119 protein-coding genes (2 of these 119 only partly in view) are annotated in these 111451 nt (G+C 60.9%); 55 read left to right on the top strand and 64 right to left on the bottom strand.

The features are described 5' to 3' along the window. The 6 genes from L4923_RS30915 to L4923_RS08375 all read right to left on the bottom strand — a co-directional run. On the bottom strand, positions 1-843 hold the beginning of the coding sequence (locus L4923_RS30915; protein WP_425530920.1) for an amino acid ABC transporter permease/ATP-binding protein. 948 nt of this gene lie to the left of the window's left edge; the window shows 843 of its 1791 coding nt (coding positions 1-843); its start codon is at positions 841-843; the stop codon falls past the left edge of the window. 175 nt (positions 844-1018) lie between these two features. Then, entirely contained in the window at positions 1019-1540 is a 522-nt protein-coding gene (locus tag L4923_RS08395) for a GNAT family N-acetyltransferase (RefSeq protein ID WP_239363517.1), read from the bottom strand. Next, entirely contained in the window at positions 1537-2772 is a 1236-nt protein-coding gene (locus L4923_RS08390) for a M20 aminoacylase family protein (protein ID WP_239363515.1), read from the bottom strand. Before L4923_RS08390 ends, L4923_RS08395 begins: the two co-directional genes overlap by 4 nt. Continuing rightward, on the bottom strand, positions 2772-4124 hold the full coding sequence (locus L4923_RS08385) for an LLM class flavin-dependent oxidoreductase (RefSeq protein WP_239363513.1): 1353 nt from the start codon (positions 4122-4124) through the stop codon (positions 2772-2774). Before L4923_RS08385 ends, L4923_RS08390 begins: the two co-directional genes overlap by 1 nt. A gap of 33 nt (positions 4125-4157) precedes the next feature. Further along, positions 4158-5144: an MsnO8 family LLM class oxidoreductase gene (locus L4923_RS08380; protein ID WP_239363510.1), complete on the bottom strand. Its 987-nt coding sequence runs from the start codon at positions 5142-5144 to the stop codon at positions 4158-4160. A gap of 163 nt (positions 5145-5307) precedes the next feature. Next, positions 5308-5670, bottom strand: a complete 363-nt coding sequence (locus L4923_RS08375) for a DUF3088 family protein (RefSeq protein ID WP_239363509.1) — start codon at positions 5668-5670, stop codon at positions 5308-5310. Positions 5671-5788: 118 nt separating this feature from the next. On the opposite strand from L4923_RS08375, the gene L4923_RS08370 reads away from it, so the two are divergent. Both L4923_RS08370 and L4923_RS08365 read left to right on the top strand, forming a co-directional pair. After that, a complete protein-coding gene (locus tag L4923_RS08370; protein WP_239363508.1) occupies positions 5789-6004 on the top strand; it encodes a hypothetical protein in 216 nt (71 codons plus the stop codon). Beyond that, complete coding sequence (locus L4923_RS08365) at positions 6001-6186, top strand: hypothetical protein (RefSeq protein ID WP_239363507.1); 186 nt, start codon at positions 6001-6003, stop codon at positions 6184-6186. Before L4923_RS08370 ends, L4923_RS08365 begins: the two co-directional genes overlap by 4 nt. Positions 6187-6954: 768 nt before the next feature. Here the strand turns inward: L4923_RS08365 and L4923_RS08360 are convergent. Genes L4923_RS08360 through L4923_RS08330 form a run of 7 tightly spaced genes read right to left on the bottom strand, consistent with a single transcriptional unit; the run spans position 6955 to position 14407 of the window. Continuing rightward, positions 6955-7464 carry a DUF995 domain-containing protein gene (locus L4923_RS08360; protein ID WP_239363506.1) on the bottom strand — a complete coding sequence of 170 codons (510 nt, stop codon included), beginning with the start codon at positions 7462-7464 and terminating at the stop codon, positions 6955-6957. Between the two features lie 25 nt (positions 7465-7489). Beyond that, positions 7490-8452, bottom strand: coding sequence for a glycoside hydrolase family 26 protein (locus L4923_RS08355; protein ID WP_239363505.1), 963 nt, complete (start codon positions 8450-8452; stop codon positions 7490-7492). Between the two features lie 15 nt (positions 8453-8467). Beyond that, on the bottom strand, positions 8468-9064 hold the full coding sequence (locus L4923_RS08350) for a DUF995 domain-containing protein (protein WP_239363504.1): 597 nt from the start codon (positions 9062-9064) through the stop codon (positions 8468-8470). A gap of 7 nt (positions 9065-9071) precedes the next feature. Beyond that, entirely contained in the window at positions 9072-10463 is a 1392-nt protein-coding gene (locus tag L4923_RS08345) for a UDP-glucose dehydrogenase family protein (RefSeq protein ID WP_239363502.1), read from the bottom strand. A 43-nt stretch (positions 10464-10506) separates the two neighbouring features. Beyond that, on the bottom strand, positions 10507-12354 hold the full coding sequence (locus L4923_RS08340; RefSeq protein WP_239363499.1) for a glycosyltransferase family 2 protein: 1848 nt from the start codon (positions 12352-12354) through the stop codon (positions 10507-10509). Then, a complete protein-coding gene (gene galE, locus L4923_RS08335; protein ID WP_239363497.1) occupies positions 12351-13337 on the bottom strand; it encodes a UDP-glucose 4-epimerase GalE in 987 nt (328 codons plus the stop codon). Before galE ends, L4923_RS08340 begins: the two co-directional genes overlap by 4 nt. Beyond that, a complete protein-coding gene (locus L4923_RS08330) occupies positions 13337-14407 on the bottom strand; it encodes a UDP-glucuronic acid decarboxylase family protein (protein WP_425530919.1) in 1071 nt (356 codons plus the stop codon). Before L4923_RS08330 ends, galE begins: the two co-directional genes overlap by 1 nt. 372 nt (positions 14408-14779) lie before the next feature. On the opposite strand from L4923_RS08330, the gene L4923_RS08325 reads away from it, so the two are divergent. Both L4923_RS08325 and L4923_RS30910 read left to right on the top strand, forming a co-directional pair. Beyond that, positions 14780-15934: an AraC family transcriptional regulator gene (locus L4923_RS08325; protein ID WP_239363496.1), complete on the top strand. Its 1155-nt coding sequence runs from the start codon at positions 14780-14782 to the stop codon at positions 15932-15934. Between the two features lie 18 nt (positions 15935-15952). Beyond that, complete coding sequence (locus L4923_RS30910; protein ID WP_275448316.1) at positions 15953-16084, top strand: hypothetical protein; 132 nt, start codon at positions 15953-15955, stop codon at positions 16082-16084. 23 nt (positions 16085-16107) lie between these two features. Here L4923_RS30910 and L4923_RS08320 read toward each other — a convergent pair whose 3' ends face one another. Further along, positions 16108-17055 carry an FkbM family methyltransferase gene (locus tag L4923_RS08320; protein WP_239363495.1) on the bottom strand — a complete coding sequence of 316 codons (948 nt, stop codon included), beginning with the start codon at positions 17053-17055 and terminating at the stop codon, positions 16108-16110. A 496-nt stretch (positions 17056-17551) separates the two neighbouring features. Between L4923_RS08320 and L4923_RS08315 the strand changes: the two genes are divergently transcribed. Genes L4923_RS08315 through L4923_RS08295 form a run of 5 tightly spaced genes read left to right on the top strand, consistent with a single transcriptional unit; the run spans position 17552 to position 23133 of the window. Beyond that, entirely contained in the window at positions 17552-18487 is a 936-nt protein-coding gene (locus tag L4923_RS08315; RefSeq protein WP_239363494.1) for a sugar ABC transporter substrate-binding protein, read from the top strand. 56 nt (positions 18488-18543) lie between these two features. Then, entirely contained in the window at positions 18544-20112 is a 1569-nt protein-coding gene (locus L4923_RS08310; RefSeq protein WP_239363493.1) for a sugar ABC transporter ATP-binding protein, read from the top strand. Then, the gene (locus tag L4923_RS08305; RefSeq protein WP_239363492.1) at positions 20099-21097 is read left to right on the top strand and encodes an ABC transporter permease; all 999 of its coding nucleotides are present in this window, start codon (positions 20099-20101) and stop codon (positions 21095-21097) included. The genes L4923_RS08310 and L4923_RS08305 overlap by 14 nt, the downstream gene beginning before the upstream one ends. 41 nt (positions 21098-21138) lie before the next feature. Further along, on the top strand, positions 21139-22134 hold the full coding sequence (locus L4923_RS08300; RefSeq protein ID WP_239363491.1) for a LacI family DNA-binding transcriptional regulator: 996 nt from the start codon (positions 21139-21141) through the stop codon (positions 22132-22134). Between the two features lie 60 nt (positions 22135-22194). After that, a complete protein-coding gene (locus tag L4923_RS08295) occupies positions 22195-23133 on the top strand; it encodes a helix-turn-helix domain-containing protein (protein WP_239363489.1) in 939 nt (312 codons plus the stop codon). 65 nt (positions 23134-23198) lie between these two features. On the opposite strand, the gene L4923_RS08290 is transcribed toward L4923_RS08295, so the two are convergent. Beyond that, the gene (locus tag L4923_RS08290; protein ID WP_239363488.1) at positions 23199-23987 is read right to left on the bottom strand and encodes a 3-hydroxybutyrate dehydrogenase; all 789 of its coding nucleotides are present in this window, start codon (positions 23985-23987) and stop codon (positions 23199-23201) included. A gap of 202 nt (positions 23988-24189) precedes the next feature. Between L4923_RS08290 and L4923_RS08285 the strand changes: the two genes are divergently transcribed. Next, positions 24190-24939 carry an acetoacetate decarboxylase gene (locus L4923_RS08285; protein ID WP_239363487.1) on the top strand — a complete coding sequence of 250 codons (750 nt, stop codon included), beginning with the start codon at positions 24190-24192 and terminating at the stop codon, positions 24937-24939. 24 nt (positions 24940-24963) lie between these two features. After that, positions 24964-26124, top strand: a complete 1161-nt coding sequence (locus tag L4923_RS08280) for a patatin-like phospholipase family protein (RefSeq protein WP_239363486.1) — start codon at positions 24964-24966, stop codon at positions 26122-26124. 26 nt (positions 26125-26150) lie between these two features. Here L4923_RS08280 and L4923_RS08275 read toward each other — a convergent pair whose 3' ends face one another. Continuing rightward, positions 26151-27185 carry a transporter gene (locus tag L4923_RS08275; RefSeq protein ID WP_239363480.1) on the bottom strand — a complete coding sequence of 345 codons (1035 nt, stop codon included), beginning with the start codon at positions 27183-27185 and terminating at the stop codon, positions 26151-26153. 481 nt (positions 27186-27666) lie between these two features. Here L4923_RS08275 and L4923_RS08270 point away from each other — a divergent pair, with 481 nt between their 5' ends. From L4923_RS08270 to L4923_RS08260, 3 genes are all read left to right on the top strand, one after another. Next, on the top strand, positions 27667-27831 hold the full coding sequence (locus L4923_RS08270; protein ID WP_239363477.1) for a Flp family type IVb pilin: 165 nt from the start codon (positions 27667-27669) through the stop codon (positions 27829-27831). A 182-nt stretch (positions 27832-28013) separates the two neighbouring features. Continuing rightward, positions 28014-28307 (top strand): hypothetical protein, encoded by a 294-nt coding sequence (locus tag L4923_RS08265; protein WP_239363476.1) that lies wholly within the window; start codon positions 28014-28016, stop codon positions 28305-28307. 145 nt (positions 28308-28452) lie between these two features. Beyond that, positions 28453-29001: an NUDIX hydrolase gene (locus L4923_RS08260; RefSeq protein WP_239363475.1), complete on the top strand. Its 549-nt coding sequence runs from the start codon at positions 28453-28455 to the stop codon at positions 28999-29001. A 42-nt stretch (positions 29002-29043) separates the two neighbouring features. On the opposite strand, the gene L4923_RS08255 is transcribed toward L4923_RS08260, so the two are convergent. After that, a complete protein-coding gene (locus tag L4923_RS08255; protein WP_239363474.1) occupies positions 29044-29589 on the bottom strand; it encodes a GNAT family N-acetyltransferase in 546 nt (181 codons plus the stop codon). 116 nt (positions 29590-29705) lie between these two features. Beyond that, entirely contained in the window at positions 29706-29906 is a 201-nt protein-coding gene (locus tag L4923_RS08250; RefSeq protein ID WP_239363473.1) for a YdeI/OmpD-associated family protein, read from the bottom strand. 134 nt (positions 29907-30040) lie between these two features. On the opposite strand from L4923_RS08250, the gene L4923_RS08245 reads away from it, so the two are divergent. Continuing rightward, the gene (locus L4923_RS08245) at positions 30041-30496 is read left to right on the top strand and encodes a DUF2214 family protein (RefSeq protein ID WP_239363471.1); all 456 of its coding nucleotides are present in this window, start codon (positions 30041-30043) and stop codon (positions 30494-30496) included. 10 nt (positions 30497-30506) lie between these two features. On the opposite strand, the gene nth is transcribed toward L4923_RS08245, so the two are convergent. Beyond that, entirely contained in the window at positions 30507-31307 is an 801-nt protein-coding gene (gene nth / locus L4923_RS08240) for an endonuclease III (RefSeq protein ID WP_275448315.1), read from the bottom strand. A 22-nt stretch (positions 31308-31329) separates the two neighbouring features. Between nth and L4923_RS08235 the strand changes: the two genes are divergently transcribed. Further along, positions 31330-31824 carry a DUF2244 domain-containing protein gene (locus L4923_RS08235; RefSeq protein ID WP_239363467.1) on the top strand — a complete coding sequence of 165 codons (495 nt, stop codon included), beginning with the start codon at positions 31330-31332 and terminating at the stop codon, positions 31822-31824. A 157-nt stretch (positions 31825-31981) separates the two neighbouring features. Continuing rightward, positions 31982-32905 carry a methylated-DNA--[protein]-cysteine S-methyltransferase gene (locus L4923_RS08230; protein ID WP_425530918.1) on the top strand — a complete coding sequence of 308 codons (924 nt, stop codon included), beginning with the start codon at positions 31982-31984 and terminating at the stop codon, positions 32903-32905. Between the two features lie 34 nt (positions 32906-32939). Here L4923_RS08230 and L4923_RS08225 read toward each other — a convergent pair whose 3' ends face one another. After that, positions 32940-33845, bottom strand: a complete 906-nt coding sequence (locus tag L4923_RS08225) for an EamA family transporter (RefSeq protein ID WP_239363464.1) — start codon at positions 33843-33845, stop codon at positions 32940-32942. Between the two features lie 217 nt (positions 33846-34062). Here L4923_RS08225 and L4923_RS08220 point away from each other — a divergent pair, with 217 nt between their 5' ends. The 9 genes from L4923_RS08220 (at position 34063) to L4923_RS08180 (ending at position 39585) form a co-directional block, all read left to right on the top strand. Beyond that, positions 34063-34971 carry a ribokinase gene (locus L4923_RS08220; protein WP_239363461.1) on the top strand — a complete coding sequence of 303 codons (909 nt, stop codon included), beginning with the start codon at positions 34063-34065 and terminating at the stop codon, positions 34969-34971. A 1-nt stretch (position 34972) separates the two neighbouring features. Then, positions 34973-36445 carry an amidase gene (locus L4923_RS08215; RefSeq protein ID WP_239363460.1) on the top strand — a complete coding sequence of 491 codons (1473 nt, stop codon included), beginning with the start codon at positions 34973-34975 and terminating at the stop codon, positions 36443-36445. 86 nt (positions 36446-36531) lie between these two features. Continuing rightward, on the top strand, positions 36532-36855 hold the full coding sequence (locus tag L4923_RS08210) for an ArsR/SmtB family transcription factor (RefSeq protein ID WP_239363459.1): 324 nt from the start codon (positions 36532-36534) through the stop codon (positions 36853-36855). Next, a complete protein-coding gene (locus L4923_RS08205) occupies positions 36852-37271 on the top strand; it encodes an SRPBCC family protein (protein WP_239363457.1) in 420 nt (139 codons plus the stop codon). The genes L4923_RS08210 and L4923_RS08205 overlap by 4 nt, the downstream gene beginning before the upstream one ends. Positions 37272-37315: 44 nt before the next feature. Beyond that, positions 37316-37537, top strand: coding sequence for a hypothetical protein (locus L4923_RS08200; protein ID WP_239363455.1), 222 nt, complete (start codon positions 37316-37318; stop codon positions 37535-37537). A gap of 11 nt (positions 37538-37548) precedes the next feature. After that, a complete protein-coding gene (locus L4923_RS08195) occupies positions 37549-38019 on the top strand; it encodes a DUF1801 domain-containing protein (protein WP_239363452.1) in 471 nt (156 codons plus the stop codon). 58 nt (positions 38020-38077) lie between these two features. Continuing rightward, the gene (locus tag L4923_RS08190) at positions 38078-38416 is read left to right on the top strand and encodes a YciI family protein (protein ID WP_239363449.1); all 339 of its coding nucleotides are present in this window, start codon (positions 38078-38080) and stop codon (positions 38414-38416) included. Positions 38417-38421: 5 nt separating this feature from the next. Beyond that, positions 38422-38850, top strand: coding sequence for a DUF1801 domain-containing protein (locus tag L4923_RS08185; RefSeq protein WP_239363445.1), 429 nt, complete (start codon positions 38422-38424; stop codon positions 38848-38850). Between the two features lie 120 nt (positions 38851-38970). Then, entirely contained in the window at positions 38971-39585 is a 615-nt protein-coding gene (locus L4923_RS08180; RefSeq protein WP_239363443.1) for a LysE family translocator, read from the top strand. Between the two features lie 109 nt (positions 39586-39694). Here the strand turns inward: L4923_RS08180 and L4923_RS08175 are convergent, their stop codons facing one another. Further along, a complete protein-coding gene (locus tag L4923_RS08175) occupies positions 39695-40636 on the bottom strand; it encodes a nucleoside hydrolase (protein WP_239363441.1) in 942 nt (313 codons plus the stop codon). Positions 40637-40766: 130 nt separating this feature from the next. Between L4923_RS08175 and L4923_RS08170 the strand changes: the two genes are divergently transcribed. After that, a complete protein-coding gene (locus L4923_RS08170; protein ID WP_239363439.1) occupies positions 40767-41192 on the top strand; it encodes an Hsp20 family protein in 426 nt (141 codons plus the stop codon). Positions 41193-41255: 63 nt separating this feature from the next. Next, positions 41256-41513 carry a BQ00720 family protein gene (locus tag L4923_RS08165; protein WP_054309700.1) on the top strand — a complete coding sequence of 86 codons (258 nt, stop codon included), beginning with the start codon at positions 41256-41258 and terminating at the stop codon, positions 41511-41513. Positions 41514-41582: 69 nt separating this feature from the next. On the opposite strand, the gene ptsN is transcribed toward L4923_RS08165, so the two are convergent. From ptsN to lptC, 6 genes are all read right to left on the bottom strand, one after another. Then, positions 41583-42047: a PTS IIA-like nitrogen regulatory protein PtsN gene (ptsN, locus tag L4923_RS08160; protein ID WP_129413289.1), complete on the bottom strand. Its 465-nt coding sequence runs from the start codon at positions 42045-42047 to the stop codon at positions 41583-41585. A 59-nt stretch (positions 42048-42106) separates the two neighbouring features. Beyond that, complete coding sequence (hpf, locus tag L4923_RS08155; RefSeq protein ID WP_239363436.1) at positions 42107-42691, bottom strand: ribosome hibernation-promoting factor, HPF/YfiA family; 585 nt, start codon at positions 42689-42691, stop codon at positions 42107-42109. A 266-nt stretch (positions 42692-42957) separates the two neighbouring features. Then, complete coding sequence (rpoN, locus tag L4923_RS08150; protein ID WP_239363434.1) at positions 42958-44481, bottom strand: RNA polymerase factor sigma-54; 1524 nt, start codon at positions 44479-44481, stop codon at positions 42958-42960. A 174-nt stretch (positions 44482-44655) separates the two neighbouring features. Beyond that, positions 44656-45450: an LPS export ABC transporter ATP-binding protein gene (lptB, locus tag L4923_RS08145; protein ID WP_239363432.1), complete on the bottom strand. Its 795-nt coding sequence runs from the start codon at positions 45448-45450 to the stop codon at positions 44656-44658. A gap of 11 nt (positions 45451-45461) precedes the next feature. Next, positions 45462-46052: an LptA/OstA family protein gene (locus L4923_RS08140; RefSeq protein WP_425530917.1), complete on the bottom strand. Its 591-nt coding sequence runs from the start codon at positions 46050-46052 to the stop codon at positions 45462-45464. Beyond that, entirely contained in the window at positions 46039-46761 is a 723-nt protein-coding gene (lptC, locus tag L4923_RS08135; RefSeq protein WP_239363430.1) for an LPS export ABC transporter periplasmic protein LptC, read from the bottom strand. Before lptC ends, L4923_RS08140 begins: the two co-directional genes overlap by 14 nt. Before the next feature lie 342 nt (positions 46762-47103). On the opposite strand from lptC, the gene sppA reads away from it, so the two are divergent. From sppA to lhpI, 4 genes are all read left to right on the top strand, one after another. Continuing rightward, positions 47104-48054 carry a signal peptide peptidase SppA gene (sppA, locus tag L4923_RS08130; protein WP_239363426.1) on the top strand — a complete coding sequence of 317 codons (951 nt, stop codon included), beginning with the start codon at positions 47104-47106 and terminating at the stop codon, positions 48052-48054. Positions 48055-48135: 81 nt separating this feature from the next. Next, entirely contained in the window at positions 48136-48420 is a 285-nt protein-coding gene (locus tag L4923_RS08125) for an integration host factor subunit beta (RefSeq protein ID WP_101939189.1), read from the top strand. 76 nt (positions 48421-48496) lie between these two features. Continuing rightward, positions 48497-48829, top strand: a complete 333-nt coding sequence (locus L4923_RS08120; RefSeq protein ID WP_239363424.1) for a DUF1049 domain-containing protein — start codon at positions 48497-48499, stop codon at positions 48827-48829. Between the two features lie 27 nt (positions 48830-48856). Further along, positions 48857-49822 carry a bifunctional Delta(1)-pyrroline-2-carboxylate/Delta(1)-piperideine-2-carboxylate reductase gene (lhpI, locus tag L4923_RS08115; protein ID WP_239363422.1) on the top strand — a complete coding sequence of 322 codons (966 nt, stop codon included), beginning with the start codon at positions 48857-48859 and terminating at the stop codon, positions 49820-49822. 120 nt (positions 49823-49942) lie between these two features. On the opposite strand, the gene L4923_RS08110 is transcribed toward lhpI, so the two are convergent. Then, the gene (locus tag L4923_RS08110; RefSeq protein WP_239363419.1) at positions 49943-50323 is read right to left on the bottom strand and encodes a VOC family protein; all 381 of its coding nucleotides are present in this window, start codon (positions 50321-50323) and stop codon (positions 49943-49945) included. 66 nt (positions 50324-50389) lie between these two features. Continuing rightward, positions 50390-51079 (bottom strand): helix-turn-helix transcriptional regulator, encoded by a 690-nt coding sequence (locus tag L4923_RS08105; protein WP_239363417.1) that lies wholly within the window; start codon positions 51077-51079, stop codon positions 50390-50392. A gap of 148 nt (positions 51080-51227) precedes the next feature. On the opposite strand from L4923_RS08105, the gene L4923_RS08100 reads away from it, so the two are divergent. From L4923_RS08100 to acuI, 4 genes are all read left to right on the top strand, one after another. Then, positions 51228-52388 carry an RsmD family RNA methyltransferase gene (locus tag L4923_RS08100; protein ID WP_239363415.1) on the top strand — a complete coding sequence of 387 codons (1161 nt, stop codon included), beginning with the start codon at positions 51228-51230 and terminating at the stop codon, positions 52386-52388. A 58-nt stretch (positions 52389-52446) separates the two neighbouring features. Further along, complete coding sequence (locus L4923_RS08095) at positions 52447-53298, top strand: TrmH family RNA methyltransferase (RefSeq protein ID WP_239363412.1); 852 nt, start codon at positions 52447-52449, stop codon at positions 53296-53298. Beyond that, positions 53295-53768, top strand: coding sequence for a signal peptidase II (gene lspA, locus L4923_RS08090; protein WP_239363734.1), 474 nt, complete (start codon positions 53295-53297; stop codon positions 53766-53768). The genes L4923_RS08095 and lspA overlap by 4 nt, the downstream gene beginning before the upstream one ends. Before the next feature lie 84 nt (positions 53769-53852). Continuing rightward, entirely contained in the window at positions 53853-54842 is a 990-nt protein-coding gene (gene acuI, locus L4923_RS08085; protein ID WP_239363409.1) for an acrylyl-CoA reductase (NADPH), read from the top strand. Between the two features lie 15 nt (positions 54843-54857). On the opposite strand, the gene L4923_RS08080 is transcribed toward acuI, so the two are convergent. Together L4923_RS08080 and L4923_RS08075 are read right to left on the bottom strand one after the other, a co-directional pair. Next, the gene (locus L4923_RS08080) at positions 54858-55337 is read right to left on the bottom strand and encodes an NIPSNAP family protein (protein WP_239363406.1); all 480 of its coding nucleotides are present in this window, start codon (positions 55335-55337) and stop codon (positions 54858-54860) included. Positions 55338-55421: 84 nt separating this feature from the next. After that, positions 55422-56315: a LysR family transcriptional regulator gene (locus tag L4923_RS08075; RefSeq protein ID WP_239363403.1), complete on the bottom strand. Its 894-nt coding sequence runs from the start codon at positions 56313-56315 to the stop codon at positions 55422-55424. Positions 56316-56511: 196 nt separating this feature from the next. Between L4923_RS08075 and L4923_RS08070 the strand changes: the two genes are divergently transcribed. From L4923_RS08070 to L4923_RS31070, 3 genes are all read left to right on the top strand, one after another. Next, complete coding sequence (locus tag L4923_RS08070) at positions 56512-58794, top strand: hybrid sensor histidine kinase/response regulator (RefSeq protein ID WP_239363402.1); 2283 nt, start codon at positions 56512-56514, stop codon at positions 58792-58794. A gap of 216 nt (positions 58795-59010) precedes the next feature. Then, positions 59011-59832, top strand: a complete 822-nt coding sequence (gene olsB, locus L4923_RS08065) for a l-ornithine N(alpha)-acyltransferase (RefSeq protein WP_425530922.1) — start codon at positions 59011-59013, stop codon at positions 59830-59832. 253 nt (positions 59833-60085) lie between these two features. Next, a complete protein-coding gene (locus L4923_RS31070) occupies positions 60086-60214 on the top strand; it encodes a hypothetical protein (RefSeq protein ID WP_343302809.1) in 129 nt (42 codons plus the stop codon). Between the two features lie 16 nt (positions 60215-60230). On the opposite strand, the gene L4923_RS08055 is transcribed toward L4923_RS31070, so the two are convergent. Both L4923_RS08055 and grpE read right to left on the bottom strand, forming a co-directional pair. Further along, positions 60231-60863 (bottom strand): trimeric intracellular cation channel family protein, encoded by a 633-nt coding sequence (locus tag L4923_RS08055; RefSeq protein ID WP_239363400.1) that lies wholly within the window; start codon positions 60861-60863, stop codon positions 60231-60233. Between the two features lie 138 nt (positions 60864-61001). After that, positions 61002-61631: a nucleotide exchange factor GrpE gene (gene grpE / locus L4923_RS08050; protein ID WP_239363399.1), complete on the bottom strand. Its 630-nt coding sequence runs from the start codon at positions 61629-61631 to the stop codon at positions 61002-61004. Positions 61632-61870: 239 nt separating this feature from the next. On the opposite strand from grpE, the gene L4923_RS08045 reads away from it, so the two are divergent. Further along, positions 61871-62059 (top strand): hypothetical protein, encoded by a 189-nt coding sequence (locus L4923_RS08045; RefSeq protein WP_239363398.1) that lies wholly within the window; start codon positions 61871-61873, stop codon positions 62057-62059. Positions 62060-62085: 26 nt separating this feature from the next. On the opposite strand, the gene L4923_RS08040 is transcribed toward L4923_RS08045, so the two are convergent. The 6 genes from L4923_RS08040 to cysG form a co-directional block, all read right to left on the bottom strand. Further along, the gene (locus L4923_RS08040; protein WP_239363396.1) at positions 62086-63696 is read right to left on the bottom strand and encodes a GMC family oxidoreductase; all 1611 of its coding nucleotides are present in this window, start codon (positions 63694-63696) and stop codon (positions 62086-62088) included. Positions 63697-63832: 136 nt separating this feature from the next. Continuing rightward, a complete protein-coding gene (locus L4923_RS08035) occupies positions 63833-64372 on the bottom strand; it encodes a DUF934 domain-containing protein (protein WP_239363733.1) in 540 nt (179 codons plus the stop codon). 121 nt (positions 64373-64493) lie between these two features. Continuing rightward, positions 64494-65258, bottom strand: coding sequence for a phosphoadenylyl-sulfate reductase (locus L4923_RS08030; RefSeq protein WP_239363394.1), 765 nt, complete (start codon positions 65256-65258; stop codon positions 64494-64496). Further along, complete coding sequence (locus L4923_RS08025) at positions 65233-66903, bottom strand: nitrite/sulfite reductase (RefSeq protein WP_239363391.1); 1671 nt, start codon at positions 66901-66903, stop codon at positions 65233-65235. Before L4923_RS08025 ends, L4923_RS08030 begins: the two co-directional genes overlap by 26 nt. A 38-nt stretch (positions 66904-66941) precedes the next feature. Next, positions 66942-67238, bottom strand: a complete 297-nt coding sequence (locus tag L4923_RS08020) for a DUF2849 domain-containing protein (protein WP_129413260.1) — start codon at positions 67236-67238, stop codon at positions 66942-66944. Next, positions 67235-68686 carry a siroheme synthase CysG gene (gene cysG / locus L4923_RS08015; RefSeq protein WP_239363390.1) on the bottom strand — a complete coding sequence of 484 codons (1452 nt, stop codon included), beginning with the start codon at positions 68684-68686 and terminating at the stop codon, positions 67235-67237. The genes L4923_RS08020 and cysG overlap by 4 nt, the downstream gene beginning before the upstream one ends. A gap of 433 nt (positions 68687-69119) precedes the next feature. Between cysG and ybaL the strand changes: the two genes are divergently transcribed. Continuing rightward, positions 69120-70916 carry a YbaL family putative K(+) efflux transporter gene (gene ybaL, locus L4923_RS08010; RefSeq protein WP_239363389.1) on the top strand — a complete coding sequence of 599 codons (1797 nt, stop codon included), beginning with the start codon at positions 69120-69122 and terminating at the stop codon, positions 70914-70916. A 34-nt stretch (positions 70917-70950) separates the two neighbouring features. On the opposite strand, the gene L4923_RS08005 is transcribed toward ybaL, so the two are convergent. Further along, on the bottom strand, positions 70951-73182 hold the full coding sequence (locus tag L4923_RS08005; protein WP_239363387.1) for a transglycosylase domain-containing protein: 2232 nt from the start codon (positions 73180-73182) through the stop codon (positions 70951-70953). 558 nt (positions 73183-73740) lie between these two features. On the opposite strand from L4923_RS08005, the gene L4923_RS08000 reads away from it, so the two are divergent. Then, complete coding sequence (locus L4923_RS08000; RefSeq protein ID WP_239363386.1) at positions 73741-74046, top strand: DUF982 domain-containing protein; 306 nt, start codon at positions 73741-73743, stop codon at positions 74044-74046. A 139-nt stretch (positions 74047-74185) separates the two neighbouring features. Here the strand turns inward: L4923_RS08000 and L4923_RS07995 are convergent, their stop codons facing one another. From L4923_RS07995 to gstA, 8 genes are all read right to left on the bottom strand, one after another. After that, entirely contained in the window at positions 74186-74440 is a 255-nt protein-coding gene (locus L4923_RS07995; RefSeq protein ID WP_239363385.1) for a GlsB/YeaQ/YmgE family stress response membrane protein, read from the bottom strand. Between the two features lie 129 nt (positions 74441-74569). Further along, a complete protein-coding gene (locus L4923_RS07990) occupies positions 74570-74821 on the bottom strand; it encodes a hypothetical protein (RefSeq protein ID WP_239363384.1) in 252 nt (83 codons plus the stop codon). A 20-nt stretch (positions 74822-74841) separates the two neighbouring features. Beyond that, positions 74842-75462, bottom strand: a complete 621-nt coding sequence (locus L4923_RS07985; protein ID WP_239363383.1) for a ribonuclease D — start codon at positions 75460-75462, stop codon at positions 74842-74844. 11 nt (positions 75463-75473) lie between these two features. After that, on the bottom strand, positions 75474-76859 hold the full coding sequence (locus L4923_RS07980; RefSeq protein WP_239363382.1) for a M20/M25/M40 family metallo-hydrolase: 1386 nt from the start codon (positions 76857-76859) through the stop codon (positions 75474-75476). 121 nt (positions 76860-76980) lie between these two features. After that, the gene (locus L4923_RS07975; RefSeq protein WP_239363381.1) at positions 76981-77889 is read right to left on the bottom strand and encodes a lipid kinase; all 909 of its coding nucleotides are present in this window, start codon (positions 77887-77889) and stop codon (positions 76981-76983) included. Between the two features lie 336 nt (positions 77890-78225). Further along, complete coding sequence (locus L4923_RS07970; protein ID WP_239363380.1) at positions 78226-78447, bottom strand: tautomerase family protein; 222 nt, start codon at positions 78445-78447, stop codon at positions 78226-78228. Between the two features lie 15 nt (positions 78448-78462). Beyond that, positions 78463-78858, bottom strand: coding sequence for a nuclear transport factor 2 family protein (locus L4923_RS07965; RefSeq protein ID WP_239363378.1), 396 nt, complete (start codon positions 78856-78858; stop codon positions 78463-78465). Further along, entirely contained in the window at positions 78855-79469 is a 615-nt protein-coding gene (gstA, locus tag L4923_RS07960; protein ID WP_239363376.1) for a glutathione transferase GstA, read from the bottom strand. The genes L4923_RS07965 and gstA overlap by 4 nt, the downstream gene beginning before the upstream one ends. Positions 79470-79588: 119 nt before the next feature. Here gstA and L4923_RS07955 point away from each other — a divergent pair, with 119 nt between their 5' ends. The 4 genes from L4923_RS07955 to L4923_RS07940 all read left to right on the top strand — a co-directional run bounded on the left by L4923_RS07955 (position 79589) and on the right by L4923_RS07940 (position 83956). Beyond that, positions 79589-79975 (top strand): winged helix-turn-helix transcriptional regulator, encoded by a 387-nt coding sequence (locus tag L4923_RS07955; protein WP_239363373.1) that lies wholly within the window; start codon positions 79589-79591, stop codon positions 79973-79975. Between the two features lie 99 nt (positions 79976-80074). Further along, positions 80075-83035, top strand: a complete 2961-nt coding sequence (gene polA, locus L4923_RS07950; protein ID WP_239363370.1) for a DNA polymerase I — start codon at positions 80075-80077, stop codon at positions 83033-83035. Positions 83036-83055: 20 nt separating this feature from the next. Further along, positions 83056-83472: a GFA family protein gene (locus tag L4923_RS07945; protein ID WP_239363367.1), complete on the top strand. Its 417-nt coding sequence runs from the start codon at positions 83056-83058 to the stop codon at positions 83470-83472. Between the two features lie 172 nt (positions 83473-83644). After that, complete coding sequence (locus L4923_RS07940) at positions 83645-83956, top strand: hypothetical protein (protein ID WP_239363364.1); 312 nt, start codon at positions 83645-83647, stop codon at positions 83954-83956. A gap of 14 nt (positions 83957-83970) precedes the next feature. Here the strand turns inward: L4923_RS07940 and L4923_RS07935 are convergent, their stop codons facing one another. The 8 genes from L4923_RS07935 to L4923_RS07900 form a co-directional block, all read right to left on the bottom strand. Continuing rightward, positions 83971-84393, bottom strand: coding sequence for a Fur family transcriptional regulator (locus L4923_RS07935; RefSeq protein WP_239363362.1), 423 nt, complete (start codon positions 84391-84393; stop codon positions 83971-83973). Between the two features lie 158 nt (positions 84394-84551). Beyond that, complete coding sequence (mgrA, locus tag L4923_RS07930) at positions 84552-85598, bottom strand: L-glyceraldehyde 3-phosphate reductase (RefSeq protein ID WP_239363360.1); 1047 nt, start codon at positions 85596-85598, stop codon at positions 84552-84554. A 198-nt stretch (positions 85599-85796) separates the two neighbouring features. After that, positions 85797-86936, bottom strand: coding sequence for a Gfo/Idh/MocA family protein (locus L4923_RS07925; protein WP_239363358.1), 1140 nt, complete (start codon positions 86934-86936; stop codon positions 85797-85799). 10 nt (positions 86937-86946) lie between these two features. After that, a complete protein-coding gene (locus L4923_RS07920) occupies positions 86947-87693 on the bottom strand; it encodes a sugar phosphate isomerase/epimerase family protein (protein ID WP_239363357.1) in 747 nt (248 codons plus the stop codon). 50 nt (positions 87694-87743) lie between these two features. Further along, entirely contained in the window at positions 87744-88838 is a 1095-nt protein-coding gene (locus L4923_RS07915) for an ABC transporter ATP-binding protein (RefSeq protein WP_239363355.1), read from the bottom strand. A gap of 2 nt (positions 88839-88840) precedes the next feature. Next, complete coding sequence (locus tag L4923_RS07910; protein ID WP_239363352.1) at positions 88841-89746, bottom strand: carbohydrate ABC transporter permease; 906 nt, start codon at positions 89744-89746, stop codon at positions 88841-88843. 2 nt (positions 89747-89748) lie between these two features. Further along, positions 89749-90651, bottom strand: a complete 903-nt coding sequence (locus L4923_RS07905; RefSeq protein ID WP_239363351.1) for a carbohydrate ABC transporter permease — start codon at positions 90649-90651, stop codon at positions 89749-89751. A 103-nt stretch (positions 90652-90754) separates the two neighbouring features. Further along, positions 90755-91993, bottom strand: a complete 1239-nt coding sequence (locus L4923_RS07900; RefSeq protein ID WP_239363349.1) for an ABC transporter substrate-binding protein — start codon at positions 91991-91993, stop codon at positions 90755-90757. 356 nt (positions 91994-92349) lie between these two features. Between L4923_RS07900 and L4923_RS07895 the strand changes: the two genes are divergently transcribed. Next, positions 92350-93390, top strand: a complete 1041-nt coding sequence (locus L4923_RS07895; protein ID WP_239363347.1) for a LacI family transcriptional regulator — start codon at positions 92350-92352, stop codon at positions 93388-93390. A gap of 46 nt (positions 93391-93436) precedes the next feature. Here the strand turns inward: L4923_RS07895 and L4923_RS07890 are convergent, their stop codons facing one another. The 7 genes from L4923_RS07890 to L4923_RS07860 all read right to left on the bottom strand — a co-directional run bounded on the left by L4923_RS07890 (position 93437) and on the right by L4923_RS07860 (position 100730). Beyond that, positions 93437-94699, bottom strand: a complete 1263-nt coding sequence (locus L4923_RS07890; protein WP_239363344.1) for a S41 family peptidase — start codon at positions 94697-94699, stop codon at positions 93437-93439. Between the two features lie 107 nt (positions 94700-94806). Next, entirely contained in the window at positions 94807-96222 is a 1416-nt protein-coding gene (gndA, locus tag L4923_RS07885; protein ID WP_239363343.1) for an NADP-dependent phosphogluconate dehydrogenase, read from the bottom strand. Positions 96223-96435: 213 nt separating this feature from the next. After that, the gene (locus L4923_RS07880; RefSeq protein ID WP_239363340.1) at positions 96436-98058 is read right to left on the bottom strand and encodes a copper resistance CopC/CopD family protein; all 1623 of its coding nucleotides are present in this window, start codon (positions 98056-98058) and stop codon (positions 96436-96438) included. Positions 98059-98113: 55 nt separating this feature from the next. Then, positions 98114-98635 (bottom strand): YcnI family copper-binding membrane protein, encoded by a 522-nt coding sequence (locus L4923_RS07875; RefSeq protein WP_239363339.1) that lies wholly within the window; start codon positions 98633-98635, stop codon positions 98114-98116. A gap of 33 nt (positions 98636-98668) precedes the next feature. Continuing rightward, entirely contained in the window at positions 98669-99208 is a 540-nt protein-coding gene (locus tag L4923_RS07870; RefSeq protein WP_425530916.1) for a copper chaperone PCu(A)C, read from the bottom strand. Positions 99209-99303: 95 nt separating this feature from the next. Next, positions 99304-99663 (bottom strand): DUF2946 family protein, encoded by a 360-nt coding sequence (locus L4923_RS07865; protein ID WP_239363332.1) that lies wholly within the window; start codon positions 99661-99663, stop codon positions 99304-99306. Between the two features lie 131 nt (positions 99664-99794). After that, complete coding sequence (locus L4923_RS07860) at positions 99795-100730, bottom strand: GntR family transcriptional regulator (protein WP_239363331.1); 936 nt, start codon at positions 100728-100730, stop codon at positions 99795-99797. Between the two features lie 243 nt (positions 100731-100973). Between L4923_RS07860 and L4923_RS07855 the strand changes: the two genes are divergently transcribed. From L4923_RS07855 to L4923_RS07830, 6 genes are all read left to right on the top strand, one after another. Further along, positions 100974-102479, top strand: a complete 1506-nt coding sequence (locus L4923_RS07855) for a UxaA family hydrolase (RefSeq protein WP_239363330.1) — start codon at positions 100974-100976, stop codon at positions 102477-102479. 51 nt (positions 102480-102530) lie between these two features. After that, the gene (locus L4923_RS07850) at positions 102531-103547 is read left to right on the top strand and encodes an aldo/keto reductase (protein WP_239363329.1); all 1017 of its coding nucleotides are present in this window, start codon (positions 102531-102533) and stop codon (positions 103545-103547) included. A 55-nt stretch (positions 103548-103602) separates the two neighbouring features. Next, the gene (locus L4923_RS07845) at positions 103603-104040 is read left to right on the top strand and encodes an RbsD/FucU family protein (RefSeq protein ID WP_239363328.1); all 438 of its coding nucleotides are present in this window, start codon (positions 103603-103605) and stop codon (positions 104038-104040) included. 237 nt (positions 104041-104277) lie between these two features. Then, a complete protein-coding gene (locus tag L4923_RS07840; RefSeq protein ID WP_239363324.1) occupies positions 104278-105273 on the top strand; it encodes an ABC transporter substrate-binding protein in 996 nt (331 codons plus the stop codon). A 206-nt stretch (positions 105274-105479) separates the two neighbouring features. Then, the gene (locus L4923_RS07835) at positions 105480-107033 is read left to right on the top strand and encodes a sugar ABC transporter ATP-binding protein (RefSeq protein ID WP_239363323.1); all 1554 of its coding nucleotides are present in this window, start codon (positions 105480-105482) and stop codon (positions 107031-107033) included. After that, positions 107030-107998: an ABC transporter permease gene (locus tag L4923_RS07830; RefSeq protein WP_239363321.1), complete on the top strand. Its 969-nt coding sequence runs from the start codon at positions 107030-107032 to the stop codon at positions 107996-107998. The genes L4923_RS07835 and L4923_RS07830 overlap by 4 nt, the downstream gene beginning before the upstream one ends. A gap of 58 nt (positions 107999-108056) precedes the next feature. On the opposite strand, the gene L4923_RS07825 is transcribed toward L4923_RS07830, so the two are convergent. Continuing rightward, positions 108057-109352, bottom strand: a complete 1296-nt coding sequence (locus L4923_RS07825; RefSeq protein WP_239363320.1) for an amidase — start codon at positions 109350-109352, stop codon at positions 108057-108059. Between the two features lie 245 nt (positions 109353-109597). On the opposite strand from L4923_RS07825, the gene L4923_RS07820 reads away from it, so the two are divergent. Together L4923_RS07820 and L4923_RS07815 are read left to right on the top strand one after the other, a co-directional pair. Then, positions 109598-111208, top strand: a complete 1611-nt coding sequence (locus L4923_RS07820; protein ID WP_239363318.1) for an ABC transporter substrate-binding protein — start codon at positions 109598-109600, stop codon at positions 111206-111208. Between the two features lie 72 nt (positions 111209-111280). Next, a protein-coding gene (locus tag L4923_RS07815; protein ID WP_239363316.1) for an ABC transporter permease crosses the window boundary here: on the top strand, positions 111281-111451 show its start. It continues 816 nt past the right edge of the window; the window shows 171 of its 987 coding nt (coding positions 1-171); the start codon lies at positions 111281-111283; its stop codon lies off the right edge, out of view.

Below are 111451 nucleotides of genomic sequence, written 5' to 3'. Positions count from 1 at the left end.
CGAAAGCGCACTCATGATGACCAGATACCAGATCGTAGCCACCATCAGCAGCGGGATGACTTCCAGGTTGCGGCGATAGATGACTTGGACGGTGTAGAACAGCTCCGGCAAGGCGAGCACATAGACCATCGAGGTCGACTTCGCGAGACCGATGATTTCGTTGAAACCGCTGGGCAGGATTGCGCGCATCGCCTGCGGCAGCACGATGTTGAGCGCCTGCCGTCGCCGCGAGAGCCCCAGTGCTGCGGCAGCCTCGTGCTGCCCTTGGTCGACCGACAGGATGCCGCCGCGAATGATCTCCGCCGAGAAGGCCGCCTGATTGAGGCTGAGGCCGATCAGAGCCACCGCGAACGGGCTGAGCACCTCGACCGTGTTGTACTGCGCAAACAGAATGCTGGTGAAGGGAACGCCGACATCGACGGTCGGATAGAGGTATCCGAGATTATTCAGCACCAGAAGCAGGACGATCAGCGGGATCGAACGCAGGAACCATATATAAGCCCACGAGACGCCCGACAGCAGCGGCGAAGTCGACACGCGCGCAAAAGCAAGAACGGTGCCGAGCAGGAAGCCCAGTGCGGACGCCAGAACCGTCAGGAGCAAGGTCCGGCCCAGTCCGACCAGGACAGGCTCGGAAAAGAAGAACTTCGCGAAGACATCCCAACCCCACCGCGGATTGGTCAGGACGGAATGCAGCGTGCCGGCAATCAACAGAACCGCGACGATCGTTCCGACCGTTCGCCAATGGTGCTTTGCCGGCACGACCTTGTAGCCTGTATGACTTTCGATCGACCGCATCCGCCTGGCGGCTGAAATCTCTCCAACATCGGTAACTGTAGTCATGTCGACTCGAACCCCCAGTGACGTCTGGATTTCATCCGTAATTCTCAAGTATTGAATTTAATCTTCCGAATAATCCTCACTCAGTCACGACATGTTTTTTCAACTTCTCATTATAAATTGACATTGCCATCCAATTTGTACGTCAAAATAATCGAGTTCTTATGGAACGATCTGATCAACCTGTCCTACGAATTGGTTCAGGCGCGATCGCAGCCAGCGCGCTGATGTCCTTCTCGAACGGAAGCGATCCATGGATTTCCGGATCGACCGTGGTATCGAACAGAGCGGTGTAACCGGTGCTGAGATAGAGGCTCGCGGCTTCGGGCTGGCGAAAGCCGGTCGTCAGATAGATCCTGCTGTAGCCTTGCCGGGCGGCTTGCGTCTCTAGTTCCGCCAGCACCACACGCGCCAGTCCTTGTCGACGCAGATCGATATGTGTCCAAACGCGTTTGAGCTCGGCAGTGCGCTCATCATAGCGCTTGAAGGCACCACCGGCGATCGCCATGCCATCACGCATCAACAGGACAAAAGCGCCGTGAGGTGGGGCAAACAACTCCGCAGGATAGCGCGTCATTTCGGCGCCCGCCGGTTCGCCCCAGTAGTTGCCGTAGCGTGTTTCATATTCCCAGGTAAGCGCCTCGATCAACGGTTGCGCGCGCGGATCGAGCGGCGTGGTGTAAAGAAAGCCGTCGGTCATGGCGCGTCGGTTCCTTCAGGCGGCTGGTGTGAACTGTTGCCGTCGCGATCGGCCAGATAGTCCTGCACCAGATGAACCCAGTAGCGGGCGGCATCGACCAGGATGTCGTCGTTGAAGTCGTAGCGCGGGCTGTGCAGGTCTGCGCTGTCGCCATTGCCGACGAACAGATAGCTGCCCGGTCGCTCCTGCAGCATGAAGGCGAAATCTTCGCTGGCTGTAATCGCTCGGAAATCCGGCTCGATACGCCGGTCTCCAAAGTGTCGAGACGCGACTTGGCTCGCGAAAGCCGTCTCCCGCTCGTGATTGACCAGCGTGGAATAGCCCCGTGGGTAGCTGATCTCGACGCGTGCGCCATAGCTGGCAGCTTGCGCCTCAGCCAGGGCGATGATCCGGGCCTTGATCTGCTCGCGCACCGCCTCGTTGAAGGTACGCACCGTCAGCTTCAACTCGACGCTGTCGGGTATGACATTGGCGGCAACGCCACCATTGATCGTGCCGACAGTCACAACCGCGGTATCGAGCGGATCGACATTGCGGGAGACGACCGTCTGCAGCGCCAGAACCAACGAAGCCGCCGCAACGACTGGATCGACCGCCTGTGCCGGTTTTGCGCCGTGGCCACCCTTGCCGATCACGCGAATGATGACGAGGTCGACCGAAGCCATCGCGGGACCGGAACGGAAACCAAACTGCCCGGTCGGCACCCCCGGCCAATTGTGCAATCCGAAGATCGCATCGACGGGAAACCGGTCGAACAAGCCGTCGGCAATCATGGCGCGAGCACCAGCGCCGCCCTCTTCCGACGGCTGGAAGATTGCCCGGAAGGTTCCGGAAAATTTCCGCGTCTCGGCGAGGTATCGTGCCGCAGCCAGCAAGGTGGTCGTATGACCGTCATGACCGCAGGCATGCATGATGCCTGGCGTGGTGCTGGCATAGGCAAGGCCCGTTGCCTCCACGATCGGCAATGCATCCATATCGGCCCGTATGCCGACCGAGGCGCCGTTGTCGCCGTTGCGCAATGTACCGACGACGCCGGTCTTGCCGACGCCACGGGTCACTTCGTAACCCCAGCTTTTCAGCAACCCGGCAACCAGCGCAGAGGTCTTCAGCTCGCGGAAGCCCAGTTCCGGCTCGCTGTGCAGCTTGCGTCGCAGTGCAACGAACTCATCGCGATAGCCGAGAAGCACCGAGGCGACGTCATCTCTGACCGGAGTTGTTTGATGAATGGTCATCAGGCCGCCCGCTCCGCAACCGATTTCGTACCCTCTTCGGAATGCTGATAGCGGCTCTGCTTGAAGGGAAGCCCGAGGTGATCGCGCAGCGTCGTACCCGCGAGCCGGCTGCTATGCCGTCCGCGCGTTTCGAGCAGCGGCAAGACATGCCCGGCGAAATCGTCCAGCCCTTCGCTGATTACCTGGAACGAAAGCACGAAGCCGTCGGCCGCGCCGCCATCAACCCAGCGGATGATCTCATCCGCCACCTTTTCGTACGTGCCGATAAAGCGCGTGCGCGGCGTTGCCACTTCCAGGGCAACCTCACGCAGCGTCTGCCCCCGTTCTTTCGCCGTCCGTTTGATGCGGTCCGTGGTCGAGCGGAAATTGTTCTGGCCGATGTCACCAAGTTCGGGGAATGGCTCATCCAGCGGATAGGCCGCAAAATCATGATGATCGAAGAAGCGGCCGAGATAACGCAGCGCTTCAGGCACGCTGACGAGATCGCGGATCAACTGATACTTGCGCTCGGCCTCAGCCTCGGTAGGCCCGACGATCGGCGCAATGCCCGGGAATATCTTGATGTCGTCGACACCGCGCCCATGCGCCACTGCGGCATCCTTGAGGCGTCGGGACAGCGCCTGGTTTTCCTCGTAGGAATCGGCACCGGCGAAAACGGCATCGGCATGACGACCACCCAACGACACGCCGTCCTCGGAAGCGCCCGCCTGGAACAGGACCGGCTGCCCTTGCGCGGAGCGGCCGAGATTGAGTGGCCCTTCAGCCGAATGGAACCGTCCCTTGTAATTGAGGCGGTGCATCTTGGAAAAATCGACATACTGACCTGTCGCGCGATCCCGAACGAAGGCATCGTCGTCCCAGGAGTCCCACAGGCCCTTGACGATCTCGATATGCTCGGCAGCTATCTGATAGCGCAGCGCGTGTTCAGGATGCTTGTCACGCCCATAGTTTCTCGCCGACCCCTCTAGCGGAGACGTGACGGCATTCCAGCCGGCACGGCCGCCGCTAACCAGGTCGATCGAACCAAATTGCCGTGCGACGGTGAATGGATCGCTGTAGGACGTGGAAAGCGTTCCGACCAGGCCGATGCGATCGGTTGCAACGGCGAGCGCCGACAGAAGCACGATCGGCTCGAACCGGTTGAGAAAATGCGGGATCGACTGCTCGTTGACGTAGAGCCCATCGGCCACGAAAGCGAAAGCGATACCGGCCGCCTCGGCTTGCCTGGCTGTTTTGACGTAATAATCGAAATTGGTGCTGGCGTCGGCGGGCACGCTGGGGTGCCTCCAGGCATTCATATGACCGCCAGGCCCCTGCAGCATGATGCCGAATGGAATGTGTTTTTCACTCATGGTGCGAAATCCTTCTTGCCCGCCGGATGTGCCTTACGCCGCGACTGCTGAACGACGACGCGCCAGGAGCTCGAGCGTGGCCAGACGCCAGGAGCCGTTGACGGCGGGTTCGACAATAAATTCAGCAATGCCGTACCGATCGGCCAGGCGATCGAACTCCGACCACACCTGATCGGGCGTGCCTGCGATCACGCTCGATTGTTTCGGCTCGATGCGGTATTCCGAGGCGCCGATCTGGCGTGCATATTCCTCAGCCTGCTCGGCACTGCCGACCGTTACGCTCTGCGCGCCCGGCACGTGCACTTTGAACAGTTTCGTGTTTTCCGCTTCCGCTATGGCCTCGCCGGCGTACTCCGAAACGATCGCTGACACAGCGACGATCGGCGCCTTGCCGGCGATGCTGCGATAGGTCGTCGCGACCGCATCAAGCAAGGCATCGTCACCGTTTAGATGACGAGCGAAAACGAACTCCCAGCCGTGGGCGGCGGCAAACTCGGCGCTCTCGACGCTGGCGCCAAGCAGGAAGCGCTGCGGCGCAACGGTCGGCAAGGGCGTTGCGGCCAGCCCCTCGACCGGCCCTTTTCCATCGAGATAAGCACCCAGTTCGGCGATCTGTTGCACGAAGTCGGGCTTGCGGGACGGATCGCGATCCGCCTGCAGGGCACGGGTCGAAAGGGGCAGACCGCCCGGTGCCTTGCCGACGCCGAGATCGACGCGGCCAGGCGCCAGAGAAGCGAGCAAGTTGAAATTTTCCGCTACCTTGTAAGCGCTGTAGTGCTGCAGCATGACGCCGCCCGAACCAATCCTGATGCGGCTGGTGTGGGCGAGCAGATGGGAAATGAGGATTTCCGGCGACGAACTGGCGAGATCGGAAACGTTGTGATGTTCTGCCACCCAGAAGCGATGATAGCCAAGACGTTCCGCCAATTGCGCCATCGCGATGGTGCGCTTCAAGGCGTCGGTCGGGCTGTCCTGGCCAGCAAGCGGACTTTTGTCCAAAGCACTCAAAACATAGGGCATCTCATCCCCTTTTTAGTCACCGCTTTGCCAAATATTAGTCATTTAATTCCATAGACTTTATAGACTATTTGGCGAAGTTACCCGCATATTGAGAAAAGCCTTTCAACCCGGGAGCGAAATTCAGAATACCTCGCTCGCCTCAACGAAAGGCTGCAAGCAGCCTCTAAGGATGAGGCGGCGGGATGAACCCGCGTTCTACCAGAGCAGCGATGATCGGCTCCGCTCCGGCCACAAACTGCCTTCGGCCAGCCTCACCGGAAGCCTGTCCGGACGTTTCCCCGGGCGGCAATATAAGGACTGGCAACGCCTGGTTCGCCTCCCCGACCAGGGCGACGACCTCTGCCCGCGGTCGCCTGAAACCGATCCTGCGGACATCCAGCAGATCTTCGAGAGCAGGGAACGAGGCAATGACGCCTCCGACCAGGGCGGAATGGCGACAGAAGAAACGCTGCCCCGGGTAGGCCGCATCCTCGAAATTTGGAGAGAGCAGGAAAAGCTGAGGCTTTGGGTTATCTGGGGTCGTCACGAGGAATACCCGTTTCTATCTTTGTCCGCCAAGCCTGTTCGCCGATCAGCCATGTGGAGCCCTCACGGCAGGCCCACGCGGGTGTTGAGGTGGACGTGGTTCATCGTCGACAATCTTCATGGGCATCGAGCTTTGGGAAAGGAAGCATGCTCTTTCTTGGTCCGTCGAAACGGATAATTTTTGCGCCGCGACCGCTTCCGATGGGCGCAAGCCGGCACCAGCAGACACAGGCCCGATTCCCGCAACTTTGAATAAAATTGCCGCTCGTCGTTTCGCCTATCGTTTACGCACGGATGGCATCTTGCTGACGGGCGGCAAATGGAAAGTGAAATGACCAGCGACTTCTCTGTAGCCCGCCAGCATCTTCAAAAGGCCTATGACAGTTTGCGCGGTGCTGACCGCATGAGCGCAGAGGCACGTCATGCGATAGACCTTCTGATTGAGGCGATCGCAACCAGGGAATTCGCGCGCAAGCCCGCTGAGATTTTACCGTTCAAACGTCGTACGCAGTCGTGATCGAATTGCACGGGGTGCGATGCCCTGACGAGCAACATCCGCGAGCGGAATGCTGATTTTCTCTCCAGATTTTTCTTCATTCGACTATTTTTCTATGTCGAACGAGCGCGATTAACGCTATGAGGCCCGAGCAATCAAACGACCTTGCCCGCATTCAGTAACGGATCGAAGGCGACACAACGGCAAAATAGAAACCGAAACACCGGTGTCGCCCGTCCGAGCGCTCCACGTAAGTCGTTAAGAATACGCTGCGCGGAAGTCCCGCATTTGTCAGTCGAGTTCCACGGCATCTTAAGTGTCCAAGCGTATCTTCTTGGTTGCAATCGTGCATGCCCCCACCAACAAGGTTACACAGGATGGCTCCCGTTTTGCAGAACGCTCCCCTCGCGCCCAGCGGCAACTTTCGGAAAATCTCCCTGCTTTGCTTCACAATCGCAGCGCTTGCCTTGGCTGGCTGCAGCTCGATCGTTGGCGACGATGTGAAATCCGCTTCGATCACCACTGAAACAAGCCACGCTTTCCCCGCCAAGACGATCAAGCCGAAAAGCAAGATTGCAGCGGTAAACCGCAAGGCCACAGCTGGCAGAACCGTAGTCAAGGCATCCGCCAGCATCCCGTTCTATGGCCGTGCTCCTTACATCTGCACGCCAAGCGGCTTTGGACAGACCACGCGCTGTTTCCGGCGCGCCTGAGATAGAGCCCCAAAAAACGTCTGGGTAACTGCAAGGGCCCCCGAGCCGGCAGTTACCCAGACGGCCCGCAAAGCCTTTAGGGCATGCGGTTCAACTTTGCCTCGACCTTCGTCAGTCGGGAGGCGACATAATTACCGCGGCGCAGCTTGGTGACCTCGTCACCGTTCCTGACCGGTGCGTTTGCGAAAACGTACCAGTCACCCTTCGGCTCTCGCTTCTGGAAGATGACATTGCCCTTCTTGCGATGACTGAAGCAGGTAAGCGCTGGCCAGATACCGTTCGTGGCATACCAGTCCGCCTTGAAGCAGAGCTTGCCGGTATCGGCGATAAACCAGCGCCCCACGCCGTAGGAAGCGGCTTTACCCTTGCCCGACCAGGCAGAAAAGCGTCTCTGGGGTATGGCAAAATAACCGGCTCCGTCCTTCCACACCCAAGACCGCTGGCTATACAGCCGATAGAGATCGTCGTTGCTGAGGGGCTCGGCTTTTTTGATCGTGGCTGCGCTTGGCGCAGCCGACACCGCATCCGCTCCACTCGCCAAACCAACCAGCGCCGCAATGATGACCAATCCCTTTTTTACGGACATCGTGTCCTCCCACCCTTGACCGTGTTCAGTTAGACGCTTCGCGCGTCTGCACGACACGCCAGTTGGGCAGCCCATAACCATTGGGCCACGGATAGACCTCGCGGTCGTTGAAATAGACAACGGCCTTCAGCTCCGGAAATTCGGGATAGGGTTTGGCGACGGTCTGGGCCCAATCGCGGACATAATCGGCGTCGCCTTCATAACCCAGCTCTGCAACCATGATCGGCTTGCCGAAGCCTTTGACGCGGGCATATTTCTCCCGCATCTGTTCGACGAAACTGGTGTCATGTCCGACGACGCCCTTGTCATAGGGCTGATAGCCGAACACCGACAGACCGACGAAATCGACATATTCGGTGCCGGGATAGAATGCCTCCAGGCCCTCATTGCCCTTTGGCGACCACATATATCTGGCGGTCTTGTTGTGTTCGCGGCAAACGGTCACCATACGCTGATAGGCTTTGCCATAGTCCGGCGGATTCCAATGCGCCCAGGTGAACTGGTTGTCAGTCTCGTCCATTTCCTGCGCCCAACGGATGATGACATTGCTTTTGAGCTTGGCGGCTTCGGCACAAACGGCCGCCATGTAGACGTCCCGTTCGCCACTCAGGATGCTTCGCAGCAATTGTTGTGAAGACAGCCGCCAGTTGGGCGACCACGACCATGGCTCGACCGAGATCAACAGGGAGCGCCCGCGCTTCCGGGCGTAGTCGTCGGCGAGCGCTAGCGTACGCAGGTCCACATCTTCCCATGGCAAGAAAAGATGCTCGATTTTTGAGTTTGCATCCGTGCCGAAATCGCCATGAGGATCATAGGCGCCGAAACCAATCGAACCCGGTGCGATCACCGGACGTTTGTCCGATGGCATCGTAGCGGTGACCGAATTTTCATTCGGGATCCCGAGCGGCGGTCTGTTGGCCGCCAGGACCACTTCCGTCAGCATCAGTCCCGCGCAGGAAAGCGCAGTAATTGTGAGTTTCCTGTTCATCGTCGTTCTCCGATATCAATAGGCACCGACCGGCGCTGGTGTAGGCAGCGGTGCGAATTTGGGGGTTGGTGTCGCTTGCGCCATCGGTCGATAGGTCATCACCTTGGCGCTTACCGTGTCCTCTTCGACGAGCTTTCCATACTCGTCGTCCGGGTCCGGCGAGGCGTGCTTGAACACATACCAGGCGCCGGACGGTTCCTTCTTCTGATAGACCGTGCCGTCATGGATCTTGTGGCGGAAGCAGGTCTTCTTGGAGAAACTGCCTGTGGAGCCGTGCCAGACGGCCCGCAGACACAGTTGCCCATTGTTGGCCACGGTCCAGCGTCCCTCCGCCCAACTGGCATCGGCGTCGCGCCCTGACCAAGCTCGGAAGATGCGTCCATCGTCCTGGAAGCGGCCAGCGCCATCGGCCCATTGCCACGTCTTACCCTTGTAGAGATCGTAGAGCTCAACGGCACTCGTGGCCCGCGCTTGCGCAGGCACCTTCGTTGTTTCTGCACCAATGGCGGGAGCACAGGCGAGCACGACAGCAAAGGTTGCTGCAAAGAACCAATCCGGCTGGACCCGGGCACCGCTGATGCGGCGCGTAGCGCAGGCAGTGTATCGATCCATCGTTGCCTCACTTTCCACGCGTCAGGCGAGACAAGCCGGCACGCGTCTTTTCAAAATCCGGTTCTTCGGCCATGAAATCCGCCCTTTCCGAGTGATCGGATCGGTGGCCGATCACGGATACATGGAATCCTGCGGCGGACGCCGCGCCCGGTTCGAATGCATTGCGCAAATCGATGAGCACCGGCGCCCGCACCAGCCGCCTGAGACGGCTTAGGTCGATGCGGCGGATGCTGTCCCATTCAGTCATCACCACCACCGCATCAGCATCGCGCACGCATTCGTAAGGATCATCCAGCAAAGTCACCTCCTCCAGCAGACGTGCGGCATTCTCCGTTCCGACGGGGTCATAAGCGCGCACCACAGCGCCGTAGCGCTGTAAGGTCTCGATCAACGGTACGGAGGGTGCTTCCCGCATATCGTCGGTGTCGGGCTTGAAAGTCAGCCCGAGCACAGCAACCGTTAACCCGTCCACATCGCCACCGACGGCTTCGATGACTTTGAGCGCCATTTTGCGCTTGCGAGCCTCGTTGGCGACGATGGTTTCCTCGACGATGCGCAAGACCACACCGTAGTCCTGCGCTGTCCTGAGCAGGGCCAGCGTATCCTTCGGGAAGCAGGAGCCCCCGTAGCCTGGCCCCGCATTGAGAAAACGTGTGCCGATGCGGCGATCGAGCCCGATACCGAGCGCGAGCTCACCGACATTGCTGCCCACCTTCTCGCAGAGATCCGCCAGTTCATTGATGAAGGTGATCTTGGTGGCCAGGAAAGCATTGGAAGCATATTTGATGAGCTCGGAGGTGCGCCTGTCCGTGAACACCAGGGGAGTAGCGCCGAGCGAACCCTCGTAGAGCGCTGCCATCACGGCGCGAGCCCTGCCATCCTCGATGCCAATCACCACGCGATCCGGTTGCAGGAAGTCGCCGATAGCCACGCCTTCGCGCAGGAATTCCGGATTCGAGGCCACTGAAAACGATCCGTACGGGCGGATATGGGCGATGATCTTTTCGACCGCATCACCGGTACCTACCGGAACAGTGGATTTGACCGCCACGATGGCGCCCTCCGCCAGGAACGGTGCCATCTCACGCGCCGCCATGTAGACGAAGGAAAGATCGGCATCGCCCTGCCCCGGGCGAGATGGCGTGCCAACGGCGATGAACACCACCTGCGCATTGGTTACCGCCGCAACCAAATCACAGGTGAAGGAAAGCCGCCCCGCCGCGTGGTTGCGCGCCACCATCTTGTCGAGATCCGGCTCGTAGATCGGCAGTCGCCCCTTTTTGAGGCCGGCAATCTTGTCCGAGTTCTTGTCGACGCAGACGACCTCGTGGCCCCATTCGGCGAAACATGTCCCGCTGACGAGGCCGACATATCCCGTTCCTATGACTGCGATCTTCATGGTACCCAACGCCTTGCGGCGCCCCCAGTTACGCGCTCGGCGCTCATTCCGTCTCTCCCTCGGTCGCCCAGCGCCAATGCGGCCGGAAGGTTGTCTTGCGCAGCTCGGTGCGGCCGACGCCGGCGCCGGCGGCTGAGTAACGCTCTTCGAACAGTTGCAGGTGCTTGGCCCCCCACGCGAGCACTTCAATGCTCTCCCGGCCGTGCAGAACGGCCGCAAAGGCCGGCAATGCGACCATCGACAGGACGCCGGCAGCAACGGCTGGACGATAGAAACGGCTGGCGGCCTTGACACGGTTTTCGCGACCGTGCCTGACCAGAATGATCAGGGTGAGGGTCGTGTAGAAAAGGCTGTTGATGATCGCGAACAGGTAGAAACCTCGGCTCGCGTCGGCATCTGTCACAAGCAGAGCCGGCAACGCTGATCCCAGCGCAATAAGCACGTAGGGTGCGTAAGCGCGGAACGGCACCGGATCCACTTCGGACATGCCCTTCGGCGTGACACGGAAATCGACGAAGGTGCCGGTCAGCCAGTCCCGCAGCGCCGTGGCGCTGCCGATCAGCGCCCACGGCCAGCGCGCCAGAACGTAGAACACGTTCTCCCACCCCAGGATCTTGCCATTCACGGGCCGATAAGTGCCTGTCCCACGCCAGCGGAACGCAAAGACAATGAGCACCGCAGAAAGGGGCCAGAAATGAGCGAGGAAGTCGGGGTAGGTAATCATCACGAAATTCTCGTCGCTCAACAGCGCGATGATCGGCATAGCGAACAGCATCGCGCCTGTGACGGAGAACAGCGGGTACCAGAGCTGCGAAAACAGGAACTGGAACTTGAGGCGGGCAGGCAAACGTCCGATGTACTTCGGCGTGTACTGCAGCAGGATCATCACCACACTGCGTGACCACTGGAATTCCTGGGTCGCGAGATCGGCAAAGGTGGCAGGTCCGTCGCCATGCGCGATCGCGTCAAGCGCATGGACGCCACGCCAGCCATGGGCGTTCATTATCAATGTCGTTGAATGATCCTCGGCCAGTTCCGGCCCAAGCCCGCCGATCTGCTTCAACGCAGCGGTGCGCACGGCATAGTGTGATCCGATGCACACCGGTGCAAACCCGCCGCTGTAGCCTGCTTGCAGCGATCCATGGAAATTGGCTTCCGCATAGAGACGGCCGCGCGCCGCCCAGCTCTGCGCCGCATTGCGGTCGCAGATGCTCGGAGCCGAGACGTAGCCGACAGACGGATCAGCGAAGGGCCGCAACATATGCCAGAGATAGTCGGGGCTCGGCACATGGTCCGCATCGAGCTGCGAGACGAAATCGTAGCAATCATAACCGTAATAATCGTAGAAGAACGCGAGATTGCCCTCCTTGCAGCGCGTACGGCGCGGCCAGCTGGCACGATGATAATCGGATCGCCCGCGCCGCGTTGAAATGAAAACCCCGTGGCGGCGGCACCAGTCGACGGTTTCCGGCTGCGGATCCTCATCGGCAAGCCAGGTGTCGTGTGGAACCGTTTGCGCCAGCATTGCATGCAGCGTTTCGGCGATCACGGCGAAAGGCTCCGACGGCGCCTTTGTCACCACCATCGCCACCCTGCTTCGAGGCGGCAGGCGCAACCGGCCCGCCGGCTTCACCGCGCCGGCAAACATGATCAGGAAGTAGGCGGGTATCAGCGTAACCCAGGCCAGGACCCAGGTCGAAATGAAGCTGCCGGACCACGAGAAATGATGTGAAGGCCTGAGCCACCAGATCCAGAAATAGATCAGCGCCGCGAGCCACAGCGCAACACCGGCGCCGTATTCGAGACGGCGATAGCCGGTGAGCACCGGAACCACGTGGAGTTCCCCCGCGGATTTTCCACGGCGGTTGGCTATGACGGCCCGCGTCGTCATGGCCGTGCCCCCAATCCAAAGAAGGGCGCTGCTGTGCGCACAATGGTGTCGAGATCCGAATATTGCGGCGAAAAGCCAAGTGTCGAGCGAGCAAGGCTCGGATCGGCGTATAGCGCCGGTGGGTCGCCGGCACGACGTGGCTGGATAGCGATCGGGACACTGTGCCCGGTGACGCGGTCGATGGTTTCGAGGATTTCCAGGATAGACGCACCGCGGCCCGTGCCGAGATTGACGGCGAGATTACCTCCGCCCCGGGCCAGATGTTCGTAAGCGAGTACATGTGCCCAGGCGAGATCGCTGACATGGATGTAGTCGCGCACGCAGGTCCCGTCGGCGGTGTCGTAATCGTCGCCGAACACCTCAAGCCGCTCAATGCGCCCAGCGGCGGCCAGCAACGCTCTCGGAATGAGATGTGTCTCGGGGTCGTGCCATTCGCCGAGCTCACCTTCAGGATCAGCCCCGCAGGCGTTGAAATATCGCAGCGCCACATAATGCAGGCCAAAGGCGACCGCGTAGTCGGCCAGCATATGTTCCGCGATCAGCTTCGTTTTGCCGTAGGGATTGATCGGGACCTGCGGCATGGTCTCGGCGATCGGAAGGCTGGCGGGCACGCCATAGGTGGCGCAACTGGAAGAAAAGATCATCTTTTCCAGCCCCGCCTGCCGGGCTGCGTCGAGCAACGACAGCATTCCAGTAACATTGTTGCGATAATATTTGGAGGGATCCTCGACGGATTCGCCCACATATGCCGAGGCGGCGAAATGAATGACGGCTGCAGGCTGAAAGCGCTCCATCACACGAGTGAGATGAAGGGTATCCAGGACATCGCCGTGCACGAATGGACCCCAGCGCACCGACGAACGGTTCCCAGTCGCCAGATTGTCATAAACGACAGGCTCCACGCCCCTAGACCGTAGCAACTTGGCCGTATGGCTTCCGATGTAGCCGGCACCGCCCGTGACAAGGATCCGCCGGCCGCCCATCACGCCACCTCGGTGAGCTTGCGGCCCTTGGCGGCAAGAACGGCATCGAAATAGGTGATGGTTGCCTTCAATCCCTCCGCCAGCACCACCCTGGGCTGCCAGCCGAGTTCACGCATCGCCCGCGAAATATCCGGACGCCTCTGGCGCGGATCGTCTGTCGGCAGCGGACGATGGACAATGCGCGACCGCGACCCTGTCAGCTCAAGCACCTGGTCGGCAAGTTCCGCTATCGTGAACTCGACCGGATTGCCCAGATTGATCGGCCCGGTCAGCGAGACTGGCGAGGCCATCATGCGCAGGAAGCCGTCGACCAGATCGTCGACGAAGCAGAAGGAACGCGTCTGCGAACCGTCACCATAAATGGTGATGTCCTCGCCTTTAAGAGCCTGGACAATGAAATTGGAGATGACGCGGCCATCGTCGGGCCGCATACGCGGTCCGTAAGTGTTGAAGATGCGGACGATTTTGATTTCGACGCCGTGGATGCTGTTGAAGTCGTGAAACAATGTCTCGGCGCAGCGCTTGCCCTCATCATAGCAAGAGCGCGGGCCGAAAGGATTGACGTTTCCCCAATAGCTCTCGACCTGAGGATGGACATTCGGATCTCCGTAGACTTCCGAAGTCGAGGCCTGAAAAATGCGGGCACCGTAGCGGGAAGCCAGCTCCAACAGGTTCAGAGCACCAAGCACACTGGTTTTGGTGGTGTGGATCGGATCGGCCTGGTAATGCGGCGGCGAGGCCGGGCAAGCAAGATTGTAGATCTGGTCCACCTTCGCATCGATCCTGTGTACAACATCATGACGGAGGAGCGTGAAGGCCTCCGACGATCTCAGGTGCCGGACGTTTTCCAGCGTGCCGGTGGAGAAATTGTCGGCACAAACGACGCGGTGTCCTTTGCGGATCAGGCGTTCGCACAGATGCGAGCCCAGAAACCCTGCACCACCGGCAACGAGAATTGTCTTTTGAGATTGAGGGCGCGCTGACGCGGAAATATCGTTCCAAGCCGGCTTAGAATTTACCGGCTCGGAACGAAATAACTTATCGACCACTCTACTCACGAACGCCCCCATACGCTTTACTCGAACTCATAATTACATGTATCTATATTTTTAGCCCGAAACTTTCGCCAAGTAATATTTCATATACCCCTTGACAATTTGAAAGTTTGACATCGCATTTCAGTAATATGTCATTAAATATTTAGAGCATATGTTCGGAAGAGTGTCGTTATCTTTGAATCCGAGAAATTATCCTGGTGTACATTTCTCTTGATCGAAATAAGCGGCGGCGCGCGACCGAAATACGGCTCGCCTCGGTTGACTACGCCAGCACAAACCGCCGCGAAAAATCGAACGAGCGCGCGCGGGATGGACTTTTGCTCTGCAACTTTTTGAATGGTTGCAACGTTTATCCGGCAAGGTGATCAGGGTTGGAGGAACTGAATGAGGGATCGTTCAGACCAGCCTAACGGATCGAACGCTTCGCCCAACTCCGCATGGGCGCCTGGCGTGGAGCGGCGTCGTTGGCCGCGCGAACCCGATCCGGGACAAGATGCGGTTGCCTTTACTCCGCCAGCGCTTACGCCGTTATATTTCTCAACAGCGCCGCTTGAGCCCGCCGAGCAATTCGCTGTCTGGCGCTCGCACCTGGAACCCATCGTCGAGGTCAGCCTTCCCGATGGGGTGGCATTACAGGACGGTTTTTCCGCCGAACATACGGCTTGGAACCTCGGCAAGATGCTGCTCGTGCGACAGCAGACGGATGCCTATCGTTATACGCGATCCGCTGAAAAATTGCGTTCGAGTTCGATAGACCACTGGTATATCGGCATTCCGCACAAGGGGCACGCATGGACTGAGGTGGATGGTCATGTCGTGGAAAGCCGTCGCGACACGGTAACCTTTCGGTCGCTGGGCCATCCCTACCGAGGACGGGCCACCGAAAGCGACGTCACTTTGCTTTACATGCCATACGATCTCTTCGCTGGTCACGCCGGCATGCTGGTTGCAGCCAACAATTCGGTCTTCTCGGGTAATTATGCGACCCTTCTGATCGACTATATCAGCAGCGTTGAAGCAAGACTGCCAACGCTGGTAGCCAACGACCTTGCCAAGATCGTATTCACGATACGGGATATGCTTGTCACCTGCCTGGCAGAGGCAGCAGGCAGTCGCCAAAGCGACGTCAATCCGTTGACGCTGAGCACGATGGAGCGGGTACACCACTACATCCACAGCAATCTCCGCGCCCAAAACCTCAACCCCGACAGCATTTCGCGCGCAATGGGTATTTCCCGCACCCGTCTTTACCAGCTGTTCGAGGCAAGCGGCGGCGTTCTCAACTACATCCGCAAGAAACGCCTTCAGGATGCCTATGCAGCACTCAGCGATCCGGTCAACAACCAACGCATCTTGGATATTGCCGAGGAAGCTGGGTTCGACGTCGCCGCAAATTTCACGCGCGCGTTTATCCACGAATTCGGACTGAGCCCGAGCGAAGTTCGAAAGACGGCTGCCGGCCAGCTACCTGCCACCGTTCACGGCGATCAATCGCCAACGCCCACTTTCGAGAAATGGCTGCGGGAATTAGGACGCTGATTTGAGGGTCGGAACGGAGTGGCCGTTGGTATCGACGCCCGCATCTCCGACACAGGACTCACCGAAACGCTTCCACCTTCCGAAGCGCTCGACCAGAAAGCCCTGAAGATGTGGTCGAAAGCCTGGAATCGGGCCAAGGGCCTCGAGTAGGTCATGTGCCCGCAGCAATCTGCTTAAGCCTGGATCAGCTTCTCCAGGCGTTCGATCCAGAACGGACTGCGCGTGGCAACTATATCGTAGCCGAAACGACGCGATTTCTTGATATCCGCCAATTGTTCCGGTGCCGTAATTTCGCGGCGCCGGCCATGCCCTAGCCAGAAAGCACGCAGTTTCAACACATCAAGCACATGATGTGTCGTGGCGTGGTCGAGATCGGAACCATGATCCTCGTAGACGAACACGGCATCGCCGGCGAGCAATCCCCTGGCGCCGGAGAATGCGGCTATTTCCACGCCCTCGACATCGAGTTTGACGATGAATTTGTCGCGCCCCGCAAACAGCGGCAGTGTCGCCAGATCATCGACACTGACCGTGTCGCATTCAAGTATGGGCTCTGAGCCATCGGCAGGGTCGACGGCGGTACGCGCCTCATGCTTGGCGCCGAAAATGCGTACACGTTCGCCGCTTACCGCGCCGATCGCCCGATTCAGCGCAACAAATCGACCGCCATTGAGAACGCAATTGTCTTCCAGAACCTTGAATGTGTCGGCCGCCGCCTCGACCGCCACCGCCGGCTGAGCCCCACTCGCCAGGATTGACCAGTAGCCATAGTTCGCACCGCCGTCGATGAAGCCGTAATCGACGTCACGCACTGCGTCGAGCAGGGTCAGCATCGAGCGCTCATACGAATACCCAGGCAATAGCAGGATCGACCAGTAGGGGTCGCAGTAAGGAACGCGCATCGATGCGTCGGGCGTCAGCGTAAAGACCATCGGCCGCTTGCTTGGCAGCAAGGCGCGGACGGTACGCGCCACATAGGAAAAGCCGAACTGGCGTAACGGCAAAAGAATTCGCATGGCCAGCCGCAACGTCCGCAAGGCCACGATCTCATGCAGGTTCGCGCCTTCTATGCGGCCGCTCTGCGCGTCGACGACAATGTCTTTTGCCAGTGGCTCCAACATACGCGGCTCAATATCCGAGATCGCCTCCAAATACGATGCCACCTGCACACCCCAAGACCACTTTCCCGATTGCGTCTCTTACCACTCATTCCATAGATCACGTTTCCGGCGTTCCTGCTCGGAAACCAATTGTTAACCTTACCAGCGAGCGACGCGCCGGTCAGGCAAGATCGCCGTCGGACAACCCGCCCTTCGTGCAATGAGATAAGGCGGGCAATGAATACGTATTCCACGACCTCCATCATGAAAATAACCGCCCCTTCCGCATGGTACGCTTGGAGGCTCCAAAAGCAGTGAAAACCGCGGGCTTGTCGGCGGTTTCCTTTTATCGAAAATATGTACTTCCCGACTTTCAAATATCCCTCGCGGTCAACGATGGCGGATTGATCGCCCCGGCTCCAAGCTGGGCATCCTTGACAACTCTGCCGGAAGTTTGCGATGAAACGTTTCATCGCGACCGGGAGGAAAGGACGCGATGGCAATCGTGGAGGATAGAATGAAGTTCGGAAAAATTATCGCCGCCGGCATCCTGGCGGCCTCGCTGACCGTGCCTGCCGTCAGCTTCGCCGCCGACAAGCCCGTTGTCGGCCTGGTCATGAAGTCTCTCGCCAACGAATTCTTCAAAAACATGCTGGAAGGCGCCAAGACGCATGAAGCCAAGCGCGGCGACTACACGCTGAAGGCTGTCGGCATGCAATCCGAAACCGACATCGAGACCCAGATCAACGCCGTCGAAAGCTTCATCACCGAAAAAGTGGATGCAATCGTCGTGGCGCCGGCGGATTCCCGGGCGCTGGTGCCGCCGCTCAAGCGCGCGATGGAAGCCGGCATCACCGTCGTGAACTTCGACGTTGCACTGGACGAGAAGGCCAAGCAGGAAGCCGGTGTCGAACTTGCTTTCGTCGGCCCCGACAACCGCGCCGGTGCCAAGATGGCTGGCGATGCTCTCGCCAAGAAACTTGGCGAAGGCGCCAAGGTGGTCATAATCGAGGGCAATCCCGGTGCCGACAACGCCACCCAGCGCAAGCTCGGTTTCGAGGATGCCGTCAAGGAAGGCAAGCTGGACCTGATCGATTCCCGCACTGCCCACTGGGAAACCGAGGAAGCGAACTCCGTCTTCGCCAACATGTTCACCGCCAACCCCGACATCAAGGGTGTGATGGCCGCTAACGACTCCATGGCCGTCGGCGTCGTCAAGGCAATCGAGGCCGCCGGCAAGAGCGGGCAGATCGAAGTTGTCGGCTTCGACAACATCCCGGCGGTGCAGCCGCTGCTCAAGGAAAAGAAGATGCTGGCGACGGTCGATCAGTTCGGCCAGCAGATGGCGGCCGACGCCATCGACAAGGCACTTGGCGTCCTGAAAGGCGGCGCGCCGCTCAAGGGCTGGGTCAAGACCGACATCAAGCTCGTCACTTCGGACGACGTGAAGTAACCTCCTCGACCTGCTGCCGCGCCTTTCACCGGGCGTGGCAGCAGAAGGCGGAACCCATGGCAAATCCAATGCAAAGTGCTGCCGTTCGGACAGCGACGGCTGAGGCGCGTCCGGTGCTCGAATTGGCGGATGTTCGCAAACGCTTTGGCGGCGTCGTCGCGTTGAACGGCGTCTCCTTCTCGCTACGGGCTGGCGAAGTACACGCGCTGGTCGGTGAGAACGGCGCCGGCAAATCGACGCTCATCAAGATCCTGTGCGGCATCGTCAAGCGAGATGGCGGCAACATCGTCCTGGACGGGGAATCTTATGAACCTCATTCTCCGGCCGATGCCAAGGCGCATGGCATTCAGGTCGTGCACCAGGAATTCAATCTGCTGCCCTATCTGTCAGTGGCCGAAAACATCTGTTTCGAGGACATTCCGCGCAAACGTTTCGGTGTCGTCGACTACAAGGCCGTCTACGAAAAAGCCCGCCAGGCTCTGACGCGCATCGGCCTGGACGACATCGACGTCCGACGCCCCGTCGAAACGCTCGGCGTTGCACATCGCCAACTGGTCGAGATCGCCCGTGCGTTGATGGGGGAAAGCCGCATCCTGATCCTCGACGAGCCGACCGCGACATTGACAGCGCGCGAGACCGAACGCCTCTTCGCCATCATCGATGGCCTGCGCGCCAAGGGCGTCGCCATTGTTTTCGTGTCGCACCACCTCAACGAGGTTTTTGCCAATTGCGATCGTGTCACGGTGCTGCGCAACGGCGAATCCGTGATGACCGCGGACATTGCCGACACGACGCAGGAGAAACTGGTTGCGTCAATGGTCGGGCGCCAACTTGCCGCGCAGATGGCCGAGATACGCAAGCTGGATGCCAGCAGCCGCATCGCGTTGGCGCTGAAGAACTTTCGTCATCCGGCGTCGCCGCATGCCGACGGCGTTTCCCTCGATTTGCGCTATGGCGAAATCCTCGGCATCGCCGGCCTGGTCGGCGCCGGCCGTACCGAGTTGCTGCGGTCGATCTTCGCCGCTGACCTGCCCCTGTCCGGGACACTCGAGCGCGACGGTCAGCCGCGCAGCTATACCAGTCCCAAGGCTGCGATCCGCGACGGCATCGGATTCCTGACGGAAGACCGGAAGGAAGAGGGTCTGATCCTCGCCATGTCCATCGCCGCCAATGTCAGCCTGGCCAATCTGCGCAAGATCTCGCGCGCAGGCCTGCTCGATGCGGGTGCGGAGACGCAACTGACAGAAAAGCTCGGCAAGGAGATCAAGCTGAAATACGGGAAGACTGCCGATCCGGCCTCGACACTGTCGGGCGGCAACCAGCAGAAGGTGGTTCTGGCCAAATGGCTGGCCAACGATCCCAAGATCCTGCTGCTGGACGAGCCGACGCGCGGTGTCGATGTCGGCGCCAAAGCAGAGATTTACGCGCTGTTGCGCGGTCTCGCCGACAAGGGGCTGGCCTTGCTTGTCGTATCTTCCGAACTGCCTGAACTGATCACGCTCTGCGATCGCATCCTGGTGATGTCCAAACATCGCATCGCCGGTGAGGTCGCGCGCGAGGACTTCTCCGAAGAGCGGATCCTTTCCCTCGCCTACAAGGACGAGAACAATCATGGACGCCACTGAATTCAACAGCGCCTCAACCGGCTCGCTCGGCACCACCGCCAAGACCGTGCTGCGAGAGGCAGGGATCGGCATTGCGCTGATCGTGCTGATCATCGTCTTCTCGCTGAGCACGCAGCACTTTCTGACATCATCGAATGTGACCAATATCCTGACTCAGGTGACGATCAACCTCGTGCTCTCGATCGGCATGACCTTTGTCATCCTGATCGGTGGCATCGACCTGTCCGTGGGCTCGGTTCTGGCCTTCGCCGCCGTTGTCGCCGGCACGGTGATGACACTGCCGGGCCTCGATCCTTCGGTTGCCGTCATGCTGGCAACGGCGAGCGCCGTTGCAGCCGGTATCCTGTTCGGTCTGCTGAACGGCCTGGTGAGTGCATGGTGGGGAATCCCCTCCTTCATCGTCACACTGGGAACCCTGAACGTTGCGCGCGGCGCTGCCCTGCAGGTCACAGGCGCCTCGACCATCTATTCCTTCCCGGCCGCCTTCAACGCCTTCGGATCGCAGACGATCTATGGCGTGCCGGTGTTGTTCCTGATCGCGCTGCTGCTTGTAGCGGTCGGTTGGTTCGTATTGACCCGCACCGTGTTCGGGCGCGTTCTTTATGGCATCGGCAACAATGAAGAAGCGACCCGGCTCGCCGGCCACAACGTCTTCTTCTACAAGGTGGCGGCCTTCACCATCTGTGGTGCGGCGGTAGGCATCGGGGCCATCATCTATATGGCGCGCCTCAACATCGCGAGCCCGATCATTGGTATCGGCTTCGAGCTGAACGCCATCGCTGCCGTCATCATCGGCGGTACCAGCCTGAACGGCGGCCGCGGCTCGATCATCGGCACGTTGCTTGGCGCCTGCATCATCGGCGTGCTGGCCAATGGTCTTATCCTGCTTGGCCTCAGCGACTTCATGCGTCAGATGATCACCGGCTTCGTCATCATCCTCGCCGTCATCCTTGACAAATATCGCGAAAGGCTGACCAAGGCCTGAGGGGAGCGGCAGGCAGCCGCAACAATCAGCGGAACTGAACCGTGGTGGTCAATATCAAGGACGTCGCCCGACAGGCGGGGGTTTCAATCGGAACCGTATCGCGTGTGCTGGCCAAGAACGAGACGGTCGGCCCCGCACTGCGCGAAAAAGTCGAGGCGACGATCCGCGAACTCGACTTCAAACCGAACCATGTGGCGCGCGGCCTGCGCCGCCGTCGCACGGACATGATCGGCCTTGTGATCCCCGACATCACCAATCCGTTCTTCGCCGAACTCGCCAAGCATGTCGAAGCCATCGCCTTCCGCTCCGGTCTGTCGGTGCTGCTGTCGATCACCAATGACGATCCTGAGATCGAGGTGGCGCAGATCGAAAGCCTGTTGAAGAGCCGGCCGACGGGACTGATCGTTGTGCCGATCCAGTCCGGGCAATCACAGGGTTGGAAAGGTGATACGTCCACCGTCGTCGTCGACCGCCGTTTGGTAGGCCATGGCCTGCTGTCCGTCGATCATCATGGCGGCGCAGCACTTGCAGCGGACCATCTGATCGGCCTCGGCCACCGCCGCATCGCCTATATCGCCGGACCGGCCGATGCGCCGGTTTCACGGGCACGCCGGGCGGGTTTCGTCGATCATCTCAAAGCCGCTGGCATAGAACCGGAGATTGTCGAAGGCCATTTCGACTATGTTTCCGGTGAAGCGCTCGGACGCCGACTGCTCGACCGCGCACCAGAAAGGCGAGCGACCGCAATCGCGACGGCCAACGACCAACAGGCGATCGGCCTTTTGCGCGCGGCTGACGATCTCGGCATCAAGGTGCCCGACCAGCTTTCCGTCATCGGCTTCGACGACATTCCATTGGCCAGCTTGATAACCCCTCGCCTCACCACCATCGGCCAGCCGGTCGAAGAGATCGCCAAACGGGCCGTTGCGGCAGCACTCGACGGGAGCGGAGCAGCCGCAGGCAAGGACGATTTGTTGTCCGGAGTGCTTGTCGTGCGCAATTCAACGGCTGCGGTCGGCGTGGAAATCTCAGCCTAGCGTAAAAAGCCTGTTGAGCGCGCTTGACCCTCCACTTGGTGGAGACGGTAGGACGGTCGCATGAGTGAAAAAATGCACACGATCGGCGACCTTTCACGGCTAAGCGGCGTCTCGGTGCGACGTATCCGCTTCTATTCCGACAAGGGACTGCTGCCACCAACGACCCGGACCTACAGCAACTACCGGGTCTATTCGGATGCGGATGTCGTCCGTCTCGATTTGATCCGGGCGTTGCGGGAAGCCGGCATCGGTCTGGCCGCTATCCGAAATATCCTCTGCCGGCATCTATCGTTGCGAGAGGTCCTGACGGTGCGGCTCGAAACGCTGGAGGCCGAGATCGCATCCCGCCGCCGGATCGCCGCCGTGCTGCGTACCACGCTCAAGATCGACCAACCGACCGAAACCGACTTGAGGAGACTTTGGACGATGACCATCCTGTCCCAGACGCAGATGCAAACAGCAATGGAACGGTTCTACGACAAAGTGGCCGTTCGCGCCGATATGGGCGACGAGTGGAAGCGCCAAATGATCGACGCTTCCATGCCGGAACTGCCGGACGAGCCGGCGGCGCGCCAAATCGATGCCTGGAACGAGATCGCGGCAATGATCACCGACGAGAGCTTCCTGGCGGAAATGCAGGCCGACACCGCCACGATGTGGAACGGTGAATTCGACCCTGGTGCTTATGCGGAAGCAGCAGAGTCGGTCCTGGGCAAGGTCAGGTCTGCCATCGATGAAGGCGAGGACCCGCTTTCGCCGACAGGTGCGGCGATCGCTCGCGAGTGGCTGGAAAAATCGGCGAAGGCGATGCGCCGCAAACCCGACCGCACTTTCCTCGACTGGCATCTTGGCCAGTACCGCAAGCATCATGCCCGCTCGGCGCGCTACCAGGAACTGCTTGCCATTCTGCGCGGTGAGGAGCCGGGCCAAAAATCCGGCAACGAATGGCAATGGATCAATGAGGCAATGACACCACTGCTTGCCTCATCCGATGTCTGATCAGCGCACCGAAACACCCCGGCGCCGGAGCAATCGCTTGCGCCGGAGTGCCCCGATGGCATCAACTACTGAGCAGTCCAGCCGCCGTCGACCGGCAGCGTCGTGCCCGTGATCTGCTTGGCTGCATCCGAGCAGAGGAATACGGAAAGCGCAGCGATTTCTTCCACCGTCACGAATTCCTTGGTCGGCTGGGCGGCAAGCAGCACATCATTCTTGACCTGCTCCTCCGTCATGTTGCGCGCCTTCATCGTATCCGGGATCTGCTTCTCCACCAGCGGCGTCCATACATAGCCAGGCGCGATCGCATTGACGGTCACGCCGTGCTGCGCGGCTTCGAGCGCCACCGTCTTGGTGAGACCGGCAATGCCATGCTTGGCGGAGACATAGGCCGACTTGAAAGGCGAAGCGACCAAGGCGTGGGCGGAGGCGGTATTGATGATGCGCCCCCATTTCCGCGCCTTCATGCCGGGCAGTGCTGCCTTGATTGCATAGAAGGCCGCAAGCAGGTTGATGCGGATGATCGCTTCCCACTTGTCGTCGGGAAATTCCTCGATCGGCGCAACAAACTGGATACCGGCATTATTGACCAGGATGTCGAGGCTGCCGAAGGCTTTCTCAGCCTCCTGCACCATGGCGGTCACTTCCTCGCCCTTCAGCATGTTGGCGCCGGAATAGCGGCACTGGACACCGAAATCCGCTTCGATCGCCACGCGCTCCTTCTCGATCTCGCCAGGATCGCCCAGTCCATTGATGGTGATGTTGGCGCCTTCGGCGGCGAAGGCTCTGGCGATGGCAAGACCAATGCCGCTGGTCGAACCGGTGACGAGCGCGTTCTTAGAAGTCAGGGAACCCATGATGATCTCTTGGCTGGCGGTTGAGGGTGACATTCTAACTAGGTGCATTGCAGCAAGTTTCCATCACAAACATGTGTCGACTTGACTCCGGAACCGACAAACGACTGAAATCGTTCATCGACCCGACACAAACCCGTCATGCTGCCATGCAACATGACATCTGTGTTTCTGATGTGACATCCGTCAATCCCGAGGTGACAGCTTGGAAATCGCCGACGTCGTGAAGCGCGCCTACGCCATGCCGCTGACCAATCCATCCTTCCCGCCCGGCCCCTATCGTTTCTTCGACCGCGAATATGTCATCATCACCTACCGCACCACGCGCGAAGCGCTGGAGGCGGTGGTGCCGGCGCCGCTAGAGATCGATGGCGAGCCACTGGTGAAATACGAATTCATCCGCATGCCGGATTCCACCGGCTTCGGCGACTACACAGAGAGCGGCCAGGTCATCCCGGTGCGCTTCAACGGCGAACATGGTGTCTATGTGCATTCCATGTATCTCGATGACGATGCTCCCATCGCTGGCGGCCGTGAGTTGTGGGGCTTCCCGAAAAAACTGGCCAATCCGAAGATCGTCAACGAAGGCGAAGTCGTGGTTGGCACATTGCACTACGGTTCTGTGCTCTGCGCCACCGGTACGATGGGCTACAAGCACCATGAAGCCGACCGCGACCAGGTGATGGCTGCGCTGACCGCGCCCAACTTCCTGGTCAAGATCATTCCGCATGTCGATGGCACGCCGCGCATTTGCGAACTCGTACGCTATCACCTGACCGATATCGCACTGAAGGAAGCCTGGACGGCTCCCGCTGCTCTCGACCTGCGTCCGCATGTGATGGCTGATGTGGCTCGCTTGCCGGTGCTCGAAGTGGTTTCTGCGCTGCATTTCACAGCCGACCTCACGCTCGGCCTCGGCGAGGTCGTCTACGACTATCTCGCCGGCGCACGCTGATTTTATGATTTGCCGGAGTTGACCATGCTGGACCGCAATCGGGCAAAGGCAAACATCGCGACTATCCAGGAAATCGCTTCGCAATATGACCGCGTTGCGCTCGTCCTGCAGGGCGGCGGTGCGCTCGGCGCCTATCAGGCCGGCGTCTACCAGGCCTTGTCCGATGCCGGCTGTGAGCCCACCTGGCTCTCCGGGGTTTCGATCGGCGCGATCAACGCATCGATCATCGCCGGCAATGAGCCCAGCCGCCGCCTGCAAAGGCTTGAACAGTTCTGGCAGACGATCTCCGGTCGCAAGATCTGGGCCTACACGCCTGAGGGCGATATCTATCGTGACATCCGCAACCGCACGAGTTCCTGGATGACGATGACGATGGGGCAGCCCGGTTTCTTCAAGCCGCGCTTTCCCAATCCGTGGCTCGAGCCGCCGGGTGCCGAAGGTGCCACCAGCTTCTATGACACCACCGAACTGAAAGAGACGCTCGAGCGGCTGATCGACTTCGATGTACTCAACGACGGCCGAAAACGTCTCAGTGTCGGTGCCGTCAATGTGCGCACAGGCAACTTCGTCTATTTCGATACCGACAAGGTGCGGATCGGCCCGGAGCACATTATGGCCTCCGGCGCCCTGCCCCCGGCCTTTCCGGCAATCCGCATCGAGGGCGAATACTACTGGGACGGCGGCATCGTCTCGAACACGCCGCTGCAATATCTGCTCGATCAGGAAGAGGACCGCAGTTCGCTGGTTTTCCAGGTCGACCTGTTCAGCGCGCGCGGCGTCCTGCCCCGCGGCATGCCGGATGTGCTGTCGCGCCACAAGGACATCATGTACTCGAGCCGCACGCGCCAGAACACGGACAATTTCAAGCGTATCCACGATCTGAAGATGCAGCTTCTGGATGCGCTCAAGCGCGTCCAAGCCGAGATGCGCTCGCCCGAGGAAGAGCGGCTGATTGCTGATTATTCGGATGCCGGCGTGGTCAACATCATCCACCTTATCTACCAGCATAAGGGTTATGAGGGGCACGCAAAGGACTACGAATTCTCCGGCACCTCGATGCGCGAGCACTGGGACACGGGACTTGAGGATACGCAGCGCACGCTGCGCCACCATCAGTGGCTGACGCCACCGACGAATGCAGAGGGCGTGGCGATTCATGATCTGCATCGGGAAGACCCGACCTGACCATGGCAATCTGAAGTTCCGAGTAGTCAGAAACGCAGGCTGACACCGGCGCGGCGAAGCAGCCAATAGAACAAAGCCGTTGCGCCGATTCCGAGTGCCACGGCCCACCAGAAGCCGCTGCCGCCCTGTGTGAACGGCAAGCCGGCCGTATTCATGCCGAAGACCCCCACAACGAGCGTGCCGGGCAGAAGCAGTGCGCTCATCACCGCCATGGCTTTCAGACTGCGGTTGGATTCGTCGGCCAGTTCAGCCGCCATCTCTTCCTGCAGCAGCCGGGCGCGGTCATTGATCATGACGATTTCGCGGTCCAGCCGCTCAAGCCGTGTCGAAAGGCGCCGCAGCACGGCATGAGCAATCGGGGAAAGCTGCCATTCCTCGCGGTCTTCGTCCTCGAACAGTGCAACCATGCCGGAGACGGGCCGGTGCAGCGAAACCGCCAACCGGCGCACTTCCTTCAGCCGCCGACGCTCGTCGCTCAGCCGCTCGGTGACCAGATTGTCCTCGACCTCATCGAGCTGTCGCGTTGCTTCGGCAAGTCTGAGGCCGGTATTCTTGCAGAAGGCGCCTACAATCGCCTCGAACAGCTCGAAGGCCGTGGCCAGCTTCAATCCATCGCCCAACGCGTGGCGAAGTTGATCAACCCCTTCCAGCGAATGGCGCCGCCCTGTCACCAGCAGCCGCTCGGTGACGGCAAAATGCAGCCGGCCGATCGTGCTCGAGCGTCGCTCGATATCCTTGTGCATGTCAGCCGAAACGCCATGCACCACGCCATCCTCGTGGCCGAGCACCAGACTGTCGTGCCCTTCGAGGATGGCGCGCGATGCGTTAGGCAGCCGGCAGGCATGCCCTACCCAGCCATGCGCACGCTGGTCGACCAGATCGACGTGCAGCCATACCCATCCTTCGTCGGCGGCAAGGGCAGCTTCGATATCCTTCGGCGCCAGGGCGGTCGCGGGCTGGCCGGGCAGCGAACGATAGGCGAAGACCAGACCCGGTACTCGATCGACGTTTTGATGACCTGGAAGATTGAAAAGACGCGCTTCATTCATAGGTGGCAGCATCGATTGATCGGAGCGTGATCCCCAAAATGGACATACGACAAAAACCGTAAGAGGCGCGACGGCTCCGCCGCGCCTGCTTCGCTGACGAAGGCCGGCTAGAACGCCGCGCGCAGCGACACGAACAGAGCGAAGCTAATCACCTCAGGCGTGCAGCATATTGCGCACCGTCGATTAGCCTATTTCGGCTAAGTGAACCTGTTGTGACGCTCGTTGTCGGTCAGAGAGCAGAGGGACGAACGCAGGTATATCGACTCCAGAGCCAGAGGATCGACGACGGTCCAAAATGCAAATCAAACAACATCAATATTACTATTATTATTGAAAGTTTTATGTTTTCGTTGTCGCTTTGTTAAGCAAGCGATTGATCTACACTTTGTTTACCATTCCGCTTAACCGGTCTGCAATTGAAGCCTCGCAAGATGGGCCACGGTTCGAAAAGAGACCGTCGAACAAACGTCACAACCGGGCAAAGGGTACCACCATGACCAATCTTCTTTCGCGCTTCATCAAGGATGAATCGGGCGCGACCGCCATCGAATATGGCCTGATCGCCGCACTCATCGCGCTCGCGATCATCACCGGCGCCACCGCAATCGGCACGAATCTGAGCACCAAGTTCAACAAGATCGCGTCCGAACTCAAATAATACAAGGTCTTAGCCTGCCCGGCTGCCGACCGGGAGCGATTGTGGGCCGCCTAAAGGCGGCCCTTATCGTTTTGTCTTCTCACCCTTCTATCTTTAAAACTCGGCGCCTTGGACCATTTCGTGCGCCGCCCTATATACGTGCTGCTGATCCGATCAGGCATTCGAACGATGTGGCGGCGAAGATGAAGCTGAAATTTGCGACAGTTGTTCTGGGATTTGCGATGGCCACGGCTGTCACCTTGCCGACCAACGCGCAATCCCTCCAGCCAGTACGCCCGGGCGTGAACTCGATCGGCCAGGCCGATCTTCAGGCGCTTCGCAATCAGCTTCAGCGCCAACAGTTCCAGCAGCAGCAACAGATCTACCGTGAGATCGACAGGCAGAACATCACGCCTCCGCAAACGGTTGCTCCCGCGGTGCGCCAGCCCTGCCAGTCCTCAGCCAATGGCGGTAACGCTGTAGGCGGGTGTCGCTGACGGAATGATACGCGATTTGATTAGCCGTCTATAATAATTCTATATTGTGGTTTAAGCATGCGAGCCACACGCTCGCGAGCGACATTTATGGTAGTTTGAAGAGAAGACCCTCCTGAACCGCCAGGCGGATCAAGCTGGAAATGGAATGGCGGCTACCAAGAAGAAGAGCGGGCGCGAAAACGCGTCCAAAAGCAATAGGTCTGCCGCCCCGACTGCCACCAAACCGTCGGTTGCAAAGCCATTGCCGAAAAAGCAGGCTGTAGAGCAAGCCAAGAAAGGCAAGATCATCCGGCAAGTCGCTGCCATTCCCTATCGCCAGGGAGCCGATGGCGGCATCGAAGTGATGCTGGTGACCTCGCGCCAGACGCAACGCTTCATTGTCCCGAAGGGTTGGCCCATGCCGGGCAAAAGCGGGCGCAAGGCTGCCACCATCGAAGCTAGGGAAGAGGCTGGCGTCGTCGGCAAGACGCTGAAACAGCCGGCCGGCAGCTTCTCTTACTGGAAACGCCTGACGGCCAGCTTCGCTCGTGTCAATGTCACCGTCTATCTGCTTGCCGTCAGCGAGGAACTGGCCGACTGGCCGGAGGCGCAGACGCGCCAGCGCGCCTGGCTCAAGGCGGAGGACGCTGCGATGCTCATTGACGAGCCGGAACTGGCGACACTTCTAAAAACCCTCAGCATTCCTGCCGGATAGCCGTTAGACGATCAGCCCGGCGCGGCTGCTTCCCCCACAAGGCTATTTCGCTTGACAGAGCCGCTCGAGAAGTATCGTCGGCTCTCCATGATAGGTCGTGCGCAACATCTCGACGTAACCTGCCAGTCTCGCGACCTTCAGCGAAGGAGCGTTCTCCGGATCGATGATGCAGACGGTTCGGGCTCCGTCGAAAGTCCCGTCGGCCCAATCGACCATGCGCGCAACCACCTCACTGGCGATTCCCTTGCCATGCGCCTCGGGAGCCAGCACCCACCCGGCTTCGGGAATACCTTCCAGCGATGGTTTGATGTCTCGCTTCATATCGTGGAAACCGGCTTCGCCGATGAAATTCCCGGTCGCTTTGTCTTCGATCGCCCAGTAACCGTAGCCGACCAATGACCACAGCCCCGCATGGCGCAGGAAACGCATCCAGCTTTCTTCACGTGTGCGCGCCTTGCCCCCGATGAAGCGGCATATGATGGGATCCGCCCACAAGCGCGCATAAGCGTCAAAGTCATCCAGAGCGTGGGCACGCAGGATGGTCCTTTCGGTTTCAAGGAGCGGAGCAGTACGCATTGCTATCGTCATTGCAGCCTCTTCATCACCGCCGCATCTAGCAAGCGGCGCAGCGCGAACAAGGGCCAGTCCAATCGGCACAGCCCGGCCAGAACCAGTCATGCGGGATATCGGGAGCAGACGATCGTTCAGCCGCGCCAGACCATGTTCATGTAGACACCGCCTCGCTTCAATTCATCCAGCATCTGGTTCAGTCGTTTCAGCCGCGTCTCCTCACGTTTGGCCCGCGCGATCCAGCCAAGATAATCGTTCCTCTGGTAGTCGGGGCGTTCCGCATAAGCGGCTGCCAGTCCACTCCGGTCGAGGGCAGCCCGAACGTCATCGGGCATGGGGTTTGTCGCGCGGGTCAATCTCGTCATGCCGGGACATTTAGCCAGCCCTTCGCACCGGTCAATCGGTTAGCGGCGCCTGGGCTTTTCTTTCCTGACATTGTATGAACGCGGACACGCCGAAGGGGGAGCAGATGGAAACTACGGATCTCGTCCTGACCATTCTGCACCATCTGCTTGCCTTCTCCCTGGCAGGCATCATCGCTGCCGAATTCGTGCTGATACGCAACGAATTGACGCCCGCCACCCTGCGGCGCCTCATGCGCGTCGATCGTCACTACGGTATGCTGGCGATGTTGATCATCATCATCGGCGTCGGCCGCGTCTTCTACGGCCTCAAAGGCTGGGAGTTCTACGTGTACAACTGGGTGTTCTGGGTCAAGATGGCGATCTTTACGACGGTCGGCCTGCTTTCCATCATTCCTACCATCCGTTTCATTGCCTGGAACAGGCAGGCCGGGATGGACAATGCCTTCCGGGTACCGGTCCAGGAACTTGCTTCGGTGCGACGCTACGTCTGGCTGGAAGCGTTGCTTTTCCTGGCAATTCCCGCTTTCGCGGCCGCCATGGCACGCGGATACGGTATCTGATGCCGGCGGCCTAGAGGACTTCACCGACCGGTTCGAGTGGCGCCAGTTCGACCAGCGGCGCGGGAATGGCATTTGTCTTTTCGGCAGCCTTGCAGATGTCGGCAATGACGCAGGCCTTGCAGTCTGGTTTGCGCGCCTTGCAGACATAACGGCCGTGCAGGATCAGCCAGTGATGCGCATGCCGCATGTATTCGTCCGGAATGATACGGATCAGACCTTCCTCGACCTGCTCAGGCGTCTTACCTGGCGCCAGGCCCAGCCGATTGCCGATGCGAAGAATATGCGTGTCCACCGCCATGGTGTGCTGACCGAAAGCCATGTTGAGCACGACATTTGCGGTCTTGCGGCCGACCCCCGGCAGTTTGACAAGTTCGTCACGGCTGTCCGGCACTTCACCGCCATAGTCGACGATCAGCGCCCGGGAAAGCGCAATGACGTTCTTGGCCTTGTTGCGCCATAGGCCGATGGTGCGGATGTACTCCCCCACCTTGGCTTCGCCAAGCGCCAGCATCTTTTCGGGAGTGTCGGCTACCTTGAACAACGACCGGGTCGCCTTGTTGACGCCGGCATCGGTCGCCTGAGCCGACAACACCACCGCCACCAACAGTGTGAAGGCATTCACATGTTCGAGTTCACCCTTCGGCTCGGGCCGTTGCACGGCAAAACGCCGAAAGATCTCATGCACTTCAGCAGGCGTGTAAGCTGATTTGCTGCGTGAAGGCTTTTTTGCCGCTGGCCGGGATGTCCCGGTGCCTTTGGACACGGATCGATTTCCCGGACTGCGACGATCTTTGAGCTTTGGAACTACCATGGGCTTCCTATAATATTAGCCCATGAGCGATACAAATGCCCCTTTCGCTGCCGATGAGCCGATCTTTCAGGCTCTGCTAACGCCGCACCGCTCGCTTGGACGTGCGGGTTTCGCAATCCTGATCGGTGCGCTTCTGCTGTGTTGGGCGGTGACGGGCGTTGTCTTCCTGGCCAACGGTGCCTGGCCGATCTTCGGCTTCTTCGGTCTCGACGTTCTGGCCATTTATGTCGCCTTTCGCCTCAATTACCGTGCCGCCCGCGCTCGCGAGGAGGTTTCGGTCTCGCGCACGGCGCTCGACATCCGAAAAACCGCTCCCTCCGGCAAGACGGAAGAACATCGCTTCAACCCATTCTGGTCGCGGTTCTCTGTGGCACGCCACACCGAAATTGGCATCACTGCCATGGCTGTCGAATCGCGGGGACAAAGCGTGCCGATCGGCGGTTTCCTCAACCCGGACGACCGTGAGAGCTTCGCGACGGCTTTCACCCGCGCACTCGCTTCCGTCAAGGCACGCTGACCTTCGCAGGAAACGGGTGGAGAGCAGCCGGTAAAGCTCCGATATTCGCGCTCAAGAGCACGATCCCGGAAAAGTTGCAGAGTTTCCGGACGAGATCATGCGACGGAACAAGAAGTAGGAGCAGGATGCATTGCGTTCTGCTCCGGGAGAAATTGCCATGAACGCTCATCTCGCTATGAATACCAAAATGCCGATGAAATTCGCCCCGACCCTCGAAAAGGAAATCACGCCTGAAGGCGATGACTACGAGGTGGTGCGTCGCGCCATCGAGAAGATCAGCCTCGATTATCGCGACCAGCCGTCGCTGGAAGCCCTGGCCGAAGAAGTCGGCGAAACCCCGACCGGTCTGCAGAAACTGTTCACCCGTTGGGCCGGCCTGTCGCCCAAGGCGTTTCTGCAAGCCGTCACGCTCGACCATGCTCGGCGGCTCCTCGATGCCGGCATGCCGCTTCTGGAAGCCTCCTTCGAGGTCGGCATGTCGGGCCCCGGTCGCCTCCACGACCTGTTCGTTACGCATGAAGCGATGTCGCCCGGCGACTACAAGACCCGCGGCGTCGGGCTGACGATCCGCTACGGTTTCCACATTTCGCCTTTTGGCATTGCCTTGATCATGGTCACGGACCGCGGCCTTGCCGGCCTTGCCTTCAGCGATGCCGGAGGAGAGCAGGCCGCTTTCAGGGACATGTCGAGCCGCTGGCCAAATGCAACCTATGTCGAGGATATCGGCGCCACGGCACCTTACGCCGCCCGCATCTTCGATCCGGCGCACTGGCGTTCCGATCAACCGCTGCGTGTCGTGATGATCGGCTCGGACTTTCAGATCCGTGTCTGGGAAGCCCTGCTCCGTATCCCGATGGGCAAGGCCTGTACCTATTCTTCGATCGCGGCGGATATTGGCCAGCCGACGGCAAGCCGTGCCGTGGGTGCCGCGGTCGGCGCCAACCCGCTCTCATTTGTGGTGCCCTGCCATCGCGCGCTCGGCAAATCTGGCGCACTGACCGGCTATCACTGGGGCCTGACGCGCAAGCGCGCCATTCTGGGCTGGGAAGCGGGACAGCTTTCGTCCGGCGCGAAGGCATGATGGCGAGTTCATCATAATCGCGTTCCACCCGAGTCTAGGACGTTCGTTGCACCTTCGAAGAGACACGCGCCGTTCCCAGCTTTGCCCCGAAAAGATTGATGCACAGGCCCGCGATGACAAGGCTGGAGGCGACAAGTTTCCAGCCTTGCAGCGGTTCGCCGAGCAGCACGGCAGAGCCGAGGAAGCCGAACACCGGCACGAGCAGCGTGAACGGTGCAACGGTCGATACCGGATACTGTCCGAGCAGCCCAGCCCAGACGGCAAAGCCGAGCAGCGTCGACAAATAGACGATGTAGGCGATCGAGCCGACGGACACCCAGTCAAGATTGCTGAAGCTCGAGACAAGATGATCGGGATCGAGCACCAGAGCCACGACAAGCAGGATCGGCAATGCAAACAGGCTGCCCCAAACCACCAGTCCCAGGACATTGGGGACGGCAGAAAGCTGCGAAATCCGTTTTGAGACGATATTGCCGCCTCCCCATGAGGCTGCCGCCAACACAAGCAGGGCGAGACCGGCAGTCGTCACGTCTCCGCCGACGTTCAACGCCACCACACCGACCCCGCCAAAAGCCAGCAGCGCGCCGGCAAGCTGCCAAACCGTCGGGCGCTCACCGAGAATGATGACCGACAGACCAATGGTGAAGAACACCTGCAGTTGCAGGATAAGAGAGGACAGGCCGGCGCTCATGCCGAGCTTCATGCCCGTAAACAGGAATCCGAACTGCATCGCAAAGATCAGAAGGCCGTAGAGTGCGATCAGGCGCAGCGGGACCTTCGGGCGCGGGATGAAGAACACCCAGGGAAAGGCCGCGAGCGCGAACCGTGCCACACCCAGCGCCAGCGGCGAAACCTGCCTGAGCCCCAGCTTGATGATGGCGAAATTGACGCCCCAGATGAAAACGATGCCGAGGGCCAGCAGGAGATGACGCAGCCGCATGGTTCAATTTTCCTGATGAATTCATTTAAATAATTGAATTTGTTCGCAATTTTACCCACTCAGCAACAAATCCACAAGATGACGCACGTTCCGTCATCTCGACGATGGAATTACGCAGGGGAAGGACGTTCTGGTCACCGGCAAACCAGTTTCCTTCGGTGAGGAGAAACGCTAGGGTCCGCGCAAAAACAAGCCCATAACAATTAGGGGGCCTGCCTTGATCATCACCATCGGTTCCATCAACCTCGATCTGATCGCCACGGTGGAGCGCCTCCCGAGTCCCGGCGAGACAGTGCCTGGAACCTCCTTCACCACGGCTCCTGGCGGCAAAGGAGCCAATCAGGCGCTGGCCGCTGCGCGCGCGGGCGCCAAAGTGCGCATGGTGGGCGCGGTCGGCAAGGATGGTTTTGCCAAGGATGCGCTGGCGCTGCTCGAAGCAGGCCAGGTCGACCTGTCGGCTGTAGCCAGAACACATAGTTCCACCGGCACTGCTCATATCCTTGTCGGCGGCGACGGCGAGAACATGATCGCCGTGGTGGCCGGCGCCAACGACGCCGTGCTGCCGGGCGACATAGCCAAGGCTCAGCTCAAGAAAGGCGATGTGGTGCTGCTTCAGCACGAAATCCCGCTCAAGACCGTGGAGGCCGCTCTGGACGCGGCGCGCGAAATTGGCGCGATCACTGTGCTCAACACCGCTCCTGCCCGCAGCGAAGCGGCCGGATTGCTGGCCAAGGCCGACTATGTCGTGGCCAACGAGACAGAATTCGATCTCTATTGCGAGCCACTCGGATTAACGGGTTCGGATCGCACTGAGCGCATGCGCGCCTTCGCTAGGAAAACCGGCCGAACCATCGTCGTCACCCTCGGCGGCGAGGGTGTGCTGGCGGCAACTGGCGATGAGCTTCTGAAAGTGTCGGCGCTCAAGATCGTTCCGGTGGATACGGTAGGCGCAGGCGATACTTTTTGCGGCTATCTGGCAGCCGCCTTGGAAGCCGGCTTGCCGCTCGAGGCAGCCCTGACGCGAGCGGCGGCGGCGGGTTCGCTCGCCTGCCTGAAGCCGGGTGCCCAGCCGGCGATCCCCTTGGCAGCTGAAGTCGAGGCGGCGCTCGCCCCGGATAACCGCTGACATGACCGACATACGCCCCGCAAGCCGGCATGCCATGCCACCCGCCGGCGGCATCTGTGGTCGGAGCGCTGTCGATCTTGCCGCGGCGATCCGCGAACGCCGGCTTTCCGCGCGCGAAGTCATGACAGCGTTTCTTGATCGTATCGAAGCGATCAATCCAAAGGTCAACGCCATTGTCTCCTTGCGTGATCGCGCAGAACTCCTGGCAGAAGCTGAGGGTGCAGATGTACATCTTGCCGCCGGAGGCGCTGCAGGCCCCCTCTTTGGCCTGCCGATCGCGATCAAGGATCTCGCCCAGACCAAGGGCCTCAAGACCACGTTCGGTTCGCCGATCTTCGCCGATCTTGTGCCGCAGGAAGACGAGTTTTTCGTCGAACGCATGCGCAAGGCCGGCGCCATCATCATCGGCAAGACCAACGTGCCGGAATTTGGCCTCGGCTCCAACACCTACAATCCTGTCTTCGGACCGACGCTCAATGCGTTCGACCCTGGCTGGACGGCTGGCGGATCCAGCGGCGGCGCGGCCGTTGCCCTTGCGCTCGATCTTGTACCGCTGGCCGACGGCAGCGATTTCGGCGGCTCGTTGCGCAACCCAGGCGCCTATAACAATGTCCTCGGCTTCCGCCCCTCGCAAGGGCTGGTGCCTGGCGGTCCCGGCTTCGAGGTCTTCCACGCGCAGATGGGCGTTGAAGGGCCAATGGGCCGCAGCGTGCGCGACATGGCGCTCCTGCTCGATATACAGGCCGGGTACCACCCGCATGCGCCGCTATCATACGATCCGCAGGGATCGTTCCTGAGGAGCATGGCCGAGGGGCCGGCAGCCGGTGGCAGAGTCGGCTGGCTTGCCGATCTCGGTGGCCATCTTCCAATGGAGGACGGCATCCTCGATCTTTGCGAGGCGGCGCTCCGACGATTTGCCAGCGTAGGCTTCGAAATCGAGCCTCTGCTGCCGGATGTCGATTTCGAGGCTTTATGGCAAGCCTTCGTGACGCTGCGCCAGTCTTCCAGCGGCTGCGGACTGAAACTGCTCTATGACGATCCGGCGAAGCGAGCGCTTCTGAAGCCAGAGGCCGTCTGGGAAGCCGAAGGTGCTGCCCGGCTCACGGCGCCGCAGATCCACGCCGCAGCGATGCGACGCACCGCCTGGCATCGCACGCTACTGGGATTGTTTGAGCGTTATGATCTGTTGGTGCTGCCGACAGCCCAGGTGTTTCCCTTCGAGGTGTCCACACACTGGCCACGCGAAGTCGCCGGCCGTCTCATGGACAGCTACCATCGCTGGATGCAGGTCACCGCATTTGCGACACTGGGCGGGTGCCCCGCCGCGAATGTACCGGCGGGTTTCGACGCCAGGGGCAGGCCCATGGGCATGCAGCTGATCGGAAAACCGCGCGGCGACCTTGCCGTTCTGCGCGCTGCTGCAGCCTACGAAGCCGCCCTGCCCTGGAAGATCGGGGCTTCGCCCGAGAATTAACCGTTTCCCGATCCTAAAATCACGCTTGACTAATCCATAGCTCGACAGTTATAAATCAATCCATAGCCAACGGGTTATTGATTTCAATGACGGATGCGCACGACCTGTTGTTCAAAACACTGGCTGACCCGACCAGGCGGGCAATTTTCGAGCGGCTCTGCCGCAGCGGAGAGCAGACGGTCGGCGCCCTGACAACGCATGCCGGCGTCTCGCAGCCCGCTGTCTCGAAACATCTGGGCGTGCTGAAGCAGGCGGGTCTGGTCCGGGACCGGCACGAAGGTCGCCAGACGCACTACAGTGCGCAACTCGGCGCATTGGCCCCGCTAGTCGACTGGACAAAGGAAATGGCCGGCTTCTGGGAAAGTCGCTTCGACGACCTCGAAGACCTGCTGAAAAGGATGGATCAATGAGTGAAACGCGAACCGTGGTCGTTGAACGGGAAATCCCGTTCCCGCCGGAAAAACTGTGGCGCGCGCTGACGCAGCCGCACCTGATCGAGGAGTGGCTGATGAAGAACGATTTCAAACCCGTTGTCGGCCACCGGTTCAATCTTCGGGGTGAATGGGGCGGCGTGCTGGATTGCGAGGTGCTGGCCATCGAGCCGCAAAAGACGCTGTCCTACCGCTGGGACTTCGCCCATGACGATCCGGCCTATGGAATGAAAAGCGTGGTCACCTTCACACTGAAGGCCACGGAGAAAGGAACGCATCTGCGCATGGAGCAGTCGGGCTTCCGGCCGGATCAGAAACAGGCTTTCGGCGGTGCCAAGGCAGGCTGGCAGCAGTTCTTCACAAATCTCGAACAGCTCCTGGCGAAGGGCGGCTAGATCCTGGCCGGCAGGCCATTTCGCTTACTTACCAAGGGGGAACCATGATCTGGAACAAATGGATTCGACAAGGCCATCGCTGGCTGTCGATCATCTTCACCGCCACGGTGGCTGCCAACTTCATCGCCATGGCGATGGGACAGCCACCGGCATGGATCGTTTACGCGCCATTGCCTCCGCTCTTCCTGCTGATGTTCAGCGGGCTCTACATGTTCGTTCTGCCCTACGTCGCCAAGGGCCACGGTAGTCAGCCAACCAGCGGATAGGATCGACAGCCATGCCAGATGGGAAGCCCAAGAAAGCGGGAAAGACCGTTAAACAGTCTGCCAACGCCACTCCAGGAAAGCCGGTTTTGCTCTCCGGCGGCAACCCGCAGATCTCCAAGGGTTATGGCGATGCACCGGTGCAGGCCTACATAGCCGCCGCGCCCGGATGGAAAAGCGATATTACCCGCCGCCTCGACGCCATTATCGAAACCACTGTACCCGGCGTGCGCAAGGCCGTGAAATGGAACTCGCCGCTCTACGGCGCCGCCGACGAAGGCATGGGCTGGTTCCTCGGTATCCATCTCTTCAACAGATATGTGAAAGTATCCTTCTTCCGCGGCGCCTCCTTGAACCCGATCCCACCCGGCGCCTCCAAGCAGAAGGACGTGCGCTACTACGACATTTACGAAGACAAGCTCGATGAAGCCCAATTTGCCGATTGGGTCAGGCAGGCCAGCCGACTGCCGGGCGAAAAGATGTAGTCCACCTGTCGAGACAGGCCCAGTTCCATAACAAAGAGCGATTGATCGAGGAGGAAGAATGCTTTTTCTGGTGTTGATTTATCAGGACGATGCGAAGATGGCGGCGGCAACGAACGACGAACAGGCAGTCCTCGGGCGTGATTATGGCGAATTCAACAGGTTCCTCGCCGAAAGCGGAGCCTTGCGCGGAACAGCAGCGTGGCCTTCTAGCGTCACGACTGTCCGTTCACTTGGTGCCGAGACGCTCGCCAAGGACGGCCCGTACAGCGAGGCGGGAGACAAAGTGGCAGGCTTCTTTCTGATTGAGGTCGAAGATATGCGCGCAGCGCTCGAATTCGCCAAGCGTGTGCCAGGAGTGCAGTATGGCGGCGTCGAAGTTCGGCCAGTGCAGGTATAGCCGTCATGACGAATACAACAGCTCCCGAAAATGCATCCCCTTCTGAGCTGATCGACCAGACCATCAAGGCTTTGGGTGATTGGCGCGGCGAGACGCTCGCCAAGCTTCGCACGCTCATCAAGCAGGCAGACCCCGATGTGGTCGAGGAGGTCAAATGGCGAAAGCCGTCCAATTCGATGCTGGGCGTGCCGGTGTGGGAGCATGATGGAATGATCTGCACCGGCGAGACCTACAAGGCGGCGGTGAAGCTGACATTCGCCAAGGGCGCATCGGTCGAGGACCCTTCGGGAATTTTCAACGCCAGCCTGGAGGGCAATCTGCGGCGTGCCATCGACTTCCATCAGGGTGATGTGATCGATGAAGAGGCATTCAAGGCACTCATCCGTGCTGCCGTGGCTGTGAATATGGCGGGGAAGAAATCGAAGAAGGCTTGAAGCTCGCAGGCCTTATGCGGCGGGGACCTCGACAACTCCTGGCGCTCCTCTTGCACCGCCAAAGGCGGCGTGCATTGATCCCGGACGCCGGCTCAGCCCGGTGTAATTGGGAGATCGTCCATGTCGCCTTCGCTTTATGCCGCCTATGTCGTGGCCTGTATCGTCATCGTCCTCGTGCCGGGACCGACGGTGACATTGATCATCGCCAATTCGATCCGCCATGGCACGCGTGCCGGTCTGGCCAACGTAGCGGGTACGCAGATTGGCCTTGCGATCACCATCGGTGTCGTCGCCGTCGGCCTGACCTCGCTGATAGCCGGCATGGGTCACTGGTTCGAATGGGTTCGCCTGCTGGGTGCCGCCTATCTCATCTGGATGGGCATCCAGATGTTCCGCAACAAGGGCAGCCTGAACCCGGACGGCTCGGTCAGGAAACCTCGCGGTGGCTTCGTGCTGCAGGGCGTGCTGGTCGCCATCAGCAATCCCAAGACGCTGGTGTTCTTTGGCGCCTTCTTCCCGCAGTTCATCGACCCGGCTGGCAATTTTTCGTTGCAGATGACGGTGATGGGCCTCACCGCCCTAGCCTTCGCTGCCGTTTCCGACAGCTGCTATGCGCTTGCCGCGGGCAGCGCCGGGCGCATGCTCTCCGCACACCGCATCCGGCTGCTGTCCAAAATCAGCGGTGGTTTCCTGGTCGGCGGAGGGCTGTGGCTGGCCTTCTCACGGGCGAGATAGTGTAGGTCCCTCCCCGCAAAGGGTGCGCCAGGCTGGATGAGGGGCAGCGTCAGCAATCCCTCACCCGCCACGAGTATTTTCTCCTCCTGGGCGGAGGAGAAGAAAAACGTCACAACCGCCCCAACCTTTCCGTCAGAAGCATGAAGAATCCGTCCGCGTCGATGTCGCGCATGACGGTCGCGTTCTTTGCCCGGTCGGTAACGCCCCACCAGTCGATCACCGTCATGCCCATGGTGAGATCCGAAGCGGTCTCGACGCTGACGTTGCAGTGACGGCCCTTGAACAGTTCGGGCTTCAGCAGATAGGCAATGACACAAGGGTCATGCAGCGGCCCGCCGTCGGTGCCGTACTTCTCCTCGTCGAAACGCTCGAAGAAATCGAGCAACGCCGCGGTTGCATCGCCCACCTTCGAACCCATCCTGCGGAACGCTTCGACGCGCTTGGCCGTCGTCAGTGCTTTGTGGGTCACGTCGAGTGGCATCACCACGATCGGCACGCCGGAGCGGAACACCACATCGGCTGCGTGCGGGTCGACATAGATGTTGAACTCGGCTGCCGGTGTGACATTGCCGCCCTCGAAGAACCCACCACCCATGAGCACGATTTCCTTGATCCGTGGGGCGATCTTCGGCTCACGGATCAGTGCCAGCGCCACATTGGTAAGCGGGCCTAGCGGGCACAAGGTGACAGTGCCCGGCTCTTCGCGCATCAACGTCTCGACGATGAAATCGACGGCATGCTGCTCCCGCAGCGTCATTGTCGGTTCCGGCAGGTCCGGGCCATCGAGACCGGTCTTTCCGTGCACATGTTCGGCGGTAACCAGAGGTCTCACCAGAGGCCGGATCGCACCCGAAAACACCTTGACGTCACGGCGACCGGCGAGCTCGCAAATCTTGAGGGCGTTCTTTTCGGTGAGCTTCAGCGGTACGTTGCCAGCCACGGCGGTAATGCCGAGGACATCCAACTCAGGGCTCGCCAATGCCAGCAGTATGGCGACGGCATCGTCCTGGCCAGGATCGGTGTCGATGATGATCTTGCGTTTGTCGGGCATTTTGTGTCCTTGGTTGGCGGGCCTTTTGATGGCTTGAACTCGCCCGCGCGGCGGACCATATCAATGAAGACCGGGAAAATGCCAGTCGGGTTTTCACCGGTTCATGTCGCTCTTGGAGGACAGCAATACGATGAGTCGAATGACGCCCTTTTCCAGCCCGCTTCTTCTGGGCTTCGATGCGATGGAAAAGACGCTGGAACGCCTGGCGAAGTCCGGGGACAGCTATCCGCCCTACAACATCGAACGGCTGCGGGGCAGCGAAGGCGCCGCCGAGAGGCTGCGCATCACCTTGGCTGTCGCCGGGTTCGCCGAAGAAGATCTCGACGTGACAACGGAAGAGAACCAGTTGGTCGTACGCGGACGCCAGACCGATGAGACCGAGCGCGAGTACCTCCACCGCGGCATCGCTGCCCGTCAGTTCCAGCGTTGCTTCGTGCTGGCCGACGGAATGCGTGTGCTGGCGGCGGAGCTGAAGAACGGCCTTCTATCGATCGACTTGGATCGGCCGGAAGCCGAGAGGCTGGTACGGAAAATAAATATATCGGTGAAAGACTGACTTTGCCGATGGCTCTCACGCGCGGTGGCCCTGGACAGGCACCCCGCTGAAAGGAGGCTTGAAATGCCTAGAACTATCGAAAGACTGACCATGACCAACAGTGAACTCGCCCATCTCGGCGAAGGCTCTGTCGCCTATTTGAGAAAAGTGTCGAGCGATGATCTTCGCGGCCGTTTTCCTGGCCTCGAAGAAATCCAGCCCGGCATGGAACTGTGGGCGCTGTTTGCCGCCAATGGCCAGCCGATCCTGTTGTCGGACGCCCGCGACCGTGCGCTTGCCGGCGCGATGGAGAATGACCTGACCACCGTCGCCATCCACTGACGGCGGTCACCTGTCTGAAACGAAAAAGGGCGGCATTTGCCGCCCACGAAGCTTTAATTTTCCAATATCTCAGGCTGCGTGCGAAGCCGGCGCCTGCGAAAGCAGGGCCAGGATGGCATTGGCGTCGCGCGTGCCGCGGATCTTGGCGACGGTGTCTGCATCGCGCAGCAGCCGCGCGATGCGCGACAGCGCCTTGAGATGGTCGGCACCAGCGCCTTCCGGAGCCAACAGCAGAAACACCAGGTCGACCGGCTGATCGTCGAGCGATTCGAAATCGACAGGCGTCTCCAGACGCGCAAACACGCCGGCGATACGCTTCACTCCGGGAAGTTTGCCGTGCGGAATGGCGATACCGTTGCCGACGCCGGTAGAGCCCAGACGCTCGCGCTGCAGAATGATATCGAAAACCTCGCGCTCCGGAATGCCGGAGATCGTGGCGGCGCGCTCGGCCAGCAGTTGCAACAACTGCTTCTTCGAGTTCGCCTTCAACGCCGGCATGATTGCCGAAACGTCGATCAGATCACTCAGATCCATGCTGAAAAATCCTTTTTCGCCCACCACCTTTGGCCATGCCGGAGCATGGCCGAAGGTCGTTATCCCTGTGCGACCTTTGTCGTCGAAGGGTCGATCCAGCCAATATTTCCGTCCGGCCGGCGGTAGACGATGTTAAGATGGTCGTTTCCGGCATTGCGGAAAACGAAGACAGGACTGTCTTTGGTATCAAGTTCGATCACCGCGGAGGCGACCGACATGGTTTTCAGCACCATGGTCGATTCCGCGACAATGGCGGGGGCGTAATTCTCCGGGATTTCCTCGTCGTCATCGGCGAGCGGCGCCATCACTGTGTAGGCGATGTCGGTAGCCACACCGTTGCCCGCGCCCGAGGCGTGGGACTTCAGGCGGCGCTTGTACCGGCGCAGTCGGGTCTCCAGCCGGTCCGCCGCCGCTTCGAAAGCGGCCGTCGGCTCCTGGGCATCTCCGGTTGCCTGCAGCGCGGTGCCCGAATCCAGACGGATCATACAATCGGCCGTGTAGCGCGAACCGGCTTTCACCACCGTCACATGCCCGGCAAAGCCGCGGTCGAAATATTTTTCGATGGCTTCCCCGATCCGATCATTGATGCGTGTACGAAACGCATCGCCGATGTCCATGTGTTTCCCCGAAATGCGCAGCGTCATTTGTAAACTGACCTTTCCTGCTCAGGCTTCACACTGTCTGGAGTTTATACCTGTGGTCCGCGCAGACAAGCTTCGCGGCACCTTCCACGCCCGATTTTGTAACCGAACCTTATCGCTGGCCATTGGACCGTTCCTTGACCGCCCCCAGGTCAACTTCACAACGGACCGACCACTGCCGGGCAACAGCCCGTCTCATGCGGGCGGGCTTCTAGCCAACTCCCCGGCGCTTGTCAACGAAACGAAAAACTGTGGAAATCCGCGGCTTCTCAACGGCCGGCGCCGGAGAGCGCGCGTTTTTCGCGCCGCCGCTGCACCGAGGACGGAATGTTCATTGCTTCCCGATACTTGGCAACCGTGCGGCGCGCGACATCCACTCCGTCCCCCTTCAACAGGTCGACAATCGTGTCATCGGAGAGCACGTCTTCCACCTTCTCTTCCTCGATCAACTGGCGAATGCGATCACGCACCGCTTCCGAGGAATGTGCCGCCCCGCCATCGGCTGCGGCGATCGAGGCCGTGAAGAAATAGCGCAGCTCGAACACGCCGCGCGGCGTGAGCATGTATTTGTTGGCCGTCACACGGCTGACGGTTGATTCATGCATGCCGATGGCATCTGCCACCGTCTTCAGGTTGAGCGGCCGCAAGTGGCGCACGCCGTGGACAAGAAAAGCGTCCTGCTGGCGTACGATCTCGGAAGCCACCTTAAGGATGGTCTTGGCGCGCTGATCCAAGCTGCGCGTGAGCCAATTGGCGTTCTGCAGGCACTCGGAGAGGAAATCTTTTTCGCCCTGGTTCCTGGCCTGCCCGAGCACCCTGGCGAAATAGACCTGATCGACCAGCACCCGGGGAAGCGCATCGGCATTGAGCTCGACCGCCCAACTGCCGTCCGCGGCCGGCCGCACCTCGACGTCGGCGACGATGGCATCACTGGCACCGCTCGAAAAGACGAGGCCCGGCCGCGGGTCCAGCGCCCGGATCTCTGCCAGCATGTCGACGAGGTCTTCCTCATCGACGCCGCATAGCCGCTTCAGCGCCTGGAAATCGCGCTTGGCCAGAAGCTCGAGATTGGCAACCAGCACCTTCATTGCCGGATCAAGGCGGTTACGCGCAGCAAGCTGCAAGGAAAGGCATTCGGCGAGACTGGAAGCAAAAAGCCCAGCAGGCTCGAAACCGCGACAACTTGCCAGCACCCGTTCGACGGAGGCCAGATCGGTGCCGAGGCGATCTGCAATTTCTCCGGTATCGGCGCTCAAATACCCGGCCTCATCCAGCCCATCGGCCAATTCCGCCGCGATCAAGCGGTCGCCGGCATCGACGAAGCTGAAGGCGATCTGCTCGCCGACATGGTCGCGCAATGTGACGGCCGCCGCTGCCATGTCCTCCATGTCGAAGCCTTCGGAAGCGCCCGAGCCGTTGCCTGGTGCAGACTTCCATTGCTGCGAAAGATCGGGACCAACCCGTTCGTTCACCCCGGGGTCGTCCGGAAACAGGTTTTCGAGCGAGGAATCGAGCTTTTCCGATATCGCCTCTGCGCTCCAGGCAGTCTCCGCTTCAAACCATTCGTCGGCGTTCGACGGTTTTCGGCTGCCTTCTTCTTGCAATACCGGTTCACCGGGAGCATCCGGCTGTGGATCGGCCCGCTCCAGAAGAGGATTACGCTCGATCTCCTCGTCGATGAAGCGGTCGAGCTCGACATGGGTGAGCTGCAACAGCCGGATCGACTGCATCAGTTGCGGCGTCATCACCAGCGACTGGGACTGTCTTAGCTGTAATTTGGCCGCGAGTGCCATGTTCCGGGTGCAAAATCCTTATCTGGTGGGTTGGCGCCACTCACGCTATCAAATGGCCCGGCTTTTGCTTGTCAAGGCAATGAGCCTTAACATCCCGCGTTTAGCGGAGCGTTACCGCGCCGCGCATCGTCCTTGGTGCAAAGAACCTGCAGGCGCAACGCGGCAGCGCTGGAGTTAGAGCGTGAAGGCTTCGCCCAGGTAGAGCCGCCGCACGTCCGGATTTGCAACGATCTCTTCCGCCCGGCCGTGGGTCAGCACTTCGCCGGCATGGATGATATAGGCGCGATCGATCAAACCCAGCGTCTCGCGCACATTGTGGTCGGTGATCAGGACACCGATGCCACGCGCTGTCAGATGGCGAACAAGCTGCTGGATGTCGGCCACCGCGATCGGGTCGATGCCTGCAAAAGGTTCGTCGAGCAACATGTATGCCGGGCGGCTGGCCAGCGCGCGCGCGATCTCGAGACGCCGCCGCTCACCACCCGACAGAGCCATGGAGGGCGCCTTGCGCAGATGGGTGATGTGGAACTCCTCCAGCAACGCGTCGAGTTCGCGCTCACGCGTCTTGCGGCTCTTTTCCACGACCTCCAGAACCGCACGGATATTCTGTTCGACATTGAGACCGCGGAAGATGGAGGCTTCCTGCGGCAGATAGCCGATACCAAGACGCGCCCGGCGGTACATCGGCATCGAGGTGACGTCGTAACCGTCGATCTCGATCGTACCCTCGTCGACTGGGACCAGTCCCGTTACCATGTAGAAGCACGTGGTCTTGCCGGCGCCGTTGGGACCGAGCAAGCCAACCGCCTCACCCGCGCGAACACCCAACGAGACGCCGTTCACGACGCGCCTGCCCTTGTAGCTTTTGGACAAGCCACGAGCCATCAGCGTGCCCTTGAGTTTCACCTTCTCGCCACCCGCAATGGCAGGCGCTGCCGGCTTGGCGTCGGATCGTTTCAGCAACTGCATCGCACTTCCGGTTAGGGTTTCTTGGCCGAATCCGGAGAAATCGACATCATGACGCGACCGGAACCGCCCTTGCTGCAGCCATCGACATTGGCAAGGCCCGACTTCATCTGCACGGTCAGCTTGCAGCCCGTGAGAATGTTGTCTCCCTGGCTCAGCACCACCTTGGAGCCGGTCAGGACCAAGACCTGGCTCTTCATGTCGAAGGTACCACGATCGCCGGTAGCGACCTGGTCATCGGATTTGAGATAAACGGTGCCATCGACTTCGAGATGGTCGATGTTGGTCGAGCCGCCAAGTGCGGGGCCAGCCATGGCCGCACTCTTGGAGCCATCCTTGCCAGCGGCTTGATCCTTCAGATAGTAGACTTTCAAAATACCTGCCTTCAGCAGGGTCGGCCCCTGAACGACACTGACGTTGCCGGTGAAAATGGCAAGGTTTTCGTCCTGCCGCACCTCCAGCTTGTCGCTCTCGATCTGGATCGGCTTGTCGCCGGAAAGCTTCAAGCCCGACATGTTGGTCTGGGTCGACTGCGCGAAAGCCGGGACGGCAGTGGCCGCAAGGAACACCCCAACCGCAAGCCACTTCATCTTATTGGGCCGCATTCGGCTCTCCGCTCTTGTCGCTGGCCGTCTTCAGCGCGCCAGGCTCCAGGTTGACTCGCACCCGCTTCTCAAAAACCAGCACCTTGCCGCCGTCCTCGACCGACATGGAGTCGGATTGGATATGCGAGCCGCGCGTGACGATGTCGACCGGGTCGTTCGTCTTCATATTGCCTTTCGCCATATCAAGGAAGGCCGATTTCAACTTCACCACCATTCCACTGGTGGTGGTCATTGTAATGTCCTTGGCCAACTCCAGCGTGTTGGCGTCGCGGTTGTAGACACCCTGGCTCGCACCGACCGTCGCCGACGTATCCTTGTCCAGCGGCAGCTTGGCATCGATGCCCTCCAGCCCGATGATGCTCTCCTTGGAGACGTCCTGGATCGCTCTCAACGCCTTCATCGAATAGGGAAGATTCTGCTTGGTGAAACCCTCCAGCTTCGGATTTGCCATCACCAGCTTGCCGTTGGAGAAAGCACTGCCGTCAGCCTGCACAGGCACCGCGGGCGGCGTCTTGAGGTAGGAGTAGACCGGAAAGGCAATTGCGATGATGGCGGCTAGGGTCGGCAAGGCCAGCTTGAGGAACCGCACCCGGCGCGAATGCCGTTGGGCATTGTCGAATGCAACCGCGCGCTCGGACGGAATCTCGCCGCGCTTCGGCGCGACAACAATATCGTCCTTACCCTCCGGGTCGGTCGTTCGTGCCAACATGTAAACCTTCTGGTCCTTTGCCCGCCGAACCCGCGCTTTATTTGGTGCGGGTTTGCGCCCAAGCAAGCGCATGCGAAGAAAAATCGCAAAAATATGACTTATCCCCTGAAGCGCCGATAAATCGCCAAGGGGCTATAAGACTAGCACGGCCCCTTTTTCATAGCCATGCCTACATTTCGACTATGGTCCGCCCCTTTATTGCCGGATCGTTGGTAGGGAGTTGCTCGACTGCAGCGGGATGCTTGCTGCAATAATGTCGCGCAGCATGCGGGGTCGAAAGCGGTAGCCCCGAATGGGACGTTGGATTAAAAGCGTCTGCCTGTGCCCCAAAATGAGGCTGATATGACCTTGAGAGCCGACGACCTGATCGACCGCCGCCGCCTGCGGCGCAAGTTGACCTTCTGGCGCATCGCCGCCATTGCCGTCCTACTGTTCGGACTGGCCGCATTGTCGGCCTGGTACTATGGCGGCGGTGAAGGGACCGGCGTCGATCATATTGCGAAGATCAAGATCGAAGGCACCATCACACAGGACGACGAATTGATCCGCCGCATCGAAGCGGTGCGCAAGGCGCCACACGTCAAAGGTGTGATTGTGCTTGTCAATTCGCCGGGCGGCACCACGGTTGGCGGCGAAACCATCTACGATGCCGTGCGCAAGCTTGCGGCAGAGAAGCCTGTTGTAACCGAGGTCGGCACCCTGGCTGCGTCTGCAGGATACATGATCGCGAGCGCGTCCGACTACATCGTGGCTCATCAGACCTCGATCGTCGGCTCGATCGGCGTGCTGATCCAGTATCCGGACGTGACCGGACTGATGGACAAGATCGGTGTCAAGCTGGAAGAAGTGAAATCTTCGCCGCTCAAGGCATCGCCCTCGCCGTTCGCGCCGACCACCGAAGAAGCCCGTGCCATGGTGCGCAAGCTGATTATGGACAGCTATGATTGGTTCGTCGACATCGTTGCCGAGCGCCGCAAGCTGCCCCGACCGCAGGCCTTGGCGCTGGCCGACGGCTCGATCTTCACGGGGCGCCAGGCTGTCGCCAACAAGCTGATCGACGCGTTGGGCGGCGAACAGGAGGCTGTGAAGTGGCTCGGCACCAAGGGTGTCGACGAAAAACTGAAGGTCGTCGAGTGGAAAAGCACCGAACGCGACAGTCTCTTCCTGCCCAATGCGATGGTCCGTCAGATCGGTCGCGCACTCGGGCTGCCGGTAGAGAGCGAAGAGGTGCTGCGCGAGATCGGTGCCGACCGCTTGTTCCTTGACGGTCTCGTTTCGGTCTGGCACCCTTGATCTGGCGTGGGGCATAAGTCAAAAAGCGAATAAAATCATCCGCATAAAATTGGCCGCCGCGCCTTTACGGGGACCGTCCGCATGATCAAGTCCGAACTCGTCCAAATCATTGCCACCCGCAATCCGCATCTGTTCCTGCGCGACGTTGAAAACATCGTCGGCGCGGTCTTCGACGAAATCACCGACGCGCTCGCCGACGGCAACCGGGTGGAGTTGCGCGGCTTCGGGGCCTTCTCCGTCAAGAACCGCCCTGCCCGCACAGGCCGCAACCCCCGCACAGGCGAGTCGGTGGAGGTCGAGGAAAAGTGGGTACCGTTCTTCAAGACCGGCAAGGAGTTGCGTGAAAGGCTGAACGGCGACAAATAAGGCGATTGCAGTCGCCTAAGCCGCCATGCCGGCCTCCAGGCGGATGGCCGCAACCAGCCTTTCGACTGGAGACGCCATGTTCAACCGCTTCGCCGTCATCATCATCTTTGTTCCGCTGGCCATCTTGCTGATTGCGCTGGCTGTAGCGAACCGTGAGTTGGTGGCCTTCACGCTTGACCCGTTCAATCCCGGCAATCCCGCGCTGACGCTCACCTTGCCGCTGTTCGTCATGCTGTTCCTGGCGCTCGCCATCGGCATCCTCGTCGGCTCGTTTGCGACGTGGTTGCGTCAGGGCCGCTACCGCAAGCTCGCGCGCCAGCGCGGGGTCGAGGCGGAGAACTTGCGTCAGGCGATCGCGCGCACGCCTTCCGCCGGCCAGGGACCGACGCTGCCCAAGCCCACCGCCTGACCGTCTTTCATAGAATGGAGCCGATCAATGCTGACCATCTCGGCCGCCGAGGTTGATCGCGCGCTGACCTTTTCCGGTCTGGTCGAAACGCTCCGCACCGCTTTCCGCGAGGGCGCAGTACAGCCGGTACGCCACCACCATACGATCGAACGGCCCGACAGTGCCGCCTCTACGTTGCTGTTGATGCCGGCATGGACTGATCTCAATGCTGCCGGGACTTCGAAAGATGGCCACATCGGCGTCAAGATTGTCACCGTGTCACCCGACAACAACGCCATCGGCAAGCCTGCTGTGATGGGGCTCTACCTGCTCCTGGACGGCAAGACCGGCGAACCGGAGGCATTGATCGACGGCCAGCGCCTGACGCAATGGCGTACCGCCTGCGCTTCGGCACTCGCCGCCTCCTATCTGGCGCGGGAAGATGCATCGCGGCTGCTGGTGATCGGCGCTGGCGCCCTATCGCCTTTCCTGGCCAAGGCACATTCGGCGGTACGTCCGATCACATCGATCAAGATCTGGAATCGCACGCCCGTCAATGCGGAAAAGGTCGCTGCCGCTCTTCGCGCCGAAGGTTTGCCGGCTGAAGCGGCTGCGGATCTCGACGTCGAATTGGCAGAGGCTGACATCGTCTCCTCCGCCACCATTTCCAATGAGCCGCTGGTGAAGGGCGCTCTGGTCAAACCAGGAGCTCATATCGACCTGGTCGGGGGGTTCACGCCGACCATGCGTGAAGCCGACGACGCAGCCATCACCCGCGCCCGTGTCTATGTCGACACCCGTGCCGGCGCCACCAAGGAGGCCGGAGATATCGTCCAACCACTTGCTTCCGGCGTGCTCAAGCTTGGTGCCATCATCGCAGACCTGCACGAGCTGGCGCGTGGCCAGAAGAAGGGTCGTGAACGCGCTCAAGAAGTCACCCTGTTCAAGTCGGTCGGCGCAGCTCTGGAGGACCTTGCGGCCGGGATTGCGGTCTACAAAGCTCTGAAATCCTGATCCGCGATCACGGTTGTCGACCCGTTTCCGGCTTATAGGTCGCGCCCTTGCCCTGATTCACCTGCATGAAGCCTTCCGCGCGGCCATGCTCGACCGAGGCCACCGCGAGCCAGCATCGCGTCATGGCTGGCCCGCGTCATTCAACCAATAGACGCGCAGCCTGTGCTTGTCGGGGTCGAGCGCCACGAAGGTGCGACCGAAATCCATATCGGTCGGAGTTTGCAGGATCGAGAGGCCGCGAGCTGCCCAATCCATATGCGTAGCGTCGACGGCACCGGGCGTTTGGAGCTGGAAGACGATCTCCCCACCTCCCCCGGAGACAGCGGCGGCGGGCTGAACCGTATGCCGCGACCACAACCCGAGCTTGAAGCCATTGTCTAGCACGAACAACACGAAGGTCGGTGAGGATTCCACAGGCTCGCGATTGAAAAGCGCCTGATAAAACTTCCCGCTTGCCTGCGGCTGGTCGACATAAAGAATGACGAAGTCGGGGCTTTGCATGGTTGCTCTCCGTGTTGCGATGGAGAGACCGTAGTCCGAAGCACTGTCAGATTCTGGCAGCAGCAATCAACGTTGCGGTGCATCCTCCAATGTCATGCGCCATTGTTTGAGCAGCGCCTGACGCCGCTTGGGATAACGCAGGCCGGTGGCATCCAGCCGCGCGATGCGGTCTGTGCGAAAATGCCGGAAATCCTGCCGCATCTCGCACCACGCCACCATCACCCGTACCTTGTCGAAGAAGCCGAGCGCGAAAGGCCACACGATACGCTCGCTGTCGGAACCACCAGCATCGCTGTAGGTTATGGCAAGTTTCTGCTCGTCACGGATCGCCTGGCGCACGGCGGCCAGTTCGATGCCTTCGCTGGCTCCCGTACGTGGTCCGACGAGAAGCGTCGACGCATCGAGATCTTCGCGCAGATCGTCTGGCAGCACGGCAGCGATCTTGGCAAGCGCATCGGCAGCCGCCTTGGACAGCCGGTTGTCGGGCTGCTTGGCAACCCAGCGCGAACCGAGCACGATGGCCTCGATCTCCTCGTCGGTGAACATCAGTGGCGGCAGCATGAAGCCGGGTCTCAGCACATAACCCAACCCCGCCTCTCCTTCGATCGGCGCGCCTTGTCCTTGTAGCGTGGCGATATCGCGGTAGAGCGTGCGGATCGACACGCCGAGTTCGCTTGCCAAAGCGCGGGCGCTGACCGGCAGGCGATGGCGGCGCAAGGTCTGGACGAGATCAAGCAGGCGTTCGGAGCGCGACATGGGACGCTTATAGCGCGCGTGCCGTTCCCGTGCCCTTGAATTTGTCGGTGCCGTCATTCGCGCTCCGCCAACTTTGCTTCGCTGGTCCTCCATGTTGCGCGGTTGCAGCCCCTATGCCAAAAGCAGCGCGAAACGCGGAGCGTCCTTCTTGAAATTCACGCGCGACAAACGCCGGGACAAATCAGGCCGCCGAGACGGCGGCACCCAGCCGCCGCGCGCTCAGGACGGAGGCCGCAACAAGCGGCCCGAGCGCAAGGTCGAGCATCGTCAAGAGAAGCCGGCACCCCGGCCAGAGCCGAAGGCCGAGCGTCGGGAAAATCATACGCCCCGGCCGAGCGAACAAAGAAACGAAGCCCACAGCGAGGCCAGAAGCGAAACCGCGCAGCGCGTGCTGAGGCGCCGTGAAGGCATCCTGCCGGCCGAGAAGCTGCCATTGATCCTCGAAGTCGCGCCCAATGCCGATTATGCACTGCTGGACAGCGGCAACGGCCAGAAGCTGGAGCAATATGGCCCTTACCGCATCGTGCGGCCGGAGGGGCAGGCGATCTGGCAACCGGCGCTGCCAGCCAAGGACTGGGATCGGGCCGACGCTATCTTTACAGGCGACACCGACGAGGAAGGCATGGGTCGTTGGCGTTTCCCGGGCCAGCCGCTCGGCGAAACCTGGCCGATGAAACATGACGGCATCGATTATCTCGGCCGCTTCACCTCGTTCCGCCATGTCGGCGTCTTTCCCGAGCAGGCCTCGCACTGGGATCACATGGCCGGGCTGATCGAGAACAGCAAACGCCCGGTCAAGGTGTTGAACCTGTTCGGCTATACCGGCCTTGCCTCGCTTGTGGCTGCGCGCGCCGGTGCCGAGGTCACCCATGTCGATGCCTCCAAGAAAGCCATCGGCTGGGCGCGCGAAAACCAGGAGATGGCCAGTCTTGCCAACAAGCCGATCCGCTGGATCGTCGAGGATGCGATGAAATTCGCCGAGCGTGAGGAACGCCGCGGCAGCCGCTACGATATCATCCTGTTCGATCCACCAGCCTATGGTCGCGGACCAAAAGGTGAAGTCTGGCAATTGTTCGAACATCTACCGGCACTCACGGACATCTGTCGTTCTATCCTGACGCCGAAGCCGCTGGCTGTGGTCTTGACCGCCTATTCGATCCGGTCCTCCTTTTTCGCCATCCATGCCCTGATGCGCGATACCTTCGCAGGCATGGGCGGACGCGTGGAATCGGGTGAGCTGATCATCCGCGAACAGTCGGCTGGACGGGCGCTGTCCACTTCCCTCTTCTCGCGTTGGGTCTCCGCATGATCCCGAAAAGTGGAAGCCGGTTTTCGGACAGGATCGTGCGGAAACAAAAGAGCCGAAAATGACGGAACATGAAAACCGCCGTGCCGTTGGCCAGGTCAAGGAGGTCACCAGCCTGGCCAATCCGCTGGTGAAGGACATCAAGGCTTTGGCGCTGAAGAAATTCCGCGACAGCCAGAACGCCTTTATGGCCGAAGGCCTGAAGCTGATCATCGATGCCCTCGACCTCGGCTGGCAGATCAAGACGCTGGTCTTCGCCAAGGCAGGACGCGGCAACCAGGCCGTTGAAAAAGTCGCAGCCCGTACTGTGGCCGCTGGCGGCACCGTGCTCGAAGTCTCCGAGAAGGTGCTGTCCGCCATAACCCGTCGCGACAATCCGCAGATGGTGGTCGGAGTATTCTCGCAGAAATATAGGACGCTGAAGGACGTCCGCCCGAAAAACGGCGATGTCTGGGTGGCGCTCGACCGCGTGCGCGATCCGGGCAATCTGGGCACCGTGCTGCGCACCGTCGATGCCGTCGGCGCCAAAGGCGTCATCCTGATTGGCGACACCACCGACCCGTTCTCGCTGGAAACCGTGCGCGCCACCATGGGCTCGGTTTTCGCAGTACCGGTCGCCAAGGCGACGCCGGATGCTTTCCTGTCCTGGCGCAAGAGCTTTCCAGGGCTCGTGGTCGGCACACATCTCAAAGGCGCTGTCGACTATCGCTCGGTCGATTTTTCGAACCGGCCGGTGCTGCTCCTAATGGGCAACGAACAGCAGGGCCTGCCGGACGATCTCGCGAACAGTTGCGACAAACTTCTGCGCATCCCGCAAGCCGGACGCGCGGATTCTCTGAACCTCGCGGTCGCCACCGGCGTCATGCTGTTCGAAATCCGCCGCAGCGCGCTCACGCTGGAGGACCGACCCTGAAATCGCTGACGCCTTATGCCCTGCTGACCATCGTCGCCATCGCACTCGACCAATGGATCAAGCAGTGGGTCGAAACCGGCCTGCCCCTCCAGGAGAAGATCGATCTCCTGCCCTTCCTGGCGCTTTTCCGCACCTACAACACCGGCATTGCCTTCTCGATGTTTTCATCGTTGGGCGACACTGGCCTGATAGCGATTGCAGCGGTAGTGGTTGTTTTTGTGCTCTATCTGGCGCTGAAAACCCCACCGCACCAGGTGCTCGCCCGAATCGGCTTCGCGCTGATCGTCGGCGGCGCCGTCGGCAATGTCATCGACCGCACCGTCTACGGTCACGTCATCGACTACATCTTGTTCCATACGCCGGTCTGGTCATTTGCCATCTTCAACCTGGCTGATGCCTTCATTTCGGTGGGCGCCGCCGCCGTCGTGCTCGACGAATTCCTTTCCTGGCGGCGGCAACCGCGACCTTAGGAAGTCCAGCAGAAGTGCGCGGCGGTTGACCGCGCCTGTTTTCGAACTAGCCTGATCCCCTCATCCAGGATCGAGGAGCAGCCAGTGCCGGACACTTTCAAAGCCATTCTGGTCTCTCGCGATGAGGACAAGAAGCAGTCTGTCACGATCACCGAGCTGACCGAGGCCGACCTGATGGAAGGCGATGTCACCGTTGCGGTCGAGGCCACGACGGTGAATTACAAGGATGGATTGGCCATCACCGGCAAAGCGCCCGTGGTGCGCCGCTGGCCGCTGGTGCCCGGCATCGATTTCGCCGGTACGGTGCTTTCCTCCGACCATGTCGACTGGCGCAAGGGCGACCGGGTCATCCTGAATGGCTGGGGCGTGGGCGAGACCCATTACGGTGCCTATGCGGAACGCGCCCGTGTGAAGGGCGACTGGCTGGTGCCGTTGCCGGAAGGCATGTCGGCGCATGATGCCATGGCCGTCGGCACCGCCGGCTATACGGCAATGCTCTCGGTGATGGCGCTGGAGCGTCACGGCATCGTGCCGCAGCGTGGACCGGTGATCGTGACTGGTGCAGCCGGCGGCGTCGGTTCCGTCGCCGTCGCGATCCTGTCGAAACTCGGCTATCACGTCATCGCCTCGACAGGACGCCCCTCGCAAGAGACTTATCTGCGCGATCTAGGCGCAGCCGAAATCATCGCCCGCGACGAACTGACCGGACCGGCAAAACCGCTGGCAAAGGAACGCTGGGCCGGCGGTGTCGACGCTGTCGGTTCGACCACGCTTGCCAATGTCCTGTCGATGACCGCCTATGGCGGTGCCATTGCCGCCTGCGGGCTGGCTGGAGGCATGGACCTGCCCTCGTCCGTCGCTCCCTTCATCCTGCGCGGCGTGTCGCTTCTCGGCATCGATTCCGTGATGGCGCCGAAGGACGTGCGGCTAGAAGCTTGGCGACGCATCGGCCGCGACCTCGACCTGACGAAACTCAAGGCGCTTTCCACCACCATCGGTTTCGACGGCATCATTGCCGCCGCTACCGACATCGTGGACGGCAAGATCCGCGGGCGTGTCGTCGTCGATATGTGAGGTGACAAGGCGTTATCAGATCACCGCGGAATAGTCGGTCGGACGCAGCACGCGTTCGGTTATCTGGCCGACCATATCGCCGGATTCAGCCGCGGTTTTCTCCTTGATCTCGGACCATTCGCTGTCGGCCATGAACTTCTCCCAGGCCGCGGTCATTGTCTGCTCGTCCGGCCAGCGAAGCATGTAGACGAACTCGGTTCGCCCTAGTGTCTGCGTCTCCCATAGCGCCACGAAGTCGAAGCCATATCTTTTCATGATACGGATGGCGTGGTCGCGGAAGCGGGCATGAAAAGCCGCCTTGTTTGTTTCGAATATCTCATAGACGCGCAATTGGTGGATCACTCGTATGTCTCCTTTCTGCTTTTCAGCCAAGGCAGGAGCGATCGTCGGCCATGCCGCCACGAGTACAGTTGCCAATATCTCCCGGCGATTGAGGGATAATGTGGAGCCTGTCTCGGCTCGTCCACCGTGTGACGGCTTTTCGCCAATGCTCATGGTTCACCCCGCTCTGGCTTCATGAACAGAATGAGCAATCGAAGGCCGCAGGTAAAATATATTATATATTACCATTTGATATTTCTAAGATATCAAATGGCCTGACTGTCGGACGATCTCGAGAAATTGGTCTCTGGCGGGAATCGGCTTCGACGCGTCCCAGGCCGCGAGGACGTCCAGGAACCGCGCATCCTCCGCCCCGTCCGTCGATATTGGTCTAAAAACGATGCCGTCACGCAGTCCCTGCCTGATGGAGGCCGGGACGAGGGCGATACCGAGCCCGCCTGCGACCAGCCCGGCGATGGTTTCGATTTGCCTGGCCTCTTGCACGATGCGTGGCGAAAAGCCTGCTGCATTACAGAGTGCGATCATCTGATCGTAGAAACCCATGCCTTCGGAGCGCGGGGTTGCGATGAAATTGTCTTGTGCCAGAGCGGCGAGAGAGACTCGTTGGTTGCCAGCCTGAGCGTGACCATCCGGCAATGCCACCACAATCTCCTCGCGCGCAACGCGCTCGAAAACGAGTTCCGGAACGACGACACCCGGCCGTCGCATCAATCCAATATCGGCTGAACCCGCCTTCAGGGCAGCGATCTGCTCGGCCGTCGTTGCCTCCCGCAGCATCAATTCAACATCAGGCAGCCGGGAGCGGAAAACCTGCACCAGCTTGGGAAGGAAATTGAAATGCAGCGTGCCCACGAACACGACGCGCAAGCTGCCGCTCGTTCCCGACGCCACGCGCCTGGCCTGCTCAACACCCGCTTCGAGTGTCCCGAGAATGGCGCGCGCCGTATCCAGAAACGAGATGCCAGCGAGCGTCAAAGCCACGTTACGGTTGTTCCTTATGAACAGCGGCGCGCCAATTTCGGTCTCCAGTCGACGGATCGCCTGGCTGAGCGGGGGCTGAGCCATATGCAGCCGCTCCGCCGCACGATGGAAATGCAGTTCTTCGGCGACGGCGACGAACTGACGGAGCAAGCGAATCTCGATCATCGGCCAACGTTACATTGATTGCATGAGGTCTCCATATCTGGCGTTCGCACGATCTCGACCAGCGCAGCTAATCGGCCGCGTCCGGGTCGATCGCCACCACGGCTTCGAAACCCGCAAATTCGCTAAAATTCGAGCAGTTCGGGGCAGCCTTCCATAATTTATCTGTGACTAAGATAGCCACATGATTGGGGACAGGGCTGCAACGACGGTTGAAGTGGAACATCGCGCGGACCCGGCTGAGCCGGCAACGCGCCGCGTGTTGGACACGACGCCTCCACTGGTACCGACACTGGACAGGCGCGAACACGAGGGCCTGCCCTTCGCCATCTTCGTTGCGCTTGTTGTGCTTGCAGGTCTTTCGCATCTCACAGGTGCGCCACCTTTCATTGCCATCGGCATGCTGATCACCAGCCTGGCCGGTTTCGCCATGTTCATACGCGCAAGGCGCAGCGAGCGGGGCGTCGTCACCGTTCTCGATGACGCGACCACCCGCAGCCGCGCCGAAATCGAGAGCATGGCCGACCGCATGTGGGAGATGCAGGAGAGCGAGGAACGCTTTCGTGGCCTCATCGATGCGCTCGGTGACCTTGTAGTCCACCGCGACCGCGATGGCCGCATTGTCTACGCCAATCGGATTTTCGCCCAGCTGGTCGGACGCGATCAGCCCGACCTCGCCGGGATGACGCTGGCGGAACTCGGCATCGATATCGGCGTGGTTCCAGATGCCGCATTTTCCGAGGACGACTGCCTGAGTTCGACCGATGTCGCCATCCGTACACCACATGGCCCACGCTGGTTTTCGTGGATCGAGCTGTCGATGCGCGACAAGCACAGCACCGAGGTTTCGCACCGGGCGATCGCGCGTGACATCACAGCGCGCAAACAGGCCGAATCCTCGCTGATCAACGCACGTGAGCGCGCCGAATATGCCAGCCAGGCGAAATCGCGCTTCCTCGCCACCGTCAGCCACGAAATCCGAACGCCCATGAACGGCATTATGGGCATGGCCAAACTTTTAGCCGACACGCGGTTGACGCCTGAACAGCGCACTTATGTCGGCGCGGTTTCCACCTCCGCCAGCGCATTGCTCGCCCTGATCGAAGATCTGCTCGACTATTCCAAGATCGAGGCCGGCCGCTTCGCGCCCGAACCGCAGCCGATGTCGTTGCGTGAAATTGCCGACAACGTCGTGGAATTGCTGGCTGCGCGCGCATTCGCCAAAGGCATCGGCCTGGCCTGTCATGTCGAACCTGACGTACCGCAGATCGTCACCGCCGATCCCGGTCGTGTTCGGCAGGTGCTGCTCAATTTGATCGGCAACGCCGTTAAATTCACCGAAACAGGCGGCGTGCTAGTCAGCCTGTCGCGCAAGCGCAACGCTGAAGGCGATCGACTGGCTTTCTCGATCAACGATACCGGTCCAGGTCTCAGCGAGGCGGACATGGACCGCATCTTCGAGGATTTCGAACAGGCCGACGGCACTTCGACACGCAAGCATGGTGGCGCCGGGCTGGGACTGGCCATTTCCAGGCGACTGGCCGCGGCCATGAACGGTACGATCACTGTTTCCAGCGCGCCCGGCGAAGGCTCCGAATTCGTCTTCGAATTGCCGGCAAGGGAAGCGATCGAGGCGAATGACGACCGCACCGGCGTCCTGGCCGATCGTCGCGCCGTTATCGTGTCCGAAAACATCGTCGAGGCCGAGGCCATTGCCCGTACCGTCCGCGCACATGGCGGCCGCGCCGAAATAGTTGCCAATGCGGCCCAGGCGCTGCCCTTCGCAATGTTCTGCAATGTTCTGCTGATCGATGCGCGGCTCGAAGACAGCGATTGCCGGACCCTCAAGCGCCTGCGGCAATCCGGTTTCGCTGCTTGTGACGCGGTGACCTTGATCGCGCCGGCTGATCGCGGCGCTTTGGTCGAATTCCGCGCCGGCGGCTACGCGACATTCCTGGCACGACCCATTCGTGGCGAGACCCTGCTTCGGGTACTTCTGGCCGGCCAGGCCGCTGTCGGCGGGCCGCTGCCGGCCACAGCCCCCATGACGCCACCTCTTGCCGCGCCTCATCCTTCAGGCAGCCTTTCAGTGTTGATCGCCGAGGACAATGACATCAATGCCATGCTCGCGCGCGCCACGCTCCAGAGGGCAGGTCATCAGGTTGATGTCGTCAACAACGGGCGCGCCGCCGTCGAAGCCGTCGCCACCGAAAATCCATCCAAGCGGTACGACGTGGTGCTGATGGACCTGCACATGCCATTGATGGACGGCATGGACGCAATCGCGGCGATTCGCCGGCATGAGGAAGCTTCCGGTGTTGCGCCGATACCGATCATGGTGCTTTCGGCCGACAGCCAGGAAAGAACCCGTCATGCCGTGCTCGCCCACGGCGCCTCCGGTTTTGTCACCAAACCGCTTGATCCACAGGCGTTGATACATGCCGTGGAGGGCCAGGTCGCTGCCTGATCTCGCAATTTCCGTTCGTTAGATAAGCCGGCTAGACAGGGTTCGTTGCCGTCTTCCACTTGCTCCTCACATTGTATCACGGTACTGTCACAATCCTGTAGCACCTACATCGTATCCCGACGCCAAGAGGGATGGCTCGAAGGAGAATCACTCGTGCATACAGCGATGCCGCAAGGTGAGATGCAGGGGAACACCGGAGGCAGCGCGATCCAGAGGATGAGGACGATCGAGTCCATCACCGGCACCTTGGGCAAGATCGGCAGCCTTGAGGTGCGGCTGGCTCGCGACGAACTGGAAATCGCGGCCGCCCAGGAAATCCGTTACCGCGTCTTTTACGACGAGCTCGGTGCTCGCAAGAGCCGTCTGCAATCGCTCGAACGGCGGGACGCGGACCGCTTCGACCCGGTTTGCGATCATCTCCTCGTTTTCGACAACGCCCTGCCAGGTCCGGATCACCATCGTATCGTAGGCACTTACCGCCTGTTGCGCCAGGAGACCGCGATCAGTGCCGGTGGGTTCTATTCCGAGGATGAATTCGAGCTGAGGCGGCTGATCGCCAAGCACCCCGGCCAGCGTTTCCTGGAGCTCGGTCGCTCCTGCGTTTTGCCCGAATACCGCTCCAAGCGCACGATCGAAGCCTTGTGGCAGGGCCTATGGGCCTATTTCACCCATTACGACATTGGCGTTTTGACTGGTTGCGCCTCGTTCCACGGCACGGTGCCGGCACAGCACGCGGAGGCTCTGACCTATCTCGCGCATCATTGCCGCACGAGCCCGACCTGGGATATCCGTGCTAACGACGGACGCTACTGCACGATGGATCTGATGCCGATCGAGGCCGTCAACGCCAAGGCAGCAATCGCGGCGATGCCACCGCTGGTGAAGGGTTATCTGCGGGTCGGCGCGCGTATCGGTGACGGTTGTGTCATCGACCACGACTTCAAGACTGTCGATGTCTTCATCGTGCTGCCGGTGCGTGAGATTGGCGCCCGCTATGTGAATTATTACGGCGGCGAAGGGCAGCGTTTCGCCGCCTAGCGACGCGACGGCTGACGATTTCTCGGCTGTCTTCGAACGCCTGAGACAGGCGGCTCAGGGTTTACCCGAGATTGTCGGGACCACCTCCTACGGCACGCCGGCGCTGAAAGTCGGCAAGAAGCTGCTGACCCGCGTCAAGGACGCCAAAACGGCGGTGGTCATGTGTCCGCTCGAGTAAAAAGAGAGGCTGCTTCAAGCAGCACCGGAGATCTATTACGAAACCGACCACTACAAAGGCTGGCCGGCGCTGCTGATGCGCATGGACGTGATCTCCGAAGACGAGTTGCGCCATCGCCTGAAGCGGATCTGGCTGATGCAAGCCGGGAAGACCAAAGCAAAGACTTGGCTGCGCGAGCGGGAGACGCCTTCGGACAAGCGGTAGCTGGAGGCCACCGGGCTTACGGAATATCTTCCGGTCGCCGTCCCGGACGGCTTCGGTAAGGCTGAAACGACCAGCCAAACTTCAGCGCCCCGCCCCTTACGGCAAAGGCCGCGAACACTCCGCTCAGGTAGGATACAGGACCTGGTAAATGGAGAAGCTCGCAACCGGTATAGATACCGGCGCCAATGATCGCCGCCGTCACATAGATTTCCGGCCGTAGCAGCACGGAAGGTTCGCCGGCCAGCAGATCGCGCAGGATCCCCCCGAAGCAAGCCGTCAGCATGCCCATGATGATTGAGACGGCCGGCGAGCCGGTGATCGCCATGCCTTTCGCTGCCCCGATCACCGCGAAGACGGCAAGACCGATGGCGTCCAGCCACAGGAGCAGCTTGTAGCGCGATTCGACGCGATGTGCCCCGAAGAAGACCACGAGCGCCACCACCGTGCAGATCAGCACATAGTCGCGATTGGCGACCCAGAACACCGGCACGCCAAGAATGAGATCGCGGAAGGTGCCTCCACCGATACCGGTCACCGCCGCGAGAAAGATGAAACCGACGATGTCGAGCTGCTTGCGCGATGCAGCCAAAGCTCCGGTGGCCGCAAACACCGCGACACCGGCATAATCGATAAAGGTGATAGCGGACATCGAGGGCCTGAGGCTGGGGGCGGCAGTAGGCAGTGGGCAGCAGTAGGAACCTATATGCTGTGCAGAGCAAAAGCCAAGGGCGCCGCGGTTCTCACCCGACGCCCTTTTCTAAGGCCTACTGTTATTTGCCGACTGCCTTCAGGCGTCCTTCTCGGCCTGCTCGTTGACCGGTCCTGGTTCGGTGGGTTCGGCGGCAGCCTTGGGTCCACCTTTGGAAACACCGACCATGGCCGGCCGCAGCACGCGCTCTCCGATGGAATAGCCGGACTGTACCACCTGCACGACCGTGTTGGCCGGAACGTCCGGATTGGGCACTTCGAACATCGCCTGGTGGAAATTCGGATCGAACTTCTCGCCCTGCGGATCGAGCTTCTTCACGCCATGGCGCTCGAGTGCTGAAAGCATCGCCCGCTCGGTGATATCGACGCCTTCGATCAGTGCCTTGAGACCGGCGTCTGCCGCCGCCTTGGCTTCGGCCGGAATGGCATCGAGCGCACGTGCAAGATTGTCCGAGACCGAAAGCATATCGCGCGCGAAATTGGCGATCGCATAGGTACGGGCATCCTGAACATCGCGTGCCGTGCGCCGGCGCAGGTTTTCCATCTCGGCCGCGGCGCGCAGCGCCTTGTCCTTCAGTTCTTCGTTTTCCTTCAGCAGCCGAACCAGCGCCTCATAGTCGCCGTCGACGCCACCTTCGGCGCGCTCCGTTTCGGCTTCTACAGCCTCGATATCTTCAGGCGCGCGTTCGTCTTTTGCCTGGTCGCTCATCGCCATTTCCCGTCATGCCGGTTGGTTCTGGATTTGTGCCCGATATCGAGGTTTGGAACTCAAAAATCAAGGGGAAAGGGCATTTCTCGCCATCTCGTTGCGACGCTCTTCAAATGCACGGATCACAATCAAATTAATTCAAATTTTACGCTGTTTCGACCAGGCGCTTGCCAAAATGCCGCAATGGGGGAACGATTCACCGGCGGGGTAGTTTCAAGGCCGACTAAGGATTTGAGGCCATGTCCCGTAACAATGCAGCCAAACACGATCAGCTGCCGACGCAGATCCGGCGCCAGTTCTCCGATCGCTCGAACCAGCGGTTCCTGCATAGCTTGCCGGCCTTCAGGGTGGTGAGTGAGATTCCCGAACCGCTGCGCACTCTGCTCGACAAGCTCGATGCGCAGGAAAACAGCGCCCGCAGCCGGTAGAGCTGCGACTTCATCATCGGCGCGCGTCAGACGACCGTGTTCTTCATCAGGTCAGCCGCCTTTTCCGCAATCATGATCGTCGGTGCATTGGTGTTGCCGCCGATCAGCGTCGGCATCACCGAAGCATCGACGACGCGCAGGCCTGAGATGCCGTGCACACGCAGTTGCGGGTCGACCACCGCCATGTCGTCCGTGCCCATTCGGCACGTGCCGACTGGATGGTAGATCGTGTCGGCGCGCGAGCGGATATGGTCCATCAACTCCGCATCGCCGGTCAACCCGGTCGTATGGAGCTCCTTGTGGCGGTATTTTGCCAATGCCGGAGCCTCCAATACGTTGCGCATCATCTTCGCCCCTTTCAGCATCAACGCAGCATCGCGCTCATCCGAAAGATAGCGCGGGTCGATGCGCGGAGCCGCCAATGGGTCGGCACTCGCAAGCGTTACCTCGCCGCGCGAATATGGCCTGAGAGCACAGACATGACATGAGAAGCCATAGCCCAGATGCATTTTTCTGCCGTGGTTGTCGACGATCGCGATGATGAAGTGCAATTGCAAATCCGGCCGCTCCAGCCCCGGATCGGATTTCAAAAAGGCGCCACCCTCGGCATAAGGCGTAGCGATCATGCCGGTGCCGTCTTTGCGCCATTGCAGCATATGTTTCACCAGATTGACCATGCCCCTGAGGCCGAGGCCCATCATGTCGGTGTCTCTGGACTTCCAACTCGTGATGAAATCGAGATGGTCCTGCAGGTTCTTGCCGACTCCCGGCAAGTCATGTGCCACCGGGACATTCTGGGCGGCAAGTTCCTTGGCAGGACCGATGCCCGACAACAGCAGAAGTTGCGGGGAACCGAAGGCGCCGCCCGAGACCACCACTTCTCGCCCGGCCTGGGCAAAAGCTTCACCCTTTGCAGTGCGATAGCGCACGCCGGTCGCACGCTTGCCGTCCAGCATGATTCCCGTTGCTTGAGCGCCGGTGATGACGGTGAGATTCTTGCGGCCCATGGCCGGATGCAGATAGGCAGCAGCAGCCGAACACCGTTCGCCGTTGCGCTTTTCACCCCAGAATTGCGTGACCTGGTAGAGCCCCGCGCCTTCCTGCTCCGGCCCATTGAAATCATGGTTCGCCCGGATCTGATTTTCGCCGCAAGCCGCTACGAAGGCGCGGCTCAGCGCTCGCGGGCTCTGCTGTTCCGCCACACGGAGCGGGCCGTCGGCGCCATGCAGGTCGCTGGCGCCGCGCTGATTGCCTTCGGCGCGCTTGAAATAGGGCAGCACCTCTTTCCACGACCAGCCCTTGCAACCAGCTTCCGCCCAACCCTCATAGTCGGTCGGGTGACCGCGAATGTAGAGCATCGCGTTGATGGCGCTGCAGCCGCCCAGTGCTTTTCCGCGCGGCTGATAGCCTCTGCGCCCGTTGAGACCCGGCTGCGGCACCGTCTCGAACGCCCAGTTGTTGATCTTGGGTCGCCCCGGCAGCAATGCCACGATGCCGGCTGGCGCGCGGATCAGCAAATCCTTGCCGTCGCCTCCCGCCTCCAGCAGGCAAACGTTGACGGAGGGGTCCTCCGAGAGCCGTGCAGCAAGCACCGAGCCCGCCGAGCCCCCGCCGGCGATGACATAATCGAACTTCATGATGGCCTCTCCAGGACAGCCGGCGGAATTTCCGTCCAGTCCGCTCACAGAAGCCGCAAAGGCTGGAATTTGTAAAGATACACAACCGGCTACGGAGAGCGGCCCCTTGACGGACCGTTCTTCCGCAAGTCCCGCGTCAGTTCGTGGGGGTGCGACGCCAGCTGTAGCTGTTGGCCGGCGCCGACGCTTTTGCGGCAGGCTGGTAATGGGATGGAATACCGTCCAGACGGCCTTCCTCCAGGCGCTTGAGCAGAACCGGATGGGAGACTTCGAATTCGTCGAAACCGACGCGCAGCATATGCGGCAGCTGGTCGATCAGAACCTGACCTGTTGCCCTGACGGCACCTTCGAAGCCATGGCGGCTGCGCAAGAGCGATGCCTTGGAAAAGGAACGGCCGTCGGTGAAGGCCGGGAAAGCCAATGCCACCAGCGAAAGCTGGTCGAGCAGGTCGACGATCTTGTCCAGTTGGTCACCCGGCTGCAGCGAAACGCCGAGCCGTTCCCTGGCCGATTCCCGGACCTGAGGATCGAGATCGAGGAACGCCTGCAACGGCAGGATGAAACGGCCATTGCCGGAGAGTGCCTCGGCGGTCTCGGCATGCGTCCAGTCGTCTTCACGGAACCCGTTCGGGGTCCAGAGGCGTGGCAAGGCGGCGTCTGACGTTGTCTCGGTCATGAAGGCGAGCATATGACTTATTCTTTTATCAATTTCCAGTATGGAGAAGGGATTAAGGGAGTAGGGCAGTGAGGCAGATTCGGGGATTGCCCTAATCCCTTACTGCCCTACTCCCTCCATCTCACAGCGACGCATCCGTCAGCGATTTCTCCAATCCGGAGAGATGGATGCCGCATTCGGTCTTTGCGTGGCCAGCCCAGCGTCCGGAGCGAGCGTCTTCGCCAGGCTGCACCGGCTGCGTGCACGGGAAGCAGCCGATCGACAGATAACCATAAGCGACAAGCGGGTTTTCGCGCAGCGCGTGCTGGCGCATGTAGTCCGCCTGGTCGGCAGTGGTGAAGCGCGCCAGCGGATTGACGCGGATGCGCGAGCCTACCGCCTCGAAAGCCGGCAGCGCTGCGCGGGTCGAAGCCTGGAAGCGTTTCCGTCCGGTGAACCATGCGCGATACGGCTCGACGCCGCGCGCCATCGGTTCAACCTTGCGTACGTCGCAGCAGGCATCTGTGTTGGTTTCGTGCAGCTTGCCGGTCGGATCGATACGGGCAAGGGCAGCTTCGTCAGGCGTCACGACCTGGATGTTGGTCAGGCCGAAATCGGCCGCCAACGCATCGCGATAGTCGAACGTCTCCTCGAAATGTTTGCCGGTATCGAGGAAAATGATCGGCAGATGCCGATCGACTTCCGCGATCAGATGCAGGAGCACTGCCGAATCCGCGCCAAAGGAAGACACAGCGGCAAGCTCACCGGGAAACAGTTCGACCGCAGCCCGCTCGATGATCTCCTGCGCGCTCAGATGCCCGTAGAGTGCTTCGAAGGCAACGGCTTGCGCCGTAGCGCCGCCTTCGCCCGGGATCGTCTGATCAAGCGGCCTTGGCTTCGCCAGCATAGAGCGCCTCCTTGAACGGCGCCGGGCCAACGCGGCGATAGGCATCGAGGAACTTTTCCGACTTGTCGAGGCGGATGGCCAGATAGGTTTCGACGACGGTTTCGATGGCATCGGTGATTTCGTCCGGACCGAAGCCACGGCCGATGATTTCACCAACCGAAGTGTGTTCGTCGGCCGAACCGCCGAGCGTGACCTGGTAGAGTTCGGCACCCTTCTTTTCGACTCCGAGAATGCCGATATGGCCGACATGGTGATGGCCGCAGGCATTGATGCAGCCCGAGATCTTCAGCTTCAACTCGCCGATATCACGCTGACGCTCCAGCGAAGCGAAGCGCTTGGAGATGTTCTGCGCCACGATGATCGAGCGCGCATTGGCGAGCGCGCAATAATCGAGACCAGGGCATGCAATGATGTCTGAGATCAGGTCCGAGTTGGCGGTCGCCAGTCCGATCTCGACCAGCCGGTCATAGATCGCCTTGAGATCGGCGCGCGCCACATGCGGCAGGATCAGGTTCTGCTCGTGGCTGACACGCACCTCGTCGAATGCATAGGTCTCGGCAAGATCGGCAACCGCGTCCATCTGGCTGTCGGAGGCATCGCCCGGCACTTCACCGATGCCCTTGAGCGAGATCGTCACTGCCGCGTAGTCCGGATTGCGGTGGGTGACGACATTCTGGTCGAGCCACTCGGAGAAGCTGCGCGAATCCAGCCGCGCCAGCTTGATTGCTTCATCGCCCTCGGGGCGAGCGGGCAGCGCCGGCGGCGCGAAATAGGCGTCGATCGCCTTGATGTCGGCGTCGGGCAGCGTCAGCTCGCCATCCTTCAGTTCCGCCCATTCCGCCTCGACCTGGCGCGTGAATTCCTCGACGCCGGTCTCGTGCACGAGGATCTTGATGCGTGCCTTGTACTTGTTGTCGCGGCGCCCATAGAGGTTGTACACGCGCAGGATCGCCGTGCAGTAGGACAGCAGGTGCTCTTCCGGCAGGAAGTCGCGGATCTTCTTCGCCACCAGAGGCGTACGGCCCTGCCCGCCACCGACATAGACCGCGAAGCCCAGTTCACCAGCAGCATTCTTCTTCAGATGCAGCCCGATGTCGTGCGTCTGGATCGCGGCGCGGTCGCGCTCGGCGCCGGTCACCGCGATCTTGAACTTGCGCGGCAGGTAGGAGAACTCCGGATGCACCGAAGACCACTGGCGCAGGATTTCAGCATAGGGACGGGGATCGGCGGCCTCGTCCGCAGCAGCGCCGGCGAAGTGATCGGCGGTCACATTGCGGATGCAGTTGCCACTGGTCTGGATGGCGTGCATCTCGACCGAGGCAAGGTCCGCCAGGATAGCCGGAATGTCCGACAACGCCGGCCAGTTGAACTGGATGTTCTGGCGCGTGGTGAAATGGCCGTAGCCCTTATCGTATTTGCGCGCGATATGGGCGAGCATCCTGAGCTGCTTCGACGACAGCGTGCCGTAAGGCACTGCGATGCGCAGCATATAGGCGTGCAGTTGCAGGTAGACGCCATTCATCAGACGCAGCGGCCGGAACTGGTCCTCGGTGATCTCGCCGGCAAGTCGGCGTTCCACCTGATCGGTGAATTGCGCGACGCGGGCCTGTACGAACTGATGGTCGAACTCATCGTAGCGATACATATCTTATCCTCTGGGCGCGAGGCACCCGCTTGTCGTGATCAGGCTGCGGTCGGGCGCGCCTGCTTGCCGAGATCATTGCGGTTGGTGGGGCCAGCGGCGCGAATTCTCTCGCGCAAGCGCAGCGGATGAATGACGCCGTCGACGATTTCGACGTCGATCAGGTTGACGTCGACCACTTCATTGGCCGCAAAAGACGCAGCGCCGATCGCTTCCAGCCGCTCTTCGGCTGCCTTGTCGGCGGCAAGTTCCGAGCTGTCGATCGTCTCGGCCCAAGCGCCGCCGGCATACCAGACGGCCTCACCATCGGTGAGCCGATTTGCTGTCAGGATCTTCATGATTGTGCTCCCTGGACGGCCGGCTGACTGGCCTCTTGGTACTTGCGAGCCCCCAGCGGCTCGGAGCGGCTGAAATTGGCGCCGGCAACGGCATCGCCGATGATGGTCATGACTGGACCGGCCAGATCGCTGCGGACCTCCAGCGATGGCAGATCGGCCAGCGTGCCATGGAAACGGCGGCGGTTGGCCAGGCTGGCATTCTCGACGACCGCAACCGCCGTATCAGGCGAAAGCCCGGCCTCGATCAATCGGCCAGCGACGTCGGCGGCGACGCTGCGACCCATGTAGACGGCGACCGTCGCGCCGGAGATTGCCAGCTTCGCCCAGTCCGGCAATGTTCCGCCCTTGAGATCGTGACCGGTTGTGAAGACCATCGAGGACGTGACGCCGCGCAAGGTGAGCGGCAATTCGAAATCCGCCGCAGCGGCGAAAGCTGAAGTGACGCCGGGCACCACCTCGTAGGAAATCCCGGCCTCGCGCAACGCAGCCATTTCCTCGCCGGCGCGACCGAACACCAGCGGATCGCCGCTCTTCAGCCGCACCACGCGCCTGCCCTCGCGGCCAAGTGAAACCAGCAACGCGTTGATTTCGAGCTGCGACTTGGAATGGCACCCCTTACGCTTGCCGACAGGCAGGCGCTCGGCATCACGGCGGCCCATGGCAACGACGGCTTCCGGCACCAACGCGTCATGGACGATGACGTCGGCCTCCATCAGGAGGCGCTGGGCCCGAAGGGTCAGCAGGTCTTCCGCCCCAGGCCCGGCGCCGACCAAGGCGATGTGGCCACTGAAGGCAGTGTTGGAAAGCAGCAGCTTGGAAGCGGCATCATGGGCGGCCGACAGATCACCGGCCTCTACGGCACGCGCCGGCGAACCGGCAAAGAAATCCGCCCAGAAGCGACGGCGGCGATTGCCCCTGGGCAGGATACGCTCTGCCGCATCACGGAAGGTCGCCGCAAGCGCTGCCAGCGGCCCGAGTGACGGCGACAGCAGCTGATCGATACGGGCCCGGAGCATCTGCGCCAGCACCGGGCCGGCGCCCTCCGTGCCGATGGCAACAGCCACAGGGGCGCGATTGACCAAAGCCGGCGTGAAGAAATCGCACAATTCCGGGCGGTCGACGGCGTTGACCGGAATATTCAGCGCGCGAGCGTCCTGTGAAATCTGGCGATCGGCCGCTTCCTCGCCGGTGGCCGCGAAAACCAGCACGGCACCTTGCAGATGATCACCGCGATAGGCTTGGGCAGTATGGCTGGCGCCGTTTTCGGCGATCCAGTCGCGCAAGGCCGGCTCGACATGCTCGGCGACGATGCGCAGCTTGGCGCTGGACTGGCCGATCAACCGTGCTTTGGCCAGCGCTTCCTCGCCGCCGCCTACGATGACGACAGCTTCGCCCTCCACTCGCATGAAGACGGGAAAGGCATTGAGCTTGGAGGTGGCATGCGGCATTGCGGTAAGACCCTGAACAGGCTGGCATTTCTACGCGCATGCGGGGAAGATCAGAAGGAACGCACTCGCGCGCCTTTGTTTCGGATGCAATCTCTTTTCTGAAAGCACCAGAGGTCGAAGAAAAATTTTTCTCTTCGCCGCAAAAAACGGGCCGACGGGATCAGTCCCTTACCATTCCAGCAGCTCTTCTAGTCTTGTCGAGCGGCCTGGGCAAACCACATTTTTCTAATTTCTATCTATTTAGTAGAATTTAGGCTTGAAATGGTGGTTGACTTGCAGGCACGCCCAAATCTCACCAGCCACGCATTTCGCATGCATTTCAAAGACCTCGTGGGGTTGCACGGCATCGTTGCCATCCCCATAGTGCAATAAAGCGGCGGCTCAGGGCGGCGCTCATCCGACATCGCTAGACCAGAAGGGCGCTCCATCGACCATGCCGCATGACACTCCCCTTATCGCAACCATCGTCGTCGGTCTGGGGTTGGCATTTGTCTTTGGCGCGATAGCCAATCGCTTTCGCATTCCGCCTTTGGTCGGCTATCTGCTGGCCGGCATTCTTGTCGGCCCCAACACGCCCGGCTTCGTCGCCGACCAGGGCCTTGCGCTCGAGCTCGCCGAGATCGGCATCATTCTCCTGATGTTCGGCGTCGGCCTGCATTTTTCGATGAAGGACCTGCTTTCAGTGCGTGCGATCGCGCTGCCCGGCGCTGTGGTCCAGATCGGGTTTGCGACCTTGCTCGGCTGGGGACTGGCCTGGATGCTCGGCTGGTCGCTCGGCGCCGGGCTGGTATTCGGCTTGGCGCTTTCCGTGGCTAGCACCGTGGTGCTGCTGCGTGCGCTGCAGGAACGCCGGCTAGTGGAAACCGAACGCGGGCGCATCGCTGTCGGCTGGCTCATTGTCGAGGACCTCGCCATGGTGCTGACACTGGTGCTCTTGCCGGCACTCGCCGGCGTGCTCGGCGGGGTGGATCAGGCGCCTCCCCCCGGTGGCCTTTACGGATTCACCGCCAACTACGGCGTCTGGGGAGTGGTTGGCGTCACCCTGGCCAAGGTCGTCGCCTTCGTGGTTCTGATGCTGGTTGTGGGGCGCCGGGTCATCCCATGGGTCCTGCATTATGTCGCCCACACCGGCTCGCGTGAGCTGTTCCGCCTGGCCGTGCTGGCCGTGGCGCTCGGCGTTGCCTTCGGTGCGGCCAAACTGTTCGGCGTTTCGCTGGCGCTCGGCGCCTTCTTCGCCGGCATGGTGATGAGCGAATCCGAGCTCAGCCATCGCGCCGCCGAGGAATCGCTGCCGTTGCGCGACGCCTTTTCAGTGCTGTTCTTCGTTTCGGTCGGCATGATGTTCGACCCGTTCAGCGTCATGCAGCATATCTGGCCGGTGCTGGGAACACTCTTCATCATCGTCATAGGCAAGTCTCTCGCCGCCTTCGCCATCGTGCTCCTGTTCGGCTATCCGATCGCGACGGCACTGATAATTTCCGCCAGCCTCGCACAGATCGGCGAATTCTCCTTCATCCTGGCCGAGCTCGGCGTCGGCCTGAAACTCCTGCCGGAGGAAGGGCGTGACCTCATCCTGGTCGGCGCCATCCTTTCCATCATCCTGAACCCGGTGATGTTCCTGCTCGTCGACCGGCTGAAGCCGTGGCTGGAGCAGCGGCGCGGTGCCGAGGGCGCAGCGGCGGCTATCTCCCCGATTGGTCCGGCGACGACAGCCGGACAGGTGGCGACCACCGGCGAAAAACCGGAGGAGGACGACGTTCCCACTCCCACCGCCTTGACCAACCACACCATCCTGATCGGTTACGGCCGTGTCGGCAGCCTGGTGGGCGCTGCCATGAGGCAGGCCAATGAGCCGTTGCTGGTCGTGGAAGATGCCGACAAGACGATCGCCCGCCTGAAGGCCGACGGTATCGAGACCGTGACGGGCAATGCGGCCAAGGAAGATGTCTTCGCCGCAGCCAATCCAACCTTGGCCAAGCGGCTGATCCTGGCCATTCCGAATGCCTTCGAGGCCGGCCGTATCGCCCTGCTGGCCCGCGCCGCCAATCCGACGATCGAGATCGTCGCCCGCGCCCATTCCGATGCCGAGGTCGAGCATCTCGAAGGACTTGGCGCCAACACGGTCATCATGGGCGAGCGGGAAATCGCACGCGGGATTGTCGAGGCCGTGCTGAAACCGGAATTGGAGGGGCAAAACCAAACCACGGCTGAGGCGGCACCAGCTTCCTAACAGCGTGACAGCGCCGTTCAAAAACTGGTGCGTCTCAGCCGCCGCTGAGGATATCGAAAATCGAGGTGCTGCGCTTCTTCATCGGTCCGCCGACTTCGCCTGGTGGCACAGGATGGTCGATCGATGCGGTACTGCCATTGTCGCGCGGCATGGCCGGGCTGTCGTCCTGGATCGGCTGGCGTGCGGCACGCTGTGGCACCGGTTGCTCGGCCGAGGCTGACGGCACGCCTCCGGGCACCGGCGCAGGCGGCGTAAGGTCAAGCGGAATATCGTCCTGCACCACCGTATCGGATGGCGTCGAGCGCCAGGTACCGGGCAAAGGCTTCACAGGCACGCCTTCGTGTGCGGCCATCATGAATTCGTGCCATGCCTGCGCGGGCAGCGCGCCGCCGGTGACGTTCTTCATCGCCGTGCCATCGTCGTTGCCAAACCACACACCGGTGGTGAGATTGGCGGTGTAGCCGACGAACCAGGCGTCGCGCGAATTCTGGCTGGTGCCGGTCTTGCCGGCGGAGGGCCATCCGAAGGCAGCTTTTTTCGCTGTGCCGACCTCGACGGTGCCTGACATCATCGAATTCATCATGCCGATGATCTCCGTGCGTGCCACGCGCGGCGCGGAGCCTGCTTTGGCTTTATAGAGCACCTTGCCGTTGGTATCGGTGATGCGGCTGACGAAATGCACGTCCGGCCGGAAGCCGCCATTGGCGAAGGGCACATAGGCCGACGTCAGTTCCAGCGGCGTGACTTCCGAGGTGCCAAGCGCGATCGCCGTGTTGTTTTGCAAATCGGACTCGATACCCATGCGGTGCGCGGTTTCGATGACCGCGTCGGGCCCCACTTCCATGGTCAGCTGCGCTGCCACCGAGTTCAGCGACTTGGCGAGCGCCGTCGCCAGCGTGACTTTGCCGTAATATTTGCCCTTGAAGTTGTCCGGTGACCATTTTCCGATGCGGATCGGCGCGTCATTGCGCACGCTGTCGGGTGTCCGGCCTGCTTCCAGCGCCGTCATATAGACGAATGGTTTGAACGCGGAGCCCGGCTGCCGCCTCGCTTCGGAGGCGCGGTTGAACTGGCTCGTCGAATAGTCGTAACCGCCCACCATCGCCCGCACCGCACCGGAATTGTCGATCGACACCAGCGCGCCCTGGGTGACGTTGAGCTTCTTTCCCTTCGTATCGACCAGATCGCGGATCGATTTCTCGGCGAGTTTCTGCAGCGTCAGGTCCACGGTCGTTTCGACGACAATATCGCTGCGCACATCGCCGATCAGGTCCGGCAGTTCTTCGACGATGGCGTCGGCGACATAGTTCTCGGATCCGGTCCAATAGGATGGCGCGCGCACGGCGGGCGCAGCCATCGCTGTCTTCAGTTCCTTGTCGCTGATCATCCCCTCTTCACGCATGGCCCCCAGCACCAGCTGTGCGCGACGCTCGGCTGCCCTGGGATCCCGGGCCGGTGAGAAACGTGACGGTGCCTTGAGCAGACCGGCAAGAAGTGCTGCTTCCGACAAAGTGACGTCGCGGGCACTCTTGCCGAAATAGCGACGCGAGGCCGCTTCGACACCATGTGCACCCGAGCCGAAATAGACCCGGTTGAGATACATCTCCAGTATCTGATCCTTGGTGTGCTTCTGCTCAAGCCAGATAGCGAGCAACACCTCCTGCACCTTGCGCTCCAAGGTCCGGTCCGGGGTCAGGAACAGGTTTTTGGCAAGCTGCTGGGTCAGCGTCGAACCGCCCTGCCGCAAGCTGCCCCCGATAAGGTTCGTCACGACCGCGCGGGTGAAGCCGATCGGGTCGATGCCGTAATGGGAATAGAACCGCCGGTCCTCAATGGCGATGACGGCTTCGGGAATATAACGCGACATCTCGTTGAGACCTACCGCCTCGCCGCCACTCATTCCGCGGTTTGCGATCAGCCTGTCATCGACGTCGACGATCTTGATGTTTGGCGCACGATCGGGCACCGACCATGTCGTGGCTGCCGGCATCTTGGCGCCGTAATAGACGACGACGCCGGCTCCGGCGATGGCGCCCCAGATGGCGAGCACGAAGCACCAATAAAGCAACCGCCCGAACAACCCGGTCTTGCTGCGCTTGCGTCGCCCGCCGCGCACAGATTTCGCCTTGGCGCTGCGTTTGTTCGAGGATTTGCGGCTTCCCGGCACGACGCGGTCCTCTTCGCGCACCGAGAATCCCGTGGAGGGTGCCGTCTGTGACGGCCCGTCGAAGCTGGGCTCGATGCGTTTGTCCCTGCGATCCGCCATGCGCTGCCGCTAGTCCCGATGCCGATGGCGCTCCGGTGGAGATTAGATGCGGCAGTTTAAAGGCGGGTTAAGAGCCTAAAAATCGAAATAAAGGAAAATCAAAAGCTTATGGTTGGACCGACCTTTAGCCGGGGAGTGTCAACTACTCTGAAAAACCAGACTCCGTCACTCTTTTGTGATTGCGATCGACGGAACTTTGCCGGGAACAGGCCGTTGAGGCGTACTTCCTGAGGAGTTTTCGTCCGCACGAAGTCAGGCATGTCCCTCCATGTCCTGTAAACGGCCCGCTGCAACACCCCCTGCAGCGGGCCGTTCAATTTTTAAACGCTTCGACAGGCCTCAATGGAAGTGCGACAGATCAATTTTTGAATCTGCCGATCAATCCTGCGTGCGTGCCCTTTCCCTCTTCCACCAAAGGAGTAGAGTGAATTGTTCCGGCGCATGATCCTGGAAATCGAGATCGATTTTTGGTGAGATCAAGTGCTGGTTCAAAAGTGTTAGAGCGTCCCTAGTGCATCCGACCGGGTGCGCGGTGTTCTAATGTCTGGGAGGTAGCCAATGAACCGCCTGCAATTTGTCGTGCCGGTGCGGCTTTCGCGTGGACCAGGCCATCCGATCCAAGAAATCGAAGGCGTTGCCGAAGCGATCGCATTTTTGCGTGAATGGCCAGCAGGGCGTCGCGGCCCTGTTTTCAACTGCGCGATGAACTGTTGTCTCGCTGCCGAAGCAGGACAAATCAGCACAGATGACGCGCGGCGCTCCTTTGCCGGTTTCATCCGCATCAGCGGCATGCTGGTTGATGAGAGGATTGGCCACTATGTGGTCGATCACAGCCATGAAAGGCCAATGCGCAGAAGCGCCTAAGACATCATCGGCATATCACCTATTTGGCCCCTTGTGCGTCTCAAAGGGGCACAATTCTGCAATTCATTTCGAATAAGACGGCCATTCCCGGAACACCGTCCTGGGAATGGCCGCATGACTTTGTCGCCCAAGGCAGGCGTTAAGCCTGCTTGACCAGCCTGATCAGCACCAGAAGAATGATCGCGCCGATTGCGGCGTGAATGATCGAGGCGACAATGCCGGTGCCCAGGCTGATGCCGAGAGCCGGAAAGAGCCAGCCTGCGATAAAGGCGCCGACGATACCGACAACGATGTTGCCGATCAGGCCGAAGCCGAAGCCCTTGACGATCAGGCCGGCAAGCCAGCCGGCGATCGCGCCGATGATGAGGAAGACAATCAGACTTTCGACACCCATGGCAGTCCCTCTCGAACATGGGCCAAAACCAGGCGAAGCTGCGAATCAGGCCCCGGTTGCAATGCGGGGACGATAGTTCAACCGGGAGGAAAAAGCCAAGCGCGCTTTAACCTGCGGCCTGCCGATGGGCTAGGCGTCGTCGTCCTCGTCGTTCGAAGAGGGCCGCCAGCTCGTCGGTTCGATCTTCTTCTGGGTGTGACCGTCGATCGCCGCCCACCAGCCGACATCGCCAGGATTGACGTCGCCGCCAAGTGCCTTGAGGCGTTCGGCGGAACGATATTGCGCAATGGATTCGTTCAACACGCCGTCGCCGTCGGTCCAATAGACGGTCACCCTGGAGCCGTCCTTCGGTGCGGTTTCGATCGGTTGTCTTTCAGCCATTCTCCAGCCTCCATCGGCCCTCAACTGTGGGCGAAAATATCCTCTTCGTCCCAGCCCATGAGATCGAGTTTGGCACGGGTCGGCAGGAAGCGGAAGCAGGCTTCGGCTTCCTTGGCGCGGCCGTCCCGCTCCAACCGTCCGGCCAGCACATCGCGCAGCCGATGCAGGTAGAGCACGTCGGAAGCGGCATATTCGAGCTGCTCGGGCGACAGCGTCTCTGCCGCCCAGTCGGAAGATTGCTGCTGTTTCGACAGGCTCACTGCCAGCAATTCCTGGCAAATGTCTTTCAGCCCGTGGCGATCGGTGTAGGTACGCACTAGCCGTGATGCGATCTTCGTGCAGAACACCGGCTCCGGCATGACACCGAAGGCGTTGTAGAGCACGGCAAGGTCGAAGCGGCCAAAATGGAACAGCTTGGTGATCTTGCGGTTTTTCAGCAGACTGACCAGGTTCGGCGCCCTCTTCTGGCCGGGCGCGATCTGGATGACGTCGGCTGAATCGTCACCGGGCGATATCTGCACCACACAAAGCCGGTCACGATGCGGGTTAAGCCCCAGCGTTTCGGTGTCGATGGCGACAGCATCGACATCATAGTGGCTGAGATCGGGCAGATCGTTCTTATGGAAGCGGATGGTGCTCATGGCCGGTGCTCTCAGCGGGTCAACGCGTCGAGGATGCGCGCCCAGGAGCGCTGTCCCTTATGGAAAGAGCTCATATCGTACTTCTCGTTCGGCGAGTGAATCCGGTCATCCGACAAGCCATAACCGACCAGCAGCGATTCCATGCCGAGGAAAGTCTGGAAATCGCCGACGATCGGGATTGAGCCACCCATGGCGATCATCACCGCCGGCTTCGGCCATTCGTCCGACAGCGCATTCTTGGCCTTGGTCAGGAACGGCGAGTCATAGGAAAGCTGGATCGCCGGCGAACCGCCATGCGGATGGAACTCGGCGGAGCAGTCTGCCGGCAACCGGTCCTCGACGAATTTGCGGAATGCTGCCCGGATCTTGTCCGGATCCTGCTTGTGCACGAGACGGAAAGAGACTTTTGCCGAGGCTTCGGCCGCGATCACCGTCTTGAAGCCCTTGCCGGTGTAGCCACCGTTGATGCCGTTGAACTCGGCGGTCGGGCGCGCCCACACCAGTTCCAGCACCGAACGCCCTTTTTCGCCGGACGGAATAGAGAGGCCGATCGGGCCGAGGAAAGTCTCGGCTGTTTCGCCAAGTGCTTCCCAGGACTTGAGCACCTGCGAGGGCGTCTCTTCGACACCATCATAGAAGCCCGGGATGGTGACGCGGCCGGTCTCATCGTGGATATCCGCCAGGATCCTGGTCAGGATACGGATCGGATTGGCAGCGGCACCGCCGAATTCGCCCGAATGCAGGTCACGATTGGCGGCCTTGATGACGATCTCCTCGCCGACGAGGCCACGCAGCGCCGTCGAAATAGCCGGGGTTTCACGATCCCACATGCCGGTATCGCAGACCAGCGCGAAATCCGCCTTGAGCTCCTCGGCATTGGCGTCGAGGAAAGGCTTCAGCGACGGCGAACCACTCTCCTCCTCTCCTTCGAACAGGATGGTGATGCGGCAAGGCAGCGAACCATGCTCCGCCTTCCAGGCACGGCAAGCCTCGACAAAGGTCATCAATTGTCCCTTGTCGTCGGCGGAGCCGCGGCCGGTAATGACCTTGCGGCCAGATTCGATCTCCTTCACCGCCGGCGCGAATGGATCGTCGTGCCAAAGGTTGAGCGGATCGACCGGCTGGACATCATAGTGACCGTAGAAAAGCACATGTGGCGTACCCACCGGGCCTTCGTGATGAGCGACGACCATCGGATGGCCAGGTGTGTCGCGCACAGAGGCATCGAAGCCGATCGACTTCAAATCCGCCACCAGCCATTCCGCTGCCTTGCGACAATCGGCCGAAAAGGCAGGATCGGTGGAAATCGACTTGATCTTCAACAACTCGAACAGCCGCTCGAGGCTCTGGTCGAGGTTTTTGTCGAGACGGTCGAGGACGGGATTGAGAGCGGTCATTGCGGGCCTTCTGATCTAAGGGCGATTCCGCGGCGACCCTAATGGAAGAGGCTTTCGAAGGGAACCGGTGGAACCATCTGGCTCACCGTTCCGTCATCCCTGCAATTTCTGAGGCAACCTCTCAGTCGTCGGTGCCCGGCGGCGCATAGACAGCGATCGCTTCGGGATGGACAAGGAAGGAGGCAGGCGTCGAGGTGACGATCTCGCCGTCGGTGTTCACCGGCTGCGGTATCTTGGTGGTGACGTCGAACTGCACGCAGCGCGCCGTCCTCACTTCATTCCAGGCTCCGTGGGTACCGGACCGGAAGGAGCGCAGCAGCAGCGCCAGTTTCCAGACATTGCGCATCTCGAGGCTGTAAAGATCGAGGAACCCATCGTCGATTGCCGCACTCGCCTCCACGACATTGCCGCCGCCATAGTGACGTCCATTGCCAACGGCGATCTGGAAGGTCTTGACCCGCACCGTCTCGCCCTTCTCGCGGATCCAGGCGGTGAAGGGTCGCGCCTTGAACAGCACACGCGCTGCCGCGATCGCATAGCCTAACCGGCCCCAGCGCTTTTTCAGCGACGGTTGCAACCCTTGAGCCAACTGCGTCGAGAGGCCGATGCTGGCAACGTTGAAGAAAGCGTGCCCGTTGACGGAACCCAGATCGATCCGGCGTTCGTAGCCGCCCACGATGACGTCGACGGCCTGCATGATGTCCATCGGCAGCCCTAGCGTCCTGGCAAGGTCATTGGCTGTACCCATCGGCAGAATGCCCATCGGCAGCCCACTCTCCATCACCGCCATCGCACCGGACGACACAGTGCCGTCGCCACCGCTGATGATGATGCAATCTGCCTGTTCGCGCAGTCTTGTGATGTCGCGGGCAAGTTCCGGAAGCGCCGAGAACGGCTCGACTGTCACGTCCAGTCCGCCGGCGCGCAATCTTTCGAGAATGCCGTCAAGCGGCATGTCGCCGCGGCGGGCTTTCTGGTTGATGAGCAACAGGGCGCGGCGCTTCCGCGCTTTCGGGGTCTTTGTGCTCACCGTCTTCTGCTGGATTTCGGTAATGATCCTGCTCCCAAAAAAGTGCCGCCGTGGTGGAGGGGGAACCACGGCGGCGCTACTCGAAACAATGCGGCAGCCCGGAGAGGGGGAAAGGCTGCCGCAGATGTCCGGCGTAGGCGGGGGACGGGCCTTGTTCCGGACCTCGGCGAAAACTGCCGATGACCCTTATTTGTGGAGCCGAACATGGCGATTCAAGGGCACAAACATTACACTTTCGTAACATAGCCGTGAGGTGTCGTGATCGGCCATTTCCGGCCGGAACAAGCCGGCCGTCCTTTGCCGACAACGCAGACATCACCGCGGCTGCCAAGGCATTCAGCTTTTTGCTGATGGGCGGGCAATCATTTGTCGGTATCGCTCGACCGGAAGCCCGCCGATGCCCCAATCCTCCATCTCCACCTCGTCTATGACAACCACGGTGGTGGCGGGATTTTTGTGCAGCACCTCGACGAGGAGATCGGTCACACCCTTGATCAGCGCAGCCTTCTGCTCGGCCGTCGCGCCCTCGCGTGTGATCTTGATATTGACATAAGGCATGGCGTTTTTCTCGCGTCAGGAAGATTTCAGTTCGAAATGAAAGACCTTGGAGATGATCTGCCAACGACCGTCGACATGGATAAGGGTCAGCAGGTCGGTGAAAAGTTTCGGGCCGATCGCGCAATTCAGCCGCGCGAAGGCCGTGACCGGCCCAGCGAATTCGATCGACAAGATATGATCAACTCGCGGCTCGTTCCGACTGGCAGGCGACGGCCGCTTGTCGACGATCGGGAAATACTCCTGCATCGTCAGATGCAGGAGCTTGCCCTCCGTGGCGCAGGCATAGATCGCCTGCGGATGGAAAATGCGGCTCAGTCTTGCGGTGTCACTGAAATAAAGCCCGTCGAAATAGTCGGCGAGTGCCTCCGCGACATCCGCATAGGCAGACCCGTGGGAAGCCTGGATTCTCATGCCGCCTTCCCCAATCCTTCGGCGGCCATCGCCGCCTGAACGGCCGGACGCTGCGCGACGCGCTCGGCGAAGGCAGCAACACGGGGCCATTTGGCGAGGTCAATGCCGGTCGGCTGCGCCCAGCTGACGATGGTGAACAGGTAGGCGTCTGCAACCGAGAAGCCCTCACCCATCAGGAAGTCGCGTCCATCGGCAAAGACCTGTTCCAGAAGATCGAGGCGGCTGGCCACCTTCGTCCGCGCGGCTTCCTTCGCCTCTTCCGACGAGGCGTGGAACAAAGGGCCGAAGGATTTGTGCACTTCCGCCGAGAGGAAATTCAGATGCTCCACGAGGCGGGTACGCGCCAGGGTTCCCGGCTCCGGCGCCAGATGGCGCGCACCGGCTGCGTCGGCCAGATGCTGGACGATCGCGACGCCCTCGGTCAGTACCTCGCCGTTTGCCAATTGCAGCGCAGGCACGTAGCCCTTCGGCGTGATCGCCCGGAAATCACCGCCGCTTTCGGTGACCTTGGCACGGATATCGACCTTCTCGAGCTCGAAATCATGGCCAAGTTCTCGCAACACGATGTGCGGAGACAGCGAACAGGCCCCGGGAGAATAATAAAGTTTCATGAAGCGTCCCCTTTCAGGAATGAACGCCCGAACGGCTAGCAAATGCAGTAACCCAGGGAAACCATGTAACTTGAGGTGATCGGCTGAATCGGGTATCTCCGCGGTAACTGGAAAACCCGATGCTCAAGCTCCGCAAGAACAAGGCCGTTACACCGCCCTACTCGTGCCCCCTCAGCGAATGCATGTCGCTGCTGGGCGGAGCCTGGACGCCGAACATCATCTGGTGCCTCAGCGCCGGGCCGCGCCGTTTCGGTGAACTACGGGCCGACATCCCGGCGATTTCAGCCAAGGTGCTGACGTCCAGGCTGCGTGATCTGGAGGAAAAAGGCGTGCTGTGGCGGCGCGTCATGCCGACCTCGCCACCCTCGGTCGAATACGGGTTGACCGATCTCGGCGCCGAATTCATGCCGGCCATCCAGGCGATCGTCGAGATCGGCCATAAATCCAAGAACCGCAAAGCAGCCAAAGCGAGTGTCGAGCCCGAACAAGCTGTCGTGACTGCCTGAAGAACCGCTTGCCGAAAGCTGTTCGAAGAATGTCAGGAGACGGCGGCACAGCGCCCTAAACCATGGACAGCCGCCTGTTGCCGGGCTACCCGTATCGCCATGAAAAAAGGCGATCATCTCTTCCTTGTCGACGGCTCGGGCTACATCTTCCGCGCCTATCACGCCCTGCCCCCGCTGAACCGAAAGTCGGACGGCCTGCCCACCAACGCAGTGCTCGGCTTCTGCAACATGGTGTGGAAGCTGATGCAGGATGCTCGCAACACCAATGTCGGCATCACACCAACCCATTTCGCCGTGATCTTCGACTATTCGTCCAAGACCTTCCGCAATGAACTTTACGCGGAGTACAAGGCCAATCGCTCGGCCCCGCCGGAAGATCTGATTCCGCAGTTCGGCCTCATCCGCGAGGCCACCCGCGCATTCGATCTGCCATGCATCGAGATGGAAGGTTTCGAGGCCGACGATCTTATCGCCACCTATTGCCGCCTGGCGTGCGAGGCCGGTGGCGATACCACCATCATCTCTTCCGACAAGGACCTGATGCAGTTGGTCGGCCCGACCGTCAGCATGTACGACCCCATGAAGGACCGGCAGATCGGCATCCCCGAAGTGATCGAGAAATGGGGCGTACCCCCGGAGAAGATGATCGATCTGCAGTCATTGACCGGCGACTCGGTGGACAATGTACCGGGCGTGCCTGGCATCGGCCCGAAGACAGCAGCGCAGCTTCTGGAGCAATTCGGCGATCTCGACACGCTGCTGGCCCGCGCGGGCGAGATCAAGCAGGAAAAGCGCCGCCAAGCAATTATCGATAACGCCGACAAGGCTCGCATCTCACGCGATCTGGTCACATTGAAGAATGATGTCCCAGTTGTTGAAGCCCTCGGCGACCTGGTGCTGCAGCCACCGAACGGTCCGCGACTGATCGGCTTCCTCAAGGCGATGGAGTTCACGACCCTGACACGGCGGGTCGCCGAGGCGACCGATAGCGATGTTGCCACTATCGACGCTGCCGCGTTGACGATCGAAACTGGCGATGCCGCGCACGGACCGGATGTCGGCGCCGGCGCGCCGGCTGCTGCCCGTGCGCAGACCCAGCCGGCTGTCGAGCAGTCCGCGACCGCAGCGATGGACTCCAGCCGAGGCAATGTCGAAGGTACCGTATCGGGGCTGGTCGCGACCAGGATCCAGCAAGCTGCGGTGGCGAAGTTCGATCCGACCGCCTATGTCTGCGTCCGCGATGTGGCCACGCTGCAATCCTGGATCGCGGAAGCCAGGGAGACCGGCACTGTCGCCTTCCGTGCGGAGACGACATCGCTCGATCCCATGCAGGCGGAACTGGTGGGCTTCTCGCTGGCGACGCGGCCCGGCCGTGCTGCCTATGTGCCGCTCGCGCACCGAACCGCCGATGACGACCTTCTCGGCGGCGGCATGGCACCGGAACAGATCTCGTTCGAGGCCGCGCGCGATGCGCTTGCGCCGCTGCTTGCCGATCCCTCGGTGCTCAAGATCGGCCACAACGTAAAATATGACTGGCTGGTGCTGCGGCGGCATGGCCTGCTGATGCAGCCCTATGATGATGCGATGCTGCTCTCTTATGTGCTCGACGGCGGCACCGCTGGCGGCCACGACATCGCCTCGCTGGCCGACAAGTGGCTCGGTCGCGCGATGATCCCCTACAAGGACCTCGTGGGCTCCGGCAAGAAGCTGGTGACCTTCGCTTTCGTCGAGATCGACCGCGCGACGTCCTATTCGGCTGAGGGCGCCGATGTGGCGTTCCGGCTGTGGCAGGTGCTGAAGCCTCAGCTCGCTGCCAAGCGTTTGGCTTCTGTCTATGAACGGCTCGAACGGCCGTTGGTGGAGACGCTGGCCAAGATGGAGGAGCGTGGCATCTCCGTCGACAGGCAGATGTTGTCGAGGCTATCAGGCGATTTCGCGCAGCGCGCGGCGGCACTCGAGGATGAAATCTATCAGGTCGCCGGCGAACGTTTCACCATCGGCTCGCCCAAGCAGCTTGGCGACATCCTGTTCGACCGCATGAAGCTGCCCGGCGGCAGCAAGACGAAGTCAGGCCAGTGGTCGACCACGGCGCAGGTGCTCGAGGAACTCGCAGCGGAAGGTTACGAGCTGCCGCGAAAGATCGTCGACTGGCGCCAGGTCACCAAGCTGAAATCGACCTATACGGATGCGCTGCCGGAATATGTGAACCCGTCGACCAAGCGCGTGCACACGTCTTATGCGCTCGCAGCCACCACGACGGGACGCCTCTCGTCGTCTGAACCGAACCTGCAGAACATCCCAATCCGCACTGCCGAAGGCCGAAAGATCCGCACGGCTTTCATCGCCGACAAAGGCAACAAGCTGATCTCGGCCGACTATAGCCAGATCGAACTGCGCGTGCTTGCCCATGTCGCCGACATTCCTCAGCTGAAGCAGGCCTTCGCCAATGGCGACGACATTCATGCCGCGACGGCTTCGGAGATGTTCAACACGCCGGTCGAAGGCATGCCGCGCGAAATCCGCAACCGCGCCAAGGCGATCAATTTCGGCATCATCTACGGCATTTCGGCCTTTGGCCTCGCCAACCAGCTTTCGATTCCGCGCGAGGAAGCTTCCGACTACATCAAGAAGTATTTCGAGCGTTTCCCGGGCATTCGCGATTACATCGAATCCACCAAGGCATCGGCGCGCGAATTGGGCTATGTCGAGACCATTTTCGGCCGTCGAATCCACTACCCCGAGATCCGTTCCTCCAACCCGTCCATCCGCGCTTTCAACGAACGCGCGTCGACCAACGCCCGCCTGCAAGGCACGGCCGCTGACATTATCCGCCGCGCCATGATCCGCGTCGACAAGGCGCTTGAAGACGCAGGCCTATCAGCCCGCATGCTGCTGCAAGTACATGACGAACTGATCTTCGAAACCGCCGAAAGCGAGGTCGAGGCGACCATTCCGGTCGTGCGCGAGGTCATGGAGAATGCTGCCATGCCGGCGGTTGCACTGTCGGTTCCGCTGCAGGTCGACGCCCGCGCAGCCGACAATTGGGACGAAGCGCATTGACGCGCAGCCGATCAGAAGGCGTGACCCGCTGGCTGAGCGGTGGCTGCTTCTGCAAGGCTTCTCGCTACGAAGTCGAGGACGCATTTGCCTATGCAGCCAACTGCCATTGCTCGGATTGCCGACGCACGACAGGTTCGGCCTTCAAACCCTTCGCCGGTATCGAGCGGGAGAAATTTCGTCTGGTCACCGATCGAGACAGGCTGCTGATCTATGGCGACGACACCGCCCATGACAGCTCCCATAACGGGCATTGTGGCCGCTGCGGCTCGCTGCTCTATTCCGTGGTGCGGGAGGGTGCCTTTGTCCATATTCCGATGGGCACGCTGATCGATGAACCGACCATCCGTCCGAACCATCACATCTTCGTCGGCTCCAAGGCGCCCTGGTTCACCATCACCGACGACTTGCCGCAATATCAGGGGCACGCCGGCGGATAGCGGGGCACAGCCTGAACCACATCGCCTGACGATGAGGTGCGCGGATTGGCTGCAGCAAGGGTGTGTTCACCAAGCGCGATTGTAGCGCGCGCTCGTCTACACTCTTAACTAGAAATTATTTTACTGGCTGGTAGAAGGCGCGACCTATTTCAAGCATGAAATGATTTGGGTCATGACGAGGCGCTTCGAGATTGTCCTTGGTCTAGCATTCTTCGGCCTTGGCTTCGGCTTCCTGGCCGTTGCCTTGTGGTCGGCGCTAGCGCCGACGCCATCCTCAGGCGAACATCTTGCCGACCTCGTAGTCCTGAGCACTTTCGGCATGGCAGCCGCGGGGGCAGTGACGGGATTTGTGATGGCACGCGACGTGCCGGCCCGGCAGCCCGCCCAGGCCCGTTACGGGGCGGTCCGCACTGTTTTTTATATTCTCGGCCCGGCGTTGATCGCCGCATTGGTGGCGATAATACTCACGTTCCCGCCGCAATAGCTGGAAGCTCGAAGCTACGCTGCTTCCGCCCGGCACTTGGCACAAGTACCTCGGAACTCGATCACCGCCTTCTTGGCAACGAAGCCGGCCGAGCCGACCCATTCGCCCAGGCGTTCTCCAATTTTCTCATCGCAGAACTCGGTGACCTGACCACAATTGTCGCAGATGGCAAAGGCGGTCATGCCATGGCTGTGACCATGCGTATGGCCATGATCGTGCGGGTCCGAGCAAGCGACGAAAGCGTTCAGGCTTTCCAGCCGATGCACATAGCCTTCCTTCATCAGCGTATCGAGCGCACGATAGACCTGCAGCGGCGCACGGAAACCGCGCTCGCGCAACTGGTCGAGCAGCGTGTAGGCGCTGAGCGGCGCATTGGCCGCTTCCAGTTTTTCCAGCACGCTCTGCTGGTTCTTGGTCAGCACGTTCCTTGCCGTCATGATCCCGCTTTCGATACCTGTGCCCCGCGCACTTCGGCCGGCTCGCTCGGCAGGCCGTCCGCCTCAGAAATAAGCATGAAACGACGGTTTTGCCATCGTCTTGAGAAAAGCGACGGCCCGGATCGTGTCCGGACCGTCCCGCGCATGACTGATGCCGCTTACTTACGTGCTGGTCCCGGCCTCTCAGCGGAGGCCGCCCACAGATTGATGTTGGCCTCGCGCGCATAGCTGTCGATCTCGGCGAGCTCCGCGTCGCTGAAGTCGAGGTTCTTGAGTGCGCCGACGCAATCCTCGACCTGCTCCGGACGGCTGGCGCCGATCAAGGCAGAGGTTACACGACCGCCACGCAACACCCATGCGAGGGCCATCTGTGCCAGCGTCTGGCCGCGCTTCTTGGCAATGCCGTTGAGCGCCTGGATGTTGGTGATCGTCTGCTCGTTGAGGAAGGATTCGCGCAGCGACTTGCCCTGCGTGGCACGGCTGCCTGCCGGCACGCCGTTCAGATATTTGTCGGTGAGCATGCCTTGCGCCAGCGGCGAGAACACGATCGAACCGACGCCAAGCCCTTCCAGCGTATCGAGCAGGCCGTCGTCCTCGACCCAGCGGTTCAGCATGGAATAGCTCGGCTGGTGGATGACGCAGGGCGTGCCGAGTTGCTTGAGGATGTCGGCGGCCTCACGCGTACGCTGCGAATTATAAGAGGAGATACCGGCATAAAGCGCCTTGCCCGAACGCACGGCATGGTCGAGCGCACCCATCGTTTCTTCCAACGGCGTATCGGGATCGAAGCGATGCGAATAGAAGATGTCGACATAGTCCAGTCCCATCCGCTTCAGGCTCTGGTCGAGGCTGGCGAGCAGATATTTGCGGCTGCCCCATTCGCCATACGGGCCGGGCCACATGTCGTAGCCGGCCTTGCTCGAGATGATCATCTCGTCGCGGAGGCCAGCAAAATCGCTGCGCAGGATCTCGCCGAAAGCGATTTCGGCTGAGCCGGGCGGCGGGCCGTAATTGTTCGCCAGATCGAAATGCGTGATGCCGAGGTCGAAAGCCTTCTGGCAGATGGCACGCTTGACCCGATGCGGCGTATCCTCCCCGAAATTATGCCACAGTCCCAGCGAGATGGCCGGCAGCTTCAGGCCGGAACGGCCGCAGCGGTTGTAGATCATAGACTGGTAGCGATCGGCGGCGGGAGCGTAAGGCATGTCTCGGTCCTTTGGCGGGTTTCACGCAAACGAATGCGTCCTTCGAAGCAAGCTCGAAGGACGCAGCTATAGAGCAATTCCAGGCAAAGTGTGCAGCGGTTTCCGACTGGAATTGCGTCAACACAAAAGATGGCCGTCTCCGAGAGATCGCGGCCTGCTCCAATCAGCGGCGCATACAAACCGCCGCCCGATGAAGGTCTACTTTTTCGCCAGTAGCGCCTTGGCCTCCTTGACGCCCAGCGCCGCCGGTCGTTCGCAGGTGGTCTGCATGGAGACAAACTTGCCGGTCTCCGCCGATTTGAGCAGGCTGGTCATCACTTCGACCGCATGCAGCGCCAACTCCATCGAACAGCGATGCGGGCGACCCTCCATGATGGCCAGCGCCATGTCGGCAAGGCCGGCCGTCCGGTAGTTCGCCATCATACCTTGCGAGTGTTTTTCGTTCAGCACCGAGAACGGGTGTGGCCAATTCGGCAGCTTTTTGATGGCCTTGCTTTCCTTGGTGTAGGCAACATCGCCACCGAAGAAATTGGGATCCGGCACATAGAGCGTACCTTTCTCGCCGTAGAGCTCCATCGGCGCATGACCATGGGCCCAGACATCCCAACTGGTGTTCAACGTCACCACCGCACCGTTGGCGAATTCGAGCAAGCCATGGATTGTGGTCGGGGTATTGACCGGGATCCTCTCGCCGGCGCGCGGCTTGGACGAAATAATGCGCTCCTTGGCCGGGATCGAGGCAAAGGCCGCCACCCGCCGCACCGGTCCGACCAACTGGATCAGGTTGGTGACATAATAAGGTCCGATGTCGAGCACGGGGCCGGCTCCCGGCTGGAAGAAGAAGTCCGGGTTGGGATGCCAGTGCTCCATGCCATGGCTCATCACCGTGCAGGTGCCGCCGGTGATCGCGCCGACCTTGCCCTCGTCGATGAGACTGCGCGCCAACTGATGTGCGCCACCGAGGAAGGTGTCGGGCGCCGAACCGATGCGCAGGCCTTTTTTCTCGGCGCGCTTGCGCAGATCGAGCCCTTCCTGCAGCGACAGCACGAACGGCTTTTCCGAATAGACATGCTTGCCGGCATCGAGCACGCGTTTGGACACATCGTAGTGGACGGCGGGTATGGTGAGATTGACGACGATGTCGATATCGTCGGCCTTCAGCAGATTGTCGACAGTTTCGGCGCGCAGCTTGAACTCTTTCGCTCGTGCCGTTGCAGCATCCATATTGATATCCGCGCACGCCCGCATCTCGATGCCGCGAAACAGCGGCGCCAGTCTGAAATAGGCCGCCGAAATGTTGCCGGCGCCGATGACGCCGATCCCAAGTTTCTTTGCCATCGTCCCTCTCCTAGAAAGCCCTGGCAGCCTCGATCGACCGGCGCGCGAAGCGCTCGATATCGTTCGGGTTATCCTGCTCCATGATGAAATACTGGGCGTCGCTGCCTGCGCGCAGCGTCTTGAACAGATGCGGCCAGTCGATGGTGCCGTGACCGACATCCGACCAGCCGTCCTCGTCCAATCCCTGCCCCGCTTTGGCGATATCCTTGACGTGGACGGACACAATGCGCTTCCCATGCCGCTCGATCCACGGAAGCGGATCGCCGCCGCCGCGCACCACCCACGCAACATCCATCTCCCAACCGATATCGGGCGCCGACGATAGGATGAGGTCCTGCGGCACCGAGCCGTCCGGCAGCGCCTTGAACTCGAAATCGTGGTTGTGCCAGGCAAAGCCATAACCAGCCTTCTTCGCTGTCTCGCCGACCTTGGCCAACCGTTCACCGAACCCACGCCAGCCGGCAGCGTCCGTCGGGCGCGCTTCCGCGACCAGATAAGGGCAGATCAGCAGTCCGATGCCCAGCGCATCGGCGGTTTTGCGTACACCATCGAAATCCGTTTCCAGCGCGTCGATCGAGAAGTGCCCGGTTGGCATGGCAAGCTTGTTCTTGTCGAGCTCCGCGCGGAAGGCTTTCGGGTCGTCGTAGACGCCGCCATAACCTTCGACCTGCGCGTAACCGAGGTCGCCCAGCAGTTTCAGCACCTTGTCCCAGGGCTGAAAGTTACGAGCGCTGTAGAGTTGAAATGACCAGTCCATTTTATCTGTCCATTCTGCTTCGGGATGCTTGGTGGGAATTTCCTTGGCTGTCACAGCCGGCTGCCGTCTTCGCCGAACAGCGAAGCGCGCATCGGATCGAAACCGATCTCGACCTGACTGCCGGTTTGTGGGGCACGCTCGGAAGGCACGCGTACTGAAAGGCTCTGCGCTCCAAGCCGCAGCCAGACCAGCGTGTCGGAACCCATGGGCTCGACGACATCGACGGCTGCTTTCGCCGAAAACGGCCAGCCGGATCCGGAATTGAGGCCGATATGTTCCGGCCTCACGCCAAACACCGCCGGCCCAGCGACGGGCTGCTTGTCGAAGCCATAGGTTGAAAGCGGGACAATCAGGTCACCGGTGCCGAAGCGCCAGCCGCCATCAACCTCTTCCAGCCTGCCATCGATGAAATTCATGCCGGGCGAGCCGATGAAGCCGGCGACGAAGCGGTTCACCGGGCGGTTGTAGATCGCTTGCGGCGCGTCCAGTTGCTGGATGACACCACCGCGCATGACCGCGATGCGGTCGGCCAGCGTCATCGCCTCGATCTGGTCGTGGGTGACATAGATCATGGTGTTGGCAAGCCGCTGGTGCAGCCGCTTGATTTCAACGCGCAGCTCGGAGCGCAGCTTGGCATCGAGATTGGACAAGGGTTCATCGAACAGGAAGACGTCGACATCGCGCACCAACGCCCTGCCGATCGCCACGCGCTGGCGCTGGCCACCGGAAAGCGCTGCCGGCTTGCGCTGCAGCAGCGGCTCGATCTGCAGGATCTCGGCCGCACGTGCGATGCGCTTGTCGATCTCCTCCTTCGGCGTTCCCGCCACCTTCAAGCCGAAGGACAGGTTTTTTTCCACGCTCATCTGCGGGTACAGCGCGTAGGATTGGAACACCATCCCGATGCCGCGGTCCTTCGGCTCTTCCCAGGTGACATTCTTGCCCTTGATGAAGATGCGACCGTCGGAAATGTCGAGCAGGCCGGCAATGCAGTTGAGCAGCGTGGACTTGCCGCAGCCGGATGGCCCGAGCAGCACGATGAACTCGCCCTCGGCGATGTCGAGGTTGAGCGACTGCAACACTGAGACCGTGCCGAAACTGAGCGTCAGGTCCTGGATCGAGACACTGGGATTGGCGGCTGCACTCATGCTCACCCTTTCACCGCGCCGGCGGCGATGCCGCGCACGAACAGTTTGCCGGAGATGAAGTAGACGACGAGAGGCACAAGGCCGGTCAGCAGCGTCGCTGCCATATTGACGTTGTATTCCTTCACGCCTTGCACCGAATTGACGATGTTGTTGAGCTGGACGGTCATCGGATAGGTTTCGGGGCGCGTGTAGACGACGCCAAACAGGAAGTCGTTCCAGATGCCGGTGATCTGCAGGATGACGGCAACGACGAAGATCGGCACCGACATTGGCAGCATGATGCGCAGATAGATGCTCCAGAAGCCGGCGCCGTCGACGCGTGCCGCCTTGAACAGTTCCTCCGGCAGTGATGCGAAATAATTGCGGAAGAGAAGCGTCAGGATCGGCATGCCGAAGATGGAATGCACGATGACCAGCCCCGACAGGCTGCCATAGAGTCCGATCTCGCGCAGGATGATGACGATGGGATAGAGCATCACCTGATAGGGAATGAACGCGCCGATGATCAGGATGGTGAAGAACAGCTCTGAGCCCTTGAAGCGCCAGTTCGCCAGCGCATAGCCATTCACCGAGGCGATCGCGATCGACAGGATCACCGACGGCACGGTGATGCGCACGGAATTCCAGAAGCCGCGTGAAAGTCCGTCACAATTCAAGCCGGTGCAAGCGGTCGCCCAGGCTTTCACCCAGGGCTCGAAGGTGATCTCCAGCGGCGGCGAGAAGATGTTGCCGAGCCTGACTTCGGGCATGCCCTTCAGGGACGTCACCACCATCACATAAAGCGGCAGCAGGTAGTACACGGCCACCACGAACAGTGTGCCGTAGATGAAGATGTTGCGCTTGGAGAAGGTATGGCGCGGTTTCGGCCCCCGTGGGCCGTCTGTGGCAAGCGTCTGCGACATCGCCATCGTCAGCGCCTCCGCCCGAACTCGAGATAGGCCCAGGGCACGATGATGATGGCCACCGACAGCAGCATCATCGTCGAGGCAGCAAAGCCCTGGCCGAGATTCTGCGCGAAGAACATGTAGTCGTAGACATATTTGGCCGGCACTTCGGAGGCGATACCGGGCCCACCACTGGTCTGCGCCACCACGAGATCATAGACCTTGACGATGCCGGCGGCGATGATGACCAGCGTGGTGATTAACACAGGCCGCATCATCGGCAGGACGATGAAGAGATAGGTTCTCCAGGCCGGAATCCCGTCCACCCGCGCGGCCTTCCAGATGTCCTCGTCAATGCCGCGCAAACCCGCCAGCATCAGGCACATTACAAAGCCGGTGCCTTGCCAGAGTGCTGCGATGAGCACGCCATAGATGACGATGCTGGAGTTGTAGAGCGGGTCGAAGGCGAAGCTTTCCCAACCCAGCGAGCGCACCACCGCCTGCACCCCGAAATCAGGATTGAGCAGCCATTGCCAGACCACGCCGGTGACAACGAAGGAAAGCGCGAAGGGGTAGAGGAAGATGGTGCGGAACGTGTCCTCGAAGCGGATCTTCTGATCGAGCAACGCCGCCAGCACGAAGCCGATCACCAGCGAAAAGATCAGCGACAGGACACCGTAGATCGCAAGGTTCTCGATCGACACCAGCCAGCGCGGCGTTGCCCAAAGTCGCTCATACTGGTCGAGACCGACAAATTTGAGCCGCGGCAACAGCCGCGAATTGGTGAAGGAATAGAGCACGGTCCACAACGTGCCGCCGACGAACACCACCAGCGCGGTGAGGATCATCGGCACCGAGGCGATCTTGGCGCTGAGGTTGCGGAACAGTCTGCTCGGGCGCTTGGCTGCACTGCTCATTGTGGATGCCATGCGTTGGACCTCCGGGAATTCCGGTCCGCCAAGCAAACGGCAGACCGGAACCCGGGAGGATCGGGGGAGACAGGATCAGGGCAGAACCGCTATCGGGTCTGTCCTAGTCGGCACTGGAAACGATGTCGGCGAAGCGCTTCTGCGCATCCTCGACGGTCAGGTCCGGCTTGGCGAAGAATTCGGAGAACAGGTCCTCCTTCTGCTTCTGCGTATCCTGCGAAAGCAACTGATCCGTCCACGGGATCACGGTGCCCTTGGCGAGGATGTCGAGGCCCTTTTTCATGCAATCATTTGCGGAATTGAGATCGACGTCGCCACGCACCGGCAACGAACCCTTCTTCAGGTTGAAGGCGACCTGCGTCTTGGGGTCGAGCAGCGTTTCCGCAAGCACTTCCTGCGCCTTGGCCTTTTCGGCATCCTTGAGCAGCGGGAAATAGAAGGCATCGCCGCCCGTAGCGAGCGCATTGCTCATGCCGAGACCGGGCAGGCAGGTGTAGTCCTTGCCGGCAACCTTCCCGGCCACCTGGAACTCGCCTTGCGCCCAGTCGCCCATGATCTGTCCGCCGGCCTTGCCGGTGATGACCATGTTGGTGGCCTGATTCCAATCCTGCACATTGGTGCCCTTGGACATCTTGCGGGCATCGTCGGCCGCTTTGAACACCTTGGCGATCTCGGCTCCGCCGGCGAACTCGCCATCCTTGTCCTTGTAGACCTTGAGGAAAGCGTCGGTACCACCAACCGCCAGCAGGAGCACGTCGAAGGCGCCCGAGGTTTGCCAGGGCTGGCCACCCACGGCGAGCGGCACGATGCCGGCCTTTTCCAGCGCAGGTGCGGCCGCGACATACTCGTCCCAGTTCTTCGGCACCGCTACACCGGCCTTGGCAAAGGCCTCGTTGGAGAGCCACAGCCATTGCCAGGAGTGGATGTTGACGGGCACGCAGTAGATCTTGCCGTCGATGGTGCAGGAATCGAGCAGCCCCTTCGGACGAACCACTTCCGTCCACTTGCCCTTGGTGGCGATGTCGGTGAGGTCGCGCATCAATCCAGCCTGCACCAGTTCCTCGGCCTGCCGGCCATGGTTGAATTGGGTGGCGCCCATTGGATCGCCCCCAGTGATGCGTGAAATCATGATCGGGCGAGCCGTACCGCCGGAGCCGGCGATGGCACCATCCACCCATTTGTTTCCAGTGGCGTCGAAAGCCTTGGCGAGTTCGGCGACCGCGGCTGCCTCGCCACCCGAGGTCCACCAATGCGTGACCTCCAGATCCGTCGCATAAGCGGCTCCGGCGAAACCTAAAGCCGTTCCAGCTGCCAGCGCGGCAGCCGTCAAAATACGTCGCATTCCGATTCCTCCCAAAATCTGAAACGTTACAGATTTTGGATACGGCAATTGCATCCGTGTGGCAATCCCCAATCGGCCGCAGGGCCAAACTATTTTTCGAAGCTCAACAAAATGGCAGGGAGGAAATCAGTTTGTGGCAAAATTCGCTATTTTGCGCTGCAAAATCGTCATCGCAGTGCAAAATCCCGTTCGGAAAACCGAAGTCCGGCACCGGATCGTACGGGGTGCCCTGAAGGCCGATTGGAAAATCTGTAACGTTTCAGTATATTGCATTATAGAGGTGCCTGGGCACACGCCTTGAATTTCAGTGATTGTCCCCACGGAGACGGGCTGATATGCCCGCTGCGGGCAGGGTTATGGATAAATCGAGCCGCAATACGGATGAGGACGACGCGGAGGCCGCCAGGCCGACGCTGAAGACGCTCGCCTTTATGACGGGGCTGGGCGTGACCACCGTGTCTCGCGCGCTCAAGGATGCTCCGGAGATCGGCGCCGAGACCCGCAAACGCGTCCAGCTTGTCGCACGCCAGATCGGCTACCGGCCGAACCGGGCTGGTGTACGCTTGCGTACCGGCAAGACCAACGTCATCTCCGTCGTGCTCAACACCACCGAACAGATCGGCGGCTTCCTGTCCGATTTCATTTACGGCATTTCGGAACGGCTTGCGGCCACGCCCTATCACCTGGTCGTCGCCCCCTACTCCCACAACAACGATCCGATGGAGCCGATCCGCTATGTCGTGGAGACCGGTTCTGCGGATGGTATCATCATTTCGCGCACCCAACCGAACGACCCGCGTGTGCGCTATCTGACGGAGCGCGGTTTCCCTTTTGCCGCGCATGGCCGCACGGCAATGGGGATCGAGCACGCCTATCACGACTTCGACAACGAGACCTTCGCGCGCCTTGCCGTAAGGCGGCTGGCCGAACTCGGCCGTCGGCGTCTGGCTCTGCTGGCACCGCCGCCCGCCCTCACCTACCACCAGCATATGCGTGGCGGCTTCTTGGACGAATTGGACCGTCAAGGGCAGAGCGAGGCTCCGTTCTCGTCCGTCAGCAGTGACAACGTCATCGACGACATCCGCCGCCACACCATCGAACTGATGAAACGGACAGGCAGACCCGACGGCATCATTTGTGGCGCCGGCGGCCCTGCCTTCGCGCTCATCGCAGGCATCGAGGCCGCCGGCCTCAAGCTTGGACGCGATGTCGACCTGGTCGCCAAGGAACCGTTCAACCTGCTGCAGCTTGTGCGCCCTGAAATCCATGTCGTGGCAGAAGATTTCCGGCTCGCCGGGCGCGATCTGGCGACAGCCGTGCTCAGCAGCATCGGTGACAGGTCTGCGGCACCGATACAAAAACTGGTGGTGCCAGCTCAGGTCATTGCGCCAAGGTAACCGAACGTACATTGCCTGAGTTCCGGGCAACGGAGTGTCTTGACCTTCAGTTCGAGCGAGCAGTACCTCCCGGTGAACAGCGCCTTTCCGGAGATTGGGCGTTGCGCCACGGACTGACGCCGGAAAGTTGTTCCGTTATTTCCTTCATTGCCGCCTTGAGCTGCGGGTCTGCTCCACCGGCATAAGGGACAGGCGCATTCACGATTGTGTCAGGCTCGACTCCCTTGCCCTCGAGCACCTCATCGTCAACCTTGACCATCGAAGTCGCTACCATCAGCAGGCTGTCATCTGGAAGAACGTAGGCGCTACCGCCCAACACAGCTCCGGCACTTTTCTCACCAATCAAGGTAAAACCGCGCTTTTTCATTGCACAGGCCAGCAGTTCATTGGCACTGCGCGTTCCTTCGTCGATGAGGACAACAATGGGTTTGCGCCATGTTTCTCGCTGAGAGAAGGTGCGGCCGTTTCTCATAGTGAAGGATATGTCCGCGAAATCTTCCATCAACATCTCGGGAAGCTCGCTTGAAATGCCGCCCCAACGGCCGCGCAAGTCGAGTACCAAACCGTCGGCGTCGCTCAGAATTCCACTGCGCATCATCGTTTCAACGGTTTCATTGGTGAGAGGGGACGCAAGCGTCCAGAGCCGGATATAGCCGATATCGTTGCCGGCATCCTCGATAAGCCGAACACTCGCGCTTACTGACTCAAGGAACATTCTCACCGGGGAAATGGCGACCACCATCACTGGAATATCGATCGGCCGCGCCCCGGCTGCCTGCCTCACGGTGACAGTCGCAATCGTTCCAGCGCCGCCCTTGAAGGATCCAATCTCTTCAAAGGGCTTTGCATTTACAGAAAGCACCTCGTCTCCGACCCGTATTCCCGCTGCTTTTGCCATGGCACCGTCGTAGACGTCCGTGACAAACCGCTTGCCGTCGATCACTGCAGTGGCGATGCCGATACCTTCGTATTGGACCTCACCGCGCGGTGGAAAGATCGAGTTGAGGTCGCGGCTGAGCCAGCGCTGATAGATGTCCGCAACTTCGTAGTACTCGAGAGTGCCAGGCATGAACCGTCGGGTGTGGGAGGCTTTCAGATCGGCCAGTGCCTTGTCGATATCCGCGTTTGTTGGATGTTTTCCGGCAAATGAAGGAAAAGCGACGGGTTTGTAAAAATTACGCTCGACAAGTTCTTCGACCCTGTTTGCAACGCGCCGCGTCAACTCATCTGCAGCAGTGTCGCTGGCAGCCTGCGCTGCCATTGCCCAGCAAATGACGGTCGCAAACGACAAGAGCCATTTCGCTCGCATGGGTCCTCCGCTCCCGGAACCAGCGGAGGATACCCAAACACCAACGAACATGCGACTCCACTTCTTGAGCGATCGCCGCGTTTCGAACTGACGCTATCTCAAAAGCCTCAGCCCTGACCCCAAGGTCCGTGGAAGGCACCGGTTTCGCCGATACGCTCGAAGCCATGCGCGCCGAAGAAATCGCGTTGGGCCTGGATGAGGTTGGAGGTTCCTCGGCCCTGGCGATAACTGTCGAAATAGGCAAGCGCCGACGACAGTGCCGGAACCGGCGAGCCGGCCTCCATGGCCAGCGCTACCACGTGCCGCAGCGCCGGATGGGCTTCCTGCATCATCTTCACGAAATCCGGTGCCATCAGAAGGTTAGTCGAGGCAGCGCCGGTCCCGAAGGCTTCGACCATCGTATCCAGCATCTGCGAGCGGATGATGCAGCCGGCACGCCAGATCTTGGCGATCGTCGGCATCGGCAAGTTCCAGTTGAATTCCTTGGACGCGCCGGCCATCACGGCGAAGCCCTGTGCATAGGCCGCGATCTTGCCGGCAAACAGCGCCAGTTCCAGCTGCTTGAGCAGCGTTTCGCGCGGAGCCTTGATGGGCACGACCCCGCCGCCATAGACCCTCTCCGCCGCCAGCCGTTCGTCCTTCAGCGAGGACAGCACACGGGCTGCCACTGCAGCCTCGATCGCGGTTGCCGGGATGCCAAGTTGCTGCGCCTCGATTACCGACCACTTGCCCGTGCCCTTCTGGCCGGCGCGATCGAGGATGATATCGACCACCGGCTTGCCGGTCTGAGGGTCGTCGGCCTTGAGCACCTCGGCGGTGATCTCGATCAGGTAGGAGTTCAGTCGCCCCTTGTTCCAATCGGCGAAAACCGAGCCGATTTCCTTCGGCGCCATGCCAAGCCCGTCGCGCAGAATGCCGTAGATCTCGGCAATCATCTGCATGTCGGCATACTCGATGCCGTTGTGAATGGTCTTGACGAAGTGACCGGCCCCGTCCGTACCCAGCCAGGCGGCGCAAGGTTCTCCCTTGAATTTGGCAGAGATGGCCGTGAGCACGCTTTCGACCCGGCGCCAGGATTCCTCCTTGCCGCCGACCATGATCGACGGACCATGGCGCGCGCCTTCTTCGCCGCCCGAAACACCCATGCCGATGAAAGTCAGGCCGGAGCCTTCCAGTTCCTTGAAACGCCGCATCGTGTCGCGGAAATTGGCGTTGCCGGCGTCGATGATGATGTCGTTGGCAGCGAGCTCTCCGCGCAGCGCCGCGATTTGCTCGTCTACCGGGGTGCCAGCCAGCACCATGATGATGATCGGTCGCGGCGGGCGAATGGCGGCGGCAAGATCGGCAAGGCTTTCGCAAGGCACGACGCGGCTGGCGAGGGCGCCGGCCTTGGCAACGAAATCATCGGTCCGCGACGGCGTCCGGTTGTAGACCGCAATGCGGTGCCCTTTCTCGGCAATGTTGAGGGCCAGGTTGGAACCCATCGTACCGAGGCCGATCAGGCCAATTTCGGCTTTATCCATGCTGTTATTCCTGTCTGCGAATAGCGGCTGCCGCCGTAGAGGCGACATGATTGGCCTCATGCACTCGCTTCGTCAACAAGGGCGGCTGTCCGCCCAGCGGAAATTTCAATCGATTAGGGTGTTTCAGGATTCGGAGAAAAACGAAGCTGACCGGCACCATCTGGCAGGCGGCTCTTCGAAGCTTAATCTGGCTTAGGCCAAACCGGCGCAACCTCAGAGCCGGATGTCGATCGCCCCTTCCAGCTTCACCATTTCGAAGTCCGACACCAGGATGTCGAGCCGCACCGTCCAGCGTCCGGCAAACGGGATGACGAGATCGTCGACCCGCCATGTGCCGTCGCCGGGCTTTATTGCGATGCGTTTCAACGGCTCGATGCCAGCCTCGGGTCGCGACAGCACCAGCGTCACTTCCTTGGCATCGAGCGCTCCGAAGTCGCCCGTCATCAGCATGATGTTCGCCGATACGGTCCCAACCCTGCCGGGCGCTACCGTGAGATCCGCCATCGCCTGAAGTGTCATCATATGCGTCGAGACTGGCTCGGCTGCGGCGATGGCCAGCGCACGCGGCGGCGGCGTGAAACGCCAGCCGGCGGCAATGCCGAAGATCACTATCACGATGACGGCCTCAACCGCGATGGAACGCACGAGCCGGTGCCGTGCTGCCGTCTGTCCAGCTTCAGCGGGACGTGTCAGAACCCAGCGATTGGTTGCTGCGAGCGTAAACAGGCCGATCACGAGAGCGAGCTTGGCCAGCAGCAATTGGCCGTAATCGGTGTCGACCAGCGCCGAGAACGTTTCCACCTGGATGACCGCAAGCACGGTGCCGGCAATGACGAGCACAGCGACCACCGGCACAATGGCCGCTGAGAAGCGATGCAGGAATATTTCGGCACCCGGCGCCTGGCGCCTCAGAGTCACAGCCAAGGGCGTGAGCGCACCTGCCCAGAAGGCGATGCCCACCCCGTGCAGGAAGACCATGGGACGTGTCAGCCATTGCGGCGCCGCGGCACTGGCATGGCCGCTGGCGGCGAGCGCCGCACCGGCCGCGATCAAGGCGACAGCAGCAAAGGGCTTGGCATCGACACGCGGTAGGACCAGTGCCAAAAGCCCCAACCCCAATGCGATGGCGGCAATCAGGGCAGTCCAGACAAAGCTGGTGGCGAACGCAGTCTGCCAGACGATCATCTGCGCAAACTGTTCGAACGGCGCTCCAAGTGCATCGAGACCTTGCAGGCCGAGCGACAGAGGAGCTGCAATCAGCCCCGCAAACAGCATGGTTACGACGAAGCGATCGCCGCCACGCCCCTCGCCCGCCAGCCAACTAAGCGCGAACGCACCGCCGACGCCCAGGAACAGGCCAAGATAAAGCGAGATCTTCGCCATCCAGATGGCGCGATGCAACCAAGGGTCGACGACTTCGCCCGTTGCCGGCGCGGCGCTGACCGCGCCGACAGAAAATAGAAGCGAACCGCCAACCGGATGTCCGTCCGCGGAAATAACGCGCCAGCTCAGCACATGCGTGCCGATCCCAAGCGGCTGCGGATTGTCGATGTCGAGCGTCTGCCCGTCGCTGCGAAATGACGTCAGCCGCTCGGGCGTGCCGTCCGGCCGCACCAGGGTAAGCACCAGCGGGGAAACCGGTTCGCTGAAAGTGAGCGAAAACCGGCTTGGAGCTTGTTGCAGCATCGCTCCGTCCGCCGGCTCGGCCTTGACCAGGCTGGCATGTGCGGAAGCTTGGCCGGCTCCAAAAAGAGCGAGCAGACCGAAGAGAATGACAACCGCAAGAGCGAGACGTTGAACACCTGCTGATGGATTGCGAAGAGCGAAATACCACATGGGCTGATCGACCAGAGGAATTGTGGCGCGCCATGAAAGGGCGCGCCGCAGGAGATCATTTTTTCGGCAGGAGTTTCAGACCGGGTGCAGGATGCTCCACCGCATCCTCGTCCTGGCCGGCGGCGGGGATTTCGATCCAGCGGGCGGTGCCGCCGCCTTCGCATTCCTGCACTACTGGGAAGCGCAAGGTCTCGCCGGCAGGCAGATCACCCGTCAGCCGTGCCCGGAGCACGAACTCGTCGTAGAATTCGTCCGGCAGGTTACCGCCGTTCCAGTTGACCTCGGTCACGCCTTCGCTGATCGTCTCGCCCCACAGAGAATAGGCCTTGGCGTATTTGCCTTTCACCGTCTCCAGCTTCCATCCAGCCTTCGGCATCGGCTTCACGTCGATGACACCTTCCGGAATCTTGATGCGCACGGCAGTGGTTGCCTTGCCGTCGCAGCCGTGCGGAACACGAAAGACCGCTTTGTACGTGGAGTCGACCGGAGCTTCCTGGCTTTCAAGCGAAACGTGGGCAAAGGCTGTCCCTGCGCCGACACCCATGAAAAGGCCGGCAATCATGATAGTTCTGAACATTGGAGTCCTCTGAAATCGTCTGGTCTGAAAAGATCAGTTCGCGTGGTCGCCATGCCCTTTGGGGGCGGCACCGCCAACAGCCTCGACATTGAACTCCACCGTGACCGGGCCGGCCTTCTCGAAGGTCAGCGTCGCGGCGAATTTCTCGCCCTGTTTCGGCTGTCGATTGAGGCCCATGAACATCAGGTGATAACCGCCGGGTGCGAGCTCCGCCTTGCCATTGGCCGGGATTTCCAGGCCGCCGTCGACTTTGCGCATGGTCATGACGCCGTCCTTGACCGCCATTTCGTGCACCTCGGCCTTCTGCGAAACATCCGAGGAGATGGAGACCAGGCGATCCGGCTCACCGCCGCTGTTCTTTATGATGAGGTAGCCGCCGGCCACCTTGGCTCCGGGCGGGGTGGCACGTGACCAAGGGTGATCGATCTCGAGGCTGCCGACCTTGAACTCATGGGCGAAGGCGACCGGCATGCCGGCCAGCAAAACCGCGAAGGCAGCTGACACGAGGCCGAACCGAACAGGAACCAAATCAACACGAGAGGGCGCGCGCGAAGCGCTGTTGGAAACAGGCATGGGATTGCTCCATGGCAGACGCGCCGTTGCCGGACGCGTGATAAAATGAGGGAGAAAATCGTGGCGCGGCCAAGGGCCAGGCGCAACGTCAAAGATCAGGCCGAAGTCGGTGGCGCGCGCGGATTCCCCGGCGACCAGTCATGGCTGAAACCAATGTCGTTGCTGGCAGGAAAGGCGAAGAGGTAACTGGTGGCAAAGGCCACACCGTCAAGCAGAGGAGAGGATTCCGGCGGCGCGCCAAAGGCTGACGAGTACATATTGCAGCCCAGGACGCAGCACGATTGCTGATGCTGTTGCGGCTGCTCGCCGGGAGGCAGTTGCGCCGCACCGTCATGGGTACAGATGACAGCGCCGAAAGCGTCGAGCTGGGGAGGGTTGGGCCCGACACCAGCGGCAAAGGCGCCAAGCACGGATTGCAGGACGAGCAGCCACGCAACGGCGAGGGCCGTCGGCATGCTCCATTTCCTGCGCCCGGCGATCACGGCGTCGCGCACTCCCTTGCCAGTCCGCCTAGACCTATCACGAGCCAAGGGACCGGCAAATCGCCAAATCGGCGCTGCGGCAACAAGCCCACCATGGAGCAGAGTCAGGCAGTGTTCCCGGCAGGCGTTTCCGCGCGCCTCGCTTGAACGTTCAGCCGGCCCTCGGGCGTCGAATCGATCAAGGTCTGCCGTGCCGAGGTAAGATGCTTGCGGCAGGCAGCTTCTACTTTCGCCAAATCGCGTGACTTGAGCGCGGCGATATAAGCGAGATGCTCGGCTACGGCCGTTTCGTTACGGCTGCGCTGACCCGCCTTGTTCCACTGATAGTGGTAGTGGAAGATCATGGCGATGACATCGTAGAAATCGACGATGAAGCGGTTGCGCGAAGCGCTGTGGATCAGCCGGTGGAAGCGCTCGTCCAGTTCCGAGAATTCGGGATAGCGATTGGCGATATCCCGCGCCAAGGCGCGGTGCTCTGTTTCCAGGCGATCGAGATCGGCCCAGACCGGGCTGTCGTCCGGCAACGCCGCAAAGGCCGCCGCCGAGCGCAGTTCGAACATTTCGCGGATGTCGGCAAGCTCCAGCGCGAAGGCGTGGGTGAAACCCTTCAGCACCCAATGGCTGTTGCGGCGCTTTTCGATCAGACCGAAGCGGCTGAAGCGAATGAGGAACTCGCGCACGCTGGTGGTGCCGACTCCGATCTCGCGCGCCAGCTCCAACTCGTTGATCTGCATGCCCGCTTCCGCGCCCTCGGCCAGCAGGCGTCGCATGAAGGAACGCTCGATGATCTGTGACAGCGAGTCGGTTTCCTCGTCCGGGAAGAAGTCATCCTCTTTCGGCGCACGCAGCACCGTCTTGTCGCGCTTGTCCCAGGCGATCAGCCCGTTTTCAGCCATGCGGGCGAGAATGCCCCGCACCGTCGTACGGCTCACCCCGAGCATCGCCCCCAGTTCCGGCTCGGAGGGCAGGTTGCTGGTCTCCTCCAGAAGCCGCAGGCAGCGGTTGTAGGCATCCTTGTAGACGTTGTTGCTCTTCGACATCCTGCCCTCGCGCCGACCTTGGAGCGCTTCCGTTCTTGACGGAAACGCAGAAAGCCTAACTCTTTGTTTTTACGCAATTCCAGGCGGAAAACCGCTGCGCACTTTTCCCGGAATTGCTCTAGCAAGCGCTGTAACTGAAAATGCCAATTGACGCTCAAATGTTTTTTTACGATAAAAGACATTAGCTTCAGGAAAGCCGGTGTCAATCCGGCAGGACCCAGGACCATCCCAGGAACCGACGCCGTGACCGCCGCCAATTCGATCGTGCTCTCGCCTTCCGACAATGTCGTCGTCGCCAACGGGCGCCTGGAAAAAGGCACGACGCTGCCGGGCGGTGCGACAACCGCCGATGCCATCGAATCCGGTCACAAGGTGGCGATCAAACCGATCCCGGCAGGGTCCGCGGTCGTCAAATACGCACAGGCAATTGGCCGCGCCACACAGGACATAGCGGCGGGCGAGCATGTGCATTCGCACAATCTGGTCTTCGAATCCGGCCGCATGCCGGTGGTGCCGCCTTCCGCGCCACTGGAAGCCAGCGAGAGCGACAAGATCCGCACCTTCATGGGCTATCGCCGCGCCGACGGTCGCGCCGGCACGCGTAATTTCGTCGGCATCGTCGCCAGCGTGAACTGTTCGGCCACCGTCTGCCATGCGATTGCTGACGAGGCCAACCGCCGCCTGCTGCCGCTTTATCCTGGGATCGACGGTTTCGTGCCGATCGTGCACGGCCAGGGCTGCGGCATGAGCGCCACCGGCGACGGCATGATGGTTCTGCACCGCACGCTGGCCGGTTATGCGCGCCACCCCAATTTCGGCGGTGTGCTGATGGTGGGGTTGGGCTGCGAGGTCAACCAGCTCACACTTTACGGCCAGAAAGGTGTTGCCGCCGGCAAGCGGCATTTCAACATCCAGGATGCCGGCGGCTCGCGCAAATCGGTCGAAAAGGCGATGGGCGTGCTGGCCGAAATCGCTCAAGAAGTCGGCAAGCTGGAGCGTGAGCCGATCCCGGTCTCGGAGATCGTCGTCGGCCTGCAGTGCGGCGGCTCGGACGGCATGTCGGGCATCACAGCCAATCCGGCGCTGGGTGCGGCGGTCGATCTCCTCGCCGGCGTCGGCGGCATCGGCATCCTTTCGGAGACCACCGAGATCTACGGTGCCGAACACCTGCTTGCCTACCGCGCTGCCACGCCTGAGATCGCTGAGAAGCTCGATCGCCTGATCAAATGGTGGGAAAACCACACTGCCATGCATGGCGCGTCCATCGACAACAACCCCTCGCCGGGCAACAAGCGCGGCGGGCTGACCACCATTCTTGAAAAATCGCTCGGTGCCGTCGCCAAGGGTGGCCAGACCCCGCTCAACGGTGTCTTTGCCTATGCCGAAAAGGTCACCGGCAGCGGCCTCGTCTTCATGGACACGCCGGGCTACGACCCCGTGTCCGCTACTGGCCAGGTGGCCGGCGGCGCCAATGTCATCGTTTTCACCACCGGGCGCGGCTCTTGCTTCGGCAGCCATCCGACACCGTCGATCAAGGTGGCCACCAACGCGCCGCTGTTTGAGGCCATGGAAGAAGACATGGACGTCAATTGCGGTGTCATCGCCTCCGGCGACAAGACCATCGCCGAGATGGGCCGTGAGATGTTCGAGCTGATCATCGAAACGGCCTCGGGCAAGAAGACGAAGAGCGAACTGTTCGGCTACGGCGACAACGAGTTCGTGCCTTGGCATCTCGGCGCAACACTGTAGCTTCGAAAAAGTGAGAGACGCCTGGGAAACAGCGCGAATGGGAGTTCCTGCATGAAGACCCGCCGTATCGGCAAAACCGCGCTGGACGTCACCGAGATCAGTTTCGGCGGTGCGTCGCTGGGCAATCTCTACCAGGCGGTACCGAACAAGGACGCCGAAGCCGTGCTCGACGCGGCCTGGAGTTCCGGCATCCGCTATTTCGACACAGCCCCTCACTACGGTTTCGGACTCTCGGAGCGTCGTTTCGGTGATTTCCTGCGCGACAAGCCCCGCGACAGCTATGCGCTTTCCACCAAGGTCGGCCGCTTGCTCAAGCCGGCGCCGGAACACGAGGTCCCCAATCTCGGCTTCTTCAACCCGCTGCCGTTCAAGCTGGAATATGACTACAGCTATGACGGCATCATGCGCTCGGTCGAATTCAGCTATGCACGGTTGGGTCTCAACCGCATCGACATCCTCTATGTACACGATATCGGCGTCTACACGCACGGCATCGAGCTTACCAAGGTGCATCTCGGCCAATTGCTGGACGGCGGCATCAGAGCACTGGAAGAGCTGAAATCGGGCGGCGTCATTTCCGCCTACGGCCTCGGCGTCAACGAGGTGGAGATTTGCCTGGAAGTGATGCGCCGCGCGCCGCTCGACAGTATCCTGCTTGCCGGGCGCTATTCGCTGCTCGACCGCTCGGCCGAGGCTGAGCTTCTGCCGCTCTGCCATCAAAGCGGCACCACGCTGGTCATCGGCGGCGTCTTCAATTCCGGTATTCTGGCCACCGGCGCAAAGCCTGGATCGCATTTCGACTATGGACCAGCCTCACCGGACATCTTGTCGAAGGTTTCGGCCATGGAGACGATCGCCAGCCAGGCCGGATATCCGTTGGCCGCCGCCGCGCTGCAGTTCCCCTTGCATGAGAAAGCAGTCTCGACGGTGCTGATCGGCACGGCCAAGGCTTCCAGTCTGACGCGCAACATCGACCTGCTCAAGGTCCAGGTTCCAGACTCGGAATTCGAGAAATACCGTCCTTATACGACTGTGCAGCCGCCGCTGACGGGAGCTGTGCGCGAATGAATACAAACGTGCACGATCGTCGAAGAACTACCGGCATCCGGAAGGAAATCGCCTGATGCTGCGCGGCATTCATCCCCTTCTTGGGCCAGATCTGCTGCACGCGCTGCGCAGCATGGGGCATGGCGACGAAATCGTCATTGCCGACGGCAATTTTCCGGCGAGCACGCAAGGACCGAAGGTCGTGCGCGCCGACGGACTGGGTGGCGAGGCATTGCTGGAAGCCATCCTTACCCATATGCCACTCGACACCTACGCGCCGGCCGCCGCATTCCGTATGGCAGTCGTCGAAGACCCGGACCGTCTTCCAGACATATGCCGGTCCTATCAATCGATCGTCGACCGCCTGGCTGGGCCTTTTGTCATCGCGCCCCTGGAACGGTTCGCCTTTTATGAACGCGCCGCCAAGGCCGCCTATATCGTCGCCTCCGGCGAGCGCGCCGCCTATGCCAACATCCTTCTCAAGAAAGGCGTGGTTCGCCCAGAGCAGGATTGACGAGGAAAGATATCCGGTTCATCGATATGGAATGAATATTCCGTCTTGACCTTATTTTGGAATTGATGCTTCATATCGGAGAAAGCAGTGAGGACGACGGAGGAAGGCCACACTTGCAAGCGCAGTTGCGATCCACTAAAAATCGTATGCTGTTTTTTATCTATAAAGTCCTGATTGGACTTCGCCTATCCAGAAGGGACTTCGCGTAATCGACCGGGCGACTTTGGGAGGAAGCCTATGAAATTCGTGAAAAGCATGTTTAGCCGCCGCACTTTCGTGGCACTCGCCGCAGCCTCGATGCTGGCCGGCGCATTCCAGCCGGGGCCGGCCGCTGCGGCCGACACCACCATTCCGATCATCGTGAAGGATACCACCTCCTTCTACTGGCAGATCGTGCTCGCCGGTGCACGCAAGGCCGGCAAGGATCTCGGCGTCAACGTGCCCGAACTCGGCGCACAGGCCGAGACCGACGTGAACGGCCAGATCTCGATCCTTGAGAACGCCGTCGCCGGCAATCCGGCCGCCGTCGTCATCTCTCCGACCGAGGCCAAGGCTCTTGGAAAGCCGATCGACGAAGCTGCCAAGAAGGTGAAGATCATCGGTATCGACTCTTCGGCCGACTCCAAGGCCTTCACGTCGTTCCTGACCACCGACAACAAGGTCGGCGGCCAGGTTGCGGCCGACGGTCTGGCCGCAGCGATCGGCGCCGCCAATGGTGGCAAGGTCGAAGGCAAGGTGGCGATCATCACTGCGCTTCCAGGTGCCGGTTCGCTCGAACAGCGCCGCGAAGGCTTCCTCGAACAGGTCAAGGCCAAGTATCCGGGCCTGACGGTGATCGCTGACAAATATGCCGACGGCCAGGCCACGACCGGCCTCAACATCGCAACCGACCTGATCACCGCCAATCCGGACCTGAAGGGCATCTTCGCTTCCAACCTGATCATGGCGCAGGGCGTCGGCCAGGCGATCGCCGAAAACAACCTTTCCGGCAAGGTCGGGCTGATCGGCTTCGACAGCGACGAGAAGCTGATCAAGTTCCTGAATGACGGCGTCATCTCCGGCCTCGTCGTGCAGGACCCGTATCGCATGGGTTATGACGGCATCAAGACTGCGCTGGCCGCCTCCAAGGGCGAGAAGGTCGAGACCTTCGTCGACACCGGCGCCAACCTCGTCACCAAGGAAAACATGAAGGAGCCAAAGATCGACGCGCTCCTCAATCCCAAGCTCGATTGAGCCTTGCTTGCTGAACGTCTCCAGGGCCGTCTTGGCCCTGGAGATCCTGCCGGGACGAGACCTTTGTCTGCCTGGCAAACGACTTCGCATCGCTCTCGTGAGAGCGTTTCCTGAGACCCTGACAGCGGCAGCGATGACTGTCCGGTTCAAGGCTCATGCGCTAGGCTGCACAGGCTGTCCAAAGCGTGCCAATCGGGAGGATTGTCATGACATCAGCGACATTGCACCAGCATCCCGCTCCGGAACTGGAACCCGGCAAGGTGATCCTGGAGCTGCGCGGCCTGGAAAAGAAATATCCCGGCACGCATGCGCTGAAGCCGGTGAATCTCGCGTTCAAGGCGGGTGAAATCCACGCGATCGTCGGCGAGAATGGCGCCGGCAAGTCCACGCTCATCAAGCTGTTGACCGGCGTGATGCCGCGCACTTCCGGCGATGTCATCTGGGAAGGTGAACCGGTCGCGCTTGCCACGCCACATGAAGCGATGGCGCTCGGTATCAACGCCGTGCACCAAGAAGTGGTGCTGTGCCGCCACCTCAGCGTCGCCGCCAACATGTTCCTCGGCGAAGAAAACGTCCGCTACGGCCTTTTGCAGCAGCGTGCCATGGTGCGTGACGCACAGAAGATCATCAACGATCTCGGCTTCAACCTGCCTGCCCATGTCATGCTGGGCGACCTCACCATTGGCCAGCAGCAGTTGATCGCTGCCGCCCGAGCCACGGTACGCGGCACCAAGTTCCTCATCTTCGACGAGCCGACGGCCTACCTGACCCGCAAAGAGGCCGACCAGCTCTTCGCACTGATCCGCCGTCTCAAGGCCGAAGGCGTCACCATCATCTACATCAGCCACCGCATGGAAGAGGTTTTCGAGCTGGCCGACCGTGTCTCGGTGCTGCGCGACGGTACCTATGTCGGCACCCGCAACATCAAGGAGACCGACGAAGCCGAACTGGTGCGGCTGATGATCAACCGCTCGATCGAACAGATCTACCACAAGGACGAGTTCCCGATCGGCAGGACGATCCTGGAAGCCAGGCAACTTTCCGGCAAGGGCTTCGAGAATATCTCGATGACCGTCCATGAGGGCGAGATCGTTGGGCTCTACGGCCTGATCGGCGCCGGCCGCAGCGAATTCGTCACCACGCTCTACGGCCGCCACGCCAAATCCTCCGGCACAGTCCTTTGGGACGGCAAGGAGGTTCACATCCGCTCCGAGCATGATGCGATCAAACTCGGCATGGCGTTGGCTCCTGAAAGCCGGCGCGACCAGGGCCTTTGCCTCAACCTGCCGGTCGGATTGAACCTCAACCTACCGGTCTACAAGCGCATCAGCAAAGGCTTGCTGATCTCTGGCAGCGAAGAGACAAAACATGCCGAGCAGCAGATTTCCGGCCTGCGCATCAAGACGGCCGGACGGCACGCGTTGGCCTCAAGCCTGTCCGGCGGCAACCAGCAGAAGATCGTCATCGGCAAATGGCTGAACCACGGCGCCAGACTGTTCATCTTCGACGAACCGACGGTGGGCGTCGACGTCGGCACCAAGGCAGAAATCTATCGCCTGTTCTCGACACTGCTGTCGCAAGGCGCGGGCATCATCCTGATCTCGTCCTACCTGCCGGAAGTTTATGAACTGGCCGACACTTTGCATGTTTTCCGGCGCGGCAAGCTGGTCGCCACGCACGGCTTCCACACCGCCAGCCACGAAGACATCCTGACCCAGGCACTCGCCGAAAAACAGGAAAAACCGGGAGGACAACCATGAGCACCGAGGCGATCCCCGCCGAAAAGCCAAAGCGCAATTACAATGCGCTGTTCGGGCTGACGCTGCTGGCACTGCTTGTGTTGTTGTGGGTCCTGCTTTCTTTTTCGACATCCAGCTTCGCCACCGCCAACAACATCTCCAACCTGCTGCGCCAGGGCTCGATGATCGCCATCCTGGCAGTCGGCCAGACCTTCGTCATCATTACCGGCGGCATCGATCTTTCCGTCGGTGCGGTCGTCGGCTTTGCGACGGTAACCACGGCGATGCTGATCAATTCCGGCTTGCCGGTTTTCGTCGCGATCCTGATCACCTTGCTGATCGGCGTCGCCATCGGCCTCTTTCACGGTTTCGGTATCGTCAAGATGGGCCTTCCGCCGTTCATCATCACGCTGGCCACGCTGACATCGTTGCGCGGCATCGGCCTTTTGATGACCAACGGCAATTCCATTTCCATCAACAACGATGCTTTCCAGGAATTCTCGCGCGGTTCCTTCATCGGCGTGCCCAACCTGTTCTGGATGGTCATCCTCGTCGGCGTGCCCGCTTACATCTTCCTGCACCACACGCGCTGGGGCCGCTATCTGTTCTCGGTCGGCTCCAACGCAGAGGCTGCGCGCCTGTCCGGCGTCAATGTCCAGCGCACCATCTACATGGCTTACACTCTGTCGGGCTTGTGCGCAGCTTTTGTCGGCGTGCTGCTCGCTTCCCGCATCGGCATCGGCAATCCGACCCAGGCCGAAGGCTGGGAGTTGCAGGCGATCGCCTCGTCGGTGATCGGCGGCACGTCCCTGTTCGGTGCCATCGGCTCTGTCCATGGCCCTCTGCTCGGCGCCTTCATCCTCGCCACCATCAACAACGGCGCCAACCTGCTCAACGTCAACGCGTTCTGGCAACGCGTCATCACCGGCGCCTTGATCATCGTCATCGTCTATTTCGACGGGCTGCGCCGGCGCGGCACCAAATAGCCAGCGGCCGATAGAGCGGACGCGCTTCCGCTCTATCGGCTGCCTCGAAGGACGTCGTTCAGGCCTTGAGCAAGGCCTCGACCGAAGCCGCGATCGCCAGCAGGCGATGGTCATGCCCGTTGCGCCCGACCAGCATCAGGCCGGACGGCAACGTGGTGCCCGGCATCGGCAGCGAAATCGCGCATTGGTCGAAATAGTTGAACACCTCGGTGTTGCGCAGCAGCAGCCCTTCCATGCGCTCGTCGAACTTTGGATCGGCCATCACCGCATCGATCAACGGCGCCGCGACCGGTACCGTTGGCAGCGCCAGCACGTCGAGATCCACCAGCCTGCGATCCATCTCGACAATATGTCCGGCGCGGCTGCGCATGGTGCGAATGTAAATCGACACCGGCGCCTTGGCGTAGCGAGCAAGCGGAATGCTGACATGCGGGTCGACCGCGACATCCGTGCCGGCCCCCAGCCAGTCGGCATGGATGGCGGCACCTTCCATGCCGGCGATGGAGCCGTATTGCGTCGCCTCATTCATCGCGTCGACGAGATCGTCGATAGCGATGTCGAAAAGCCGCGCACCCGACCGCTCCAGTTTTCGGATAGCGTCCTCGAACGCGCGAGCGATCTGTTGCTCTGTGTCGTTGAACAGATACCCTCGCGGAATGCCCACGCGCAGGCCATCGAGCCGCGCCGGCATCAGCGGCGCGGATTCTTCGCCTGCGAGAACCGCATCGGCGGCAGTGCATTCGGCAACGGTCCGCGCCAGGGGGCCGAGAGAATCCAACGCAAAAGAGAGAGGGAAAGCGCCGTCCAGAGGCACGCGGCGCGCCGTCGGCTTGAAGCCGACAACACCGTTCAGCGCTGCCGGAATGCGGATCGATCCCCCGGTATCCGACCCGATCGAAATGGCGCTGGTGCCTTCCGCCACCGAGACGCCGGCGCCGGAAGAGGACCCACCGGGGACCCGCGCAACATCTGCGTTATTGCCCGGCGTGCCGTAATGCGGATTGAGGCCAAGCGCGGTAAATGCGAATTCGGTCATGTTGGTCTTGCCGATGATGACGGCACCGGACTGGCGCAGTCGCTGCACCACCGGCGCGTCCTGTTGCGCCGGCCCGGCGGTGCGGCGAAGCAAGGACCCGGCCAAGGTCGGCTCGCCGCCGACATCGAGGAGATCCTTGATCGAAACGATCTCGCCGTCGAGCGGCCCCAGCGAGATGCCAGCCTTTCGCCGTGCATCCGCGGCATCGGCTGCCGCGCGGGCCGCTTCGGGATAAAGCCTGGTGAAGACCTTCTCTTCGGCCGCGCGGCTCTCAAGGCGCGCCAGAACAGCTTCGAGACGATCGCGTGCTGAGGACATCGGCATCTCACTTGGCTTCGAGGACATGGACAGCCTGCTGTCTCACGCGCACTGCCAAACCGCAACGGCTTTGCTCGACGCGAACTCTGGGCCAGTGGACGGAAATTTCACCGCCAGAGCCTTTAGCGCCAAATCCTTCTCTGGCGAAACGGCAGACAAAGGTCATAATCCCCACCGGTGAGACAGGCGTCGAGTGCCTGTCCAGAATTTCGGACCCGCCTGGCGGGTGATTTGGGGGTTCAGTCATGTCGGATTTCAGCCTCACCAGGCGCTCGGTGCTTTCAGGCGCTGCAGTGCTGCTCGCCTCGACCGCCCTTCCGACCATCGGTTGGGCGCAGGAGCCTCAGAAAGGAGGCCGCCTGACGGTCGCAGCCGATTCCGAACCTCGAAATCTGAATCCGGCCATCGTCGCGTCCAACGGCGTCTTCTTCATCTCCTCCAAAGTCGTCGAGCCGCTCGCCGAGGCCGACTATGAAGGCAAGGATGGGCTCAGCCCTCGCCTCGCCGTCAGTTGGGAAGGGTCAGAAGACGGCAAGTCGGTCACTTTCAAACTGCGCGAAGGTGTGACCTGGCATGACGGCAAGCCGTTCACGTCGGCCGACGTCGCCTTCTCGGCCCTGCAGATCTGGAAGCCGCTTCAAAACCTCGGCCGCGTCGTCTTCAAGGACCTCGAAGCAGTCGAGACCCCCGACGAACATATCGCCGTCTTCAAATTCGCCAAGCCGACGCCTTTCCAGCTGATCCGCAACGCGCTGCCGGCACTGACCAGCGTCGTGCCCAAGCACATCTACGAGAACGGCAAGATCGAGGAGAACCCGGCCAACACCGCCCCCATCGGCACTGGCCCGTTCAAGTTCGCCGAACACAAGGCTGGCCAGTACTACCGCTTGGAGAAAAACACAGCCTATTGGGGCAAGAGTGAGCCTTATCTCGACGAGATCGTCTACCAGGTGCTGCCAGACCGCTCAGCAGCAGCCAATGCGCTTGAAGCCGAGGAAATCCAGCTGGCTGCTTTCTCGGCCGTACCGCTGGCGGACCTCGACCGTATCTCGAAGGTACCGGGGCTCAAGGTCGTCACCAAGGGTTACGAGGGCCTCACCTATCAGCTCGTGGTGGAAATCAACCATCGCCGCAAGGAGCTGGCCGACGTGAAGGTGCGGCAGGCGATCGCGCATGCCATCGACAGGGACTTCGTCGTCAAGACGATCTTCCTCGGCTACGCCGAAACCGCCACCGGGCCGGTGCCGAAAAACGACAAGCAGTTCTATACCGCTGACGTGCCGGCTTATGCCTTCGACGTCGCCAAGGCCAACGCCCTGCTCGATGAGGCCGGCTACAAGGCCGGTGCCGATGGCAAGCGCTTCAAGCTCAAGCTTCTGCCGGCTCCCTATTTCAATGAGACCAGACAGTTCGGCGACTACCTGCGCCAGGCGCTGGCAGCCATCGGCATCGATGCCGAGCTGGTCAACAATGACTCGGCCGCGCATATGAAAGCGGTCTACACCGACCACGATTTCGACCTGGCGGTTGGCCCGCCTGTGTTCCGTGGCGACCCGGCGATCTCCACCACCATCCTGGCCCAGAGCGGCATTCCCGATGGCGTGCCCTTCTCCAACCAGGGCGGCTACAAGAGTGCCGCTATCGACGCCATCATCGCCAAAGCAGCCGAAACGCTGGACGCCAAGGCGCGGACCGATCTCTACAAGGAATTCCAGAAGAAGGTGGTTGAAGACCTGCCCTTCATCAACGTGGCCGACTGGACCTTCATTTCGGTTGCCAGCGACAAGGTTGGCAACATTGCCGACAATCCACGCTGGGCGGTGTCCAACTGGTCGAACACCTGGCTGGCGCAATAATCCGGATCGGTGCTTGAGGTCGGCAGCCGCCAGCAGATAGATTGGCGACTCCGGCCTCGAAGTTTTGTGCTCATGTCCCGTGCCCTCCTTCTTCTGCGCCGGCGGCTTGTCGGTTCCATCTTCGTGCTTCTGATCGTCATTGTCGGCACCTTCCTCCTGCTCGAGGCGGCCCCCGGCGATGCTGTCGACGCTTATCTCGTGTCGACCGGTGGTGATGCCGGGCTCGTCGAGGCGATGCGGCAG

The sequence above is a fragment of the Terribium retamae genome (genome assembly GCF_022347545.1).
Lineage (GTDB): Bacteria > Pseudomonadota > Alphaproteobacteria > Rhizobiales > Rhizobiaceae > Mesorhizobium > Mesorhizobium retamae.
The sequence above is the reverse complement of the archived record's forward strand: the minus strand, read 5'-3'. Positions and strand labels throughout refer to the sequence as shown.

Excerpts from the sequence above, each read along its gene's own strand:
- L4923_RS08165 (WP_054309700.1), top strand. The coding sequence starts at position 41,256 with ATGCCTAGAACTATCGAAAGACTGACCATGACCAACAGTGAACTCGCC.
- L4923_RS08385 (WP_239363513.1), bottom strand. The coding sequence starts at position 4,124 with ATGAGTGAAAAACACATTCCATTCGGCATCATGCTGCAGGGGCCTGGC.
- L4923_RS08045 (WP_239363398.1), top strand. The coding sequence starts at position 61,871 with ATGTCCCGTAACAATGCAGCCAAACACGATCAGCTGCCGACGCAGATC.
- L4923_RS08250 (WP_239363473.1), bottom strand. The coding sequence starts at position 29,906 with ATGCCCGATGACGTTCGGGCTGCCCTCGACCGGAGTGGACTGGCAGCC.
- L4923_RS07920 (WP_239363357.1), bottom strand. The coding sequence starts at position 87,693 with ATGGACTGGTCATTTCAACTCTACAGCGCTCGTAACTTTCAGCCCTGG.
- L4923_RS08310 (WP_239363493.1), top strand. The coding sequence starts at position 18,544 with ATGGCAAATCCAATGCAAAGTGCTGCCGTTCGGACAGCGACGGCTGAG.
- L4923_RS08255 (WP_239363474.1), bottom strand. The coding sequence starts at position 29,589 with ATGACGATAGCAATGCGTACTGCTCCGCTCCTTGAAACCGAAAGGACC.
- L4923_RS08225 (WP_239363464.1), bottom strand. The coding sequence starts at position 33,845 with ATGCGGCTGCGTCATCTCCTGCTGGCCCTCGGCATCGTTTTCATCTGG.
- L4923_RS08105 (WP_239363417.1), bottom strand. The coding sequence starts at position 51,079 with ATGTCGCGCTCCGAACGCCTGCTTGATCTCGTCCAGACCTTGCGCCGC.
- L4923_RS08195 (WP_239363452.1), top strand. The coding sequence starts at position 37,549 with ATGCCAGATGGGAAGCCCAAGAAAGCGGGAAAGACCGTTAAACAGTCT.
- rpoN (WP_239363434.1), bottom strand. The coding sequence starts at position 44,481 with ATGGCACTCGCGGCCAAATTACAGCTAAGACAGTCCCAGTCGCTGGTG.
- L4923_RS08330 (WP_425530919.1), bottom strand. The coding sequence starts at position 14,407 with ATGGGGGCGTTCGTGAGTAGAGTGGTCGATAAGTTATTTCGTTCCGAG.
- L4923_RS07875 (WP_239363339.1), bottom strand. The coding sequence starts at position 98,635 with ATGTTCAGAACTATCATGATTGCCGGCCTTTTCATGGGTGTCGGCGCA.
- L4923_RS08080 (WP_239363406.1), bottom strand. The coding sequence starts at position 55,337 with ATGAGCATTGGCGAAAAGCCGTCACACGGTGGACGAGCCGAGACAGGC.
- L4923_RS08360 (WP_239363506.1), bottom strand. The coding sequence starts at position 7,464 with ATGTCCGTAAAAAAGGGATTGGTCATCATTGCGGCGCTGGTTGGTTTG.
- gstA (WP_239363376.1), bottom strand. The coding sequence starts at position 79,469 with ATGAAACTTTATTATTCTCCCGGGGCCTGTTCGCTGTCTCCGCACATC.
- L4923_RS07835 (WP_239363323.1), top strand. The coding sequence starts at position 105,480 with ATGACATCAGCGACATTGCACCAGCATCCCGCTCCGGAACTGGAACCC.
- L4923_RS07925 (WP_239363358.1), bottom strand. The coding sequence starts at position 86,936 with ATGGCAAAGAAACTTGGGATCGGCGTCATCGGCGCCGGCAACATTTCG.
- L4923_RS08365 (WP_239363507.1), top strand. The coding sequence starts at position 6,001 with ATGACCAGCGACTTCTCTGTAGCCCGCCAGCATCTTCAAAAGGCCTAT.
- L4923_RS08055 (WP_239363400.1), bottom strand. The coding sequence starts at position 60,863 with ATGTCCGCTATCACCTTTATCGATTATGCCGGTGTCGCGGTGTTTGCG.
- L4923_RS08245 (WP_239363471.1), top strand. The coding sequence starts at position 30,041 with ATGGAAACTACGGATCTCGTCCTGACCATTCTGCACCATCTGCTTGCC.
- L4923_RS08265 (WP_239363476.1), top strand. The coding sequence starts at position 28,014 with ATGAAGCTGAAATTTGCGACAGTTGTTCTGGGATTTGCGATGGCCACG.
- L4923_RS08110 (WP_239363419.1), bottom strand. The coding sequence starts at position 50,323 with ATGCAAAGCCCCGACTTCGTCATTCTTTATGTCGACCAGCCGCAGGCA.
- L4923_RS07900 (WP_239363349.1), bottom strand. The coding sequence starts at position 91,993 with ATGCGACGTATTTTGACGGCTGCCGCGCTGGCAGCTGGAACGGCTTTA.
- L4923_RS08350 (WP_239363504.1), bottom strand. The coding sequence starts at position 9,064 with ATGGATCGATACACTGCCTGCGCTACGCGCCGCATCAGCGGTGCCCGG.
- L4923_RS08340 (WP_239363499.1), bottom strand. The coding sequence starts at position 12,354 with ATGACGACGCGGGCCGTCATAGCCAACCGCCGTGGAAAATCCGCGGGG.
- L4923_RS08025 (WP_239363391.1), bottom strand. The coding sequence starts at position 66,903 with ATGTATCGCTACGATGAGTTCGACCATCAGTTCGTACAGGCCCGCGTC.
- sppA (WP_239363426.1), top strand. The coding sequence starts at position 47,104 with ATGACCTTGAGAGCCGACGACCTGATCGACCGCCGCCGCCTGCGGCGC.
- lptC (WP_239363430.1), bottom strand. The coding sequence starts at position 46,761 with ATGTTGGCACGAACGACCGACCCGGAGGGTAAGGACGATATTGTTGTC.
- L4923_RS08205 (WP_239363457.1), top strand. The coding sequence starts at position 36,852 with ATGAGTGAAACGCGAACCGTGGTCGTTGAACGGGAAATCCCGTTCCCG.
- L4923_RS07860 (WP_239363331.1), bottom strand. The coding sequence starts at position 100,730 with ATGTCGAAGAGCAACAACGTCTACAAGGATGCCTACAACCGCTGCCTG.
- L4923_RS07870 (WP_425530916.1), bottom strand. The coding sequence starts at position 99,208 with ATGCCTGTTTCCAACAGCGCTTCGCGCGCGCCCTCTCGTGTTGATTTG.
- L4923_RS08295 (WP_239363489.1), top strand. The coding sequence starts at position 22,195 with ATGAGTGAAAAAATGCACACGATCGGCGACCTTTCACGGCTAAGCGGC.
- L4923_RS08355 (WP_239363505.1), bottom strand. The coding sequence starts at position 8,452 with ATGAACAGGAAACTCACAATTACTGCGCTTTCCTGCGCGGGACTGATG.
- L4923_RS08185 (WP_239363445.1), top strand. The coding sequence starts at position 38,422 with ATGACGAATACAACAGCTCCCGAAAATGCATCCCCTTCTGAGCTGATC.
- L4923_RS08280 (WP_239363486.1), top strand. The coding sequence starts at position 24,964 with ATGCTGGACCGCAATCGGGCAAAGGCAAACATCGCGACTATCCAGGAA.
- L4923_RS07845 (WP_239363328.1), top strand. The coding sequence starts at position 103,603 with ATGCTGCGCGGCATTCATCCCCTTCTTGGGCCAGATCTGCTGCACGCG.
- L4923_RS08370 (WP_239363508.1), top strand. The coding sequence starts at position 5,789 with ATGGGCATCGAGCTTTGGGAAAGGAAGCATGCTCTTTCTTGGTCCGTC.
- L4923_RS08320 (WP_239363495.1), bottom strand. The coding sequence starts at position 17,055 with ATGTTGGAGCCACTGGCAAAAGACATTGTCGTCGACGCGCAGAGCGGC.
- L4923_RS07980 (WP_239363382.1), bottom strand. The coding sequence starts at position 76,859 with ATGACCGCTCTCAATCCCGTCCTCGACCGTCTCGACAAAAACCTCGAC.
- L4923_RS08020 (WP_129413260.1), bottom strand. The coding sequence starts at position 67,238 with ATGAAGATCCTGACAGCAAATCGGCTCACCGATGGTGAGGCCGTCTGG.
- L4923_RS08260 (WP_239363475.1), top strand. The coding sequence starts at position 28,453 with ATGGCGGCTACCAAGAAGAAGAGCGGGCGCGAAAACGCGTCCAAAAGC.
- L4923_RS08210 (WP_239363459.1), top strand. The coding sequence starts at position 36,532 with ATGACGGATGCGCACGACCTGTTGTTCAAAACACTGGCTGACCCGACC.
- L4923_RS07890 (WP_239363344.1), bottom strand. The coding sequence starts at position 94,699 with ATGCGAGCGAAATGGCTCTTGTCGTTTGCGACCGTCATTTGCTGGGCA.
- L4923_RS07850 (WP_239363329.1), top strand. The coding sequence starts at position 102,531 with ATGAAGACCCGCCGTATCGGCAAAACCGCGCTGGACGTCACCGAGATC.
- L4923_RS31070 (WP_343302809.1), top strand. The coding sequence starts at position 60,086 with ATGCGCATGGACGTGATCTCCGAAGACGAGTTGCGCCATCGCCTGAAG.
- galE (WP_239363497.1), bottom strand. The coding sequence starts at position 13,337 with ATGGGCGGCCGGCGGATCCTTGTCACGGGCGGTGCCGGCTACATCGGA.
- hpf (WP_239363436.1), bottom strand. The coding sequence starts at position 42,691 with ATGACGCTGCGCATTTCGGGGAAACACATGGACATCGGCGATGCGTTT.
- L4923_RS08170 (WP_239363439.1), top strand. The coding sequence starts at position 40,767 with ATGAGTCGAATGACGCCCTTTTCCAGCCCGCTTCTTCTGGGCTTCGAT.
- L4923_RS07985 (WP_239363383.1), bottom strand. The coding sequence starts at position 75,462 with ATGAGCACCATCCGCTTCCATAAGAACGATCTGCCCGATCTCAGCCAC.
- L4923_RS08095 (WP_239363412.1), top strand. The coding sequence starts at position 52,447 with ATGACGGAACATGAAAACCGCCGTGCCGTTGGCCAGGTCAAGGAGGTC.
- L4923_RS08315 (WP_239363494.1), top strand. The coding sequence starts at position 17,552 with ATGAAGTTCGGAAAAATTATCGCCGCCGGCATCCTGGCGGCCTCGCTG.
- L4923_RS07935 (WP_239363362.1), bottom strand. The coding sequence starts at position 84,393 with ATGACGGCAAGGAACGTGCTGACCAAGAACCAGCAGAGCGTGCTGGAA.
- L4923_RS08035 (WP_239363733.1), bottom strand. The coding sequence starts at position 64,372 with ATGACCGAGACAACGTCAGACGCCGCCTTGCCACGCCTCTGGACCCCG.
- L4923_RS07825 (WP_239363320.1), bottom strand. The coding sequence starts at position 109,352 with ATGTCCTCAGCACGCGATCGTCTCGAAGCTGTTCTGGCGCGCCTTGAG.
- L4923_RS07840 (WP_239363324.1), top strand. The coding sequence starts at position 104,278 with ATGAAATTCGTGAAAAGCATGTTTAGCCGCCGCACTTTCGTGGCACTC.
- L4923_RS08120 (WP_239363424.1), top strand. The coding sequence starts at position 48,497 with ATGTTCAACCGCTTCGCCGTCATCATCATCTTTGTTCCGCTGGCCATC.
- mgrA (WP_239363360.1), bottom strand. The coding sequence starts at position 85,598 with ATGCCTTACGCTCCCGCCGCCGATCGCTACCAGTCTATGATCTACAAC.
- L4923_RS07830 (WP_239363321.1), top strand. The coding sequence starts at position 107,030 with ATGAGCACCGAGGCGATCCCCGCCGAAAAGCCAAAGCGCAATTACAAT.
- L4923_RS08380 (WP_239363510.1), bottom strand. The coding sequence starts at position 5,144 with ATGCCCTATGTTTTGAGTGCTTTGGACAAAAGTCCGCTTGCTGGCCAG.
- lhpI (WP_239363422.1), top strand. The coding sequence starts at position 48,857 with ATGCTGACCATCTCGGCCGCCGAGGTTGATCGCGCGCTGACCTTTTCC.
- L4923_RS08140 (WP_425530917.1), bottom strand. The coding sequence starts at position 46,052 with ATGCGGCCCAATAAGATGAAGTGGCTTGCGGTTGGGGTGTTCCTTGCG.
- ptsN (WP_129413289.1), bottom strand. The coding sequence starts at position 42,047 with ATGGATCTGAGTGATCTGATCGACGTTTCGGCAATCATGCCGGCGTTG.
- L4923_RS07995 (WP_239363385.1), bottom strand. The coding sequence starts at position 74,440 with ATGGGTGTCGAAAGTCTGATTGTCTTCCTCATCATCGGCGCGATCGCC.
- L4923_RS07915 (WP_239363355.1), bottom strand. The coding sequence starts at position 88,838 with ATGAGTGCAGCCGCCAATCCCAGTGTCTCGATCCAGGACCTGACGCTC.
- L4923_RS08305 (WP_239363492.1), top strand. The coding sequence starts at position 20,099 with ATGGACGCCACTGAATTCAACAGCGCCTCAACCGGCTCGCTCGGCACC.
- L4923_RS07880 (WP_239363340.1), bottom strand. The coding sequence starts at position 98,058 with ATGTGGTATTTCGCTCTTCGCAATCCATCAGCAGGTGTTCAACGTCTC.
- L4923_RS07820 (WP_239363318.1), top strand. The coding sequence starts at position 109,598 with ATGTCGGATTTCAGCCTCACCAGGCGCTCGGTGCTTTCAGGCGCTGCA.
- L4923_RS07905 (WP_239363351.1), bottom strand. The coding sequence starts at position 90,651 with ATGGCATCCACAATGAGCAGTGCAGCCAAGCGCCCGAGCAGACTGTTC.
- L4923_RS08345 (WP_239363502.1), bottom strand. The coding sequence starts at position 10,463 with ATGAAGATCGCAGTCATAGGAACGGGATATGTCGGCCTCGTCAGCGGG.
- cysG (WP_239363390.1), bottom strand. The coding sequence starts at position 68,686 with ATGCCGCATGCCACCTCCAAGCTCAATGCCTTTCCCGTCTTCATGCGA.
- L4923_RS08230 (WP_425530918.1), top strand. The coding sequence starts at position 31,982 with ATGAACGCTCATCTCGCTATGAATACCAAAATGCCGATGAAATTCGCC.
- L4923_RS08290 (WP_239363488.1), bottom strand. The coding sequence starts at position 23,987 with ATGGGTTCCCTGACTTCTAAGAACGCGCTCGTCACCGGTTCGACCAGC.
- L4923_RS08270 (WP_239363477.1), top strand. The coding sequence starts at position 27,667 with ATGACCAATCTTCTTTCGCGCTTCATCAAGGATGAATCGGGCGCGACC.
- L4923_RS07970 (WP_239363380.1), bottom strand. The coding sequence starts at position 78,447 with ATGCCTTATGTCAATATCAAGATCACACGCGAGGGCGCGACGGCCGAG.
- L4923_RS07965 (WP_239363378.1), bottom strand. The coding sequence starts at position 78,858 with ATGAGAATCCAGGCTTCCCACGGGTCTGCCTATGCGGATGTCGCGGAG.
- L4923_RS08190 (WP_239363449.1), top strand. The coding sequence starts at position 38,078 with ATGCTTTTTCTGGTGTTGATTTATCAGGACGATGCGAAGATGGCGGCG.
- L4923_RS07940 (WP_239363364.1), top strand. The coding sequence starts at position 83,645 with ATGACGAGGCGCTTCGAGATTGTCCTTGGTCTAGCATTCTTCGGCCTT.
- L4923_RS07865 (WP_239363332.1), bottom strand. The coding sequence starts at position 99,663 with ATGCCGACGGCCCTCGCCGTTGCGTGGCTGCTCGTCCTGCAATCCGTG.
- L4923_RS08395 (WP_239363517.1), bottom strand. The coding sequence starts at position 1,540 with ATGACCGACGGCTTTCTTTACACCACGCCGCTCGATCCGCGCGCGCAA.
- polA (WP_239363370.1), top strand. The coding sequence starts at position 80,075 with ATGAAAAAAGGCGATCATCTCTTCCTTGTCGACGGCTCGGGCTACATC.
- L4923_RS08325 (WP_239363496.1), top strand. The coding sequence starts at position 14,780 with ATGAGGGATCGTTCAGACCAGCCTAACGGATCGAACGCTTCGCCCAAC.
- L4923_RS07895 (WP_239363347.1), top strand. The coding sequence starts at position 92,350 with ATGGATAAATCGAGCCGCAATACGGATGAGGACGACGCGGAGGCCGCC.
- L4923_RS07990 (WP_239363384.1), bottom strand. The coding sequence starts at position 74,821 with ATGGCTGAAAGACAACCGATCGAAACCGCACCGAAGGACGGCTCCAGG.
- olsB (WP_425530922.1), top strand. The coding sequence starts at position 59,011 with ATGAGGACGATCGAGTCCATCACCGGCACCTTGGGCAAGATCGGCAGC.
- nth (WP_275448315.1), bottom strand. The coding sequence starts at position 31,307 with ATGGTAGTTCCAAAGCTCAAAGATCGTCGCAGTCCGGGAAATCGATCC.
- L4923_RS07955 (WP_239363373.1), top strand. The coding sequence starts at position 79,589 with ATGCTCAAGCTCCGCAAGAACAAGGCCGTTACACCGCCCTACTCGTGC.
- grpE (WP_239363399.1), bottom strand. The coding sequence starts at position 61,631 with ATGAGCGACCAGGCAAAAGACGAACGCGCGCCTGAAGATATCGAGGCT.
- L4923_RS08180 (WP_239363443.1), top strand. The coding sequence starts at position 38,971 with ATGTCGCCTTCGCTTTATGCCGCCTATGTCGTGGCCTGTATCGTCATC.
- L4923_RS08235 (WP_239363467.1), top strand. The coding sequence starts at position 31,330 with ATGAGCGATACAAATGCCCCTTTCGCTGCCGATGAGCCGATCTTTCAG.
- L4923_RS08390 (WP_239363515.1), bottom strand. The coding sequence starts at position 2,772 with ATGACCATTCATCAAACAACTCCGGTCAGAGATGACGTCGCCTCGGTG.
- L4923_RS08030 (WP_239363394.1), bottom strand. The coding sequence starts at position 65,258 with ATGCTGGCGAAGCCAAGGCCGCTTGATCAGACGATCCCGGGCGAAGGC.
- L4923_RS08275 (WP_239363480.1), bottom strand. The coding sequence starts at position 27,185 with ATGCTGCCACCTATGAATGAAGCGCGTCTTTTCAATCTTCCAGGTCAT.
- L4923_RS08125 (WP_101939189.1), top strand. The coding sequence starts at position 48,136 with ATGATCAAGTCCGAACTCGTCCAAATCATTGCCACCCGCAATCCGCAT.
- L4923_RS08005 (WP_239363387.1), bottom strand. The coding sequence starts at position 73,182 with ATGGCGGATCGCAGGGACAAACGCATCGAGCCCAGCTTCGACGGGCCG.
- L4923_RS07910 (WP_239363352.1), bottom strand. The coding sequence starts at position 89,746 with ATGGCGATGTCGCAGACGCTTGCCACAGACGGCCCACGGGGGCCGAAA.
- L4923_RS08215 (WP_239363460.1), top strand. The coding sequence starts at position 34,973 with ATGACCGACATACGCCCCGCAAGCCGGCATGCCATGCCACCCGCCGGC.
- L4923_RS08040 (WP_239363396.1), bottom strand. The coding sequence starts at position 63,696 with ATGAAGTTCGATTATGTCATCGCCGGCGGGGGCTCGGCGGGCTCGGTG.
- L4923_RS08200 (WP_239363455.1), top strand. The coding sequence starts at position 37,316 with ATGATCTGGAACAAATGGATTCGACAAGGCCATCGCTGGCTGTCGATC.
- L4923_RS08070 (WP_239363402.1), top strand. The coding sequence starts at position 56,512 with ATGATTGGGGACAGGGCTGCAACGACGGTTGAAGTGGAACATCGCGCG.
- ybaL (WP_239363389.1), top strand. The coding sequence starts at position 69,120 with ATGCCGCATGACACTCCCCTTATCGCAACCATCGTCGTCGGTCTGGGG.
- L4923_RS08175 (WP_239363441.1), bottom strand. The coding sequence starts at position 40,636 with ATGCCCGACAAACGCAAGATCATCATCGACACCGATCCTGGCCAGGAC.
- gndA (WP_239363343.1), bottom strand. The coding sequence starts at position 96,222 with ATGGATAAAGCCGAAATTGGCCTGATCGGCCTCGGTACGATGGGTTCC.
- L4923_RS08000 (WP_239363386.1), top strand. The coding sequence starts at position 73,741 with ATGAACCGCCTGCAATTTGTCGTGCCGGTGCGGCTTTCGCGTGGACCA.
- lptB (WP_239363432.1), bottom strand. The coding sequence starts at position 45,450 with ATGCAGTTGCTGAAACGATCCGACGCCAAGCCGGCAGCGCCTGCCATT.